This is a genomic window from Martelella sp. K41-7 (assembly GCF_055808365.1).
This window is the reverse complement of sequence record NZ_CM147867.1, coordinates 1,094,414-1,209,756: the sequence shown is the minus strand read 5'-3', so window position 1 is coordinate 1,209,756 and position 115,343 is coordinate 1,094,414. Positions and strand designations below refer to the sequence as shown.

Here is a 115,343-nt window from a genome sequence, read left to right as displayed (position 1 = left end):
GATGAGGCAGCCGAGCGCCTTGCCGCTTCAGGCAAAGCGGTCCACGACCGCATTTCTGAAACCATGGAGCAGAACACCAGACGGTTTGAAGAGAGCGGCAGTGTCGTTTTCGACCGGCTGAACGAAACCCTGTTGACCCGTGAAAATGCCTTCGTGATGGCCGGGAACAAGCTTGATGAACGCATCGGTGGCATGCTGGATGAAAAGTCCCAGATGATCGAGGCTGCAAGTGCCGCCGCCTCGGAACGGCTGAGTGATACGCTGCTGACCCATGAGAATGCTTTCGCGCTGACCGCAACACAGATGGATGAGCGCATCGGTGGCATGCTGGGTGAAAAGTCCCAGATGATCGAGGCTGCAAGTGCCGCCGCCTCGGAACGGCTGAACGAGACGCTGCTGACCCATGAGAACGCTTTCGTGATGGCTGCAACACAGATGGACGAGCGCATCGGTGGCATGCTGGATGAAAAGTCCCAGATGATCGAGGCTGCAAGTGCCGCCGCCTCGGAACGGCTGAACGAGACGCTGCTGACCCATGAGAATGCTTTCGTGATGGCCGCAACACAGATGGACGAGCGCATCGGTGGCATGCTGGATGAAAAGTCCCAGATGATCGAGGCTGCAAGTGCCGCCGCCTCGGAGCGGCTGAGTGATACGCTGCTGACCCATGAGAATGCTTTCGTGATGGCTGCAACACAGATGGACGAGCGCATCGGTGGCATGCTGGATGAAAAATCCCGCATGATCGAAGCCACCAGCACAGCCGCTACCGACAGGCTCAACCAGACACTCGACGCGCGCCGCAGCGCGATTGCGGCAACCCTGGAACACGGCCAGAATCACATCGACACGCGCTTCACCAATCTTGAAAGCGCGCTCGACACCGGGCTCGGCAATATCAACGAGACAATGGATCGTCGGGTTGCGGAGCTTGCCGGTCGCATCAGGGATACAGTTTCCGAAACCTCGGCAGATATGAGCCGCGATGCGGAAGACGCCCGCATGAAGCTTGAAACAGCAAGCCAGAGTTTTACCGATCGGATCTCCGATGCGGTCAACGGCGCTCGCCAGGGCATGGAAACCTCAGCCCATGCCATTTTCGAACGGGCCCGAGAAATGCAAGCGGAGCTTGCCAATCAGGCTGCCGCTGCGGGTGAATACGCTTCTGAAAACAGCACACGCATTTCCGAAATCATCTCGGCGACCAGCGATCGGATCGACAACCAGATCGAAACCATCCGGCGGACCATGGGTGATGCCGAACGCCTTCTCGCCGAACGCGGAGAACGCCTGAACAGCGGTATTGCCGGAAGCTCCGACATGCTTGCCCAACAGTTGGAGAGTTCCGAACGCTCGATGACCGAACGGGCGCAGTCTCTGCGGGAAAGCCTCGGTGCCCAAATGGCAGCACTTGAGGAAACTCTCGGTACGGTCGACAAGGTGCTGACAGCACGCAGCGAGGCCGTGGGAACCGCTCTTGACGAGCGCGCCCGCGACATGAACTCGATGCTGGCGGGCCATACGACCGAACTGAGTTCCCTGATCGACGAAAAGGCACGTCCGCTCATCGATAGCTACGGCGAAACAGGCCGCCTCGCCGCCGAGCGAATCCGCAAGGCTTCCGAGGAAAGCAGCGAACAGCTGCGTCATGATGGAAACGCCCTTGCCGGCAATGTGGAAGCGCTGGTCACCCATCTGAGCCAGAGCCATCAGATGCTTGCCAGTGTCGTCGACCAGGCGGCAGCCCGCCTGTCCTCAGCCGACGAGCAGCTCAATACAACTGCGAACCGTATCAACGAAACGGCACAACGCTCTTCCGCGTCGCTTGCAGATTCGAGCAAGCTGCTCGGCAGCAAGGTCGATGCGCTCGACGACAGCGCCGCGACCGCTCTGGAAACCGTCCATGGGCTGGTTTCCCAGATCGAAAGCCATGCCAGCGTGCTTGACCGGGCCTCCAACCTGATCGAGTCTGCGCAATCAAACCTTGCGAACACGCTTTCCGAACGGCAGCAAGCGCTTGGTCTCCTCTCCGACGGCCTGGCCGAGCGCTCGCAGGAAATCGACAAGGGGCTGAAGGCCGTTGCCGCAGCCGTTGCCGCTTCGATGGATAAGACCGGCCGCGAAGCGCAGACCATGTCCGAAAACGTCGCTGAAACCATGCGCGGCACTGTGGAAGACGCCGCCAAGCGTTTCTCTGGGGCGACGCAGGAAATCGAGCGGATTTCTGCGGAAATCCGGACCGAACTCGACCAAACCCGCGAAGCAGTCAAGCGCGGTATCCACGACATGCCAGAAGAGGCACGCGAAAGCGCGCAGGCCATGCGCAAGGCCGTGGAAGACCAGATCCGCGCCCTCCAGGACATCTCGTCCATGATATCCACCTCGCGCTCGCAGATTTCCGCACCGCAGACGCCACGCAGCACGGCGGCAAAAACGGAAGAACCGAAGGAGCGGCCCCTTGCGAGCCCGCCGGCCGGTTCGCTGGGTATGGCGACACCCGACCTTCGGTCGACTATGCCGCGTGAACCCCGCCAGCAGGCGGTCACCCGGACAACAGCTGGCAGCGCGCCCGGTGGCGAAGGGTGGATCAGCGACCTCCTGCGTGCCGCAGCGCGTGAAGAAGCCGGCCAGCGGGACCAACCTAAAGGCGGAAGCCGCACGAGCCAGGTAACAGCCAGCGACCGCAAGCCCAACCAGGTGGTCGACTCGCTCAACTCGCTTTCGGTCGACATCGCCCGGGCGATCGACCACGACGCCTCTGTCGAGCTCTGGCACCGCTACCAGCAGGGCGAGCGCGATGTATTCACGCGCCGGCTCTATACGCTGAAGGGACAGCGCACCTTCGACGAAATCAAGGCGAAATACGATGGTGATCGGGAGTTCCGCACCTCCGTCGACCGCTATATCGGCGACTTCGAGAAGCTTCTCTCCGATGTGATGCGCAAGAACCGCGACCGGGCAGCCGTTCAGTCCTACCTGACGTCTGATACCGGTAAGGTCTACACCATGCTCGCACACGCAGCCGGCCGTCTAAAATAACAACGCCGGCAGGCATACGGACATGAAAAAGGGCGGCTCAGAGAGGCCGCCCTTTTTTGATGTTTCATGTTAACCAGATTGGCCGCCTTACCAGGCCTTCAGCATTCGAGCGCGGAACGCGAATGCAGCAGCGATCACAGCGTCTCGGCGATCCAGCTGACAATCTCGGCCTGAACCTGGGAAAAAGCATTATCGAGAGCGGCGACAAGGACACCGCTTGAAGCAGAGGCATTTACGCCAACGCTGCTTGAAAACAGCCGCTGATCCCTGACGACACCCGTCCGGTCATCAAGCAGCTTGACGGAGAGCACCACATCCGCCGTCCCCGGTCCTGAAGCCTTGATCGCGAACTCGCGGATCTCGACCACCACCTGATAATCGATGGCAAGGCCTTGCCCGGGCATGCCGACGCCGCCGAAGAGACCGGTATTCTCCAGTCCCGCGACAAGACGCGCCTGCACGACAGCCGGCAGAAGATCGCTCCACTGGGCACTGGCGAGATAGCGAAGCTCTGATCCCGAAAGCCTGACGACGATGCCGCGATTATCAAGCACCTGAATGGCCGATGGCGGTGGCACCAGCAGCTGAAGCCGCGCCGTGCGCGCGCGGTTCGTTGAAACCTGCGTAGAAGCCTGCGCCGTCAGATCAAAGGTATCACTCGGCGGCCTCAGAGCGCAGCCGCTGAGAGCTGCCACGACAAGACCCAGTCCGACAAAAGGCCCCGCAAGGGCGCTGGCTCTGTCAGTCGCGGAAAATAACATCATTCCGTCCTTCCTGGACCTGCTAATCCGTTCAATTCAATTGAACTAAGGCAAAAGAGCCGGATTGCAAAGGTCTGGTCGTGACTTTCTCCCGAAGGGTCACGTATTGTTCATGGTCGCCGGTTTTTCCCTGTAGAGGATCAAAACCCTGAAGATATCAGTAGCGATTGCGGCCGTCGTAGGTCTTCATGTTGTCAGAGCCGAAGATGAACTGCTGCGGGTCATTGCTGATCGAGTTCATGGTGCGGTTGAGCGTATCGACGGTCCTGCGCGTGTCTGTCACCAGCGCCCGGATATCCCGCAGCCCCGAGCCTGAAAAATTCTCGATGTTGGCCGTGATCGGGCCTATGCGCGCATTCAGCGTTTCCGCCGCCTGCTTCACCGCCGCCAACGTCTGGCGCGCCTGATCGGAAAGTGAATCGATATTGTCTGAACCGAGCAGTTTGTCGACCTTCGCCAGCACATCGTTGACCCGCGTCGACGCCTGGTTAAGCTTGACGGACAGCTCACTGACATTATCGATGGCGGTATCGATGTTCTGTGTCTTGGCATTGATGCTGTCGGCGACGTCGCGGATCGAAGCCACAGCTTGCTTGGCATCGGCCATCACAACCGAGAGGTCATCAACTGATGTACCGACCTTTTCGGGGTCGATCGACGACACAATCACATCGACCTTCTTGAACACGTCCTGAGCCTGCTTGCCAAAGACGCTATAGCTATCAACCGCTTTGCCGAACTGATCGATCACGCCGTCGAGGTTTTTGGAAGCGACGGCGACATTGGCGGTAATCGTGTTGGCATTGTTGATGATGCTGGCCACTTCATCGGGATTTATGGCCTTGATCACCTTGTCCAGAGACCCCACCGTGGTCTCCAGCCGGCTCGACAGACTGTCGACCGTTTTCGAAAGCTTACCAACCGTCTCGAGGAATGTGCCGATCTCGTCGGAATTGTCAGCGAGCGCTCCGGTGAACGTCTCAACGTTGTCGACCGTTTTATTCAGTGTCGGGGATATTTGCTCGACAAGTTTCTGCACGTCGCTTGCCGTCGAATCGATACGTTTCATGATCCTGTCGGCCGTCGTCAGCAGGTTGGAAAGGCTAGATTTATCCGCCGTCAGTTCGGCAGCTTGATCTTTTTCCAGCGCCTCCTGGAGGATATTCGGGCCCTGCTGGCCGTTCGCAGCAAGTTCGATATAACCTGTCCCAGTCAGCCCCTGCAGCTCAAGCTTGGCCGTGGTGCTGTCATGAACCGGTGTATCCGCCTTGACCTCGGTGCGCGCGATCGTGAAGCGCGGATCCTTGGGATCGATTTCCAGACGCTTGATCGAGCCGACCTGAATGCCATTGAACCTGACGGCTGAACCGACGCTCAGCCCGTTGGCCGAACCCGGAATACGCACGATCAATTCGGCGATCGGCCCCTGGCGCCCGTATTCCTGGAGCCAGAAGACGAAGCCTCCCGCGGCGGTCAGCACCAGAAGAACGAAAAACCCGACGATGGTATAGTTAGCTTTGGTTTCCATGCCTGCCCGTCAACGCTGTTGGCCATCTGCCGTGTTTTCGAAGATAGCGCGGGCCCTCTTGCCCTTGAAATAACTCTGGACCCAAGGGTCTTCGAAGGCGAGCATCTTGTCGAGTGTTCCCTCGACCAGCACCTTCTTCTTTCCAAGCACCGCGATCCTGTCACATACGGCGTGCAGGCTGTCGAGGTCATGGGTCACCATATAAACCGTAAGGCCAAGCGTGTCACGCAACCGCGCAATCAGCTCGTCAAACTCGGCCGCGCCGATCGGATCAAGGCCTGACGTCGGCTCATCGAGAAACACCAGATCAGGGTCAAGCGCCAGCGCGCGCGCAAGCGCCGCACGCTTGATCATACCACCAGAAAGCTCGGAAGGGTAACGCTCCGCAGCCTCAGGCCTGAGACCCACCAGTTCGATCTTCAGCCGGGCGAGATCATCCATCATCGCCGTCGGCAGATCGAGATATTCCCGCATCGGCACCTGTACGTTTTCCAGCACGGTCAGACCGGAAAACAGAGCACCCTGCTGAAACAACACACCGACGCGGGTATCAACCGCCAGCCGGTCGGCATAGCTCAGACCGTCGAAATCCCTGCCGAAGATCGAAATCGAGCCGGCCTGGCGCGCGTTCAACCTCAAAACCGTGCGCATCAATACGGATTTACCGGTACCGGAGCCGCCGACAAACCCGAGGATCTCTCCGCGATAAACGTCGAGATCGAGGTTTTCAAGCACGGTCGGCCCGCCGAAGCCCACGGTCAGGCCGCGCACGCTCAATATGCGCTCCCGTCCCTCGTCCATCCTGTCTTCGGATCCACCGTTCACCGTTCATTCCTCAATAATCTATCGCCGCGTAGAAAATGGCAAAAATGCCGTCAGCCAGAATCACCACGAAAATCGATTTCACGACCGAGGCCGTGACCTTCTGACCGAGCGATTCCGCGCTGCCGCCAACCTTCATGCCCTCAAGTGAGGCGATGATAGCGATGATCAGCGCCATCACCGGTGCCTTCAGCATACCTGAGATCACGTCGGCTATATCGACGGCCTCATGGAAGCGTTGCATGAAGGTTTCCAGAGTGATGCCCGAATAGACGTCAAGAACCACCACAGCGCCCAGAAGGGCAGCAAAATTGGCAAGTATCGTCAGAAGCGGCAGCGCAATCAGCAGCGCCAGCATCCGCGGAAACACCAAAACAGAGACCGGGTCAAACCCCATGACCCTGAGCGCGTCGATTTCCTCGCGCATACGCATGGCCCCGATTTCAGCAGTGATCGCGCTACCGGAACGGCCGGCAATCATGATCGCGGTCAAAAGCACACCGATCTCACGCAGCTGCAGAATGCCGACAAGGTCGACAACGAACAGTTCCGCGCCAAAATAGCTGAGCTGAAAAGCGCCCTGCTGGGCGATAATGGCACCGACCAAGAACGACATCAGCGCGATGATCGGCACCGCGCGCACGCCCATATGATCAAGCTGGGCGGTAACTGCAGCCATGTTGACGCCGCCGCCCCTGGAAAAAAGTGCTTTCAGACCGAGGAACAGTGCACCGAAATAGCCCACTCCGCGATAGACATCGCGCCCGGCGGCAGCCGCCGATTTGCCCATCGGGTCAAGAACCAGCTCAAACAGGTTGCGCCCCGGCTTGGACGTTGCTTTCTCCGGCTCCGGCAGGGTCTCGGGAATAGCTTCCATCAGATCCGAGACACGGCTGTCCATCCCGGCAATCTCGGTCTCAAGCCCGGCGGCCCGACATTCTGCCTGAACCTCGCGAATCATCCAGGCACCAGCGGTATCAAGCTGCTCCAACCTAGAGAGGTCAACAACCGCCGTCCCACGCGCCCCGCCGAGACGAGCGCCAAGCTGTTCGATTTCACCACTCAGCGGCCGCGCGTAACGCGCCGTCCAATACCCTTGAAGAAAAAGGGTCATGGCCGCTCCGCCGTCTCCGGGCTCAACCGTCAGGGAGGCTTTCGTTTCTGTCCGCGTTCTGCAAATGCAATTATCCAGTTTTACGCGCCTGAATGCGCCGCAGCCAGCCCACCAAGCAGACGGCGGAGACCCGGCCAGTCCGCGCCCGTGGTATCCAGCCGGAAATAAGCCGACCAAACGGTCGCTGGACACAATCGTGACGATCAACCGCGATCATGACCGACATTAGGCTTTTCATGACCGGATAGAGATTGCAAGTGTTTTGAAGGACCTAGAGCGGCTCAGGATCAAATTGAAGCGGTTCTGCCGGCCAGGCAGGGATGGTGCCCGCGCGAAAAACTCTTCCGGTACAGCGTCTCCGAGAGTTGACCGCCATCAAAATTCCCGGTGGCAGGCGGCGCATCCGGGTCTGGCCGCCCCCGTTCCAGCGGCAGCAGGCATGGCGCAGAGATGTCAGGCCGCCGCGCGCGCCTTGGCCTTGGCGGCAAGGATCAGAGAACTCAGGTCCTCCGCTTCTGCCTCAGTCGGTCCGGCCTCATCAACGCCTTCGATCTTCTGCCAGTTGATCAGCTCGAAGCTTCCGTCGAAGTGCTCCGCAATCGCCGTGCAGCTTTCGACCCAATCACCGGTATTGATATAGCGGATACCGTCCATATCCTCCATCACCGCATGGTGGATGTGGCCGCAGATGACCCCGTCGACCTCGTTCCTTCGCGCCTCTTCAACGACAACGCGCTGAAACTCGCCGATGAAATTGACAGCATGTTTGACCTGCAGCTTGGCCCAGGCTGAAAACGACCAATAGGGCATGCCAAGTTTGCGCCGCACCGCCGCCAGCACCTGGTTGATGGCAATCGCCGCATCATAGGCCCAGTCGCCGAGATAGGCGACAATGCGGGCATGACGAACGACGACGTCGAATTCATCGCCGTGGATGACCAGATATTTCTTGCCGTCAGCAGCCTCGAAGATCATCCGTTCGGCCACCTCGACCCCTCCGAAGTGGGTGCCGGGGAAGTCACGCAGGAATTCGTCATGATTGCCCGGAATATAGACGATGCGTGTGCCCTTGCGGGCCTTGCGCAGCATCTTCTGCACCACGTCGTTGCAGGACTGCGGCCAGTACCAGCTGCGTTTCAGCCGCCAGCCATCAATGATGTCGCCCACAAGCACGATGGTCTCAGCCTCGTGATGGCGCATGAAGTCGAGAAGAAATTCGGCCTTAGCGGCCTTCGACCCGAGATGAAGGTCGGAAATGAAAAGTGTTCTGAACTGTCTGGGTTCCATCGCCTCAACCCGCCATATCCCCCGGCGGCCCCTGTGCATCCATGGATGGCACCCTTAAAACACGAGTCGTATTTCAGCTTGATGACAGGTGTTCTCTGCGCGGCATTCAGGCAGGAAAATAGCGGACGTAAGCAAAGGCCGCGCCGTCCGGCGACCAGTTGGGTGAATTCATGGTGCCCTGCCCGCCGAAGAGCGCAAACAGCGTGGTCAGATTGCCGCCGTCCGGATCCATCACCCGAACCTCCACATCTTTGTCACGCGGATGATCGAAGACGTCGGGGGCATAGGAAATCAGGATCACCCGGTCATTTTTGGGCGATGGGTGGGCGAACCAGTTGCCGAAATTGTCGAAGGTCAGCTGCTGCAGCCCGGAGCCATCGGGATGAACGCACCATATCTGCATAAGGCCGGTGCGCGAGGAATTGAAATAGATCCATTCGCCGTCAAAGCTGTAATCCGGGCCGTCATTGCGCCCCTCGCCCGCCGTCAGCCGGGTCTCCTCGCCGCCGTCGGCTGCAATCGTGTAGATATCGAAGACATCGTCGCGAATGCCGCAATAGGCAAAGCGCGCGCCATCGGGCGACCAGCCGTGCCAGTAGGATGGCAGGTTGCGGGTCACGAGCTTCGGCGTGCCACCTGACGCCGGCAGTGTGTAGATCGCGGACTTGCCGAATTCGCACTTGTCGGAAATCGCTATCGTCTTGCCGTCGGGAGAAATGCCATGATCGTTGTTGCAAGCGCTGGCAAAGCCGGTATCGATCTTCTCAAGCCGTGGAGCACCCGCGAGCGGCAGGCGATAGACCAGACCATCGCTATTGACCATCAGATAACGCCCGTCCGGCGACCAGTTCGGCGCCTCAATCACCCCCTCGGACTGAAACACCACGCGCTGTTCGCCCGTGGCAAAATCGAAGATCTCAACTGAACTGCGCATAAGCCCCTCCCCGGCTTGGTCGGTTCTACCGGTCCCGAAACCGGTTGGTGATCGGGTAGCGCCGGTCGCGGCCGAAATTCTTGCGGGTGATCTTCACACCCGGTGCGGACTGGCGGCGCTTGTATTCGGCAATATAGAGCAAATGCTCGATGCGGTGCACCGTTTCCGCGTCATGCCCGCGTTCGACGATCGCGTCCACCGACATCTCCTGCTCCACCAGGCATTCGAGGATATCATCCAGCACCGGATAGGGCGGCAGCGAATCCTGGTCGGTCTGGTCGGGCCGCAGCTCGGCAGACGGTGCCTTGTCGATGATGTTTTGCGGAATGGCGTTCGTTTCAGGCCCGTGCATGCCGTCCGGCCGCTCGGTATTGCGCCAGGCAGCAACGCCATAGACCTGCATCTTGTAGAGGTCCTTGATCGGGTTGAAGCCGCCGTTCATGTCGCCGTAGAGCGTGGCGTAACCGACCGACATTTCCGACTTGTTGCCGGTGGTGACCACCATGGCGCCGAACTTGTTCGAAATCGCCATCAAAATGGTGCCACGGGTGCGGCTTTGCAGGTTTTCCTCGGTAATGCCCTCTTCAGTGCCCTCGAACAGACCCTCAAGTGCCGACAGGAAGCCGCTGACGGGCTCCTCGATCGCCACGATGTCATAGCGGCAGCCGAGCGCTTTGGCGCAGGCAGCGGCGTCGGACAGCGATTCCTCCGAGGTGTAGCGATAGGGCAGCATCACGCAGTGCACCCGCTCCGCGCCGAGCGCATCGACAGCAATCGCGGCACAGATTGCCGAATCGATCCCGCCGGAAAGGCCAAGCACCACGCTCTTGAAGCCGTTTTTGTTGACGTAGTCGGCAAAGCCCAGCACGCAGGCCCGGTAATCGGAGGCCTCGCCGATCGGCAGCGCGGACACCTTGCCACCGACAATACCCCAGCCATCAACGCCGCGCTGCCATTCGGAGATCGCGATATCCTCGACAAATTGCGGCATCTGGAAAGCCAGCGCCTTGTCGGCGTTAAAGCCGAAACTGCCGCCGTCGAACACCAGTTCATCCTGTCCGCCAACTGTGTTGAGATAAACGAGCGGCAGCCCGGTCTCGATCACCTGCTTCAGCACTACCTGATGGCGCACGTCGACCTTGCCACGATAATAGGGCGAGCCATTGGGCGACAGCAGCAGCTCTGCGCCGCTCTCAGCCAGCGTTTCACAAACGCCGAGATCACCCCAGATATCCTCACAGATCGGAATGCCGATCCTGACACCGCGAAAGCTCACCGGTCCCGGCATTTCACCGGGCAGGAACACGCGCTTCTCGTCAAATTCGCCATAGTTCGGCAGGTCGACCTTGTCGCGGATGGCAATGATCTCACCGCCATCCAGCACCGCAACGGAATTATAGCGGCCGGCCTCACCCTTGCGGGGAAAACCGACGATAACACCCGGTCCGCCATCAGCCGTATCGGCGGCGAGCGCCTCGACGGCCTTGAGACAGGCGGCAAGAAAAGCGGGCTTCATCACCAGATCTTCCGGCTGATAGCCGGAGATGAACAGCTCGGTCGAAAGCACAAGGTCCGCGCCGGCATCGGCGGCTTTTTTGCGGGCCGCCCGCAATTTCTCGAGGTTGCCGACAATATCGCCAACTGTCGGGTTGAGCTGGACGAGAGCGATTTTCATGCGATCGGGGGTCATGCTGTTTTCCGCTTGTTGCTGGGGTGAAGAAACGGCGGTGCCATGGACACCATGTTTTGCCCGAAAAATCAAACCGCAATATAGCGCAAGTCAGCGAATAAGGCATGGGCAGGCGGGAAGAACCAAAGCGCTCGGCAACACTCCACCGCCGCGCACCTCATGCGCGGGCGAGCATCCGTTTGCGTTTGTTGCATGATCCGTAGCGGGGTTTGGATCCGGTGTGACAACGGCTAAAGACCGCCGCCGAGGCCAGCCATGCAGAAAGGCAGTAGGCCCCGGCTCAAGGCCGAGGGCTAAACAGGCGCATGATCAAGGCCGGCAGAGGAAGCGGCGCATCGCGCCGCATTCTTTCACGCGTTGATTGCGAGCTTCTTTTCATCGTAAGCCGTCTTCATCCGCTCGGCGAGCAGGAAGGCGAGCTCCAGCGCCTGGTCGGCGTTGAGACGCGGGTCACAATGGGTGTGATAGCGGTCGTGCAGGTCGTCGCCCGTCAGCGCCCATGCACCACCGGTGCACTCGGTCACGTTATTGCCGGTCATTTCGATATGGATACCGCCGGGATAGCTGCCTTCCGAACGGTGAATCTGGAAGAAGCTCTCGACCTCCGACAGGATCCGCTCGAACGGCCGCGTCTTGTACGAGTTCAGCGTGATCGTGTTGCCGTGCATCGGGTCGCAGGACCACACAACTTTTTTGCCCTCGCGTTCGACCGCGCGGATAAGGCGCGGCAGATGGTCGGCGACCTTGTCATGGCCGAAACGGCAGATCAGCGTCAGGCGACCAGCCTCGTTTTGCGGGTTGAGCGTGTCGATCAGCCGAAGCAGGTCGTCCTCGGCGAGCGAGGGACCGCACTTGAGGCCGAGCGGGTTCTTGATGCCCCGCACATATTCGATATGCGCATGATCGGCCTGACGCGTACGGTCACCGACCCAGATCATATGACCCGACGTTGCGTACCAGTCGCCCGACGTCGAATCGACGCGGGTCAGCGCCTCTTCATAGCCGAGCAGCAGCGCTTCATGGCTGGTGAAGAAATCGGTCTCGCTCAGTGCGTGATTGTCCGCAGCCTTGATGCCGATGGCGCGCATGAACGACATCGTTTCGGAAAGCCGGTCAGCGAGCTTCTGGTAGCGTTCGCCCTGGGGGCTGTCCTTGACAAAGCCGAGCATCCACTGATGCACGTTTTCCAGATTGGCATAGCCGCCCATGGAAAAGGCGCGCAACAGGTTCAGCGTCGCCGCCGACTGGCGATAGGCCATGAGCTGGCGCTGCGGATCGGGGATCCGGGCACCCTCGGTGAAGTCGATGCCGTTGATTATATCGCCGCGATAGCTCGGCAGCGTTACGCCGTCGATGGTTTCATTCGAAGACGAACGCGGCTTGGCAAACTGCCCGGCAATGCGGCCAACCTTGACCACCGGCTGCTGGGCGCCAAATGTCAGCACCACCGCCATCTGCAGGAATGCGCGGAAAAAATCGCGGATTGTATCGGCGCCGTGCTCGGCGAAACTTTCGGCGCAATCGCCGCCCTGCAGCAGAAAACCGCGGCCCTCGGCCACTTCACCGAGCGCACGCGTCAGCCGGCGCGCCTCGCCAGCAAACACCAGCGGCGGATATGTTGCAAGCGCAGCCTCGGCATCTGCGAGCTTTTCAGCGTCGGGATATTCCGGCACCTGCAGAATGGGTTTCTTCCGCCAGCTACCCGGTGTCCAGTTCATTGCACTGTCCATAATTGTTCACCTGTCCTTGCCGTCCGGCTGCAAAAGCCCGACACGCCTCTCTCCCGATTTTGGCGCGCTTATAGACGTTTCTCGCATTTTTGTATACCCGCGCATCAACCGCCCGTTTCGCCGCAAAGCAAGCCGCTGTTTGCCTTGATCAGGGCCGCGAGACGTTCGATCACCATCCGCACTTCCGGCCTGTGCCGATCATCGTCATTGGCGATGATGAAGAGCGGGTGACTGAGTTCATCGACGATATCGCCGACGCGTTCGAGCGCCGCGTTGCTGTCGCCCGCGTGAACCGGCAAAACGCCCTGCCCCGCGCCACCGGCAATCAGGCGTGCGAGCAGGTCGCGATCCTCTGTCCAATTGGTAATCCCGGATTCGTGGTTCTCGAAAACCCAGCGGTCGGACGCAGACACGGCAGAGCCGGTTCCCATCGAAACCCACGGCAGTTCCTCACCGCCCAGGTCGTGGCGGCGATAGACGGCATAGGCCATGGCACCGGCCCGGCGCACGGCCAAGTTTCCGCTGTCGGGCCGCGCCGCCAGAACCGCGACATCGGCCTCACGGAAGGCGAGCGCCAATGACGGCCCCGCAGAGCTGAGGCAGATGCGAAAGCCGTCTTCCGGCCCTTTGATATCGAGCACATGATCGGCAACAAAGCCCGAGAGCCAGCTATCGACAGCGATCGACACCCAGGGCATGGCGAAGGCATCGCTGTGCCATTCGGCAATCGCGTCGGCGACCGCCTGCATGCCGCTGACGCGCTCGAACAGCATTTCACCATCATGGGCAAGCCGGTAGCCGCGCTGTGACCTCAGGAACAGCGCACGCCCGAGCGTGCGCTCCAGCGCCAGCATGCGCCTGCCGATTGTGGGCGCGGAAAGGCCGGTGCGTTGAGCAGCGGCGCTCAGGCCGCCAAGTTCCGCCACCACATGAAAGAGCTGAAGATCATCCCAGTTCGGATCCGCCATTCTGCCTCTTTCCGAAAATGATGCACACCGGCGAGTATAAACCGACGGCAAAGGCAATGAACCTTTCACGGCTGAAACGGACGTTTCATCGGCAACTCTACAGCCTTAGAAAACAACAGCCTAGGTCTTGGGTACAACGAAGCAAGAGAAGAGAATCCCATGATCGACTGGATTTCCGTCACCCGGAATCACCGCACACAACCGAAGCCTTCGCTGGCCGATCCGCTGGAGAGCGAAGACTGGCGTGGGCATCAATGGATCGCAAACCTCATCAGCCGGTTATTGCGTCACCGCTGAACCAGCAAGGTCCGGCGCCATCGCAGGCGCCGGCCACCTCTGTACGGGTGCTCAGGCCCGTTCGCCCTTTTTGACGCGATAGGAAGGCTGATACATTGTCACAAGCTCTTCAGAGGCCGTCGGATGCACGGCCATGGTGCGGTCGAAATCATCCTTGGTGCAGCCGCCTTTCAGCGCGACGCCGATCAGCTGCGCCATTTCGCCGGCCTCATGACCAAGAATATGGGCACCGACAACCTTGCGGTCGGCCGCATTGACGATCAGCTTCATCACCGTCCGCTCGTCGCGGCCCGAAAGCGTCGCCTTCATCGGGCGGAATTTAGCGAGGTAGACCTCCAACTCGTCATAGCGCTCTGCCGCCACGTCTTCCGCAAGGCCGACCGTGCCGATTTCCGGCTGCGAGAACACAGCCGTCGCGATCAGGTCATGGTCGGGCGTGACAGGGTTATCCTTGTATTCGGTCTCGATGAAACACATCGCCTCGTGGATCGCGACAGGAGTCAGTTGAACACGATCGGTCACATCGCCGAGCGCAAAGATATGATCGACATTGGTGCGCGAATAGTCGTCAACGAGGATCGCGCCCTTGGCATCAGTCTCGACACCGACCGATTCGAGCCCCAGCCCCTTGGTGTTGGGAAGACGCCCCAGCGCCATCATCACCGTGTCGACATTGAAGACGTGGCCCTGCTTGGTCTCTGCCTTCAGGCGGCCGTCGGCAGCCTGTGCAACATCGAGAATAGTGTCGCGGCAGACCACGCGAATGCCCTTCTGCTCCATCGCCTCGCGCAAATTGGTGCGCATATCCATGTCGAAACCGCGCAGGATTTCCGATCCACGATAAACCAGCGTGGTATCAACACCGAGACCGTTGAAGATATTTGCGAATTCGACAGCAATATAGCCGCCACCGGTGATCGCGATCGACTTCGGCAGTTCTTCGAGATTGAAAGCTTCGTTGGAGGAGATGCAGAGCTCAGAGCCCGCCATTTCCGGGTGGGGGTTGGGCGCACCGCCAACGGCAATCAGGATCCGTTCCGCTGTCACTTCCTGCCCCGAAGCGCTCAGCCGCAGGCGGTGCGGGCCGATGATTTCGGCACGGCTTTCCAGAATTTCAGCCCCTGCGTTTTCCAGCCCTTTGCGGTAAAGCCCCTCGAGGCGGGTGATTTCCTTGTCCTTGGCGGCAATCAGCTTCGGCCAGGAGAAACTGCGCTCACCGACATGCCAACCATAACCCTCGGCATCCTCGAAATGCTCGGGATACTGGGACGCATAGACAAAGAGTTTTTTGGGTACGCAACCGCGAATGACACAGGTACCACCGAAGCGGTATTCCTCTGCAATGGCCACCCGCTTGCCAAGACCGGCCGCCAGCCTTGCCGCACGCACCCCCTGAACCGCCGCCAATAACAAAAAGATCAAAATCAAAAGCGGACATCGGGAGGCTCCTTCTGGAAATAAATGTGTCAAATTTCGTCGCGCCTAGATATGGCGACTTCAGCCCAAAAATAAAGGGAGAAGACAAGGCATGGCGCATCACAGATTCAAAATGGCAAAGGGCGCGCCGGTGGCACGCCCTCAAAAGCAAATGGCGGTTGTCTTTGTAGACTATTGAGCGGCCGGTGCTTCGCCCGCCTGCTCGGCAATGCGCCGGTTCAGTTCCTCCTGCGCCTGCTGATTCAGGTCGCGAGCAATGCCACGCGCCCAGATGTCTCCGGCCTGGCTGAGTTCGCGCGACGCGATCGGGCCATACTGGATGAACTTCTGGCCAAGCTCGGAACTGTAGAACGCCGCCAGTTCTTCCAGCTCTGCTTGTGTAAAGATGTTGGCGTAAATCTGCGCGCCTTCGTTTTCGAGGTCAGCACGACGTGCGGCCAGCGCTATCGCCGTATCGGTTACCACTTCATCGATCAGCGTATGATAATTAGGGTAAACCTGCGTCAGCTGTGCCTGCACGAGATCCGCCTGGTTGGGCAGGATTTCGTCGAACTGGGAATTGATCCCCAGTGCGTTGAGCGCGGCCTTGGCCGCGGCTTGATGTTCGGGCGAAACATCCTGCGCCGAAGCAACGGAAAAGGCGCCAAGTCCCACGACCGTGGCGGCAACGGCCACGGAACGGCCGATCTTGGTGTGAAATCTCATAAAGGACTCCTGTCTACTCTGTTGCTTTGAGTGTACGCACGCCATTGTCGGATGCAACTATGGCCAGCGTCGCTATATCGATAAACAACCCGTGCTCCACTACGCCCGGGATAATGCTCAGCGCCACAGAAAGAGCCTCTGCATCGTGAATGCGGCCAAATGATGCATCGATAATGTAATGCCCACCATCCGTCATGAACGGGCCATCACCGGAGCGGCGAAGATCGAGCGTACCGGAAAGGTCGAGGCGCGAAGCTGTCTTTTCGATGGCAAGACGTGTCGCGCCCAGCCCGAACGGCATTACCTCGATGGGAAGCGGAAAGGCACCGAGTTGGTCAACCACCTTGGTTTCATCAGCAATCACGATCATCGCCCTGGAAGCCGAGGCAACGATTTTTTCCCTGAGAAGAGCTCCGCCGCCGCCCTTGATCAGGCTAAGCGCCGGGTCAATCTCGTCGGCGCCATCGATGGTGAGGTCAAGCTCGGGCGATTCGTCCAGAGACCGGACCTCGATACCGAGCTCAAGGCACTGGCGTGCGGTGGCTTCGGATGTTGGCACTCCGGTGACATTGAAGCCGTTCGCCACCTTTTCACCGAGCAACGCGACGAATTCACGCGCGGTGCTGCCAGTTCCAATGCCAAGGCGCATTCCGTCCTCGACATATCCAAGCGCTGTTTCAGCTGCCTTGATTTTCAATTGACGCGCGTCCATGCGTCACATGCTCCTTCTGATTTACGGTAAGGTGTTTACACGCCACAGGCGCTAAACAAAAGTCCTTTTGCAAGAAGCCTCGGCTTCGGCTCAAATGGATAGCATCACTGTGAAGACACGAATATTGCAAACCACAATCCAGTGCAAACTTCGTGCCGATTTGCGCGCGCTGGTCATCGCCTCCCGAATCGCCAGCAAAAGCGCACCAACGTGAAAGGAAAAAAATGTCATCTCCGCTTGTCATCTTCGATCTCGACGGAACACTCATCGACACAGCACCAGATCTGATCGAAAGCCTGAACCATGCAATCGCACCCGCAGGCCTGGCGCCCTTTGACATCAGCCAGCTGCATCAGCTTGTCGGAAAGGGTGTGAAGGTCATGATCGAGAGGGCCTTCTCGCTGCGCGAGACCGATCTCGATGAACAGACATTCAACGCCTGTTTCGATCGCTTCACAACACATTATCGCGATGGCATGCCAGGAAAGAGCAAGCCTTACCCGGGCACCGAGGACGCTCTTCATCGGCTGAAGGCGGCAGGTTTCACGTTGGCCGTGTGCACCAACAAGCGCATGCCACTGACCATGCCACTGCTTCAAAGCCTCGGCCTTGCCGATCATTTCGCGGTTATCACCGGCGGCGACAGTTTCGAATTCCGCAAACCAGATCCGCGCCATATTCTCGGCACCATTGATCAGGCTGGCGGGAAACCGGAAAACGCCGTCATGGTCGGTGACAGCTCCAACGATATCGACTCTGCGAACGGCGCAGGAACCGCATCCATTGCCGTGACCTTCGGCTATGCCGACCGCGCTGTCGAAACGCTCGGGGCAAGCCGGACGATCGCGCATTACGATGAATTGACCGCAGAACTCATCGAAGCGCTGCTTGGCCGCTGAAACCGGCAATGCGAAAAAAGCGCGCCCGAAAACCGGACGCGCTTTTTTTCAATCAAGCCTGAAGCAGATCAGCTGTTTGCTTTGCGAGCCCGGCTTTCCGCATCAAACGCGCGTTCCAGATACATATCGCGCTCGTAGACGTCGTCATAATACTGAATGTCGCCGGTGGCATCCGGCCATGCAGTGAAATAGCTGATATAGACCGGGAACTGTTCCGGAACATCGACCGGCGTGTTCTGACCCGTGGCAATGTAATCATCGATATCCGATTCGGGAACGCCAAGAACGGCAGCGGCCATCTTGTTCGGATCGGCCAGACGCACGCAGCCGTGGCTCAGCGCACGCTGATCGCGTTCGAAATAGCTCTTCTGCGGTGTGTCGTGCATGTAGATCGCGTGATCGTTCGGGAACAGGATCTTCAGCTGGCCGAGCGCGTTGCGCTCACCCGGAGGTTGACGAACGTCCACCATCGGCGCGGCCGCCCAGTTGACCGAGGACGACGAGACCCGGCGGCCATTATAGCTCACCTCATAGCCGATCTGATCGAAATAGGCCGGATTGGCCCTCAGCTTCGGCAGATACTCGTTGACGACAATCGAACGGGGCAGGCCCCAATAGGGATTGAACTCCACGGTCTGGATTTGATCGCGGAAAAAGTAGGTCTGGTTCCGCGAATTTCCAACCACAACGCGCATATCGAAGTTTTCGCCATTGTCATCGTGATAATAGACCCGGTAGGCGGGCTGATTGATGAATACATAGCGCGGGCCGAAATCCTCCGGCAGCCAACGCAGGCGCTCCATCGCAGCCACGACCTTATGGGCCCGGTCGTCATTGGTCTCGACGTCAAACGCGGCAATGGTCTTCGGACCAACGACACCATCGACGTAAAGGCCCTGAACGCCCTGGAAGTCGCGGACCAGATCGACCAGTTCCGGGGTGTATTCCGTTCCGCCGTCATATGCGTCGAAGACGGCAGCGTGTTGTTCGATGAACGCGTCCGAACTTTCGCGCTTGATCGCCTTGACGAGGTTCGGAACAGCATCGTCATTTTCACCCGGATGGATGAAAACGCTGCGCGGGAACACGATCGGCTCGACATATTCGTCAGTGGCGCGCAGTTCCTTGAGCGTCGTCTTCAATTCCTCGAAACGTTCGCTCTGCGGACTGTAGCTTTCCATCAGACCGGCAACATTCTCAGCCTTACCAAGCGCATTGATCGCCTCGTCAAGGTCAACGGGATTACGCTCGAGATCGTGGAATTCCGAAATCCGGTTCGGATCAACACGGCCACGCTTGGAATCCTGCATATAGGTCAGAACCTGCGCGGAGAGCGCCAGCTCAAAACGCATCAGTTCGGCCTCACGCGCAGCATCGTCTTCAGCCAGCAGGAGATCAGGCAGGTTGACCGCATAATCCCCGGAATCAAGGCCCCAGGCATCGGCATCGGCCAACGTATCGAGCGCGGCTTCCGCCTTGGGCGTCATCATGCCATCGGCGACCCAGATCAACTCACCGCCCTTGGAATAGTAATTCTCGACGGCCGCCGCAACGCCATCAACGGCTTTCACGCGGGCATCGGTCAGATAGCGACGCGGATCATTGTCGTCGATGGCCACCATGGTTTCTGCCGGAGCCGCATCGCTCATCGTATCCGAGTCGATCGCCGCGACTTCGGAGACATCCGCATCTTCGACCGCCTCGGTAGAATCTGACGAGATCGAGCCGGTCACGACCGGATCCCGAATTTCGCTGATCGCGATAAAGCGCATCGAGTCGGGTTTGTAGGTGTAATATTTCGGTGGCGCCACCTTCGGAGCAGAATAGGTGCGCTGTGTTTGCTGCGGCTCCTGCGGCTGGACGACCGGCGCACGGTCTGCCTCCTTGTCGCGACCGCGCAGAATATCCATCAAGGTCAGGGCATGTGCCGATGCCGGCACAAATGCAGCCGATACCGCAGCCGCCACGGCCACCGATGAGACGCGAACTAAGAGCTTGTTGCGCAATTTTTCACCCCGTTTGACATAAAACTAATATTTGAGACCACCTTACCTGCAACTTGCAGGCCCCTCCAATAACAATTCCGCTATCAGATGAGACCGGAGAGGCTGTGTTGGTAAAAAACAACACCCCGTCAGATGTTCCGGCCCGGGTTTCCGACATTGAATAATATCAGCAGGTGCTTAACAGTGCATTAAGTAATCGGTACGGCAAAGTTGGGTCATACGCCCTTTTCAGGTCGCCGGGATCCACCTCAAAACCCTTTAAATCGAATAAGTTGAAGCGCCTTGTTGACAGAGCGCCCCCCGGCGCGCGATTGCATAATCACGCTTTTCCGGCATGACGTCTTTCAAGTGCGCCCCTTGATATGGGCCAATGCGCTGAGGTAGAAAAACATGACTGACACCCGCACAGAAACCGACACTTTTGGCCCGATCGAAGTGGCCGCCGACCGCTACTGGGGCGCACAGGCCCAACGCTCGCTCGGCAATTTCAAGATTGGCTGGGAAAAGCAGCCGCTTTCGGTGGTTCGCGCACTCGGCATCGTCAAGCAGGCTGCGGCCAAGGCCAATATGGCGCTCGATCGACTTCCGCCTGAAATCGGCAATGCCATTGTCGAAGCTGCGCAGGAAGTGATCGACGGCAAGCTTGACGCGCACTTTCCGCTGGTTGTCTGGCAGACCGGCTCAGGCACGCAGTCGAACATGAACGCCAACGAGGTGATCTCCAACCGCGCCATTGAAATGCTTGGCGGCGAGATGGGATCGAAGAAGCCCGTCCATCCCAACGACCACTGCAATATGAGCCAGTCGTCAAACGATACCTATCCGACGGCCATGCATATCGCCTGCGCCGAGCAGATCGTCCATCACCTGCTGCCCAAGCTGAAGCACCTGCAGGAGGCGCTTGCCGCCAAGGAGCAGGAATTCGCCGACATCATCAAGATCGGTCGCACGCATACGCAGGATGCCACGCCGCTGACGCTTGGCCAGGAGTTTTCCGGCTATACCGCGCAGATTGCCTCCGCGATTGCCCGCATCGAGCTGACGCTGCCGGGCCTTTATCAGCTGGCCCAGGGTGGCACCGCCGTCGGTACCGGGCTCAACGCGCCGATCGGTTTTGCCGAAAAGGTCGCTGAGGAAGTCGCGGAGATCACCGGTCTTCCGTTCGTCACCGCACCCAACAAGTTCGAAGTTCTGGCAGCTCACGACGCGATGGTCTTCTCGCATGGCGCTATCAATGCCGCAGCAATGGCCTGCTTCAAGATCGCCAACGACATCCGCTACCTTGCCTCCGGTCCGCGCTCCGGCCTTGGCGAGCTGTCGCTACCGGAAAACGAGCCCGGCTCCTCGATCATGCCCGGCAAGGTCAACCCGACCCAGAACGAGGCAATGACGCAGGTCTGCGCCCACATTGCCGGCAACCAGGCGGCGATCGGCTTTGCCGGCAGCCAGGGCCAGTTCGAATTGAACGTCTACAACCCGATGATGGCCTACAATTTCCTGCAGTCGGTCCAGCTTCTGGGCGACGCCGCCCTTTCCTTCACCGACAACTGCGTGGTCGGCATCAAGGCGCGGGAAGAAAACATCAAGGCCGGTGTTGAACGTTCGCTGATGCTGGTGACCGCGCTTGCGCCGAAGATCGGCTACGACAATGCCGCCAAGATTGCCAAGACCGCGCACAAGAACAACACCACGCTGCGCGAGGAAGCGCTGGCGACGGGCCTTGTGAGTGGTGAGGAATATGACGAGATCGTGCGTCCCGAACTGATGATTTCGCCGAAATAGCGCGATCCGCCCTTTGTGAATGAAGACCCGGTCCGTGCGGCCGGGTCTTTTCGTTTGCGGCAGGAAACGCAGTCAATGCGGGATGGCGGCCGACACAGCCACCAGCCCGAAGCCGATCAGAATACCGCCGGAAATGCGCGCCACCCAGCGGGCAAATTCCTTCGGCAGTTTGTGGCGTATGATGGCGACGAGCCCACTCAGGAAAATCCACCACAGCAGCGACCCGGTGAAGACACCGGATACGACCACCGCAAGGGCCAGCTTGCCGCTGGTATCGGCCAATCCGAAACCAGCGAAGATGGCCACGAAAGACAGGATCGTTGCAGGATTGGCTATGGTCAGGGCATAGGTCGTGGCGATGGTGCGCATGAGATCACCCCGCCCCGGCTCTACGGCCGGTTGTGCGCCGGTCTTGCGCATTTCCCGCCAGCCGAGAAAGATCAAAAACGCGCCGCCGAACAGCGCCAACGGCATCGAAATTGTCGCAAGTGCCGCCGAAAAGGCGGCAAAGCCAAGCGCAGCCAGTGCACCATATGAGGCATCCGCCAGCGCCGTGCCAAGCCCGCCCGAAACACCGAACCAGAAACCGCGCGTGAGCGAGCGGTTGATGCAGAGTGCGCCGATCGGCCCGACCGGCGCAGCAATGGCAAGGCCGACGAGCATACTTTTTGCGAGAAGTTCGAGCATATCACCGGGCCTTCATGCGAGCCTGTCCGAGAAGGCTTCAATAAATCAGTTTTCCGCAAAGTTGGAAGGTGTTTTTCAAGATCACAAAGCCAAACGAAAAGACCGCCCTCAATCGGAGCGGCCTCTTCAGATTATGGCTGAAAACGCGATCAATGCACCGCTTCGCGCGCCTTTGCCAGTTCGGCAAGGTCAGCAGCCTTCAGCTCGACGGATTCGCCGCAGCCGCAGGCTGACGTCTCGTTCGGATTTTTGAATACGAAACCGGTCCTGAGCTTGGTGACCTCGAAATCCATCACCGTGCCGAGCAGATAGAGCGAGGCGGCGGGATCGACCCAGACCTTGGCGCCGTTCAGCTCGACGTGATCGTCCTTGGTGTTGACGTTCTCAGCAGTCACCATATCCACGGCATATTCCATGCCCGCGCAACCGCCCTTCTTGATCGAAACGCGGATGCCGCGCGCATCCGGCCCGGAATTGGCGATAATTTCGTTGACCCGGCTTGCCGCCGATTCGGTCAGTGTGATGACTTGAAAGCCCATGTCTATTCTCCTTAAACAACCGGGTTAAAGGCCCGGCGTCTGGATCTGATTGCACCAGTATCGAGCCGTTCCGTCAATACCAGCCGACCGCCACCTTGGCTTCTTCGGACATGCGGTCCGGTGTCCACGGGGGGTCAAAGGTCATGATGGCTTCCGCCCCGGAAACGCCTTCGACCATGCTGACAGCATTTTCCACCCAGATCGGCATTTCGCCAGCGACCGGGCAACCCGGCGCCGTCAGGGTCATGTCGATCTTCACAAACCGGTTGTCGTCAACATCGATCTTGTAGATCAGACCGAGCTCGAAAATATCCGCCGGAATTTCCGGATCGTAGACAGTTTTCAATGCCGAGACGATGTCATCGGAAAGCCGCGCCAGTTCCTCGGGAGGAATCGACGAACCGGTTTCAGCCGATTTTGTCTCTGCGGTTTCTTCAACACTCATGCCATGCTCCTTGGGTCAGGCAAAGAAGGTTCGCGCATAGTCGAGCGCCTCGACAAGGACGTCCACTTCTGCGCGCGTATTGTAAAGGCCGAACGACGCCCGGCAAGTCGACGTCACGCCGAAACGGGTCAACAGCGGCTGGGCACAATGGGTGCCGGCACGCACTGCAACGCCGCGTCGGTCAATGATCGTCGAGATATCATGGGCATGCACACCTTCGATGGCGAAAGAAAAGATGCTGCCCTTTTTCTCCGCATTGCCGATCACCCGCAGCGCGTTCACATGCGCAAGCTGCTCACGCGCATAGGTCGTCAGATCCGCCTCGTGGGCGGCAATCGCCGCGCGGCCAACACCTTGCATATAGTCAAGGGCAGCGCCCAGTCCAATAGCCTGCACGATCGGCGGCGTTCCTGCCTCGAAACGATGCGGCGGATCGGCATAGGTGACGCCGTCCATGGTCACATTGGAAATCATCTCGCCGCCGCCTTGAAACGGGCGCATCTCGGAAAGCCTGTCGAACTTACCGTAAAGCACGCCAATCCCCGATGGGCCATAAAGCTTGTGGCCGGTCATAACGTACCAGTCGCAATCAATGTCCCTCACATCGACCGGCAGGTGGACGGCGCCCTGAGACCCATCGACCAGCACCGGAATGCCACGCTCATGGGCAAGCCGGGTGACCGCCTTGACATCAACGATCGTGCCGAGCGCATTCGACATCTGGGTGATGGCGACCAGTTTTGTGCGTTCGGTCAGGCATTGTTCGAAGTCTTCGATATGAAATTCGCCGTCATCATCCACCGGCGCCCAGACCAGCTTGACGCCTTTGCGCTCTCGCAGGAAATGCCAGGGCACGATGTTGGAGTGGTGCTCCATGATCGAGATGACGATCTCGTCACCCTCGCCAAGATTTTCCATCGCCCAGCCATAGGCGACGGTATTGATGGCCTCGGTGGTGTTACGGGTGAAAACGACCTCGTTCACCGATCCGGCGTTGAGGAACGAGCGCACCTTTTCGCGCGCAGCCTCATAAGCGTCAGTCGCCGCATTGGAAAGGAAATGCAGGCCGCGATGCACATTGGCATATTCATGCGAATAGGCATTGGAGATCGTGTCGATGACAACCTGAGGCTTCTGCGCGGAGGCACCATTGTCGAGATAGACCAGAGGCTTTCCGTAGACCTCGCGGGAGAGAATCGGAAAATCCTGCCTGATCTTTTCGACGTCGTAAGCTTTAACCTGAGCATCCATTGCCCTGAACTCCGTCTGTGGCTTCCGGCCTTCAAAAGCCGTGAATGCCGCCCCGGTTTCACCCGGAACTGAAAGACGCAAAAAACGCCCGCTTGTCACTCGTGACGATCGAGCCAGTCGGCAATGATCGCCTCGACCGCCTCGGAAAGCTGTTCGTTTTCCAGCTCCTCGACGACTTCGGCGACGAAGGCATTGATCAGCAGGCCCTCGGCGACCTTTCGCGGAATACCGCGCGCCATCATGTAATAGAGATGGTTCGGATCGATATCCGTGACGGTCGCGCCGTGGCCGCACTGAACGTCGTCGGCAAAAATTTCCAGCTCCGGCTTGGCCGAGAACGACGCAAAATCGCTCATCAGCAGCGTGTTGCAACTCATCTTGGCGTCAACCTTCTGGGCATCGGGCGCGACCCGGATAAGCCCCTGGAAAACGCCGCGCGCCTTGTCGAACACGACATTGCGAACGATTTCCGTCGAGGTGGTGTTGGCAACGTTATGGCCGAGGTCGAAGGTGATGTCCGTGTGGGTTTCACCGCCGAGCAGGTTGACCCCGCGCAGCATCAGATCGGCGCCCTCGCCGGTCACCGCGCAATCGATTTCGTGGCGCACCAGCCTGCCGCCGGCATTGACGATCAGGAGTTTCAGCTTGGCATTCTCGCCAAGCTCGATCATGAGCTTACCAAGATGGGTGTCTTCGTCGCCCTGGCTCTGCATGATCACATAGGTGATCTCCGCATCCTTGCCGAGCGTCAGCGTGGTGAGCGTGCTGACCAGCGCCGCATCGCCCTGTGGCGCGATATGCCGCTCGACAACGGTTCCGCTCGTACCTTCGCCGAAGGTCACACGATTGCGGGAATGAAACTGGCCGCCTCCATGGACGGCCTGCAGTTCCAGCGGCGCTGCCAGTTGCGTGCCATCGGCAATATCAACGATATAGCCGTCACTCATCATCGCGCCGTTGATCCGGCCAATGGCATCATCCTTGTGAGCGAGTTCGAGACGCACGGCATTGTCGCCGCTCGTCAGGGCCTCGGCAGTGGTGGTACCGGAAAGCCCGTCAACCCGCGGCAAATGGTTTGCCCGGCCATTGACCAGCGACAACACCGTGCTCGAGGCCAGAAGCGGCGGAAGCGCGTTGACCGCATCGCCTGCCTGTTGCGGAACGTTGCGCAGAAGATTGCGCAGATCGGTATAATGCCAGGCTTCGACACGCCGCGTCGGCAGGCCGAAGGAGCGGATTTCGCCAGCAAGCCGGTCGCGTTCGGTCGTAACCTCGGCATTGCCGGGCAGCGAGCCGGCAAGCCGGCCGAAGGAGGCCACAAGCGCCTCTTCCGCTGCCGTCAACGTGATTTTTTTCTGTATGTTCATCGCGTCGTCTCCCGGCCTCAGGCCGCTTCGCCGATGATATCGGCATAGCCATTGGCTTCGAGTTCGTGGGCGAGTTCCTTACCGCCGGACTTGATGATCTGGCCCTTGTAGAGCACGTGGACCGTGTCCGGCACAATGTAGTCCAGAAGGCGCTGATAGTGGGTGATGACCATCACCGAACGGTCCGGCGCCCTGAGCGCATTGACGCCATCGGCGACGATCTTCAGCGCATCGATATCCAGTCCGGAGTCGGTCTCGTCCATAACGCAGAGTTTTGGCTCAAGCAGCGCCATCTGCAGGATCTCCGCGCGCTTCTTCTCACCACCGGAAAAGCCGACATTCAGTGGGCGTTTCAGCATCTCGTAATCGATCTTCAGCTCGGCCGCGCCTTCCTTGACCTTGCGGATGAAATCGGGCGTCGAAAGCTCGTCCTCCCCGCGCGCCTTGCGCTGCTCGTTGATCGCCACCTTAAGAAACTGCATGGTGGCGACACCGGGAATTTCGACCGGGTACTGAAACGCCAGGAACACGCCCTTGGCGGCGCGCTCGGCGGCATCAAGCTCCAGAATGTTTTCGCCATTATAGATGACCTCGCCCTCGGTCACCTCATAGTCCTCGCGACCGGCAAGAATATAGGACAGCGTCGATTTACCCGACCCGTTCGGCCCCATGATGGCAGCAACCTCGCCGTCATGTATGGTCAGGTTCAGACCCTTGATGATTTCTGTGCCGTCTTCGGCAATACGTGCGTGCAGGTTCTTGATCTCAAGCATTTTTCGTTTCCTTCAAGGAATAAGGCAGCGCTAAAAGCGCTTGTATTCGTGTCCAAAAGCGGTCGACAATCAGCCGACCGAGCCTTCCAGCGAAATCCCGATCAGCTTTTGCGCCTCGACGGCGAATTCCATCGGCAGTTCCTGAATGACCTCGCGCACGAAGCCGTTGACGATCAGTGCGATCGCCTCTTCCTCGGGAATGCCGCGCTGCATGCAGTAGAACAGCTGGTCCTCGGAAATCTTCGACGTGGTTGCCTCATGCTCGAAACGGGCGGAGGAATTAGCCGCCTCGATATAGGGCACGGTGTGTGCGCCGCATTTGTCGCCGATCAGCAGGCTGTCGCACTGGGTAAAGTTACGCGCGTTTTCCGCCTTGCGGTGGGCCGACACCTGACCGCGATAGGTGTTGTTGGAAACGCCCGCCGAAATACCCTTGGAGATGATGCGGCTCGAGGTGTTCTTGCCGAGATGGATCATCTTGGTGCCGCTGTCGATCTGCTGATGACCGTTGGAAACGGCAATTGAGTAGAACTCGCCGCGGGAGTTATCACCACGCAGAATGCAGGACGGATATTTCCAGGTGATCGCCGATCCGGTTTCGACCTGGGTCCAGGAAATCTTGGAACTGTCGCCCCGGCAATCGCCACGCTTGGTGACGAAATTGTAGATGCCGCCCTTGCCGTCCTTGTCGCCCGGGAACCAGTTCTGGACGGTGGAATACTTGATCTCGGCATCATCCAGCGCCACCAGTTCGACAACGGCGGCATGAAGCTGGTTTTCGTCGCGCTGCGGGGCGGTGCAGCCTTCCAGATAGGAAACGTATGCCCCCTCTTCGGCGATGATCAGAGTCCGCTCGAACTGTCCGGTGTTCTTCTCGTTGATGCGGAAATAGGTCGAAAGCTCCATCGGGCAGCGCACGCCCTTGGGCACGAACACGAAGGAACCGTCGGTAAACACGGCCGAATTCAGCGCGGCATAGAAATTGTCGCCGCGCGGCACGACCGAGCCGAGATACTTCTTGATCAAATCGGGATATTCACGGATCGCCTCGGAGATCGACATGAAGATCACCCCGGCCTTGGCGAGCTCCTTCTTGAAAGTCGTAACCACCGACACCGAATCGAACACTGCGTCAACGGCAACGCGGCTCTTCGTCTGATGTTGCAAATCCTGAACACCCGCCAGAAGCTCCTGCTCCTGCAGCGGAATGCCGAGTTTCTCATAGGTCTTCAGCAGCTCCGGATCGACTTCGTCCAGCGTCTTCGGGCCGGTAAAGGATTTCGGGGCGGCATAGTAATAGAGGTCGTTGAAATCGATTTTCGGGTAGTTCACCCGTGCCCAGTTCGGCTCTTCCATTGTGAGCCAGCGGCGGTAAGCCTCCAGACGCCACTCCAGCATCCAGTCGGGCTCGTCCTTCTTGTGAGAAATGAAACGAATGATGTCCTCGGACAGGCCCCTGGGCGCCTTGTCCACTTCAATCATCGTCTCGAAACCGTATTTATACTGATCGACGTCGATCTCTGCGACCTGATCGACGGTTTCCTTAACGGCAACCATATGTTCACTCCACTCATTACCGGGTTCAAGGCCCGGCGGTTTTTAGCGTACCAAAGCGGCTATACCGCTCTATGTAATCAAAGCCTGCAGGAATTTCACCCCGTCACGCCTATGTTTTGTCAATTCTTCAGGCCGCTGCCTGCGACAGTTTCCGGCGGCCGGCGATCTTCGCGAACACTTCGACTGCCCGCTCGATATCGCCTTGCGTTGTCGACCAGCCGAGCGAGATGCGCAGAGCCCCCAGACGCGCATCCCGTCCCATGGCTTTCAGCACATGGCTCTCTGCGACCTTGCCCGACGAACAGGCAGACCCCGCCGAAAGCGCGACACCCTCAATATCGAAGGCAATCTGCCCTGTTTCCGCCTTCAACCCGGGCAGAGCGAAAGCGCAAGTGTTGGAAACCCGCTCGACGTTTTCGCCAAGGATGACGATATCGGGTGCGGCCTTGCGCATGCCCGACTCAAGCCGGTCTCTAAGCGCAGCAATCCTTGCATTACGTTCGACAAGACCGTCGACCGCAAAAGCAGCAGCCGCGCCAAAGCCCATAATACCCGGAATATTTTCGGTGCCCGAGCGGTGCCCCTTCTCGTGCCCGCCACCACGCACCAGCGGTGCAGGCATCAGCGTTTCGCCGCGCGAGATGAGCGCGCCGACACCTTTTGGCCCGCCGATCTTGTGCGAGGAGATGATCAGGAAGTCGGCGTCCAGCGCATCGAAAGAGACGGGAATACGACCGGCGGCCTGCACCGCATCGACGACCAGAACACCGCCATGGGCATGAACCACCTTCGCCGCTTCCGCGACCGGCTGCACAATCCCGGTTTCGCTGTTGACCAGCATGATCGCGACCATTGGCAGGCCAGCAGCTTTATCATGGGCGGCCAGCAGGTCTGCCAGCGCATCAAGCCTGACAACACCATCACCGCCTACAGGGATTTCATGGCGCATCTCCGCCGGAAAACGTCCGCCCTCATGCACTGCCGGATGCTCGATCGCCGAAACATAGAGACCGCCGAGACGCACCGGGCTGCGGCCCATACGGAAATCCGGTGTCAGAACGGTATTGGCGGCTTCGGTGGCGCCAGCGGTAAAGACCACATGCGCCGGATCGGCGCCCACCAGCTCCGCCACCTGCGCGCGCGCCTTATCAACCGAAGCGCGGGCAGCACGCCCTTCCCGGTGCACCGATGACGGATTGCCCGGCAGTTCCATTCCATCAAGCACGGCGGCACGGGCTTCCGGCAGAAGCTTCGCGGTCGCGTTCCAGTCAAGATAGACCCTGTTCGTGCTCATATCGTCCCTAATTCGGCAGGCAATGGCGGCCCGCGACGCATTTTCCTTGAAATCCCTACTCTGCTTGGCCTATTTGAACCTCAGCAAGAGATGACTTCTATTTTCGAACCATTCTAAACTGTTTGTAAGAAAGCTGAGCCATTTAGTCAAGTCAAAGTGACTGGCGCAAGCGGTCTTGGAAGTTTGAACCGATTTTTCCGGAGAGCCAATGCCTGAAGTGATTTTCAACGGTCCGGCTGGTCGCCTTGAAGGCCGTTACCAGCCGTCCAAGGAGAAGAACGCCCCGATCGCCATCGTTCTGCACCCGCATCCGCGTTTCGGCGGAACGATGAACAACCCGATCGTTTACGAGCTCTTCTACATGTTCCAGAAGCGCGGCTTTACGACGCTACGCTTCAATTTCCGCGGCATCGGCCGCAGCCAGGGCGAGTTCGACCATGGCTCGGGCGAACTGTCGGACGCGGCAGCCGCGCTCGACTGGGTGCAGAGCCTGCATCCCGATCTCGAAGACCTGCTGGGTCGCCGGCTATTCCTTCGGCTCCTGGATCGGTATGCAGCTTTTGATGCGCCGCCCGGAAATCGAAGGCTTCATGTCGATCTCGCCGCAGCCGAACATCTACGACTTTTCCTTCCTCGCCCCCTGCCCCTCCTCCGGCCTGATCATCCATGGCGATGCCGACAAGGTCTCCCCGCCGCGCGATGTCAACGGACTGGTTGAAAAGCTGAAGACCCAGAAAGGCATTCTGGTTACGCAGAAGACGCTTCCCGGTGCAAACCACTTCTTCTCCGGCAAGAACGAAGAGCTTCTAGGCGAATGCGAGGACTACCTCGACCGCCGCCTCGACGGCGAACTGGTGCCGGAACCGGCACCGAAGCGGATCAGGTAAAAGGGAAATCATTCCTGTTTACAGCGGCCGGGCCTGTCCCGGCCGTTTGCATTTCATCTGCGCTCAACGCCCATCTCGAAGCTGGCGCAGACAATACCCTTGACGGTAAGCGGCGCGATCTCGCGCATCCCGATTTTCCGCAGGACCGCGACCGAGGCCGCGTTTTCCGGCACGGCAAAGGCGATAAAGCGCTCAGCAAGCCTTTCTTCGAAAATCCAGCGGGCAAGACGTGCAGCCGCTTCCGTCGCATACCCCTTCCCCCATTCAGCCCGGGCTATCGAATAGCCAAGCTCGGCAACGCCGTGGGTTTCATCGAAGCCGAAGCCGGCCCGACCAAGAAACGCACCATCCGACTTCCGGGTCAGCTTGAACTTGCTGTAGCCCCTTTCTGCAAAAGTCTGACGCCATTTGGTAATCTCGGATGCGGCATAGGCCTCACTCCAGACCATGCCGTCGCGAAACAGATAACGTTCGCCTTCAGGATCTGAGTGAAGATCTGCCAGCAAGGCCGCGTCCTGCGGCGCGAACACGGAAAATGAAAGCCGGGCGCTTTCTGTCACAGGGAGGTCGGGAATCGGAAAAGCCATGATCTGATGTTCGATTTTATGTCGATTGCCCGGCAATAGAGCAAAATCGGCCGCCAAGACAGCGGGAAAAAGCCCCGCCACGGCCCGCCTCCGCAGTTCGTTGATAGCAGGCACCCTCAACTCCCGAGTTTTTTGGGTGCCGCCAGCTCCAGGCCATACGCGGCATCCTTCGCTCGGCTTTCCCGCATCTTTCGAAATAGCTGTTGCGTATCGCGCCAAGCGGGCCATTCTGGCTTTGATACTACCATATCGCGGAGAACGCCCTTGCTCAGCCCCTCGCATTTCTCGCTATTCCTGGCCATCGCCTTGATGTTGCACGTCACCGAAGAGTTCTATTTTCCGGGCGGCTTCATCGAATGGTATCGCGAACTCGTGCCGCCGAAGACGACCGGCATCCGGTTTGGCTATCTCGTCTTCATCAACACGGCGGTGATGTTTATCGCCGCGCTCGGGCTGTTCTACGGCGACAGTCCCAGCGGCGCGTCGATCTTTCTCGGGCTTTCCACGGCAATGGCGGTCAACGCGCTCTTCCATGTCTATGGCGTGATCAGACTTCGCAAATACTCTCCCGGGGTCGTCACCGGCGTCATCCTGCTTCTGCCGCTCTATGCCGTCGGTCTGATAACGGTGGTGGACGGCGGGGAGCTACCCGTCTGGTTGCCATTCGTGTTTCTCGTCTTCGCCGCCGCCTATCACATCAAATCCTATATCCGACAGTCGAAATAGGCCATATCCGGGCCGGGAGCTGATCGCGGCGGCAAAAGATGTGGGAAGCACCGGCAAACCATGCTAAAGCGCGCCCGTTCCTCAATCTACCCGAATACTAGCGACGAAAAGATCAGCCATGCCGAATTTCAAATCCGAATTCCTGCACACGCTTTCCGAGCGCGGTTTCATTCATCAGATTTCCGATGAGACCGGCCTCGATGACCTTCTCACGAAGGAGCAGGTGACGGCCTATATCGGCTTCGATCCGACCGCACCCAGCCTGCACGCCGGTTCGCTGATCCAGATCATGATGCTGCACTGGTTCCAGAAGACCGGCCACAGGCCTATCTCGCTGATGGGCGGCGGCACAGGCATGGTCGGCGATCCCTCTTTCAAGGACGAGGCCCGCAAGCTGATGACGGTTGACACTATCGCGGACAATATCGCCTCGATCCAGCGCGTCTTTGCCAATTACATCGACTTTGAGCGTGCCGAAGCCCCTGCCCTGATGATCAACAATGCAGACTGGCTGCGTGACATCAATTATCTGGAATTCCTGCGCGATGTCGGCCGCCATTTCTCGGTCAACCGGATGCTGTCCTTCGACAGCGTCAAGACACGCCTTGATCGCGAACAGTCGCTGTCGTTCCTCGAATTCAACTACATGATCCTGCAGGCCTACGACTTTGTGGAGATCTCCAGGAACTACGGTTGCCGCCTGCAGATGGGCGGTTCGGACCAGTGGGGCAATATCGTCAATGGCATCGACCTTGGCCACCGCATGGATGCGCCGCAGCTTTATGCGCTGACAGCGCCGCTTTTGACCACCGCTTCCGGCGCCAAGATGGGCAAGTCTGCAAATGGCGCGATCTGGCTCAACCCGGATATGCTGTCGGCCTATGACTTCTGGCAGTTCTGGCGCAACACCGAAGACGCAGATGTTTCACGCTTTCTGAAGCTCTACACGACACTGCCGATGGACGAGATCACACGACTTTCCGCACTTGGTGGTTCGGAACTGAACGCGGTGAAGAAGATCCTCGCCACCGAAGTGACCGCCATGCTGCATGGTCGTCAGGCCGCAGAAGAGGCAGCAGAAACGGCACGAAAGACCTTCGAGGAAGGTGCGGTTGCCGAAAACCTGCCGACAATCGAGATCGCCAAACCGGAACTCGAGGCCGGCATCGGGATTCTGACGCTTCTGGTTCAAGCCGGGTTTGCCGGCTCCAACGGAGAGGCCCGCCGTCACATCAAAGGTGGCGCAGTCAAGCTCAACGACAAGGCCGTGACTGACGAGCGTATGTCGGTTGCCATGGACGCCATCACCGACGACGGCATCATCAAGCTTTCACTCGGCAAGAAGAAACACATGCTCGTCCGTCCGTCGTGACAGATTGTCAGTCCGGGTCTTTCCTGAAGGCGGGCGCGATGCCCGCCTTTTTCAATTACTGAAACTCGAAAATCTTGCGGAAGACGCCAGGTGCGATGGCTGAAAGTGGGTTGACGATAAGATCGGGGTCCGCGGTCTTGCCGGTGAGCTTGAAGGTGATCCCGAAAAGCCCCTTGTCGTTGCCATTGCCGAGAAGCGGCCCGAAGATCGGGATTTCGGCAAAGATCCGATTGAGGCCGTAAGCAGGCATGAAGGTGCCGGTCATGTCGATATTGCCGGCGGCATCGCGCACCACGCCCTTGAAGGTTGCCCCCACCTGTTCGCCACGCACGAAGGCATCTGAAACCTGCAAGACGCCGTTTGAGATATCAATCACGGCCTGAGCACGCTGAAAGCGCTGATCCGTCTCGTTAATCTGATTGCGGTAGGCCGCATTCAGGCTCGTGCCATTGCTTGCCGTGGGTGACGACAGCAACGTCTTCAGCTGTTGCTCGTTGACGAGACGGAATTCAGCCAGATTGAGCAGTCCCTGCCACCCGTGGTCTGTCTCGATCATATTGAGATCAAGCGTACCGCCGGTCATTCTCTGATAGACTCCGAGAAAACGCAGCAAAGCGCCCGTCCCGGCCGTGCGAAGCTCGAGCGTCCTGTCTCCATTGTCGCGGCCAATATCGAGGGTGACCGGCTGCCCCGTCGCGGTCGTCGCCGACATTGCACCCGATGCAACATCACCGTCGCGCACAACGAGACGACCGGAAACTGTCGAAAGCTGGCGCCCCCCTCACCGGTTACCCGTGCGAAATTGAATTGGACACTGGCATTGTTACCGTTCGCCGCCTTAGCCTTGCCGCCGCTCTCGCTTTTCGTCAGGTGATCCAGCAGCGGCGCGGCAGAAAAATTCCGTCCGGTGACGACAACATCCAGCCCGTTTTTTTCACGTTGTATGCCAATATTGACGTTGTCACCTTTCGACAGTGCGACATCGGTCAGCGTGGTCGAGAGCAATCCATCCTTGTCGAGCGTGACCCGGCCTCTGGCCGAAAGTTCACCGCCCATCAACCGCAGATCTTCGAGAACCGTAACGCCGTTTTCGCCGCCTCTCACGAGAAATGCCAGGCTGGCTGGCGCGCCCTTTGGCTTCTCCCACCCCAACCAGGGCAATGACAGCACACTGTTCCTCAGATCAAGCGTGATCCGGTTGGCATCTTTTTCGTTCTGAACGGTCATGGAAATCGGGCCGCTGACATAGCTTCCCAGCCCCGGGGCAAGTTTCTCGCGGCCGGCGTCGTCGAGGTCGGCGGACAACCACAATTCCGTCTCCCGGGCTTTATTTTGCCCGAGCGGGTTGCTCCACTGGATATCGAGCAGCACGCCGTTGGCTGTTCCCTGCCCCTCGAATGCGATATTGCCGGGCACGATTTCCAGCAGGCCATCGAGATCGGCGACAGCATACCCATTGATCGGTTTCAAAATCCTGCCATCGGTGATGTCAGCAACAACGCCCCACTCGGCCGGCATGGTTCCAGAGCCGTGATCCAACGGGAAGCTGGCCTTGACATTGACTTCCGCCCCGCCTGAAAAATCATCCTTCGAAAGGGTTTCACCCTTCAAAGCGTTAATGGGCGGCGCCGCAGCCAGCTCGACAAGATCGCGAACATCGCCTGAGAGTATGACGTCTACCTGACCGGTAAGGGGTTTGCTGTAGCTGTCGGCAATGGCGAATGTGCCTTCCCGTAGCTCAATAGTCTGCCCCTTGGCGAGGTTGAGCGTTCCTTCCTCGATTTCGACATCCACCCTGCCGCCATTGATGGTGACACGCGCATCGCTGCGGTTGACGTCGGGAAACTGGTCATTGAGCGTGATCCGGGTGTCGTCGATATCGAAGGCGATCTTCATCTCCGTTTCATCGAGATTGACCGGTACGCCCTGCCCCTCAATACGTCCCTTGGGCAGGTAAATGGCGATATCACCGTTGGTGACGACGCCTCCGTGCAGGTTGTTACTGACCCATTCGCGCGGCTTGCGGGCGATCCAGAACGGCCACAATTGCTTGACGGCCTCTGTATCCATGTGCTCGATGCGCGCGCCGAAACTCAGCTCCGGGCTGCCGTCACCGAAGACTGCCTTGAACGAAGCCGCCATCAGGCCCTGCGGCGAGCTAACGGCGATATTATCCAGCAGCAACCGCGGCGTTGCGGCATGGTATTCGCCGGTAAACTTGGCATCGAAGATCAGTGGCGGCATTCCCGGCTCGCGCGATTTGAAACGCCCGCCACGCACCAGAACGTCAAGCGCATAACCAGCCTCTTCCGCCCCCGGGTTCAACTGGTCCAGATCGAGGATGCCAGCGGTAAAGGGAAGAAGGCTTCCGTCAAAATCGATCGAGGAGTCCGTCAGCTCGAGTGAGTGTTTTTCCGGATCGTAGGACAGGTCGAGCTGTGCATCGGAAAACGGACGCGCAATCGAATCGATGATGAAACGGCCTTTGGCCACGTCCAACTCGGCAACAACACCCGGCGCTTCGCCCAAGGCGGTACGTGTCAGTGCGATCGCCATGTCGGCCGTGCCCTCGACCCCGATCATCGGATCGCCGCTTTCGTTCTGGCGCATCAGAAACGGCGTCAGCACGAGATTGCTGACTTCGGCCTGCAGACTTTTGGTGCGTCCACGCTCGGATACCGACTCAAGAGAAAATCCGGTCACTGTCCCGTCGAGAGCAATTGCCCCGTCGATGCGCAGGACACCATCCGGCAGAAGGTTGAGATCGACATCGCGGATATCGACAGAAACGGTCTTGCCGGGCGACGCACTGCCGACCGGAAATGCGATATTGCTCAGATGAATCGTCTGCGTTTCAGCGGCGCTCAGCACGCCGCGCACAAAATCACTTTGGACGAATACCTGTTCGACAAAGATCGGCAAGCTGTCGACGCGATGCTCGGTCAGTCGGAAAGTGCCCGTCGAGGGTAACGCGGATGAGTTGATGTCGATGTCGTCTGCTGAGACGGAGTTCACGGAAATCTGCGCGCGAGCAAGACTGACCGGGTCTATTGCGAAACTGAGAACGCCGATTGACGCGATCTTCTTTTCCTCCGGCCCGATCAGCTCCACACCGGTTACATTGAGCCGAAGCGAGAGGCCTGCGCCGAGCCGCAATGCCGCGGCGTCTATGCGGGCATGGTAGCCTTTCGGCATGGCTGTGCGGATCTGTTCATTAGCCTTTTCCGCCAGAAAGCGATCCAGTGAGCCGCTCTCGATGACATAGAAAATGGCGGCGAACAGAATTGCCAAGGCAAGCACGAGAAACATGAGCCCGCGCGCGCATGCGTGCGAAAAAGAGCGATGGGGACGGGTATGCACAATCAGCGGATCGCTCGTCTGTGCCGAGGGCATCTCGTGAAACGACGTCATTTCGCGTCTGCCGAACCGTGTGCGCTCTCCGCGAATAAAGCTTTCTTTATCGTTATTGTCGCTCAAATCCGCACCGTATGAGAAAAAACGCTGGACCGAAGGCTTGTCCGACGCAAATCCCTTCAATCGCGGTTATGATCATCGCGATGAAGAGCTTACATGGCAAGCCGAGAAACCGCACCGGACCTTCTGCCTGAAGCCCTATATCAGGAATTGGACTTGAACATGAAATGAACGAGGAGTGCTATCGATGAACGACGTGACCATGGGCGTCAAGGCCCCTGAATTTGACATGCCTGTTTCCGACGGGCGCAACTTCACGCTTTCCGATGCATCTGGCAAAAAGCTGATTCTCTATTTTTACCCCAAGGACGATACCAAGGGATGCACGGTCGAGGCGATCGATTTTTCCGCGCTTTCGGAATCCTTCGCCGAGGCAAATGCCATCGTCATCGGCATATCGCCCGACACGCTCGCCAGCCACGCGAAGTTCGAGAAGAAGCATGACCTGTCGGTGCTTCTTGGCTCCGACGAAGACCACGCTGTCGCAGAAGCATTCGGCGTCTGGAAGGAAAAAAGCATGTATGGCAAGAAGTTCATGGGCATCGAGCGATCAACCTTCCTGATCTCGCCTGAGGGCATTGTCGAACAGGTCTGGCGGAAGGTTAAGGTCGACGGACATGCCAAGGCCGTTCTCGCCGCCGTTCGCGGACAGGCCGCCGGCTGATCCCTGCCCCGGGCTGCGCGCCGGATCAAGACCGGTCCGACCCGACCCGGAAGCCCCGAGACTTCCGGGTTTTCTTGACTCTTGTGTCGTTTAATACTATCCCGCCCTCGTACAAGCTATGACGGCCAAGCACCCGTCTTTTTGTCAACGACAACACGGAACACGTTTCCCTTTGACCTCATTTTCAGATCTTGGGCTTAGTCCCAAAGTACTTACCGCTGTGACCGAAGCCGGCTATAGCGAGCCGACCCCCATTCAGGAGGGCGCGATACCCCACGCACTGACGCGTCGGGATGTTTGCGGTATCGCCCAGACCGGCACCGGCAAGACTGCCTCTTTCGTACTGCCGATGCTCACACTGCTGGAGCGCGGACGGGCCCGGGCACGCATGCCCCGCACGCTCATTTTGGAGCCGACCCGTGAACTTGCAGCCCAGGTGGCTGAGAACTTCGATAAATACGGCAAAAACCATAAGCTCAACGTTGCGCTCCTGATCGGTGGCGTTTCCTTCGACGAACAGGACCGCAAGATCGAACGCGGCGCTGATGTGCTGATCTGCACGCCCGGACGCCTGCTGGACCATACTGAGCGCGGCAAACTTCTGATGACCGGTGTCGAGATCCTCGTCATCGACGAGGCTGACCGCATGCTCGACATGGGCTTCATTCCCGATATCGAACGGATCGCCAAGCTTATTCCGTTCACACGGCAAACACTGTTCTTCTCCGCGACCATGCCACCGGAAATCCAGAAGCTCGCTGACAAGTTTCTCCAGAATCCGGCCCGTATCGAGGTCGCCCCGCCGTCGTCCACTGCGGCTACGGTCGAGCAGAAGCTCGTGGCTTCAAAGGGCAAGGACTACGAAAAACGCGAAACGCTGCGCGCCATCATTGACCGGCAGGACGACCTGAAAAACGCGATCATCTTCTGCAACCGCAAGAAATCGGTCGCCGATGTACTGCGCTCGCTGCAGCGTCATGAATATCCCTGCGGCGCGCTGCACGGTGACATGGACCAGCATTCGCGCACCACGATCCTGCAGAACTTCCGCGACGGCAAGCTGCCGCTGCTGGTGGCCTCCGATGTTGCCGCTCGCGGTCTCGACATTCCGGATGTGAGCCACGTCTTCAATTATGATGTGCCGATCCACGCAGAAGACTATGTTCACCGCATCGGTCGTACGGGCCGTGCGGGTCGCAAGGGCAAGTCGTTCACGATCGCCACGGCGAAGGACGCCAAATTCATCGACGCAATCGAAAAGCTGATCGATCGCAAGATTGACTGGGAAGATGGTAACCTCTCCTCGATCGCGCCCGCAGAAGCCGGTGAAAAAGCCGAACCGCGCACCCGCCGCACCGCAAAGAAGCAAACAGCCGCGCCCTCCCCGGCCAGACAGAGTGAGCCCAAAGCTGTGCCAGCACAGGACAATCGCGCCTCAAAACCGGAAACCACCGCAGACAAAAAGCCTGCCGTCAGCAACAGGCCTGCCAATGATGACCGCAAGCGTTCTCGCCGTCGTGACCGCGATGACGATCATACACCGGTTGGATTCGGCGATGATATTCCGGCCTTCATGCTGATCGGCGCCAAGAACTGATCTCTGCCGGTAGATGAACTCTTTGCCGGGCCGCACAGATAATCACGCGCGACCAAAAGCAACGCAAACGAGAAAGAGCCGCACTTCCTGGGAGTGAAGTGCGGCTCTAATTGTTTCAGAAAACAGTTCGTTTGATATACATTGAATAGGATTAAAGTGAACTCACCTTCATCCAAAAGTTATGCGATAAAGACTTATAATAATCTTTCAGTATACGTCTATCAATAACTGATGCTGTTTTTTTAGTCAAGCCTGTTTTTTACACAATTTTGTGACAGTCACAGGGTACGGTAAGCGCGCTGGTAATACATCAGCGCTTCATCCTCCGTGCCGAGCGCGACATCAACGACCTCGCCGATCAGGATCCAGTGCGTCGACATAGCCTTCGCCTCGATCAGACGGCAGTCGAAGCTGGCGAACGCATTTTCCAACACCGGCGCGCCGCTGCCATTCAACGTCCATGAGCCCAAGGCAAAACGCTCCGCCGTCGAAAGACTGCCAAGACCTGAAAAGGCATCGGCAATCGGCTTGTGGCGGGCGCCGAGCGTGTTGAGTGCAAAATTACCGCTTTCAAGGAAGATGGCGTTCTTTTCGTTCAGCCGGTTCACGCAGGCAAGAACGGTCGGCGGCGCATCGGAGACGGAACAGCAGGCCGTCGCAGTAATGCCGCGGATCGCACCGCCATGCGCCGTCGTGACGACCTGGACATGACCGGCAAAGCGCGCCATCGCATCGCGATAGCTCCGGGGAAACTTTTGGTCTTCATTCATGAAAATCGTGATACCGCTGATCTGGTGAAATAGACAAAAACCGCCCCCTCATCTCCTTGTCCGGGTACTTACGGCGTTGCCCCTGCCTCTGGCAAGAGGTATGATTCGATTCAACGCGCAAGAGTGAGAACACGACCCGCAGCATGAGATCATTCCCGGCCCGCCTTGCACTCGCGGTGATGTCGTTCATGGCAACCGTACCCGTCCTAGCCCAGGAGAGCCGGGTTGGTATCGTTGTGCCGCTGAGCGGCGACTATGCCATTCTCGGCAAGCAGATGCTGGACGGCGCCGCCCTTGCCGCAGCCCGCACGGGTGCCGAACTGACACTGGTCGACGAGAGCTGCGAGGATGACAGCGGCGCAGGCGTGGCCGATGCGCTTGCCGACGGCGGGGTCGAAATCGCCATCGGCTTCTTCTGCAGCGAGACATTGCGCGGTGCCCTTCCCCGTCTGAGCGAAACCAAGATTCCCGCCGTTACAGTTTCCGTCCGGTCGTTGCCGCTGATGGCGGATGCGCTCGACAATGGCTGGCCGCTTTACCGCATGGCACCCAACCGCCAAGACCAGATCGACGGGATCGCGGAGCTGATCATGACCGAATGGGTGGATCAACCGGTGGCCTTGATCGACGACGGCACAATCTATTACCGCGAACTGGTCAATGCCGTGCGCAACGCCATCGAGGCGCGGGGGCTGGAGCCTGTGTTTATCGACACGTTCCGTCCGGCCCAGCAACAGCAGCTCGCCCTTGTCCGCCGCCTGGCACAGACCGGCGCCACCCATGTGCTTGTTGGCGGCACCCGCGGCGATGTCGCGATCATCGGCAGGGATGCGCGCGAACAAGGCGAAGCGCTGAGGCTCCTCGGTGACGACGGACTGCGTGCGGCGGAAACCGATGTGCCGCTTGCAAACGGCGTGCTGGCCATTGCACTGCCCGAATATGGGGAGATGCCACCTGCCGCGAACATTGCCGACGAAGCCCGCGCCAGCGGCATCGTACCCGAAGGCTATGTCATGCCCGGAGCGGCGGCAGTTCAGCTTGCCGTGCAGGCGCTTGATGCCGCAAGCGACGAGCCAGGCGGTGTTGAAGACGCGCTTTTGAACAATACGTTCGACACAGCGATCGGCCCTGTCACATTCACCGGGCAACACGAGCTTGCCGACAACCCCTTCTTTCTTCTGCGCTGGCAGGATGAGCAGTTCGTCCCTGTATTCGACAGCGAACGGCAGTGAGCGCGGAGGCGACAAATTTTGAGAATGGCCTGAAGGGCCAGCATTGAGGAAGAGTGAAGTGAAACGTCCCCTGCGTATTGCACCGTCCATACTGTCTGCCGATTTTTCAGATCTCGGCGCGGACGTCAAAGCCGTCATCGATGATGGTGCCGACTGGGTCCATCTCGACATCATGGACGGCCATTTCGTGCCGAACATCACCTTCGGCCCGCCGGTCGTCAAGGCGCTGCGCCGACATACCGATGCGATCTTTGACTGCCACCTGATGATCGCCCCCGCAGATCCCTATCTCGAGGCCTTCGCCAAGGCCGGCTGCGACATCATCACCGTGCATGAAGAAGCCGGACCACACCTTCACCGTTCGCTGCAGACCATCCGTAACCTCGGCAAGAAAGCAGGCGTGGCCCTTAACCCGGCAACGCCGGTTTCGATGATCGAACACGTGATCGACGACCTCGACCTGATCCTGATCATGACGGTCAATCCGGGCTTTGGCGGCCAGAAGTTCATTCCCGCCACCTTGCGCAAGATCGAGCAGGCTAACGCGCTGATCGGCGACAGGCCCATCGACCTTGAGGTCGACGGCGGCATCGCTCCCGATACAGTCGGCGCGGTCACCAAAGCGGGTGCCAATGCTCTCGTTGCCGGCTCGGCGATTTTCGGGAAAGCGGAACAAGGCAGCTACAAAGTGCCAATCGAGGCCCTGCGCGCCGCCGAACAATAGGAGGAAGACGACATGCCGCGGTTATTGCCATTAGCCGGACTGATGGCGGCTTTGGGGCTTTCGGCCTCGATCGCCACCGCCGGCGATTTCGCAACCTTCACGCCACTCGGCTTTTCCGATGACGGAAGTGTTTTCGCATTCGAGGAATTCGGCGTGGAAGACGGCTCCGGATTTCCCTATTCCAACATCTTTTTTATCGACACGGAGCGTGACGCATTTCTCGATGAAACACCGTTCCGGGTCCGAGAAGAGGATGAGAACGCGACCATTAGTTCGGTCCGCGGCCTCGCCGTCGGCGAGGCCCTGCCGCTGATCCAGGACTATAACCTGCTGGCCCATCCTGGCTGGCTGGCCGCCTTCAACCCGGTTACGGAGGAGATCGAGGGCGACAGCCAGACGATCCGCTATCGCGCCCATCCGAACCTGCAATCCGTCGGCACGCTTTCGCTCGAAACCTTTGCGCTCGACCCGATTGCCGCCTGTGCCACGATCACGCCGGATGCGCGGGGCTTCCGGCTATCCTATACCAGACCCGATGGCGAAAGCCGCACGATCCATGAGGACAGCCGCGTGCCCACCAGCCGCAACTGTCCAACGGACTACCGGCTTGGCGGTGTGATGACCTATGGCGGCGGCAGCGACGATGCGGTCCATGTGGCGCTGATCACCGTTCTCAGCCACGGTTTTGAGGGACCGGACGGCCGCTGGATCGTCGTTCCGTTCAGCCCCTGAGAGGGTTTTGGCCGTCCGCGCCGTTTCCTTTGCGGAAAAAATGCTCTAGAGCGTGTCAGGCCTCAAAACGCCCGTCAGCAAGACTTTGAACAAGGATCACTGCCCCGATGATACCGCGCTATTCCCGCCCGCAAATGACAGACATCTGGTCGCCGGAAACCAAGTTCCGCATCTGGTTCGAGATCGAGGCTCACGCCTGCAACGCATTGGCGGAAATCGGTGTGATCCCGGAAGGCGCCGCCAAGACCATCTGGGAAAAGGGCAGCGCGGCCACCTTCGACGTCGCGCGCATCGACGAGATCGAGGCCGTAACCAAGCACGATGTCATCGCCTTCCTGACCCATCTGTCCGAAATCGTCGGACCAGATGCCCGCTTCGTCCACCAGGGGATGACCTCCTCGGACGTTCTCGATACCTGTTTCAGTGTCCAGCTCGTACGCGCCAGCAACCTGCTGCTGGAAGACCTTGACGGACTGCTAGCCGCTCTGAAGCGCCGTGCCTTCGAACACAAGGACACGATCACCATCGGACGCTCGCACGGCATCCACGCCGAGCCGACGACCTTCGGCATCAAGCTGGCGCAGGCCTATGCGGAATTCGACCGTTGCCGCGCTCGCCTTGTCGCCGCCCGCGAGGAGATCGCCACCTGCGCCATTTCCGGCGCCGTCGGCACCTTCGCCAATATCGATCCGCGCGTCGAAGAACATGTTGCAGATGCCATGGGGCTGAAGCCCGAGCCGGTCTCGACACAGGTTATTCCGCGCGACCGCCATGCCATGTTCTTCGCAACCCTTGGCGTGGTCGCGTCGTCCGTTGAAAGGCTTTCGACCGAAATCCGCCACCTGCAACGCACCGAAGTGCTGGAAGCGGAAGAATATTTCTCCCCGGGCCAGAAAGGCTCGTCCGCCATGCCGCACAAGCGCAATCCCGTGCTGACGGAAAACCTGACCGGCCTCGCCCGCATGGTCCGGGGCTATGCGCTTCCGGCGATGGAAAACGTTGCGCTCTGGCACGAGCGCGATATCTCGCACTCCTCCGTCGAACGCATGATCGGACCCGATGCTACGGTAACGCTTGATTTCGCACTCACGCGGCTGACCGGCGTGATCGACAAGCTTCTGGTCTATCCCGACCACATGATGGACAACCTCAACAAGTTCCGCGGCCTCGTGCATTCCCAGCGCGTTCTGCTGGCGCTGACGCAGGCCGGCGTCTCGCGCGAGGATGCCTATCGTCTGGTGCAGCGCAACGCCATGAGGGTCTGGGAGGAAGGCAAGGACTTCCTCGAAGAGCTGCTGGGCGACAGTGAAGTGACGGCTGCGCTTTCCGAAGACAAGATCCGCGAAAAATTCGACCTTGGCTATCATACCAAGCATGCCGATACGATCTTCAAACGGGTTTTCGGCGAAAGCTGAGCGTTGCCGGGACGAGACATAAAACCAATCTGCCGCGTCCGGGAATTTTCCGGGCGCAGCCATCTCAAGCATCATGTGAATTGCCATGAAGATTTCCGAAACCGAGATTCTGATCGTACCCGGCTATAAGAATGCCGGCCCTGACCACTGGCAGACCCGGTGGGAAAAAGCTTTCCACTGCGCGTCGTGTGGAGCAGGAAGCCTGGTCAAAGCCTGTGTGCGAGGACTGGATCGCACGGCTCGCCGAAGAGGTGAACCGCGCTGAACGTCCCGTGGTGCTTGTCGCCCATTCGCTCGGCATTCCGACATCGGTGCTGGCGATCCCGGAGTTCAGGAAACGCGTTGCCGGCGCCTTCTTCGTCGCGCCGCCTGAGGTCGACAACCCGTCAGTGCGCCCGAAACACATGATGACCTTCGGCCCCTACCCGCACGACCCGCTGCCGTTCCCAACAATCGTTATTGCCAGCCGCAATGATCCGTTCGGACGTTTCGAGCCGGCACGCGACATTGCCGCCGCCTGGGGCGCCAATTTTTTCGATATCGGCGAAGCCGGCCATATCAACGACAAGGCGGGCTTCGGCCCCTGGCCGGAAGGCACGCTGATGTTCGGGCGTTTCGTTTCCGGGCTGCGCTAGATCCCGCACGCTCGATGAGATTGATTGCGATCACGCCTGACGACAGTGTCAGCAGGCACGCCTCCGGGGCTGAAGCGCAGCCACGTCTCCAGGCCGCCGCGTACACGTAATCGCATAGGTTGCTAATGGATGGAATTGACATTCTGTCTTCATTGATCACACTGCTTCCATCGGGCAAGAGTTGCTTAAGTATTGGAGCCGACTATTTAAATTGAACGTACCATGAATCGCGTGACAAGGTGCGGCGGCATCGAGAATTCGGACCGGTGGCAACAGCCCCTTCGAAAGCCCGCACTAGAGAACAAGGATACCCGATTGACGAGGGATACAAGGGATTCGGATTTTCTGGGTCAGACAGAACTTGCCATTGCGGTGACCGAGCTTTCTCCGCTTGCCTATGTTGCGCTTGAATTGAGTGCGTTCACGATTGCCGCCGCCAATCAAAACTTCCAATCCCTTACCCACAGCACGAGACCCGAAGGTCAGTGTATTTTTGACTGGATACATCCCGAAGACCAGGGCCTTCTGAAAAGCCTGATCAGGTCTTCGACCAATTGTCGTGGTAAAGATCGCAAATGTGAGCTCAGGGTCGGCCAACACGCCGACGGGCCATGGCGGTGGGTGCAGGCGACGACCGCCGCACTCCCGAAGAAAGAAGGCGAAACCCTCACCCACGGGCTGGTCTATTTTGTAGATATCCATTCCCAAAAAACGCAAGAGGCCCTTGAGAGCGAGCGAGCGCGGCGCTGGAACTACGCGCTCGTCAGTTCCGGCCTTGGTGTCTGGGATCACGACTACCGACGGCGTGAACACTTCTATTCGCAGACCTGGCGGTCCATGCGAGGTTACGCCTCGACCGGTGCAACACCTTTCGCCAGCACCCAGGAATGGCTGCAAATGGTCCATCCCGATGACCGCGAGTTCGTCGCTTACGCGATTGAGCGCCAGAAGGCAGGCGACCTGAAGTTCATGAACTTCGAATATCGCGAGCGTCATTGTCATGGCCACTGGATCTGGATTGAATGCCGTGGTGACGCAGTGGAGTTTTTTCCCGACAACAGGCCTGCCCGCATCATCGGAACGGATCACGATATCACCGACCGTAAGAATGCCGAGGCCCTGCTTGCCCATACCCGCCAACGGCTGGAACTGGCACTGAAGACATCGCAAATCGGCGTTTTCGAGAACAACCGCACCCGAAAACGCCTCTATGTGGACTCGCGGATCAGTGAAATCTATGGCCTCAGCGATCGGCCCGAACATATTGATATTCAAAGGCTCCTTGATCTTATTCATCCGGACGACCTGAAGCGGTCGCAAGCCCTCGAACTGTCACTTGTTCCCGACGGGCCGCCGCTATCCGAAGAATTCAGGATTTACCGCGAAAATGACGCTGCACTCCGCCATGTGCGCCACCTGGCACGGCTTGTCAGGAATGAAGACGGCGAAGACATTGTCGTCGGCATCAACTGGGACGTAACCGACGAAGCCCGCCTGCGTCAGGATCTTCTAACCGCCAAACAGCTGGCCGAGGCCCGCAATTTTGAGCTGGACCGGGCAAAATCGGACATTGAATATGCAGCAATGCACGACTATCTCACCTCGCTTCCGAATCGGCGTTATCTCGAAGATGAGCTGACCCGCCGGATCAGTATTGCTACAGGCACAGACACCCATGTGGCGCTTGTCCAGATCGATATTGATGACTTCAAGGCGATCAACAGCAGCTACGGCCATGAGGCAGGCGACATGGTCCTGCGTCATGTGGCAAGGGTACTACTCGGCCTATCCAAGCATAACGACTTTGTTGGTCGCATGGGCGGCGACGAGTTCGCTATGCTCTGGAGCCAGGAACGCGGATCCTCCAGTCTCCAACAAGTCGCTAAACGCATACTGCTCGAACTGGCAAAGCCGATCACGGTCAATGATGCCCATTTCCGCATAAGTGCCTGTATTGGCCTTTCCAGCCTGGAAGTTGGTGCAAAGGCCTCGTCAGCAACCGAATTGCTCAACGAGAGCGACCTAGCAATGAAGGCCGCCAAGTCCAAGGGGCGCGGTCAGATCCTGCATTATACTCCGGAAATCCGGGCTACCGCGTCGCTCGATCGCACGCCCTCTGATCGACTGATGAGGGCTGTCGACGAGAATGCCTTTGTTCCCTTTTACCAGCCCCAATACGATGCCCGTACGCTGAAAATTCAGGGGATCGAGACACTTGCACGGTGGAATCACCGTGACGGTACGTTCGGCGAACCCGCCAGTTTCATTCCGCTCGCCCAGTCGATGAATCTGATGAACATCATCGACACCAGTATCCTCACACAGGCACTCGAAGACCACCGGCGCTGGAGCGACGAAGGGCTCAACCCGCCAAAGCTTTCGCTCAACCTTTCGCCGCACAGACTGAGCGACCCCGCGCTCGTCCCCTCGTTGCAGAATATGGATCTGCCTGTGGGCGTCCTGACATTCGAGCTGCTGGAATCGATCTTCCTCGATCAGCAGGACGATGTGAGTGCCTACAATCTGAAGCAGATACGGAGCCTTGGTATCAATATCGATGTGGACGATTTCGGCACAGGCTACACATCGATCACAGGGCTGCTGAAAGTCGCCCCCAACGGGCTGAAGATTGCACGCGAGTTGGTTTTACCCATCACCCGTTCGCGTGAGCAACGTGCGATTGTAAAGTCCATCGTCGATATCGGAAAGACATTGAATATCAATGTTATAGCAGAAGGCGTCGAGACCGAACAACATGCGCGCGTTCTCACCGCTATCGGATGCGACGCGCTTCAGGGTTATTGGCTTTCCAAACCGATGTCAGCACAGGGGTTCGAAAAGCTGCTGCGTGAAAATGCCCGGGTTTCCGTTTAGGACGACGCTCCGCCGTAAGAGGAAACGCCATTATTTGAACACCCCAACGGCAATTTTAGCCGCCTGGAAACCCGCCCCCTGAAACCGACCCTCAGACGAGCCGGCTTTGCTCCAGAGCCGCCGCAATGAAGCTCGAAAACAACGGATGCGGCTGAAGCGGACGGCTTTTCAGTTCAGGGTGATACTGGACGCCGATGAACCAGGGGTGGTCGGCATATTCGATCGTCTCCGGCAGAACGCCATCGGGCGACAGGCCCGAGAACACCAGACCGCAGGCTTCGAGCTTTTCGCGATAGCCTGCATTGACCTCGTAGCGGTGGCGGTGACGCTCGGAGATTTCGGTGGTCCCGTAGATTTCCGCAATCTTCGTCTCAGCGCCCAGATGCGCTTTGTAGGCACCAAGGCGCATCGTGCCGCCGAGATTGTCGCGATCACTGCGCTTTTCAAGCGTATTGCCCTTTACCCACTCGGTCATCAGACCGACCACCGGCTCGCTGGCATTGCGGTCAAACTCGGTTGAGGACGCATCCTTGATGCCGGCCAGATTGCGGGCCGCCTCGATGACAGCCATCTGCATGCCGAAACAGATACCGAAATAGGGCACCTTGTGGGTGCGGGCAAAGCGCGCAGCGCGAATCTTGCCTTCCGAACCGCGTTCGCCAAAGCCGCCGGGCACCAGAATTCCGTGAACCTTTTCAAGATAGGGAGACGGATCTTCCTTCTCGAAAATCTCCGATTCGATCCACTCGAGATGGATCTTCACCCGGTTGGCGATACCGCCGTGATGCAGCGCCTCGATCAGCGACTTGTAGGCGTCCTTCAGACCGGTGTATTTGCCAACGATGGCAATCGTCACCTCGCCTTCCGGGGTACGGATGCGCTCGCAGACGTTTTTCCAGGCATCCATGCGCGGCACCGGCGCCGGGTCGATCCCGAAAGCATGCAGCACTTCGTCGTCGAGCCCCTCGCGGTGATAGGCCAGCGGCACATCGTAGATATTGGCGACGTCGAGCGCCTGAATGACGGCGGACGAACGGACATTGCAGAACAGCGACAGCTTGCGCCGCTCAGCCTCGGGAATTTCGCGGTCGGAGCGCACCAGAAGAATATCCGGATGGATCCCCATCGCCTGCAATTCCTTGACGGAATGCTGGGTCGGCTTGGTCTTCAACTCGCCGGCTGCCGGAATATAGGGCATCAAAGTCAGGTGAACATAAACAGCGTTCCCGCGCGGCAGATCATTGCCGAGTTGGCGGATCGCCTCCATGAACGGCATCGCCTCGATGTCACCCACCGTGCCGCCGATTTCGCAAAGCACGAAGTCGAAGTCGTCATTGCCCTCGAGAACGAATTCCTTGATCTCGTTGGTGACATGGGGAATGACCTGAACGGTGGCGCCAAGATAGTCACCGCGCCGTTCCTTGTCGAGAATGTTCTTGTAGATGCGACCGGTGGTGATGTTGTCAGTCCGGGTCGCCGAACGGCCGGTGAAACGCTCATAATGGCCGAGATCGAGATCGGTCTCCGCACCGTCATCGGTAACGAACACCTCGCCGTGCTGCGTCGGGCTCATGGTACCGGGATCGACATTGAGATAAGGGTCGAGCTTGCGCAGACGGACCCGGTAACCCCGCGACTGCAACAAAGCACCCAGTGCTGCTGCGGCGATACCTTTTCCAAGTGAGGAAACCACGCCGCCGGTGATGAAAATATAACGCGCCATGGGCTTATTCCGATACCGTTTCTCAGCCGATTCTGCCAGAGCCTTTTCACGAAAAAGTTCCGGAGACCGCTTATTGTCACAACAATGCCCTACCATCCGCACGGATTTCAACGCGCCGGAGGGTGAGCTCAAAGAAAATCCGGCGGGCTATTGCGTCCCGCCGGATGTGTTCTGTCGAATTTCGGCGATCAGTCGCCAGTCGGAACGCCCGTTGCGTTCGAATCCGCTGCCGGCGTGCTAACGGCCGGATCCGGCTGCCCACTGCCACCGGTGGACGGAACAGCAGATCCTTCAGCATTCCCCGCTCCGGACGTATCCGTTGTGATCGAGCCGCCAAGCTGGTTCAGGATGCCCTGACCGTCGCTTTCCGCGTTCTGCTCGATCCTGTCGAGAATGTCCGAGGGATTGCCTTGGTAGCGCGAAAGAATGCCGAGACCGAGGGAGGTGATGAAAAACAGCGTCGCAAGGATGGCGGTCGTGCGGGTCAGCGCATTGGCCGTTCCGCGCGCCGTCATGAAGCCGGAGCCACCGCCGATGCCGAGCCCGCCGCCTTCTGACCTCTGAATGAGGATCACACCCGCGAGCGCAACGACGATTATCAGGTGAATTACGATCAGTACCGTCTGCATGAATGTCCAATCCGTCCCCGCTCGCAAGGCGCCAACGGGGCAATCCAAGAATATCTGGCGCTTCTCTACATGAGGCGCGCCACCAATCCAACCCCTTTTTCATACCTGCCGGGTAATCACCCAACCAATGCTAGCTGCCAAAACACAACCCGACCGGCATTTTGCACCGGCAAAGTCCGGGCCGGGCAAACGCCACACCGAAAAAGGGCAACCCTGAATTCGCCTCCAAAATACGCATAAAATCATTTTATTTTAAATACTTAACGATTTTCTACGAAGTAGAGTGTCAACTCAGACGATATCCTCGTAAGCATGGTAGATCGACAGGAAGTCGGCAGCCTTCAGACTGGCGCCGCCGATCAGCGCGCCGTTAACATGCGGCACGCTCATCAATTCTTTGGCGTTTCCGGGTTTGACCGACCCGCCATAGAGCAGCCGGAAGCGCTCGCCCGCTTCGCCGAAGCGTTCGATCAGATCGCGCCGCATCCCCGCATGCACCTCGGCCACCTGCTCGGGACCGGGTGTCTGGCCCGTTCCGATCGCCCAAATGGGCTCATAGGCGATCACCGTGTTCTCGCCGGTGGCATCATCCGGCATGCTTTCGAAGAGCTGACGGTGCAGGACCTCCATGGTCCGGCCCGAGGCATGCTCTGAGCGGGTTTCGCCAATGCAAACGATCGCTGTCAGGCCCTGGTCATAGGCCGCACGCGCCTTGGTCGAGACAACCTTGTTGCTTTCCTTGTGCTCCTTGCGGCGCTCGGAATGGCCGACAATGACGTGGGTGGCGAAGCAATCCCGGATCATTTCGGCGGAAATGTCGCCCGTATGAGCGCCGGTGCGGGCTTTCTGGTGACAATCCTGCGCGCCGATCATCAGCTTGGTGTCCACCGTCAGCGTGGTCGCCACGTAGAGCAGCGTCGAAGGCGGGCAGATCAACGCATCCAGTTTCCGCGACAGAGGGCCGCTGACGCCGTGGGCAATGGCTCTGATCTGATCGAGCGATGCCCGGGTGCCGTTCATCTTCCAGTTCCCGGCGATCAGCGGTCGCATGTCGGATGTCATCTGTGATTATCTCCCGTTATTTCTGTGTCAGGCGCCGAACCCTTTCCACCTTCTTCCCTTATTCGGAGGCAGGGTGCAAATGCGGGCATATCGGCCCTCCTCATGCGCCAGCCCGGAAATGTCCGTCTTGTTCCAGAACAAATCGCCGAAACAAGGCGGTGAAATTTCCGAAGCCGATCACCACCTAATCGGTTTGAGACCTGTTTAAATCGAATAGTCCCGTTCGGGCCAGTCCCTGGCGACAGACGATTTCCAGCGCCAGCCGACTTCATCCACAGGCAATATGCGACAATTTGGCACAGCATCGCTTAACGGCCCATTCTTTGCCAGAATACGTCACTGATTCGCCTATAAGGCGTATATGCCCAAACCCAAACACTCTGCCGGACCTTATGGATAACAGCAAAGACCTCTTCGCCGACCTTTCTGGTAAAAGCAAAAAGGCAGCCGATGAAGACAAGGCGCCTCGCCCCACTCGTGCAGCTGCGCCCTCCAAAGCGGCGGCCGGTGCCCCGGCGGCAGACGGCGACTATGGCGCCTCGTCGATCCGTGTGCTGGAAGGCCTCGAGCCGGTGCGCATGCGCCCGGGCATGTATATCGGCGGGACTGACGAAAAGGCACTTCATCATCTTTTCGCCGAGGTCATCGACAATTCGATGGACGAAGCCGTTGCCGGGCATGCGGATTTCATCGATGTGCATCTCGACGCCGAGGGCATGTTGACGGTTTCCGACAATGGCCGCGGCATCCCAGTGGAAAATCATCCTCAGGTGCCGGGCAAGTCGACACTCGAAGTGATCATGACCAAGCTTCATGCCGGCGGCAAGTTCGACGGCAAGGCCTATGAGACCTCCGGCGGTCTGCACGGCGTCGGCGTCTCCGTGGTCAACGCACTTTCCGATCTTCTGGAAGTCGAGGTCGCGCGCGAGCGCCGTCTCTACCGGCTGAGTTTTTCGCGTGGCGTGCCGCAGGGCGAGTTGCAGGATCTCGGCCCGATCCAAAACCGACGCGGCACCCGAGTGCGCTTCCATCCCGATGCTGAGATCTTCGGCCCCCGCGCCAAATTCGACCCGGCGCGGGTCATGCGCATGGCCCGCTCGAAGGCCTATCTGTTCGGTGGTGTGGAAATTCGCTGGTCCTGCGACCCTTCGCTGGTCGACGGCAATGACGACGTTCCGGACAAGGCAGTGTTCCACTTTCCCGGCGGTCTGAAAGACTATCTTGCAGCAACCATCGGCAAGGATTTCACGGTCACCCGCGAGATTTTCGCCGGCAAGACAGAAAAGACCGGTGGCCACGGTGCGGTTGAATGGGCAGTCTCCTGGTATGGCGGCGATCCGAATGTCCATTCCTACTGTAACACTGTGCCGACCCCTGAAGGCGGCGCCCATGAGGCCGGTCTGCGCCAGGCGCTGATGCGAGGGCTCAAGAACTATGCAGAAATGGTCGGCAACAAGCGCGGCGCGCAGATCACCACCGATGATGTGATGATCTCGGCAGTCGGCATGCTGTCGGTGTTCATCCGTGAGCCGGAATTCGTCGGGCAGACAAAGGACCGTCTGGCCACCGTCGAGGCCCAGCGCATCGTTGAAAACGCACTGCGCGATCCCTTCGACCTTTATCTCTCCGCCAACCCGATGGAATCAGAAAAGCTGCTTGACTGGGTGGTCGAACGCTCAGAGGAACGTCTGCGCCGCCGCAAGGAGCGCGAAGTCAACCGAAAGTCCGCCGTCAAGAAACTGCGCCTCCCCGGCAAGCTCGCCGACTGCTCGCAGAAAGCGGCCAGCGGCGCTGAACTGTTTCTGGTGGAAGGCGATTCCGCAGGCGGCTCGGCAAAGCAGGCGCGTAACCGCACCAATCAGGCAATCCTGCCGCTGCGGGGCAAGATCCTTAACGTCGCAAGCGCCGGCCGCGACAAATTCACGGCCAACCAGTTGCTTGCCGATCTCATTCAGGCGCTCGGCTGCGGCACACGAACGAAATACCGTGAGGAAGACCTGCGCTACGAACGCATTATCATCATGACCGATGCCGACGTTGACGGCGCCCATATCGCGTCGCTGCTGATCACATTTTTCTACAAGGAAATGCCGGAGCTGATCCGCCAGGGCCATCTGTTTCTGGCCGTGCCGCCGCTCTACAAGATTTCACAGGGTGGCAAGACCGCATATGCCCGTGACGACGCCCACCGCGCCGAACTGATGGAAAACTTCTTCACCGGTCGAGGCAAGGTGGAACTTAGCCGCTTCAAGGGGCTCGGCGAGATGCTTCCAGCACAGCTGAAGGAAACCACGATGGACCCGAAAAAGCGCATGCTGCTGAGGGTCGATATCGATGCTGTGGATTTCGAAGGCACAAAAACGGCCGTCGATGATCTGATGGGGACCAAGGCCGACGCACGTTTCCGCTTCATCCAGGAAAACGCCGCCTTTGCCGACAACCTCGATATCTAGATCCGGTCAGCGCCAGCCGAATGCCGCGCCTGCGTCACTGTTTCCATCCTGCGACCGGAGAAATCGGTTCCGACCAACTTCTTCGGCCGCTGCGGAATATTTTTTCACATAAATTACATAAACTTAATCGACACTATTCATACAGATGGCGCTAAACCTCATGCAGAGGATTAACGCCACAGGCGGCCTGCTTTGCTTGCCTGTCTTGAACGGCCCATTTATAGTCCCGATCATTACTTCAAGCGGAAGAACACCATGGTTCAACGTCGAAACTTTCTGCTTGCCGCAGGCGCCGGCCTGGTTGCCGGAAAAGCGCGCGCGCAATCTTCTCTGCCTGAGGACACAGCCATGGCCGATACATCCGATGAAGCCTTGCGTAAAAAGGAAGGCCTAGCGCTGGCGCTGGGCGGCGGAGCAGCAAAGGCCTTTGCTCATATCCCCTATCTTGAGAGCCTCGATCTCGCTCGGCATCCGCCCGAAAGAAGTAGCCGGGACCTCAATGGGCTCGATCCTCGGCGCGCTTTATTGCGACGGTATGAGCGGGCGAGAAATCCGCCACTACATCGTCGATCTTTTTACCCGGCGCCAGTCGCTCCTGAAACGCCTTCTGATCGACACCGGCGACACCTGGGGCTCGCTCATTAACATCTTCCGGCCGGCCGTTGTTGAACCGGAAATCCTGTTTGCGGCGCTGTTTCCCGAAGGCATGGCGCAGAGCTTCTCGGACCTCGAAATACCGCTGACGATCGTCGCAACCGATTTTTATCGCCAGAACGAATACGTGATGCGCGAGGGACCGTTGCTGTCGGCGATCTCGGCCTCATCCTGTCTGCCCGTTCTGCTAACGCCGGTCCGGCGCGACGGCCGTGTGCTGATTGACGGCGGCTTCGTCAATCCGACACCTTTCGATCTCCTCGACAAAGCACGCTATTTCACGGTCGCAATCGACGTCACCGGCACCGACGTTGAAGATATCGGCGAAATACCCGGCTCGTTCGAGACATGGGCCGGCTCGTTCAGCATCACCCAAAGCTCGATTGTTGCCGAAAAGGTCAAATGTGCGCGCCCCGATATCTTTATCGAACCGAATGTCGGCAGCTTCAATACAATGGATTTCTTTGAGGTTGAGGATATCCTGGCCGCTGCCGCCGCAGATCAGGACACCTTCAAGCGCAGAATTGAAAAAATCGTCGAAAACCAGATCATTGAAGACAACAACTAAAAAAACAGGCCAGATAGAATGCAACAAGACGATCACATCGGTCCAGGCACACGCTGGTACAGCTCAAGTGCCTTCGCACTCTCCCTCGGCCTCGTCTTTTTCGCGGCGTCCCTGACCCCGTCATTGATCCCGCGCGCCTTCTCGTTGCAGGGTGTACTGGCCGGCCTCGTGATGGCACTTGGCTACATGATCGGCAGGTTTCTGCTGGCGCTCTGGCGCGGATTGCAAATCCCGGAGCCGAAAGGCAAATTTGCGCTGATTGCGCGCGCGGCCGTGCTCGCGGCCTCCCTCGGCCTGCTGCTCTATTGTCTCTCCATGACCACGGAATGGCAAAACTCGGTCCGCGCCCGCGTGAATATGGAACTGCTCGAAAGCGGTGCGGCGTTGGTCGTTCTGGCCATCGGCCTCGGTGTGTTTATCCTGCTGTTCCTGATCGGCACCCTGTTCCAGATGGTCTTCGACACACTGAGGCGCAGGCTCTACCGCGTCATGTCTCCGCGCGTCGCCAATCTGCTCGGTCTGGTGATCGTGCTTCTGATCGTGTTCGTCGCATCCCGTGACTGGGTCCTGCCCTCGGCGATAGAATTTCTCGATGAAACCTACGAAACCGCACAGGATCTGTTCGACACCGCGCCGCCGGCACCGACCGATCCCTTCATTTCCGGAAGCCAGGACTCCCTGGTGAGTTGGGAAGCGATGGGGCAACCTGGCCGCAACTTCGTCACCGACGCCCCTTCCGCGGAAGATATCAGCACGTTCAGCGGCACACCAGCATTGCGCCCAATCCGGGTTTATGTCGGCCGTTCTCAGGATGACGACCCGGAGGAACGCGCGAAAATCGCACTGGAGGAACTCAAGCGGCTTGGGGCCTTCGACCGCAAGGTGCTTCTGATTGCGAGTCCGACCGGCACCGGATGGCTGGACCCCGGCGCGCATGACACGATCGAATTCATCCAGAATGGTGATGTCGCGACGGTCGCGGTCCAGTATTCATTTCTGCAGTCACCGCTCGCATTGGTGTTCGAAACGGATACGGGCCTGAAACAGGCAACCGCGACCATGGAAGAGGTCTACAGCTACTGGCGCACGCTGCCGGAATCCACCCGCCCCGAACTCTATATGCACGGCATCAGTCTCGGCGCATGGTCCTCAATGCACTCGTTCAATGTTTTCCAGATGCTCGACCAGCCCGTGGCCGGTGCCCTCTGGGCCGGCCCACCCTTCCCCTCATATCTCTGGCGGCAAACGGTTGCGGCACGCAACCCCGGCACGCCCTATGTCCTGCCGCAGGTGGACGACGGGGAAGTTGTGCGCTTCTCCTCGCAGTTCCGCACGCCCGCGCAAGGCGGCGATCAATGGGGACAGATCAGGATCAACTTCCTGCAATACGCCTCGGACCCGATCGTATTTTTCGAGCCGAACTCGTTTTTCCGGGCGCCTGAGTGGATGCAGGAACCGCCGGCACCCGACGTATCGCCCTATCTCCATTTTGTGCCGGTCGTGACCCAGCTCCAGCTGACGCTCGATATGATCCTCTCCAAGGCGCTGCCGGCCGGCTTCGGACACAACTATCTCGCCCGCGACTACATCGATGCCTGGGTGGCCGTTACCAATCCTCAGCCATGGACGTCTGTGCGAACACAGATGTTGAAGAATATCTGCGACCTCGGCAGGGATACCGGTTGCGCCGTGGAATGAAGCGCCCGCAAACTGCGTGTTTTCGGTCACACTTGCCTCGCCAAGCACGGCGATCCCGCAATTGTGACCACACGGAGCTATGAAGGGGGAACGCGCTCGGCTAAAAGCCTCTGTAGAAAAGCAAATTTCGTAAAATTGATGAGGCTTGAATGCTCGTTGACAAGACGCTGTCGCGCCGGACTTTCCTTCTCGGTGCCGTTTCAACCACCACGCTCCTGGCTGGCTGCGTCAGTCAGTACCCCGAGCAATCTGCAGCATCGAGAGCGCCCCGGGTGGAGGGAACGCCTTACACTGTAGCCGAACTGACCGAAATGTATGGTCCGCTGGATGACAACGGCTATATGATTCCGGCCGTGCCATGGCGGCAAATCGATCCGGTTTATTACCGCCAGCGCGTCCCGGATCCGACCGGCGAAGCCCCCGGAACTGTGGTCGTCGATACACCCAACCGTTTCCTTTACCTGGTCGAAGCCGACGGTACCGCGATGCGTTACGGCGTCGGCATCGGGCGTTCCGGCTTCTCCTGGGGTGGCAATGGCGTGATCAAATGGAAGCAGGAATGGCCGAAATGGTTCCCGCCGGAAGAGATGATCGAGCGCGACCCGAAACTCGAGGCATACTCCAACAAGAATGGCGGCATGGAGCCGGGTCTGATGAACCCGCTCGGCGCACGCGCGCTCTATATTTTCGAGAACGGCAAGGACACGCTCTACCGCGTGCACGGCAATCCGGACTGGAGTTCGATCGGCAAGGCCGTTTCCTCTGGCTGCATCCGTATGATCAACCAAGACGTGATCGACCTATACAACAGGGTCAACAACCTGCCGACACCAATCGTCGTCTATCAGTCATAAGTGACGACAGCAGCTCTCGGCCTCGCCTTTGGACGGGGCAGAATCTCCATGAGACAGTGACCTGCATGTGACCAGATCACATCTGTTTCTTGCCTTGCCACGTCTTGAACGACCCCCTATTTGACGCTCGTACACATTCGAGGCCGGCAGTATCCTCCCCGCCGGTCTTCTCATTCGAATTTCAGCGTGGACGGGTTAGGCTTCGCGCTGTGGCAAGGAGATTTTCATGAAGCTCAACATCATCATCGGCAGCACCCGGCCGGGCCGTGTGTGCCCCACCATTGCAAAATGGGTCAGCGATCTCGCGCGCGAACACGGCAAGTTCGAGGTTGAACTCGTTGATATTGCCGACTTCAATCTGCCGCTTCTCGATGAACCAAAGCACCCGCGGATGCAGGATTATCAGCATGAACATACACGCAAGTGGGCAGCCAGTGTCGATTCGGCGGATGCCTTCATTTTCGTGACCCCGGAATATGATTACTTTCCGGCAGCCGCTCTTGTGAATGCAGTGCAGATCGTTGCCCTGGAATGGGGCTACAAGCCTGCCGGGGTCGTCAGCTATGGCGGCATTTCGGGCGGCCTGCGCGCTGCCCAGGAACTGCGTGCACTGGTTGGCAACCTCAATGCGCACGCCCTGCCCCAGGTCGTTCCGGTACCATTTTTCCCGAAATTCATTGAAGACGGCACGTTCAAGCCCAATGGCGAGATGGAGACAGGAGCAAAAGGCCTGCTCGACGAACTCTTCAAGTGGGCCGGCCCGCTCGCAGACATGCGCAAAGCGGCCTGACTCGACGTCCCGGGCGGCAAATCGCCGCCCGGCTTCTGTTTTTTCGAGCGAACAGCCGTAAAACTGTCATAATACAGGTGGAAAGGCGCTCAACGCCGTTTCCAAGCAACTGACATTGCTTCATCCTGCCGAGCGTGGGAGACCCGGTTGGAGGAATGACGATGGACATTCGCCGCATGAAAGTCTGGCTGCTCGGCATGGCGACAGACGACCCGTTACCCTTTGATCCGCAGCGAAACCGACCCGACTGTCTTTGTCTTCATGCCAAGGGCGAGGACCGGCTTCCTCAACGCATCGCATCGCTCCGAAGCGTTCTCCCCTCACTTCCCATATTCCTGATCTGTGAGCCAATATCCAAGGCCTACAATGTCGAGGATTTCTCGAAGGCGGCGCGCGCGGCGCCTGACGGTATCATTCTGCGCGGCGTTGAAAGTGCTGCCCGCATCCAGATGGCAGAAACCCTGCTGCGGGTCATGGAAGCGCGCGAAGGGCTCGATGAAGGATCTGTCGCGCTGATTGCTATGATCGGTGACAATGGCAGCGGGCTGCTCAATGCCCGCCACTTCTTGCACCGGCACGGGCGCCTGATTGCTCTTGGCTATGATGGTGATGCACTCGAACAGGACCATGGCGACGGCACCATCGCCCGCCACGGTGCGGTCGCGACCATGCTCGCCGCACGCAATCTCGGCATCCCCGCTATCGATTTCAGCGCAGCACGGTCACCGGCGGAAGCCTTTGAAACCTCCTGCCACCAGTCGGCCCGCTCCGGTTTTGCCGGCAAGCTCACTGAAAACCCGGACCATATCGGCATCATCAAGAACGCTTTCGGCACCGCCTGACCATGTCTTGAGACGCTAAGGCCGACAAGGGCGGTTGCGACCGGCAGCCCCAAAGAATCAGCTGAAAATTAAACTTCTGCTCAGCCAGGCCGCGCCATCTCGAACACATCGCCGCCATCGCAATAATCAAGATAGCCAAGGCGCGCCAGTGGCCGCACCCTCGCCATGTCGAGGAGGCCCTCGCTGGTCAGTGCCTCGTCCTTGATATGAATTGCGACCACCTGCCCGAACACCATCCGGCTTTCCGAACTGGCACCTTCAAGTGCAGGAGGCTCCATGATTGCCGTCATCCGGCATTCAAGCACGGCGTAAGCTTCGCCAACAAAGGGAGCATCGACAAGCCGGCCTGATATCGACTTAAGTCCGGCCGCCTCGAATTCACTTGTGCCATGGTCAAGCGGTGCCGACGTGTTGTTCATCTTCTCGGCAAGGTCGCGGCTCACCATGCTGGCGGTGAACACGCCGGTCTCGGCAATATTGCGCACGCTGTCCTTGATGCCGTCCGACGAAAACATGATAATTTTCGGCATCGTGGAAACGGCATTGAAGAAGGAATAGGGCGCAAGATTATCTTGTCCGTCGCTGCTGCGCGAACCGATCCAGCCGATAGGCCGCGGCGACACAATCGCCTTGAAAGGATCGTGAGACAGTCCGTGTTCGTTCCGATCGGTCGCATAAAACATCTCAGAGAGCCCCGCGCCAGGTCACAACATCGGCAAGCGCCGGTCGCACACGCTCGAACGGCTCTTCGGTGCGGGTGCCGATGTGAACGAAGCCGACGATCCTCTCGCCGGGCGCAACGCCAAGCACCGGAAAGGCGCGTTCGTCGAAAGCATACCACTCGCTAAGCCAGGTGGCACCGTAGCCGAAGGCATTGGCCGCCGCCACAAGATTATAGCAGGCGGCACCGGCAGACATGATCTGCTCCCATTCAGGGATCTTCGGGTGAATAGCGGCACTGCTAATGACACCGACCACCACAGGCGCCCGCATCAGGCGTTCGCGTTCGAGTTTCAAGCGCTCCAAAGATGCGTCGGGATCGTCCTCCCTGGCAATCGCGGCCAGTGCTTCACCAACCTCTGCACGCACAGACCCAGCATAAACAATGAAACGCCAGGGTGCGAGCTTGCCGTGATCAGGAACACGCGCGGCGATGGTCAGGATTTCTTCCAGTTCCGCCCGCCCGGGACCCGGTGCGTCCAACTGAAGAACCGGCGTCGACCGGCGTGATTTCAGAAAATCGACGACAGCTTGATTTTTCTCGTTCAAAGCAAACCTCATACATTCAAAAAGACGGCCTGCGCCCTTGAAAAGGCCATGATATTCAGGCCACAACGCAACCAGTATTTGGATTGAACGCTTGCGATCGGCAAGTCAACCGGCGGACAACATGGTTCTGGATCGAGCGTACCGACATCCCTTTTCGTGGCTGCTAGCCGCTTTGCTTTTCGGATTGCTGCTGGCAGCGGCACCGGCATGGGCACAATCAGAATCCACAGATGACCCATTCGCGATGATGCGCGGCACCCAGGCGCCCGGCGAGAAGCGCGCTGTGTCGCTTGAGGCGCGCCTCACAGAAGATGGCGAAGCCATGCGCGAAGGGCTGACTTGGCGGGTCTTCAAATCGGTACCGGACAGCAACGGACGGCTGGAACTCGTGGCCTCCGCCGAGGGCGGTAGCAAGATGATTGAACTGACGCCGGGCGATTATTTCGTTAATTGCGCCTTCGGGCGTGCATCGACTACGCGGAAAATCTCCATCGCCCGAAACGGCGAGGATGCGATCGAGGTCGCTCTGGTGTTGCATGCCGGCGGGCTGGTTCTGAATGCAACGCTGGGCGATGATGCACCGGCTGACCAGGATCTGCTCCGCTTTGCCATCTATGAAGATCGCGGCGAGCAACGCGAACTCGTGATTGATGACGTCAGACCCGGCACGATCCTGCGCCTGCGGGAGGGGACCTATAACATCGTGTCACTCTACGGTGAACTGAATGCCGAATCCCATGCACGCCTCAAAGTGAAGGCGGGAGAAATCACCGAGGCGACGATGAAACAGCATGCTGCCGTTGTCTCACTGACGCTGGCAGCCACAAGCGGCGGCGAAGCATTGGCCGATACGTCTTGGACGATACTGGGGGCATCAGGAGACGTGCTGACCGAGAGCCGCAGCGCCTTCCCCTCGATGATCCTCGCAGAAGGCGAATACACCGCCGTCGCCCGGAACAAGGACAATGTCTACGAAAAGAATTTTTCGGTCACCCCCGGTCGAAACCAGCTGGTCGAGCTGCTGCTGAACCAAGACCAAGCCGAATTCGCATCAGGCAACGTCAACTGAGCGGTACGACAGCCATGGCGGTCATGGGCGCCAAGCCCACTATTGCTGCACAAAACAGCGGCTGAAGTGACGTTTTAGGGGCCACACCTGCCATCGGCGCCGTCGAAAGCGTATCGTATTCGCCAGTGACAACGAACCCTGAAAAAAGGCGTGGCCAGCAAGCCACGCCTTTTTCTTCAAATCAGAGCGCTGCTTGCTTGCGCTTCAGATCCGGCGGCGTCGCCTCTTCGGTCAGGAGCGAGATCGCCTCGGCAAGCGACATCGACTGCTGGTCACGCGAGCCCAGGCGGCGAATATTGACTGCCTCTTCTTCTGCCTCACGCATGCCGCAGACGAGAATGACCGGTACCTTGGCCAGCGAATGCTCGCGGACCTTGTAGTTGATCTTCTCGTTGCGGAAGTCGGTTCCAACCGACAGACCGGCAGCGCGTAGCTTTTCGGCAACCTTGCGGCCATAGTCATCCGCTTCCGAAGTGATGGTCGCAACCACCACCTGCTGCGGCGCAAACCAGAGCGGCATATGGCCGGCATGGTTTTCGATCAGAATGCCGAGGAAGCGCTCCAGCGAACCGCAGATCGCGCGGTGCACCATGACCGGCTGCTTCTTCTCCGACGTCGAGTCGATATAGAAAGCGCCGAAGCGTTCCGGCAGGTTGAAGTCCACCTGGGTCGTGCCGCACTGCCATTCGCGCCCGATCGCGTCCCTCAGGGTATATTCAAACTTCGGCCCGTAAAACGCACCCTCACCCGGCAGAATACCGGTCTTGATGCGGCCGCCAGACTGCGCCTCGATGGTCTTCAGAACCTCGGTCATGATCGCCTCGGCGTGATCCCAGTTTTCGTCCGAACCGACGCGTTTTTCGGGACGCGTGGATAGTTTCACCACGATCTCACCGAAGCCGAAATCCTCATAGACCGACAGGATCAGGTCGTTGATCTTCAGGCATTCCTCGGCAAGCTGCTCTTCGGTGCAGAACACATGGGCATCGTCCTGCGTGAAACCGCGTACGCGCATCAGCCCGTGCATGGCGCCCGACGGCTCGTAGCGATGCACGACACCGAATTCAGCGTAGCGGATCGGCAGGTCGCGGTAGGATTTGAGACCGTGTTTGAACAGCTGGACATGACCGGGGCAGTTCATCGGCTTCAGCGCGAACACCCGCTTGTCCTCGGCTTCCTCATCGGCGCAGGCAACCGCGAACATGTTCTCGCGGTACCATTCCCAATGGCCGGAGGTCTGCCACAGCGATGTGTCGAGTACCTGCGGCGCATTGACTTCCTCATAATCGCCTTCAAGGCGGCGCCGCATATAGGAGGTCAACGACTGGAACATGCGCCAGCCCTTGGAATGCCAGAACACGACGCCCGGACCCTCTTCCTGAAAGTGGAACAGGTCCATTTCGCGGCCAAGCCGGCGGTGGTCGCGCTTTTCGGCTTCCTCGAGGAAATTGAGATAGGCGTCGAGCTGTTTCTTATCGGCCCAGGCCGTGCCGTAGATTCGGGTCAGCATCGGATTGTTGCTGTCGCCGCGCCAATAGGCACCGGCCACCTTCATCAGCTTGAAGGAATCGCCGATCTGCCCGGTCGAGGGCATGTGCGGGCCGCGGCAAAGGTCAAACCAGTCACCCTGATGATAGATCTTGACGTCCTGATCTTCCGGGATCGCGTCAACGAGTTCGACCTTGTAGGCCTCGCCCTTTTCGGCAAACACCTGCCCGGTCTTGTCGCGCGACCAGACTTCCTTGGTAAAGGCTGCATTGCGCTTGATGATTTCCTTCATCTTCTTTTCGATCTTCGGAAGATCGTCAGGCGTGAAGGGCGTTTCGCGCGCGAAATCGTAATAGAAACCGTTCTCGATCACCGGACCGATGGTCACCTGCGTTCCCGGCCACAATTCCTGCACGGCCTCAGCCATCACATGGGCGCAGTCATGGCGGATCAGCTCCAGCGCACGGTCATCGGTGCGGGTGACGATCTCGATGCGGCCACTCTCAACCGGATCGGCAAGGTCGCGCAGCTCGCCGTCGAGCGCGATCGCGACGGCCTTTTTGGCTAGCGATTTTGAAATCGACTCAGCAACTTCGCGGCCGGACGTGCCGGCAGCATATTCGCGATTGGAGCCATCAGGAAAAACAAGGGAAATCTGATCAGACATATCTTCTCCTTAAACCAGTCCCGCCAACGAATGCGGGTGGACAACAGGCCGTTCTGCACGACCATTTCAACGAGGCCGCTCAATATAAAAAAAACGGCCCTGCGTAAAGCCGCAAGGCCGTTTGATGCTGACCAGTATGACTGCGATGTCAGAATTTCGCGCCAAGTCCGACGGTGACGACGTTCGAGGACGTTTCCTGGCTGGCCTTGTTGCCTGCCCCGAAATAGCCCGAGAAATCCGCACTCGGATAGCCCGTGTAACGGTATTCGAGCCTGGCAAAGATGTTGTCGGTGAAGGCATAGTCGACACCCGCGCCGACAGTGTAACCGTAGATCACCTCATGCGGGCGCTTCGACCCCTTTCCCAGATAGAAGTTTGAGATCGCAAGACCTGCCGTACCGTAAACAAGCACGTTTTCCAGCGCATAACCAATCCTGCCCCGCAGCGATCCGCCCCAGTTGATGCCATGAGTACGCGACACACCGCCAGCGTCATACTGGCTCTCGTTGAAAGTGTAGTTGACATCGCCTTCGGCGCCGACAACGAGATTATTGTCGAACTGGAAATTATAGCCGGCAAACAGTCCGACAACCGGGCCGGCAAGACTATCGCTCCACGAAGAGCTGCCGGCCGCGCCTGAAATCGTGCCCCGGGCATGGGTCCAGTCATATCCGCCCCGAAGCCCGAGGTACGGGCCGTCCCATTGTGGTTCCGCCTCCACATAGACTTCTTCATAGGTGATCGGCGCCGTGACAGCCAGATCCGCTGCCAGCGAAGGCCCACCGGCCATGGCAGCGATAAAGGCTGCCGCAAGTACTCTCGTCATACCGCAATCCTTGACATTTATGCTTTATGATCGATTAACAGCAAATGCTTAACAAACCGTCACAATGGCAAGAATTACGCAAAAAAGTACTTAGATCACAGCAGTTCTGCGGGTATCATTCCCCGGATTTGGAAGGCTCCACCTTCATGTAGTCGAGTGGCAGCTCGGTGGAAAACTTGATCTGCTCCATAGCGAAAGAAGACGACACATCGCGAATCTCGATCTTGGCAATCAGCCGCTTGTAGAAAGCGTCATAGGCGGCAATATCCGGCACGACCACCCGCAACAGGTAATCGATATCACCACTCATACGGTAGAATTCGAGCACTTCCGGAAAGTCGGAGATTACCTCGGAAAAACGCTTCAGCCATTCAACAGAATGGGAATTGGTGCGGATGGCGACGAAGACGGCGACATTGGCATTGACCTTCTCCGGATCGAGCAGCGCCACCCGCCGTTTTATCACGCCCTCCTCCTCCATCTTCTGGATCCGCCGCCAGCATGGCGTGGTCGAAAGGCCGACCCTTTTACCGATATCGGCAACGGCCAGGGTTGAATCCTCCTGAAGAAGGCGCAAAATCTTTCTATCCAGACGGTCCATTTCCGCTCTCCGTAAAATATTTTTTCGGTTATAGCAAAAAAAACACGGATTAAAAGAATGATTTTGTAGATGGGGAAAACGGTGCATGGAAGCGGAGTTCCTGTTCATCCGCCGCCATAAAGCCGTATAGCGACCTTCAGTTCCGGCAATACCTCCTGCTCAAACCACGGGTTCTTCTTCAGCCAGCCGGTATTGCGCCAGCTTGGATGGGGCAGCGGCAGGATGCGGGGCGCATGGTTGGAAAAATAACCTTCCCGCCAGTTGTGCACGGTTTGCGTCAATGTTTTGCGGCTTGCCGCTCCCATATGCCATTTCTGGGCGTACATGCCGATTGCCAGAACGAGTTCAATCTGCGGCATGGACGCCATTGCCCGCTCCCGCCATTGCGGCGCGCATTCAGGGCGCGGCGGCAGGTCACTGCCACGGGCATCATAGCCGGGAAAACAGAATCCCACGGGCAGGATTGCGAACCGCGCCGGGTCATAGAATGCACCCCGTTCGACCCCCATCCAGTCGCGCAGCCGGTCGCCGGAGCGGTCGTTGAAGGGAATTCCGGTCTTATGCACACGCAGCCCCGGCGCCTGCCCCGCAATCAGAATCCGCGCCCGCGATGAAAAAATCGCGACCGGACGCGGCTCGTGTGGCAGACGGCGTTGTGGCCCGCCGGCGGGACGGTCGCGGCAGATGCGACAGGCGGCGATTTCGCCGGAAAGCGTTTGATCTGCGCAGCGGTTCATCAAACGCTTTCCCTATGCCGAAAAGAGCCTGACACAAGTGTAAAGCTTACGGCCCGATTAAAAAACAAGGCTAACAAATCCTTTACGAGAAGCATTTCTTAACAATTGGTTCGTAAACTCCTTATCAGCGAGAAACGAGATTTGCGATGCGAACCGTAGCGAGGCCCACATGAAACGCGAGATGCTCCAGCGTCATGATCCTCAGGTGAACGATGAAGAACGTTCGCCGAACGAGTCTGACCGTGCTGCCGAAACGAACTCGGTCGCAGCGTTCCGGCATGCGCTTTCCGTCATTGAAAAGGGCATTCCCGCCGTTGCAGTCCTTCTGGTGATTGCCGCCGCCGGCTTTCTCTACATCGGCAAGGACCTGATCTTTGCCGTCTGGGCGCTCGCAGCGCTGGTTCTGCACGGCGTCGCCTTTTCCATCATCCGAAACGCCGCCCATGAAGGCAGGGACGCCGCATCGCTGGCCAAATGGAACAACCGCGTAATTGGTGGCTATTGGCTCGTCGGCGGCGCGTGGGCACTGACCGCGCTCCTCGATTGCAATGTCTGCTCGGGCGCGGCCTTCCCGTTTTTTAAGGGCGCCATGGTCATCATCGCGCTTTCCCTGCTGGCGCTCGGTGCCGTGGCGCTGCCGAAAACAACCTGGCATGTGTTCATGCCGGCTGTCGGTGTCTTCGCCGCGATTGCCTATGCCAGCCGCGAGCCCTTCGACGTCGGCCTTGCCGCGACGCTTGCCGTGGTCATGGTGTTTATCGCCTATTTCAACCATCAACTCGGTGATGGTGACAAGGCGCTACAGGCCAAGGAACGCGAAAAGGACGCGCTGAACCAGCGCCTCACCGAAAGCCTTGGAAAGGCAGAGGCGGCCGCACTGACTGCCGAAGAGGCCAACCGCGCTAAAGCCGCCTTTCTGGCCGCCATGTCGCATGATCTGCGCACCCCTCTCAATGCCATCATCGGATTCTCCGAAATCATGAAGGACGAGATGATGGGCCCGCTGAGGAACCCATATTACAAGGAATATGCCGCCGATATTCACAGCTCCGGAACGCATCTCCTCGACATGATCGATGGCGTTCTCGACCTGTCGCGACTTGAGGCTGGCGGCTACAGGCTCGTCGAACAGCCCGTCTATCTGGTCGACGTGATAGATGCTTCCATGGCAATGGTCAGCACTGAGGCTGCCTCCAGGGCAATCTCGATCCATTGCGATGCCAGTGAAAAGCTCTCACCCGTCATGGCAGACGGGCGTGCGGTCAAGCAGATGCTCACCAATCTGTTGTCGAATGCAATCAAATTTTCATCCCAGGGCGCCGATATTCTGGTCGCAGCCGGTCACACCGCCGATGGCGGACAATATCTGAGCGTGCGCGACCATGGCTGCGGAATGGACGCAGCAGTGCTTGCCGCAGCAACGGAAGCATTTTCGCGTGGCGCATCGACGGCCAATGTCGAGGGCTTCGGCCTCGGCCTTTCGATCGTGCGCCAGCTCGTCGAGGCCCATCAGGGCGACTTGGTGCTGCAATCGACGGCGGGCCACGGCACACTTGCAAGCGTTGCATTCCCGCCGTCGCGGGTGACGGATCTGCCAGGCCTGGGCCTGCATGCAAACGGCTCAGAGATGACCCTGCCGCTTTCTCCCGAAAACGCGATGCCCTTCGTTCCCGGGAGCATCGAAATCGAGACGCAAGAGACTTCCCAGCCGTCTACATCCCGCAGCGGTCACCACCGGCTGGCCGAAGCGCTGAAGCGACGAGCCCGCAAAGTGGCCAATGATGACGAGCGCCGGATACAGGAACACGCCGACGCCGACCTGCAGATCGAAGCACTGCTTGAGGCGGAGATCATCGGCGCTCTGAGCCGCGAGGGCGACCGGCACAAGGCTGCAAACGCGGCCTGATCCAAAACGAGCCAACCATGATCGATATTCCCGTGCTTGAAACCGAGCGCCTTCGGCTTCGATGCCTGAGTTTTTCCGACTGGCCGGACTATCTGGCGTTTCTGGCCTCACCGAGGGCTCAGTTCATGGGCGGCCCGCACACGTCCGAAACGGCATGGTCGTATTTCTGCAACGACGTTGCCCAATGGCAGCTTTTTGGCCACGGCGCACTGATGTTCGAAGACAAGACAAGCTCTGCGGTTCTGGGACAGGTCGCCCTTTGCAAGGGTCCATTGTTCCCGGAACTGGAACTGGGGTGGTTCATCTATGCCCGCGCAGGGGGCCGGGGCTACGCGGCGGAGGCGGCACAGGCCATGCTGGAATGGGGTTGGCGCACGCACCTCGGGCGAAGCATCGTCAGCTATATCGACCCAGGCAATACACGTTCGATCAAACTTGCCGAACGGCTTGGAGCGACAATCGACAAAACTGCGAAACGCCCTCACCCGGCAAACCTCGTCTATCGTCATCGGGTGGGCTGACAAGGCCCGTCAGAAAAACACGACATAGACGGCATAGATAAAATTGCAGCAAATCAGGCAGAAGGTGGCGAAGGAGCCGAGGTCCTTGGCATGCTTGCCCTCCACCGACCGCTCCGGCGAAACACGATCGATGATCTCCTCAACGGCCGTGTTCAGCGATTCGGCTGCGAACAGGCAGAACATCAAAATCACGAAGATCATAAACTCGACGGCGCTCGCCCTGACAAAGGCGAAAACAGCAAGACCAATGACAAAGCCGATCAGTTCGTGGCGAAACGCCTGTTCCTTCAGCAAGCGCAAAAAGCCGTGCCAGGAATAGCCTCCCGCCGCCAGAAGATGGCGAAAACCCTTTTTCTTTTCGACGGGCGGTTCTGTCATATCATCTCCTGCTCGCACATGCTCCAATCGGAGCAACCTGCCACCGCCGTGTAACATTGGCGCGACAAGCCTTTGATGGCGTTCAATAATACCTGTTTATACAGCGTACTTCCAAACGTCACATCTTCGACATGCTTTGAGGAGAACCGGCAATATGTCGCCTGACCGGTGGGGAGGACATTAAGCGCGACCGGAAACGCCCGCCTCCTCAAAAGTCGCCATGCCCGTGTGGCAGGCGGCTGCGGATTTCACCAGGCTCGCGGCAAGCGCAGCACCGGTTCCCTCGCCAAGGCGCATGCCGAGTGCCAGAAGCGGCGTCTTGCCAAGCTTCTGGATAAGCTTCAGATGGCCCGGCTCAGCCGAGACATGCGCGATCATGCAGTGGTCGAGCGCGGAAGGATTGGCCGCCTTGAGAACAGCGGCGGCAGCAGTGACGGCATATCCGTCGAGCAAGACCGGAACCTTCTGCATCCGTGCTGCGATAATCGCGCCGGCGATGGCTGCAAATTCGCGCCCGCCAAGACGGCGCAGCAGTTCCAGCGGATCAGACAGATGGTCCTTGTGCAGAGCGACAGCCTTCTCCACAGCCGCGATCTTGCGCTCCAGCATCTCACCTTCGGAACCGGTTCCCGGACCCACCCATTCGGCGGCCGGACCACCATAAAGCCCGCAGCAGATCGCAGCGGCAACCGTGGTGTTCCCGATCCCCATTTCACCGAGGCAAAGAAGATCGACACCGCCGGCCACGGCCTCCATGCCATAGGCCATGGTCGCGGCACAATCACGCTCGGAAAGCGCCGGCTCGACCGTGATATCTCCGGTCGGATGGTCAAGCGCCAGATCGAAGATTTTAAGGCTGAGATCAACTGAGGCGCATATCTGGTTGATCGCCGCTCCGCCCTTTTCAAAATTGCCGACCATCTGCTGGGTGACGGTTGCCGGATAAGGCGAAAGCTGTTGCGCAGCAATACCATGATTGCCGGCGAAGACGGCGACCATGGGCCTGTGCACAGCGGGTGCACGTCCGCTCCAGGCGGCAAGCCACATGGCGATTTCTTCCAGACGACCGAGCGAACCTTCCGGCTTCGTCAACGCAGAATTGCGCTTTCGAGCGTTTGCCAGTGCCGGAGTGTCGGCACCGGGCAAGGCCTTGAGCAGGGCGCGGAAATCATCGAAGGGTTGTCCGGCGGGGTCCATGCGAAGCAAGTCCTTATCTATTTGCAAGAAGGTACGATCTATTCAAAGTCGTCTTAATCTGCAACAATGCCGCATTGCAAGAATAATGACTTTATGGAAGCGCTACCATGACGCGATTATATCGCCTTGCGACGCACCTTGCATCTGCGACCGGGTTCCTGACACGGCTCCCCATCCCGGCAAGATTGCAAAGCGATCCACCTGTGGGAGCACGTGCAGCATGGGCATATCCGCTTGCGGCAACCATCGCTGTGTTCTTGCCGGCTCTCATTCTAGTGCTGTTCATAGAGCTTGGCGCGGGCGCCCTACTGTCCGCGCTTTTGGCGATCTCCACAAGCCTTCTGGTCACCGGCGGGCTTCACGAAGATGGTCTGGCCGATGCTGCCGACGGGCTTTTCGGCGGCCAGACGCGCGAGGCAGCCCTTGAGATCATGAAGGACAGCTGCACCGGCGCATATGGCACGCTCGCCATTGTTGTTTCGGTAACGCTCAGAGCAACGGCACTCGCCATGCTGGTACCATTGGGGGCCAAGAACGCAGCGCTGCTTTTTATCGCGGCAGCGGCTGCAGGTCGCACGGCAATGGTTTGCCAATGGTGCGCGTCGCCGCCAGCCAAATCTGACGGCGTGGCCGTCACGCTCGGTCGTCCGGCCATACGCGATGCGTTGTGGGCTGTCGCCCTTTGCATCATCCTTGTCGGCCTTTTTTCGACTCTCGCAGGTGCTTTTGTGCCTTCACTCTTTGCCACGCTCGCTCTGGCCGCGGCCTGTTTTGGCTTCTCGCTTTTTGTCACCCGCCGTCTTGGCGGTCATACAGGCGACACCCTTGGGGCAACCATTCAGATCGGTGAGACCGTTTTCCTCATCGCCCTTGTCATTTTCACCTGAAACCCGATATCCGATCAGATTAGACGTGCGCGGTCGCATCGGTTCAGCCTGCCCGCCTGTCGTGTTGGACAAGGGGAGTGACTGAAGTGCGCCTGTTCTGGATTTTGATCGCAATCATTTCCGTCGGCATGATCATGCTGATGGTCACGGGCGGCGATGGCAGCACGCTCGGTGTTGCTAATGACACCTTCGCATCGGCCATCTGGCTTGCTCCGCTGCTTGTGCTCGTTGCCGCCGGCGTGCTTCAGGGCCAGCGTAATCTCGGCTATGTCTTCCAATCGCTGCTGATCTGGGCCGCAATCCTCCTTGTCGTCTCGGCGGCCTATATCTTCAGGAATGATTTTCAGGATATTGGCGCCCGTCTGTTCGGTGGCCTCGTGCCCGGTATGACAATGACAACCACGACGATCGACGGTAAGGACCGGGTGATCATTGGCAAGGGGCGTAACGGTCACTTTTCCGCCAATGTCGTTATCGATAGGGTCAGCATGCCAATGCTGGTCGACACCGGAGCAAGCCGGATAACGCTGACGGCGCGCGATGCGGAACGGCTCGGCTTCGACGCCAAATCTCTCAACTACTCAACCATGGTCAGAACCGCGAACGGCACCGCCATGGCTGCCCCGGTCACGCTGAATGAAGTCGCGGTTGGTCCGATCACGCGGCGCGATGTCCGCGCGATGGTGGCCGGAGAAGGAAGGCTTGCAGAAAGCCTGCTCGGCATGAGCTTCCTTGAAACGCTGACTTCCGTTGACATGCGCCCAGAGGAACTTCGCCTGACCGATTGAGTAATCAGAGGAAAGAATAGAAGAAGCGCGCCGAGATCGTCAGAAGGAATATCCCGAATCCGGCCGTCAGCAACCGGTCGGAGATTGCATGCGCAGCCCGTGCGCCGAGTGGCGCAATCAAAAGTGTGATCGGAATAATCAGCGCAACCGCAATCCAGTTCACGTAACCGGTGGAAAACACAGGGAGCCCCGGATGTCCCCAGCCGCCGATGACATTACCGACGAAACTCGGCAGCGAAATCAGCACGCCAACGCCAGCCGATGTTGCAACCGCCTGATGCATCGGCCGGTTGTAAAGTGTCATCAAGGTGTTGTTGAGCGTTCCCCCGCCAATGCCGATCAGGCCGGACAATAGTCCGATCAGCCAGCCAAAGCCGAAGAGCAAAGGATTTTTGGGCAGGTCTTCACCAAGCCGCCATTTGGAGGCCTTGGGATACAGCATTTTCAGGCCGATCAGAAGCGTGATGACCGCAAACGCGCCACGCAGCACATCGCTCGGAGCATAAGCGATCACCATGGCCGAAATGATCGCACCGAGCGGTATGGCAATGACCCATTGCCGCAACAGCGTCATATCGACCGCCCCGCGCCTGTAGTGCGACTGAAAGGAGCGAAGCGATGTCGGAATGATGATGGCAAGCGACGTGCCGATGCACAGCTTCATGCGAATGCTTTCATCCACACCGGCCATGGCAAAAGCCTGATAGAAGACCGGCACCAGAACAGCGCCGCCGCCAATGCCGAACAGGCCGGCCAGAAAGCCGGCTACACAGCCGGCAACAGCCAGCAACACAACGAGCTGAACGATTTCGGAAACCGGAGGCATGCGTATTCCTTCCCACGCACCTTCCAAGCGCAAATCAGAATGTTCTGAGATAAAGGGCTAAGAATGGTCAGATGTCATTAAAACGTGATCTTCTTACACTATCCCATGGCCAGGGCAAACGGGGACGAACATCGCGCGTTTTTTTTGCGACGGCGTTTCCACAATTGGTTTTTATCAGCTTACGTTTATTGGCCCGCACCGTTTTAAATTTGTGTTCGAAAACAATTTCATATCACCATTTTTTTGCTTTTTTTGATACCGGCTCCCCTGGGGCCGGTTTTTTTGCGGCCTCGGCGAAGGCATAAAAAAGGCCGGCCACATTACCGCAGCCGGCCTCATCGATCACAGCAGCAAAACCCGATCAGGATTCGAGATCGACGTCGAGAATTGCCATGGAAAAGTTGAACGAACGATCGCCGTCCTCGTCATCAAGGTAGATGACACCGATGAACTCGTCCTCGCGATAAACCTCGCAGGAATCGTCCTTGCGCGGACGTGCCCGAACAGCAAAATTTGGCCCGAACACGCGCTTGAAATAGGAGTCGAGCTTTTTGATTTCGTCTGGCTTCAAGGGATGAACTCCGTCTGGTCTTCAAATGTTGCGGCGCTTTTGACACGCGAGAGCCGATAATGCAAATGCGCTGACGCCGCGATTTTGGCAGTCAGCCTTTCAGTCTTGCGAACCGATCAGCTGATCCATGGAGCGAGCAGGATCGGAACATCCAGCCGTGCCGATGACCTTGGCCGGCACCCCCGCAACTGTGGTATTGGCCGGCACCGGCTTCAAAACCACCGAACCGGCGGCGATCCGCGAGCAATGGCCGACAACGATATTGCCGAGCACCTTGGCGCCAGCGCCGATGAGCACACTGTCGCCGATCTTCGGATGACGGTCGCCGCTCTCCTTGCCCGTACCGCCGAGTGTAACGCCCTGCAGAATCGAGACATCATCGCCGATCGTGGCTGTCATGCCGACCACCAGGCCGGTCGCATGGTCGAGAAAAATCCCCTTCCCCATCTTCGCTGCCGGATTGATATCGGTCTGAAACACGCTGGACGAGCGGCTCTGCAGATAAAGCGCGAAATCGCGCCGTCCCTTGTTCCAGAGCCAATGCGCCAGCCTGTGGGTCTGGATTGCGTGAAACCCCTTGAAATAGAGCACCGGTTCCATGAAACGGGTGCAAGCCGGGTCGCGGTCATAGACCGCCTGAATGTCGACCCTCAGGATATCGCCCCATTCCGGCCAGTCGCGACGCATTTCGTCGAAGGTCTGGCGCAGCAGGATCGCCTGAACATCGGGATGATCGAGCCGCTCGCAGATGCGGTAGACGACGCAATCCTCCAGAGAGGTGTGGTTCAGGATGGTGGAATAGAGAAAGGCAGCAAGGATCGGATCCTTCTCCAGCGCGTATTCCGCCTCCGCCCTGAGGCTCGCCCAGATCGGGTCGACCGCCTTCAGGCTCGCCTCGTGACTGCTCTTGTCGGGATATGCGGCCATCCTGGCCTCCTGTGGTTCCCGCACCGAATTTCCGGCGCCTGTCATTCCAATGAAAGTCGCTTTCAGCGCAAATATAGATCACTGCGGCCCGAATACAAATGCGGCCGCGGTCAGATTTTCGTGTCAGTCCCCGTTCTGCTCCGCAAGAAATTCGAGGACCGCCTTCTTGAACACCCTGTCACCAACGGCCAGCATGTGGTCGCGGTTGGGGATATCCAGCGCGATCGCGTTCTGCATCTGGCTGGCAAGCGTCCGCGGTGAGCCGGCCAGATCGTCCTTGGTGCCAACGCCGATCAGCGTCGGGGCCGCGATCGTGCCGATATCGTCACGGGAAACGTTCTGGCGCGAGGTCTCGATACAGGCGGCAAGCGCCAGGCGGTCGCTCCTGGTCTGATCGGCAAAGGCACGGAACATGCGCCCCTTCTCGTCGGTTACGTCATCGAGTGACGGCGCCCTCAGCGCTTCGGCAATCGCGTCCCAGTCGCCAACACCGTCGCAAAGGCCAATACCGAGACCGCCGAAGACAAGCGAGCGCACCTTTTCGGGATGCGCCAGGGCGAGATAGGCCGAAATCCGCGCGCCCATCGAATAGCCCATCACATGGGTGCTCTCGATACCAAGATGATCAAGCAAAGCCGCTGCATCACCGGCCATCTTCGCCGGATAATAGACCTCCGGATCATGCGACTTGTCGCTTTGCCCGTGACCGCGATTGTCGATCGCAATCACACGGTAGCCAGCATCACCCAGCGTTTTCAGCCAGCCCGGATGTACCCAGTTGACCGCCGCTGTGGAGGCAAAGCCGTGAATCAGCAACACTGGTGTCCCGTCACCTGCCCCCTCATCGAAATAGGCAAGCTTCAGCCCCTCATGCTCAAACGAGCGGTTTTGCGGCAGGTTCAGGTTCATCGCGTTCGTCTCCGGTGTCGGCATCGGCCCGAAATGCATGACAGAGAAGGTCGTTCAAAACCGTCTTTCGATGCAATTCGGGTACTACACATTTGCGACGAAGAGTTATAGTGTCCGGGCCGAAAGCTCAAGGAACCGGAGACAATTATGGCTGGCCACGGGATCGCCCATTTCAAGAACGACGACGGACACAAAACCATCGAGATCGGCGTCAAGGAATTCATGTGCGTGGGGGCGTCTGCGCCTTTCGATCACCCGCATATCTTCATCGACATGGGCGATGACAACGAGGCTGTCTGTTCCTATTGCTCGACACACTACAAATACTCACCCGCACTTCATGGTGAGGAAACCAACCCGCCCGGCTGCGCCTATCACGTCGACGCTGCCTGACCTCACCCTTCCTCACGCTGCGTTCGTCATGGCGTAAAGAAGGGTCGGGAGGAGAAAATGACGATTGCACATGCAGCCATTATCGGCGCCGGCATTTCCGGCCTGACGGCAGCGCTCGCGCTCGCCCGAAATGGCATATCCAGCGAGATCTTCGAACAGGCAGAGGCGTTGACCGAGGTTGGCGCTGGCCTGCAGATCTCTCCCAACGCCTCGCGCTGCCTTGCGAAAGTCGGCGTTCTCGCCCGGCTCGAAGGCCAGTGGCGGGAGCCGAAGCAGGTTGCGCTCGCCTCCGGCCTGACACTTCGCGAACTGGCCCATGTACCTGTCGGAGAAGCCCGCAAACGTTGGGGCGCGCCCTATGGGGTCCTGCACCGGGCAACGCTACAGTCAGCGCTCAGGCATGCGGTCGCTGAAGAACCGCTCTGCACGCTGCATCTCGGCGCCCGTATCGACAAGGCCAACCAAGACAATTTGGCGTGGCAGACAGCAAAGCAGGTCGACGTCATCATCTGCGCCGATGGCGTATGGTCGCACAGCCGCCGCCAGATCAAGGGCGCACCGGAAGCCATGTTTTCGGGCAATCTCGCGTGGCGCTTTGTTCTTTCCTCCGAAGACGCGCCGGGATTTTTGAAGCGCGACGAGGTCACCGCCTTCATGGGGCCGATGGCTCATCTCGTCGCCTATCCTCTGCGCGATGTCGGCGGCTTCAATCTTGTGGCCATTGCCGCAGGCGCGAGTGCTGGTGAGGCCTGGCACACCGAGGTCGACAGCAGCTGGAAAACGGCGCTCGACCGTCACTTCAAGGGCTGGGTCCCTGAGCTGACGCGTTCGTTTTCCGCCGCCAAACCGACGTTCTGGCCGCTCTACGAAGTCGGCGAAGGCAACTGGCACAATGGACGCGACACAATCGCAATCGGCGATGCAGTTCACGCGCTGATGCCGTTTTCCGCACAGGGCGCCGCCATGGCGATCGAGGATGGCTTCGAACTCGCCGCCTTCCTCTCGTCCATGCCGGTTCCTCAGGCTTTTGACGCATTCGTGGCGCATCGCAAGCCACGACTGACAGCGCTGCGCAAGCGGACCAGTTTCAATAAATTTGCCTACCATGCAGCCGGACCAATCCGGATCGGCCGAGACGTGGTGCTGAAACTACGCTCTGCGGATTCGCTGGCCTCGGAGCTCGACTGGCTCTACGGCTACAAGGCATATGGGCTGGACCGAATTTAGGCGCCATCGTGCATCACTGAATGCATGGCGGGCCAGAAACGTTCATCCCCCTTTCAGCTTGCTGCAAGATAATGGCGGTTACCTCTTCGAGAGAGAACAAGTCTTCGATATCTCACCGGGAAGCAGAACCATATGAAACACAGCAGACTGTTCAAGACTACCGGCATGGCAGCAGCTTTGGTGCTGTCGGCGTTTCAGGCACAGGCATCCTCTGTCGACGCCTATACGACATCGAACGTCAACCTGCGCGCCGGTCCATCGACATCCTATCCCTCGATCACGGTGGTGCCTGCCGGGGCAACGCTTTCCAATTACGGCTGCCTTGCAGACTACAGCTGGTGCGACGTCTCCTACAGCAGCAATCGCGGCTGGGTCTCGGCGAACTCGATCGAGATCGTCTATCAGGACCAGCGCCAGACCATGTCGCCGGGTGTAGCATTTGCCGCCGGCATCACCATCACTGCCTTTAGCGAGGCCTACTGGAACAATCATTATCGCAGCTATCCGTGGTATCCGAACTGGAACCGCTATGCACTGCCGCCGCGCCCGCGCCCCTATCTGCCGCCTCCGGGATGGCGCGCGCCGCGAGGATGGGGCGGACCGCCGCCCGGATGGCGCGCGCCGCCAGGATATCATCCCGCTTGGCACGACGCAGAGCCGGCTGCGCGCCCGGTGGAACGACCGCCGGTCGCGCGGGATGCACCAGCCGTTCGCCGTGAGGAGCCGGTGCGCCGTGCTGCGCCTGTGCGCCCCGAGGCGCCCGTTCGGCGGGAGGTGCCGCGCGCACCTGAAAGGCACATCGAACGACGCTAGAAAAAACAGAAAGCCGGCGATCGGCAGGGGATCGCCGGCTTGTTTGACTTCTGGCTGAAAAGCACCACATTTTGCCGGTTCAGGCAGCAGCAGCGGCCGCAAGCCCCTTTTCCAGATCCGCCATCAGATCGTCGACATCCTCGAGCCCGATTTGCAGACGGATAACCGGACCGTCTTCGGGCGCAGTGCAGACCGTGCGATTGGCAAGATTGACCGGCACGGCGAGCGATTCATAACCGCCCCAGGAATAGCCGATACCGAAAATATCGAGTGCATCGAGGAAGGCATGTTGCCGCCGCCGGAAGGCTCCCTGCTCGGCCTTGAGAACGATCGAAAAGAGCCCGCTCGCTCCCGAAAAATCGCGTTTCCAGATGTCATGACCGGGAAAGGATGGCAGGCCAGGATGCAGCACACGGGAAACTTCCGGGCGCTCTTCCAGCCACCGCGCGACAGTGAAAGCGCTTTTCTGATGATGGGCAAGCCGGACCCCCATGGTCCGAAGCCCACGCAGGATCTGGTAGCTGTCATCCGGCGCGGCGCACATGCCGGTCCAGGTGTAGTGCTCCTCAAGCCGGGCAAAACAGCGCTCATTTGCAGAGGCGGTACCCATCAGGACATCCGAATGGCCGGACGGGTACTTGGTAGCGGCGTTCAGCGACAGATCGACACCAAAATCCAGCGGCTTGAAATAAAGCGGCGTTGCCCAGGTATTGTCCATCGACACGAGGGCCCCTTTGGCATGGGCGAGATCAGACAACTGACGAATATCCTGCATCTCGAACGTGTTCGAACCCGGCGCCTCGGTGTGGAAGATGCGGGTGTTGGGTCTGAACATTTTCTCGACATCAAGGCCAAGTCCGGGATGGTAATATTCCACCTCGACACCCAGCCGCGTCAGCACCTTGTCGGCAAAGCGGCGCGCCGGATCATAAACCGAATCGACAATCAGAATGTGGTCGCCCGGTGCCAGAAATGCCAGCCAGGGCATGGTGATCGAGGCAAGGCCGGAAGGATAGAGCAGCGTACCGGCAGCGCTCTCGATCGTGTTCAGCGCCGCGCACAAGGCATCCGTCGTCGGCGTGCCGTGGGTCCCGTAGGTATATTGTTGCGTTCCGTCGACGGCTGTTTTTGCATCGGGGAAAAGCACCGTCGAAGCGTGGACGACCGGTGGGTTAACGAAGCCGTGAAACGTACCCGGATCATGGCCGACATGCGCAAGAATGGTATTTTTTCCGACACTTTTGCCGGCAGTCTTTTCTGAAGCCATGATGATGTTCCGCTGAATGATGAGACAGTGCAGTCGCGCCGTGTTTTGAATCGTTACCGCAAGGTGGTCAAGCCGCAAAGTTGAAAACACAATACGACCAAAGGATTAGACTATTGAAAGGAAACACTGCCCGATTTACCAGCACGAATTTGCCTATATTTTGCCTCGGTGCCCATTTTTTAAACGAAAATGGACGTTTCTCACAAAATCAGACCATTTTTCAAAGGCGAGTATTGACCATCTGGAAAATTACGACTGTGATACACGAGCTCGCACCGAGGGGTTTGCGGGCAGTTGCTGCCGCTTGGCTGGAGGCTACCAGTAAAGGCCGCAACTTCAAGCTTCAACGATAAACAAAGGTTGGGAAAATGAAAAAGACGATTCTGTCAGCCGCTATCGGCGCAGTAGTCTTGGGACTTGGCGCTCAGGGCGCTTCGGCCACGACACTTGAGGACGTTAAATCAAAGGGAACTTTGACTTGCGGCGTCAGCACGGGCCTGCAAGGCTTTTCCGCGCCCGACAATGAAGGAAACTGGTCCGGTCTGGACGTTGACTATTGCCGCGCAATCTCCGCCGCGATCTTCGGCGACCCCGACAAGGTGAATTTCGTTGCCTTGACGGCAACCGACCGTTTCCCGGCGCTTCAGTCCGGCGAAGTCGACGTTCTGAGCCGCAACACAACCTGGACGCTCTCTCGCGACACCTCGCTCGGCCTCGATTTCCGTACCGTCAACTACTATGATGGCCAGGGCTTCATGGTGCCGAAGGATCTCGGCGTTTCGTCGGCCAAGGAACTCTCGGGCGCTGCAGTTTGCGTACAGTCCGGCACCACCACCGAGCTGAACCTCGCCGACTACTTCTCGTCCAACGGCATGGACTATAACCCGGTTGTTTACGAACAGCTCGAAGACGTCAACAACGCCTTCAATCAGGGCCGCTGCGATGTCTACACCACTGACCAGTCGGGCCTTTATGCGATCCGCCTGACCCTGACTGATCCGGACAACTATGTGATCCTGCCGGAGATCATCTCGAAGGAGCCGCTCGGCCCGGCATGGCGCCAAGGCGACGACCAGTGGGGCGATATCGTATCGTGGGTTCACTACGCGATGCTGAATGCCGAAGAATTCGGGATCACATCGGAAAACGTCGACGAAATGGCTGAAACCTCCGACAATCCGGGGATCAAGCGCCTGCTCGGCACTGAAACCGACAGCAAACTCGGCGCCGACCTCGGCCTTGACGAAAACTGGGCCTACAACGTCATCAAGCTCGTCGGCAATTACGGCGAAGTGTTCGACAAGGACGTTGGCGCAGGCAGCCCGCTGAAGATCGAGCGCGGCCTGAACGCGCTGTGGACCAATGGTGGCCTGCAGTACGGCCCCCCGATCCGCTAAGTCGGACTGGTTGTTGAATAATGTATATTGGCGTATGGCGGAATTCCGCCATGCGCCGAGCAAAACAAGAACCCTTCAGGGCAACAACTTCCGGTAACCGGGGAACACATGGCTGATACGATAAGCAACGCTTCCTTTGGGGAGTCGCGGGCTGCCGCGCTTCTATACAATCCCGCCGTCAGAGGTTTCCTCTACCAACTGGTTACGGCCATTCTGGTTGTCGGATTTGTCTGGTGGGTCACGGACAACACAATCACAAACCTGCGGAACGCCGGCATCGCCTCCGGTTTCAGCTTTCTCGACAGTCGCGCCGGCTTCGACATCGCGCAAACGCCGATCGCCTACAATAACGATATGACCTACGGCCGCGCTCTGGTCATCGGCATCGTCAACACGATCATCGTCTCTGTCGCTGGCATCATTACGGCGACGATTATCGGCTTTATCGTCGGCGTCGGGAGGCTTTCCTCGAATTGGCTCATGGCCAAACTCAGCCAGGTCTACGTGGAAATCTTCCGCAACATTCCGCCGTTGCTGGTCATTTTCTTTTTCTATACGGGCGTTCTGTCGCTGCTGCCTTCGGCGCGCGATTCACTCTCCCTGCCGCTCGATATCTACCTCAATAATCGCGGTCTTGCCTTTCCCACGCCGATATTCGGACCCGGCTCCTGGTTTATGGGCGCAGCACTGGTGGTCGCCATTGCCGCAATCATGAGCCTTGCCGTCTGGGCGAAACGCAGGCAGATGGCGACCGGCCAGCAGTTTCCGGTGATCAGAACCGGTATCGCGATCCTGATCCTTCTGCCGCTCATCGCCTATTTCGTGTCCGGCATGCCGGTCACGTTCGATATACCGGTCAAGGGTCGTTTCAACCTGCAAGGCGGCGCCGTGATCGGGCCGGAATTCATGTCGCTCTATCTGGCGCTGTCGCTCTATACCGCGGCTTTCATGGCAGAGATCATTCGCGGCGGCATTCTGGGCGTCGCCAAGGGCCAGACCGAGGCCGCCAGTGCGCTCGGCCTCCATCCGCGTAAGGTCACCCGGCTGGTGGTCGTGCCGCAGGCGATGCGCATCATCATTCCACCGATGACCAGTGAATACCTGAGCCTCACCAAGAACTCCTCGCTCGCCGTCGCGATCGGCTATGCCGATATCGTCGCGGTCGGCAAAACCGTCCTCAACCAGACGGGTCAGGCTGTCGAGGTGGTGACGATCTGGATGATCATCTATCTCACCCTGTCGATCCTGACGTCGATCTTCATGAACTGGTTCAACGCCAAGATGGCCCTGGTGGAGAGATAAGATGGCGAAAGAACTGGCTTACGTCCGAAAGGAAATGCAGGCACAAAAGCCTGCGCCAAAGAAAGAAGGAACAGCAATCCAGTGGGTCAGAGCCAATCTGTTCGCCACACCCAAGGATACGATCCTCTCCATCATCGGCATCATCTTTCTGGTCTGGGCGATCCCGCCCATCATTGACTGGCTGTTTATCGACGCCGCCTGGACCGGGACCGACCGCGCAACCTGCGCGACCGTGGCACAGGGCGGCATGCGGCCGGATGGCTGGAGCGGGGCCTGCTGGGCGTTCATCGGCAACAAGATGGATCAGATCATCTTCGGTCGGTATCCTGATGCCGAACTCTGGCGTCCGATCCTCGTCGGCGCGGTGTTTACACTCCTGCTGATCCCGATGCTGATGCCGAGTGCACCCCACAAGGGCTGGAACGCATTCCTGTTGTTCCTTGCGCTGCCGTTCATCTCCTTCTTCATCCTTTATGGCGGCGTTTTCGGCCTTCCGGTTGTCAACACGTCCGACTGGGGCGGGTTGATGGTGACGCTGATCCTCTCCTACTTCGCGATCGCCGTTTCGCTACCCTTCGGCATTGTGCTGGCGCTCGGGCGGCGGTCGAAACTGCCGGTGGTGCGTACGCTCTCCATCACGTTCATCGAAGTGGTGCGCGGCGTGCCGCTGATCACCATCCTGTTCATGGCGAGCGTGATGTTGCCGCTGTTCCTGCCGGAAGGCATGACCATCAACAAGTTCCTGCGTGCCATTGTCGGCGTGTCGCTGTTCATCTCAGCTTATATGGCAGAGACCATTCGCGGCGGCCTGCAGGCGATGCCGAAGGGGCAGTTCGAGGGCGCGGCATCGCTCGGCCTCGGTTACTGGCAGACCATGCGACTGATCATCCTGCCGCAGGCGATAAAGCTGGTGATCCCGGCGATCGTCAACCAGTTCATCTCCATCTTCAAGGACACGTCGCTGGTCTCGATCGTCGGCATGTTCGACCTGCTCGGCATCATCAAGTTCAACTTCACAGATTCGACATGGGCCTCGCCCGTCACTCCGATCACCGGCCTGATTTTCGCCGGCATCGTCTTCTGGGTCTTCTGCTTCGCCATGTCGCGCTATTCCAGCTTCATGGAGCGCCACCTGGATACCGGACATAGAAGTTAGCCAAAGTATTTGAGGGTAAAATCATGGTAGAAACTATCGATACGTCTCACATGACCGTCTCGGATACCGAGGTTGCGGTAGAGATGATCCACGTCAACAAATGGTATGGTGACTTTCACGTCCTGCGTGACATCAACCTGAAGGTCATGAAGGGCGAGCGCATCGTTATCGCCGGGCCTTCGGGGTCAGGCAAGTCAACGATGATCCGCTGCATCAACCGCCTGGAAGAACACCAGAAGGGCAATATCATCGTCGACAATATCGAGCTGACCGACGATCTGAAGAAGATCGATGAAATCCGCCGCGAAGTCGGTATGGTGTTCCAGCACTTCAACCTGTTCCCGCATCTGACAATCCTCGAAAACTGTACGCTGGCGCCGATCTGGGTGCGCAAGATGCCGAAGAAGGAAGCCGAGGAAATCGCAATGCACTACCTGGAGCGGGTGAAGATCCCCGAGCAGGCGGACAAGTATCCCGGCCAGCTTTCCGGCGGCCAGCAACAGCGCGTGGCGATTGCCCGCTCGCTGTGCATGAGCCCGAAGATCATGCTGTTCGATGAGCCGACCTCGGCGCTCGACCCGGAGATGATCAAGGAAGTGCTCGACACCATGGTGGGGCTTGCCGAAGAAGGCATGACCATGCTGTGCGTGACCCACGAAATGGGCTTTGCCCGTCAGGTCGCCAACCGCGTGATCTTCATGGACCAGGGTCAGATCGTTGAACAGAATTCGCCGCACGAGTTCTTCGACAATCCGCAGCACGAACGCACCAAACTGTTCCTGAGCCAGATCCTGCACTGAGGCGGATACCGCATCAAAAGGAGCGGAGCCTCGGTCCGCTCTTTTTATGGAACCATCAAAGCAGCCCGAGCTCTGCCAGTTCTGCGCGCAGGTCGTCCGGCATTTCGTCACCGCCATCGCCGAAATCAAGGTCGCGCGGTGCGTCTTCGGTCTTCAGGTAGCGCCAGCCCTGAAACGGCTTACGCGGCACAGGCACCGTGTCGATCACCTGAGGCGCAAGGATCAGGTCGCAGCGCTGGATCCCCTGTCCGTCCGTATGGTTGGTGATATCGAGCAGCGTCTGGCGGGCGCGGATCTGGCCGGCGATCACCCAGTAGAGCGAGCCGCCTTCAAGCAGCTCGTCGCGCCGTTTCGGGGTCATGCGGGTGGTGTGCACGCTGTGCGGATCGAGACCGGCGGCCATGGCGGACATGGCGCGCTCGGATACCCAGCCGCGCAGATCGTCGATGCTCGTCGCCCCGACACAGAGTTTGAGAAGATGAAGGCTCATAGCGCCCTATCAAGCGCGCGCGACGGGCTGCGTCAAGGTATGAGTGAACGTGGCCTCAGCAATCCACCACATTGACGGCCAGCCCGCCGGTGGAGGTTTCCTTGTATTTCTCGTGCATGTCGCTGCCGGTCTGGCGCATGGTCTCGATACAATTGTCGAGAGGCACGAAATGAGTGCCATCGCCCTTCAGCGCCAGCGAGGCTGCGGTCACCGCCTTGACCGCGCCCAGCGCGTTCCGTTCGATGCAAGGAACCTGCACAAGACCGGCAATCGGATCGCAAGTCATGCCGAGATGATGCTCCAGTGCGATTTCGGCTGCGTTTTCCACCTGCTCCGGTGTGCCGCCCATGGCCGCCGCCAGCCCGGCCGCCGCCATGGCCGAGGCAGACCCCACCTCACCCTGACAGCCGACTTCCGCGCCGGAAATCGAGGCGTTGGTCTTGATGATGCCGCCTATGGCCGCTGCCGTCAGCAGAAAGTCGCGCGTAGCGTCCTTGCCGGCGGCACTCTGGAACTCCCGGCAATAACGTAGCGTCGCGGGCACAACACCGGCCGCCCCGTTGGTCGGCGCGGTGACGACGCGTCCACCAGCCGCATTTTCCTCATTGACCGCCATGGCGAACATCGAGAGCCAGTCATTGGCCATCATCGGGTCGAACTGGTTTGAAAGTTTCGCCGCGGAGAGCTTTTCATAAAGCTGGCCAGCGCGGCGGCGCACATGCAGCCCGCCCGGCAGCACGCCCTCGCCCCTCAGTCCACGATCAATGCAGCCATCCATTGCGCCGACGAGACCGTCCAGACCGGCATCGAGTTTTTCGCGCGGCATGCGCGCTTCCTCGTTTGCACGCTTCATAGCGGCGATTGTCATGCCCGACCGCTTCGCCATGGAAAGCATCTCGGCGGCCGTCCTGAAGGGAAACGGGATATCGTCTGTCTGCTTGTCGCTCGCCGGAGAATTCCGCGCCTCCTGCCAGGCGGTCAGTTCGGTATCGGTGAGCACGAAACCGCCACCGATGGAATAATAAATCTGGCGCAGGAGGATCGTGCCGTCGGTATTCAGTGCATAAAATGTCATGCCGTTGGCGTGGCCCGGCAGCGATTCTTTCCTGTTGAAAATCACATCCGCATCGCAATCGAATGCGTAGCCAGGATGCCCCGCAGGCTCGACAGTACCCTTTTGCCGGATCTGGGCTATGGTCGCATCCATGGCATCGGGATCAACCGTCTCCGGCCGCTCGCCGGCAAGGCCGAGTATCACAGCGCGGTCGGTTGCGTGGCCGACGCCGGTATAGGCTAACGAGCCATGCAGGCTGACGCTGAGGCGCGAAACGACTGCGCCTGCGGGCCGTGGCCAGTCGTTAGACGCCAGAAGCGCGAGAAAGCGGTTGGCTGCCGACATCGGCCCCATCGTATGGGAACTAGACGGGCCGATACCGATCTTGAAAACCTCGAAAACCGACAAAAACACTTCGGTCTCTCCATTGCCACAAAAGTCGACCTTACTGCATCGATTAGGCGCCCGTGAAGACACATGAACGTGTCAATCATCGACATTGCCGCACCGGAACGCGACAGATCGTCCTCAAAAGCTGGCTTGAAAAATCTGGCGCAGATCGTAACCATACCCCGGAAACGAAAACAACGGCGGCCTTTGAAAGGCGACGCCGTTGTTTTGTGGAGAACTTCAATGCCGGTTAAACGGCAACAACAAGATAGGCAAATCCGAGAACAGCACCAATTCCGATGACAGCCCGCAGGGTTACGCCCCAGCAGGACTTGTGAGCGGTATCTTCCATGATCACTCCGGTTTTTTTGACCCCAGTGCACTTTGGGAGGATGTGCACCGATGGTTATCGCTTTATTAAACTGTCACATAAACTGCAATGGCGAATTTTCAGAATTTTGGAGAAACCGTGCTTGCATTGGTTCTTCGCTGCCGACAAAACAGGATGATTGTGCCGATCGCACGCTTGCCAAGTCATTGTGAGCGCCTCGAAAAGCCGAACCATTGAAGGCCGGATCCATGACAAGTGCGGATTTTCTCGCCCTGACTTTTTTCTCTGCTGCTGGTTTGTTTTCGACGGTCTCGTCAGCGGACGCTTCGGGCTGATCCGGCGCACGAGCCTTACCGGCGCCATGCTGATCCATCGCAAACGCTGGATGCAGACAGCATTGATGCGCGACCTGCGTATGATCGATACCCAGATCCTTTCCGGCCTCCAGAACGGCACCGCTTTTTTCGCTTCGACCTCGATATTCGCCATTGGCGGTTGCTTCGCGCTGATGGGCGAGGCCGACAGGGCACAAATATTGTTCGAGGATCTGCCAGGGTTGATACCAAGCACCCGCGCTGCCTTTGAAATGAAGGCCGGTGGACTTGCGGCGATCTTCGGCTATTCCTTCTTCAAGTTCGGGTGGTCCTACCGGTTGTTCAACTACAACACGATCCTGTTCGGTGGCCTTCCGATGATCACCAGTACGGAAAAAGACCGGAGAGTGCTGGAGCGCATGGCCGAGCGGGTTGCGGAGGTCAACATCATCGCCGCCCGTCATTTCAACACGGGATTGAGGGCAATTTTTCTCTCCATCGGGTATCTTGGATGGTTTCTCGGCCCCTATTTCTTTATGGCCTCGACAGCTTTCGTGTTCATGATCCTGATGCGGCGGCAGTATTTTTCCGATGCGCGCAAAACGATAATCGAAGCGAGCGAATCCAATAGCGAGGGGACCTGATGACCGCCACACCGACATCTGAGGCGAGCACCAAAAACCGCCGTATCCACAGCATCGATGCAGCGCGCGGGATCGCACTCGTCGCCATGGCGATCTACCATTTCACTTGGGATCTCGATTTCTTCGGCTATGTACCGTCTGGCGTCTCGACGCGGGGCGGTTGGGCGATTTTTGCCCATCTGATTGCCGGAAGCTTTCTGTTTCTGGCGGGGTACAGCCTTTGGATGGCCCATGGAAAATCGCTGAGGCTCGCCTCATTCGCCAGGCGGATTGGTGTGCTGGTTCTGGCCAGCGTGGCAATCACCATCGTGTCCTGGTTCACGACACCGGAAGCGATCATCTATTTCGGCATCCTGCACGCCATCGCCGCTGCGTCCATCATCGGCCTTCTGTTTTTGCGCGTGCCGGCCGCCATTACTTTCGCAATTGGCGTCGTCGCAGCACTATTACCGCATTTTGCAAGCTTCGATGTGCTCGATCCGCGTTATCTCGCCTGGATCGGCATGGCCGCGCATCCGCCGTCCTCAAACGACTTCGTTCCGCTTTTGCCCTGGATCGGGCCGTTCCTCGTCGGGATAGCAGTCTCCAGATGGACATACGAATGGCTGAAACGCCAAAGACAACTGCCAAAGCGGGAAAACCTGCTGACCCTTATCGGCCGGCACAGCCTGGTGTTCTATCTGCTGCACCAGCCCATTCTTTTCGGCCTCGTCTACGCTGCAACGCTTGTGGTTCCGCCGGACCTGGCGCCAGCCTATCTGTCGAGCTGCCAGACAAGCTGCGAGCGAACCGATGAAGCGGCCTTTTGCTTAACTTATTGTACCTGCACACGCGATGTGCTGGAATCAGAAGGACTGCTGGAGCCACTGATGCGCAACCAGACCACCGACAAGGATGCGGTTGCACTCGGACGGATCGCGATGTCATGCAGTATACGTTAGAAAAGGCGGGAAAAGCTGAAAGGATCAGGTGCCGACGCCAATTTCAGCAAGGCGTGTAAGGCAGGTCTCTTCGACATTGTCGAGTTCCGTCATGATCTCATCGATATCGCGGCGTTTCTGGCGCAATTCATCGCGCCGGGATTTGATCTTGTCCATGGTTTGCTGGAGCTGACCCATCTCTGTCGGCGGACGGTGGAACAAATTCAGGATATCTTTGATCTCGGCGAGCGGAAGTCCAATACGACGGCTGCGAAGGATTTTTTTGATCAGAACACGCTCATTTTCGCTGTAAAGCCGCGTGCGCCCACGTCTTTCTGGCTGCAACAGCCCCTCATCTTCGTAAAATCTGAGCGTTCGCGTGGAAACACCGAATTCACGTGTCAGGTCGGTAATCGAATAAAATCGCTTCTGCACAACAGATCTCACCACTATCAGTCGAATGAATAAACCAGAAATATTCTTAAACTTAAATATTAAACCACCAGGTCGCAATTCCCAAAAACGAGAAAAAGCCGATTACATCGGTTGTAGTGGTCACAAAGACGGTCGAGGATATGGCCGGGTCGGCGCCAGCCCTGTCCAGCAAAAGGGGAATAAGAATACCCGCCATGGCGGCGGCGAACATGTTGATGACCATCGCTGCGGCAACAACACCGCCCAGTTGCGGATTATCGAACCAGTAGCCGGCCGCTATCGCAATTAGCAGGGCAAATGCAACGCCGTTGAACAATCCGACGCCGGCCTCCCGGCGGATGATCCGCGCGGCATTGTAAATATCAAGGTCACGGGTAGCGAGCGCGCGCACCGTCACCGTCATGGTCTGGGTTCCGGCATTGCCGCCCATGGAAGCCACGACTGGCATCAGCACGGCCAGGGCGAGCATCTGACCGATAGACTCATCGAAAAGGCCGATGACGCTGGCCGACAGAAATGCTGTTGCCATATTGATCAACAGCCAACCGAAGCGTGAACGCACCGCACGCATCACATTATCCGACAATTCCTCGTCGCCGACACCACCGAGGCGCTTGATATCTTCATCGGCCTCTTCGTGAATGACGTCGACGACATCATCGATGGTCAAAACGCCGACAAGCCGACCGTTATTGTCGACGACAGCGGCGGAGAGAAGGTCATACTGCTCGAAAACCTGCGCGGCCTCTTCCTGATCGAGTTCGGCATCGATCGGGTGGTTGGTCTCTCGCATGATGGTTTCGATCTTGGTCTGCCGCTTGGTGCGCAAAATGCGATCGAGATCCGCCGCCCCCAAAAGCCGAAATGTCGGATCGACAACAAAGATCTGCGAGAAGGACTCTGGAAGATCGTCATCCTCGCGCATGTAGTCGATGGTCTGCCCGACCGTCCAGAACGGCGGCACCGCGACGAACTCCGTCTGCATTCGTCGGCCGGCCGAACTTTCCGGATAATCCAGCGAGCGAGTGAGCCGGATACGTTCGGTGAAGGGCAGCTTGGCAAGAATACCTTCGCGCTCTTCGTCGGCAAGGTCTTCCAGAATGTAGACGGCATCATCCGAATCGAGAGCGCTGAGCGCGCTGATCAGTTGTTCGCTGGGCAGCGATTCAATGATATTGAGGCGGATCGCCTCATCCACTTCCGTCAGGGCTGTCAGGTCAAAATCATTACCGAGAAGTCGGACAAGTTCCGGACGGCTTTCATGGTCGAGCGCCTCGATGACATCGCCGATTTCGGATTCATGCAGACTGGCGACCTGATCAAGCAGAAACGCGCTGTCCGCATTGGCAATAGCCTGCTGAACCCCGCCGAGAAATTCGGCACTGACAGTGCCTTCCTCATCGTAGATATCGCGGGTTTGTTCGCGCGTTTCGGACTGGTTCAGCAACTCTTCATCCAGATGGCTCATACGGAAAACCTTTCTGTCAGCAACGCAATCCTGCCCGCGCGGTTCCGAAACCGCGCCCATCTCTTAGTTGGTTTCGCAGGGAAATGAAATCGCTCCGGAGCAACCTTTTCTGATCGCGCCGCTGTGTCGCGGTTGGCGGCCGCGGCGCAGAGCATTACCTAAGTGATGTACGGTATTCTTGTTTTTTGTTAAATTCTCTTGAAATACAGTGAACTGGCAGAGACATCAGCGGCCTGGGGAGGTCACATGGAACGCGGTAAAATAGAGCGCGGTAAAAAGCACAAAGACAACGGCAAGGCGGCAGGCGGCTGGGAAGCGCTGATCGCTTCTGGTCGGTCGCTGATGGCAAGCGGCGCACCGCTGGTCGGGGCCCGGGCGCTCAGTAAGGCGAACCAGCCCGACGGGTTTGATTGCCCCGGCTGCGCCTGGGGCGACCCCGAGCATGGCTCATCTTTCGAATTCTGTGAAAACGGCGTGAAGGCGGTATCTTGGGAAGCGACCGATGCGCGGGCCGATCCGTCGTTTTTTTCGCGTTTCACGGTCAGCGAACTTGCCCGGCTTGACGATTATACGCTGGAAAACCATGGCCGCCTGACCCATCCGATGCGCTATAACCGGGATACGGATCATTACGAACCCGTCTCCTGGGAGGAGGCCTTTACCGGCATCGCGGCGGCCCTCAAGGCGCTCGGTTCTCCCGACGAAGCGCAGTTTTATACATCTGGCCGCGCCAGTAACGAGGCGGCTTTTCTCTATCAGCTCTTTGTCCGCATCTTCGGCACCAACAACATGCCTGACTGCTCCAATATGTGCCACGAGGCCTCCGGCGTCGCGCTGACCCAGGCCATCGGCATCGGCAAGGGTACCGTGCGGCTTGAAGATTTCGAGAAGGCCGATGCGATCTTCGTGGTCGGCCAGAACCCCGGCACCAATCATCCGCGCATGCTTGGCGATCTACGCCGCGCCGCAGACCGCGGTGCACGTATCGTGGCGCTGAACACGCTGAAGGAGCGCGGCCTTCAGCGCTTCGCCGACCCGCAGCGCAAACGCGAAATGGTCACCGGCGGCAGCGCACCGATTGCAAGCGACTACTTTCAGCCGCGGCTGGGCGGCGACATGGCCGTCTTCCGCGGCATGGCGAAAGCAGTGCTCGACACCGACCGGAAGGCGCGCGCAGAAAGTGGCACAGGCGTGATCGATGATGACTTCATTCGCAACCATTGCCACGATTTTGAAGGCTATGTCGCAGCCGTCAGCGCGACCGAATGGAGCGCCATCGAGGACCAATCCGGCCTGTTGCGGGCCGAAATCGAAAAGGCGGCAGCGATCTATCTCGGTGCCGACAATATGATCTGCACATGGGCGATGGGCATCACCCAACACGAGCATTCGGTCGCCACCATCCGGGAAATCACCAGCTTCATGATGCTGCGCGGACAGATCGGCCGCCCGGGTGCCGGGCTTTGCCCGGTTCGCGGCCATTCCAATGTGCAGGGCGACCGCACCATGGGCATCAACGAAAAACCACCGGTGGCCCTGCTCGACGCACTGGAGACAGTCTTCGGCTTCTCACCGCCGCGCGAAAACGGCAACAGCACAATCGAGGCCATCGGCGCCATGATCTCCGGGCGCTCCCGCGCCTTTGTCGGCCTTGGCGGCAATTTTGCCCGTGCTGTGCCGGACAGCGGCTTCATCGAAAAGGCCCTGCGCGGACAGATGCTGACCGTCCATATCGCGACCAAGCTCAATGCCAGCCATACCATGCCGGGCGAAAACGCATATCTTCTGCCCTGCCTCGGACGGACCGAAATCGATCTCAACGCTCGAGGCGAGCCGCAACTGGTCACCGTCGAGGATTCCATGAGCATGGTCCATGGCTCGGCGGGCATCAATGCGCCAGCCAGCCCCGAGCTTCGATCCGAGATTGCCATCGTGGCAGGGATAGCCACAGCGACGATCGGCACGCAGATTGTCGACTGGGCAGCGCTTGCACAGGACTATGACAGGATCCGCGACCTGATCGGGAAGACGATCCCCGGCTTTCACGATTTCAACACACGGGTGCGAGAACCGCGCGGCTTCGATCTTGGCAACACCGCAGCAAAACGCCAGTGGAACACGCCAACGCATCGCGCCAATTTCTATACCGGTCCGCTGCCGGAAAAGACCGCTTTTCAGGCACGGGAAGACGCCCCGGACCGCTTCGTGCTCCAGACCATGCGCAGCCACGACCAGTATAACACCACAGTTTACGGGCTGGATGATCGCTACCGCGGCGTCTACGGCGAGCGCAGGGTGATCTTCATCAATCCCGCCGACATCACGGATCTTGGCGCGCGCGCGCACCAGAGCGTGGAAATCACTGGCCCGGACGACGACGGCGTCTCCCGTGTTGCACAGGGTTTCAAGATCATACCCTATGACATTCCGCGCGGTTGCGTTGCCGGTTATTTCCCCGAACTCAACGTGCTGGTGCCACTTTCAAGCTATGGTGAGGGGAGCGGCACCCCGACCTCGAAATCGATCCCGGTGCGGATCCGCCTGAGCGGGGAGAGCGATCGCCGATGACGAATGACCGGCCCGAACCGGATACGCTCGCGGCCCCGGCTTCGGACATGGCCCAGCCTTTGGACATGGATCGCCTTGATCTCGACCCGATTGCCGCGTCCGTGCTGGCGCTTGCGCTTTTGGAAGAGGCCCGTGACAGCAGAACCGCCGCCCGCCACCTTTCGATTGCCCATGCACTGGCCCTGCGTGCCGTTACTACACTTTTGCGCGAGCCGTGCCTTATAGAAATCATCAAACGCGACGCTCGAACATCGCGGATTTTTTACCGTCCAACGCAGCGTGCCCGGGCACTGACAAGCGATCGCTCACCTGCCCATAGCCCCCGACGGGAGCGATGACTGAGGCCAAAGCCGTTTGACTATATTAGCGTCGGCTCCTATCAAAGATAGTTGGCAGTTTCCTGAGGTCTATCAACCGTTTCTGTGGGTTGTGGAGGCGTCCAGACCCTGACCGGACGGGTTTGCACGAACAGGCAGGCGCCATACGACAGGAAGACGCCCCTCGGCTATGAAGGGCTGGCGACAGCGGGCAAACAGTATGTTCAGTAGGGGAGCGAGCAATGCCATCTGAAGCGGCGCTTATTCAGCGGATGCAAATATGACAAGACTGAAAGCGAACAGCATACCGCAGAAGCACCGGGCAAAGATCAGGCTATTTGCGCTCCTGACCCTGCTTTTCTTCACGACAGTCGCAACCGGAACATTTGTCGGCGGCTTCTACATTCGCGAAGCCGTAAAACAGGAAAGACAGCAGCAGGCAGAAATCCGCGCGGCAGGCTTTGCCAAGGCCCTCAAGTCGGTTCTGGACCTAACAGAAAAGGTCGGCGTGGCATTGTCGTCGTCACTGAGCGACACGGACGGGCTCGCCGCATATGACGATACGGTTCAGGCCTACCTTACTGCTGCACCGTGGACAAAAGCCGTGATTCTTCGACAGGAAGACCGAACCGTAGTCTTTCCGAGTGATATTGAACAGACCATGCGAGCCGTGGACGTTCCTGCCGGAGCATCGGAGGGCAGCCGGCAGATTTTCGGTCCTTATTCCCTGCCCAATAGCCAACGTGTGCTGATCTTCAGATACGCATTTGCGGATGGGACGCTCGACGTTGCGGTTGGTTTCGAAGCGATTCTCGATGCAATCGGCCTGATGGAGCTGGAGCAAACAATACAATTGAGCGTTCAGACAGCCACGCTTGCCGGTTCAGGCGGAGAGGCCACAGCCGGCGCCAGGATCCTGAAGACGGAAAACCCGGCGCAGACGAAACTGAACATCGGAAACTCCACATGGACCGTCAGCGTCGCGCCGTTGGCGCTTTCAGAAGGCAGTTTCGACTGGCGCAAGGCATTCGGCTTCGCGCTGATCGTATTCGCAATCGCTTTTTTCACACCGCTCGGCGCGCTGTTGCTGTTGTTTCGGGCGCGCCTTCGCGACAATAACAATATCCGTCGCAGCATGATGGCGGTGGAGAACCTCTCGCGCCAGCTCGATGTGGCGCTCAACGCCTCCAATATCGGCCTTTGGGAACACGACCTGGAATCCGGCGAGCAGGTCTGGGATGACCAGATCCTGAAGATCTACGGAATGGAAGGCGGAAGCCACATCCAGAGCTTCGACAGCTGGAGCGCCTCCCTTCATCCCGAAGACCAGGAGAAATTCAGGCAATTCAGCTGGGAGGATGCTGAAAAAGACAAAGGCTTCCTCACTGAATATCGGATCATCACCCCCGGTGGCCAGGAAAAGACAGTCCGTTCGGCAGGTAATGCCTATGCTGATGCCGACGGCCGGCGCAAATTCGTCGGCGTCAACTGGGACGTCTCGGCCGACAAGCGCCTTCAGGAAGCGCTCACGGAAGCCAAGGCCAAGGCTGAGGCCCAGCATATCGAAGTCGAAGAAGCGCGCCGGCGCATGGAGAAAATTGCGCTGCAGGACACCTTGACCGGCATTCCCAACCGAAGACATTTCGAAAAGCAGATGGAAGCCGCACAGACCGACGGCAAGCTGCCGGCAGGCATGAAGATCGTGCTGATCGACCTCGACGGCTTCAAGACCATCAACGACACTATGGGCCACGTCTTCGGCGACGAAGTCCTGCGGTACGCCGCGGGAAAATTCAACGAGAAACTCGGCCCGAACGATTTCCTGGCGCGTACCGGAGGCGACGAGTTCGTCGTGCTAATGCGGGAAGACAGTGACGTGGAGGGCTTTACCAACGCAGTGACCGCTTCATTTGCGAAGCCCGTGCGCATAAATGGGAGGTCTTGCCGCATGGGTGTCAGCCTGGGGATCGCAACCGCGGAGGATTCCCGCGACACGGCTTCGGACCTGCTGACCAAAGCCGACCTTGCGCTCTATGAAGCCAAAAACCGCGGGCGGGCCCGCACCGTGAACTACACCAGCAATCTGATGGCCAAGACTTTCTCGCTCAAGCAACAGGCGGACGAACTGCAGGAGGCTGTCGAAGCCGGCGAAATCACGGCGTACTACCAGCCGATTTTCGATGTCAGGACATCCGAAATTATCGGCGTCGAAGCGCTGGCCCGCTGGCAGCATCCGCGCCGCAACCTCCTGGAGCCCAAGGCATTTCTCGATGTGGCGGAGCAATTGGGGCTGCTTGACGCAATCGACGACATCGTCTTCCGCAAGGCGCTGTCAATCATCGAACGCAGCAAGGAATCCGGCGTCTCACTCCCGGGCATATCGGTCAACGTTTCCTCGCAGCGCTTGCGTGATCCCGCACTGGTGTCCATGCTCTCAGCCCTCGACCTGCCCCCTGGCATCGTTCACTTCGAACTACTCGAATCGATTCCCTTCGACCGCCCCGATGCCGCGCTGATCAAGACGGTAAACGCCATCAGGGCACTGGGCATCGGTATCGATCTGGATGATTTCGGATCCGGTTATGCCTCACTGGTGGGGCTGACCCTGGTCCGTCCCGACCGGCTCAAGATCGCGGGGCAGCTTGTGACGCCCATTATCAGTTCCGAGGAGAGCGTTCAGATCGTCGAAACCATCACACGGATCGCGAAATCCTTTGGCATCGGCGTCATCTGCGAAGGCGTCACATCGCGCAGTCACTCTGAAATGCTGCGGTCGCTCGGGTGCTTCCTGCAACAGGGCTATTATTTCTCACGCCCCATGAATGAAGATCATCTGATCGCACTACTGGGCAAACAGCCACCTTCCGTGATCAACTGAAGCGACTGTCTCTTCGCAGATGCACACAAATGCAGACATGCGCTTGGCGCATATCTTCTATTCCGAGATGGCACTGCACTTTTCCGGCCACCTCACCTATATTGGGTTCAACAAGATGATTGAGCCCACTCAGACGAACCGAGTAGGCAACATCACCTGACCCGGCCTCCGGGTAGATATTCGAAGCTGCGCACTCCTCCTCCCAGCGCGCTTTGATGGGCCGACGACGCTCCTCCTCCCAGTCGTTAGCCAAAGCAAATGACGCTCACCGGATCCTCCTCCCCCGGTGGGCGTTATTTTTTTGCCTTTTTTCGGCGATTGTCGGCCACCTCCCACACCATTTCAAGCAGACCTGCCTCTATCTTGATAGGCGAATCCTGCCCTTCGGACGACGCCATGCATCCAGTGCATAGCGGCTTTACCGATAAGCCCCTGACCGAGTTACCGGGAAAGGACTATATCCCAGTCATCAGAGATTGAGGCGCAGCAAACAAGCGCCCCAGCAAACAGGAGAGAGAAACATGAGCATGACCCGTTCGTTCAACAACTGGATGAAGTACCGTCAGACCGTCACCGAACTCGGCCGCATGAATGCACGCGAACTGTCCGATCTTGGTATCAACCGTGATGATATCCGTCGCGTTGCCCGCAAGGCCGCATTCTGAGCGCGCCATTGACTGACTTTGCAAAAGCCCCACGCCGAACCCGGCGCGGGGCTTTTTTTATGCCTGAACGATATCCGTTCCCCGAATTGAGCTCTGTCATCTGCGGGTGCCTTAAAACTACCCACCATCGCCACGCAGCCCTCAAAATATGCAATACCCTGCACAAATGCATGGCAGTTGCATAAAAACTGCACACGACGTTTCGCGATTCTCCCTGTATTTTCTCAGTCAAAATCAATGCAGCCACAGACTGCCGGAAAATTCGAGGAAACACCCATGCATCCCTTTGACTTCACCATGAAATGGTTCAGCTATCGTCGTACCCGCTCCCAGCTGCGCAATCTCACTGCCGCAGAGCTCAAGGATATCGGCCTGCTTCCGGGCGATATCGAGCGTGTTGCAGCCCGCGCATTTCGCTGAGACAAGCCAGACTGATAGTTTTGCTACGGCGCCTTACGGGCGCCGTTTTGCGTTGGTGCCACCCTATCCCATCTTGCCTTCCAGGTCGCAGTGACTATGTTGAAGCGCCTTTTCAAATAAACCGGAACGCATAGCATGGCTGAATTTTCGCGCTTCACGCCCTTGATCAGGGAACTGCCATCCACGGTCCCCTTCGTCGGGCCAGAAGCACTCGAACGCACCCGCAATTACCCGATCATCGCCCGGATCGGCGCCAATGAAAGCGGTTTCGGCCCGGCCCCCTCCGTGCTCGCGGCCATCCGCGAAGCTGCTGGCGACATTTGGAAATATTCGGATTCCGAACACCTGTCACTGCGCAAGGCGCTGGCGGATCACCACGGCTGCGGGATCGAAAACCTGATGATCGGGGAAGGTGTGGACGGCCTTCTGGGCATGGCCGTCAGGCTGGTGGTCTCACCGGGCACGAAAGTCGTCACCTCGCTTGGCGCCTACCCCACCTTCAACTACCATGTCGACGGTTTTGGCGGAGTGCGGATCAGCGTGCCCTACAGCCATGACCGGGAAGACCTCGAGGCGCTGCTGGCTGCCGTTCAAGAGCATGACGCCACGATGGTCTATTTTGCCAATCCCGACAATCCGATGGGCAGTTTCTGGCATGAGGACGATGTTGCGCGGTTCGTCGACGCGCTTCCAGAAACCTGCATGATGGTGCTCGACGAGGCCTATTGCGAATGCGGGCCGGCCGAAGCCTTTCCCGCCATCGATCGTTTTCTCGACAGGCCGAATATTCTGCGGTTCCGGACGTTTTCAAAAGCCTATGGACTGGCCGGCGTCAGAGCAGGTTACGTCATCGGCGAAGCGCAGACGATTGCCGCGTTCAACAAGATCCGCAACCATTTTGGCATGCCGCACCTCTCCCTCGTTGCCGCCGAGGCGGCCCTCGCCGATCAGGCCTATTTGCAGAGCGTCATCGGCCGCATCCGCGATGCGCGTGACGAAATTGCCCGGATCGCGCGTAAAAACGGGCTTTCGCCGCTGCCATCAGCAACCAATTTCGTCGCCATCGACTGCGGCCGCGACGGCGCCTATTCGCGCGCCATTGTTGAAGGGCTGGGCGCGCGCGGTGTCTTCATCCGCATGCCGGGCGTGGCGCCGCTCGACCGCTGCATCCGGGTTTCGACAGGCCTGAGCGAAGACATTGAGCTGTTCGCCCGAGAACTGCCGACCGTGCTTCAGGCGCTGGACTGATCCCAACGCCTGAAACTCTTCAAAGAGTGATGGCGCTCAGCGCGCTTTCTGTCCGAAGAGAACCGATTGAGCGTCTTTGTCTGACGCCAGGTTCATTTTGGCACGCTCTTGCTGGCCGACGGCGATCCCGGCCTTGACGCCGGGTCGGTCCATCACGGCCTCATACCAGCGCTTCAGGTTCGGAAAATCATCGAGATTCTGCCCCTGCGCCTCGTATGACCTGACCCAGCCGACCGAGGCCATGTCGGCGATCGAATAGTCACCGCCGAGATATTCCGCCTCGCCAAGCCGCCTGTCCATCACGCCGTAAAGCCGGTTGACCTCATTGGTGTAGCGGTCAATGCCATAGGCAATCTTTTCGGGCGCATAATTGCGGAAATGATGTGCCTGCCCGGCCATGGGGCCAAGCCCGCCAATCTGCCAGAACAGCCATTCCTCGACGGCAATGCGTTCGCGTTCGGTCTCGGGATAGAATTTTTTGAACTTGCGGCCGAGATACTGAAGGATCGCTCCGGATTCAAAAACCGAGACAGGTTCGCCGCCTGGCCCTTCGGGGTCGATGATCGCAGGCATGCGATTGTTGGGCGAAATCTTGAGAAACTCCGGCTTGAACTGGTCGCCCTTGCCGATGTTCACCAGATTGACGTTGTAGGGAACGCCGGCCTCTTCAAGATAAATCGCAATCTTGTAGCCGTTCGGCGTCGGCCAGTAGAAAAGCTCGATCGGTGCGGTCATGAAAAATCATCCTCATCGTGTCGCAAAATATCGTCCTCTTCGATATAGATCGATTTGAAACTGAAAAAAGACCAGCGAAAGCCGGTGGAACGCTGTTTCTACAAAAACGAGGGTCGCCATGCACGAGAACGAACCTTTGACAGCAAACGTTATCTCGCCGGATCCGGTGGAACCGCAAAGCTACACAGATGCGCAAGAGGCCGTAAAAGCCTTGCAGGCGCTCTACAAACGCAACACGCGTTTTGTCATTGATGCCTTTCTTGAACTTGCCGGCGGCGCGCCGATCAAAGGTCGCTACCGCGCCTGCTATCCGCAAGTCAGCATCGAGACCGGCAGCTACGGCCTGACCGATTCGCGCCTGTCCTTCGGACATGTGGCAACGCCGGGCACCTATGCCACGACCATCAGCCACCCGGTGCTGTTTGAGAACTACCTAATCGAACAACTCGACCTGCTGATCAAGAACCATGGTGTTGCGGTGACGGTGGGGGAATCGGAGACCCCCATTCCGTTGCACTTCGCCTTCGGCGAGAACACCCATGTCGAAGCCGATCTGGCAGCGCTCGCCGATGTGCCGCTGCGCGACATCTTCGACACCCCCGATCTCAACACCACCGACGACCAGATCGCCAACGGCGAATACGAGCCGGAGCCGGGCGAGCCGCAACCACTGGCGCCATTCACGGCCCAGCGCATCGATTATTCGCTGGCGCGCCTTAGCCACTATACCGCGACAAGTTCGGCGCATTTCCAGAACTTCGTGCTGTTTACCAACTATCAGTTTTATGTCGACGAGTTCTGCGCCTTTGCACGTGAGATGATGGCCAAGGGCGGCGAAGGCTACAGCGCCTTCGTCGAACCCGGCAACAACATCACCCTACCCGGCGAAGTCGAGCCCGAGGGCGGACATGCCGGGGTCCGCATGCCGCAAATGCCAGCCTATCATCTGAAACGCGCCGACAATTCGGGCATTTCCATGGTCAATATCGGCGTAGGCCCCTCCAACGCCAAGACGATTACCGACCATATCGCGGTGCTGAGACCCCATGCCTGGCTGATGCTGGGCCACTGTGCCGGTCTGCGCAACAGCCAGAAGCTCGGCGACTATGTGCTTGCCCATGCCTATGTACGCGAGGATCACGTTCTCGACGACGACCTGCCGATCTGGGTACCGATCCCGGCACTGGCGGAGGTCCAGCAGGCCCTCGAGGACGCCGTCGGCGAAGTCACGGGGCTTGAGGGATACGAACTGAAACGGGTGATGCGCACCGGTACCGTTGCCACCATAGACAACCGCAACTGGGAACTCTCGCACCAGAGCGGTCCGGTCAAACGCCTGTCCCAGTCGCGCGCGATCGCCCTTGACATGGAATCGGCGACGATCGCGGCCAACGGTTTCCGCTTCCGCGTGCCTTATGGCACGCTGCTGTGCGTTTCCGACAGGCCGCTTCACGGTGAACTGAAGCTGCCAGGCATGGCAACCGCCTTTTATACGACCCAGGTCCGTCAACACCTGCACATCGGTATCAAGGCCGTGCAGAAACTGGCCTCCATGCCACCGGAAAGGCTACATTCGCGCAAACTCAGAAGCTTTTACGAGACGGCCTTTCAGTAGAGACCGTCAGTTGGCTGACACAGCTATCCATTCCAAGGACGTCATCCTCGGCCCTGTGCCGAAGATCCAACCAGATTGCCGCATAGGCGCCGCTTTTGTTTTAAAACAGACTGAATGATTTCGTCTTTTCATCCGAGACGCTTGTCGTGGCGAGAGGTGCCGGGACGCTCGGGACAGGCCCGAGCATAACGAATGAGCGGGAAGCGGGCTTTGTCAACAAGCTGACGGCCTTTCAGTAAAGTCCGCTACTCAAGCGCGCTGTCAAAAGGAACGATGACCTGCAGCGAGCTTGGGTGTTGCTCGATAACGGCGTGAAGCACTTCATCGAGCGGGTCGCCGTCGAAAGACTGATCAAAGTCTTTTGAATGAAAATCCAGCGTCAGTTTTTCCGTCTCGATCACGATGACGTTTTCGCTGTCCTCAATGCGCCCGGAAACATAGTTGAGAGCAAAGCCCAGTACCGAATCAACCTCATCGGCCCTCAACAGATAAAGTACCAGCTTGCCGCCTTGCGGACGATCAGTGAACAGGCTGGCATTGCCATGGATGCGGTTGTTGGAAACACCGACAAGCGCGAAAACGCCCTCACCGCTTGCCGCGTCGCTTTCATAACTCAGCCTGATTTCGGGAATGGTGCGCAGCGTGTCGATCCAGGCGCGCGTGCTCGCGGAAATCTTTCCGAGCCGCGAATCATACTCGATTTGTTCGCGGTTCCTGATCATCGTGGCATGCAGGCCTGCGGAGAACTGATGGATGAATGGTCGGTCGTTCATCGTCGGCACATCGACACGGGCCATCTTTCCATTTGCAAGCGTTCTCAGCGCTTCCTCGATGTCGAGCGGCAGACCGAGGCTGCGGGCAAACAGGTTCATGGTTCCAGCCGGGACCACGCCCAGCAGCTTGTCCGTACCGTACATGCAGCCCGTAGCAAGCGATATCGATCCGTCACCGCCGCCGACAATGAGACCGTCAAACCCCTCGGCGGCGGCCGCCTGCCTGATGATATCCGAGATCTCGCTGCCCTTGACGATTTCGCACTCGAAATCATGACCGGCATCGCGAAAGATGTTGCTGGCAAGCTCCGAAAACGCGTCCATATCGGTGGTTTTGAAGGTGCCGCCGTCGCGGTTGAAAATGCCTTTGAGACGCATCGCTTGTCCTTAGAATGATCACAGCCGCTTAACGTCGTCATGCAGACATAGGTTCCGGTGCCGGGACTGACGCCGGAAGTCACATAAGCAGACAACGCCTTACATGCGGCGATCCGGTGACCGCCTACATATTCGGATAGACCGGCCCTTCGCCCCCTGGGGCGGCACCCAGGTGATGTTCTGGTTCGGGTCCTTGATGTCACAGGTCTTGCAGTGAACGCAGTTCTGGGCGTTGATCACGAATTTCTCCGCGCCGTTTTCCTCGACCCATTCATAGACACCGGCGGGACAGTAACGCGCCGACGGGCCTGCATAGACCTCATATTCGGACGTCTCTTGAAGCGCCATGTCCTTCACCTTCAGGTGGACCGGCTGGTCCTCCTCGTGATTGGTGTTGGACAGGAAGACCGACGACAAACGATCGAAAGTCAGAACGCCATCGGGTTTGGGGTAGTCGATCGGCTTGTGACCGGCGGCCGGTTCCAGCGAAGCGGCATCGCTCTTGCCGTGTTTCAGTGTCCCGAAAAACGAAAAGCCGAACAGTGTGTTGGTCCACATGTCGAGACCACCGAGCGCAATGCCGGCATAGGTGCCGAGCTTCGACCACAACGGCTTGACGTTGCGAACCTTCCTCAGATCGCGTCCAATCGCGCCGTCGCGCCAATCTGCCTCGATTTCGGCGATCTCGTCATTGGAACGCCCTGCCGCAAGGGCCTCCACGACCCGCTCGGCAGCGAGCATGCCGGACAGCACCGCATTGTGTGAGCCCTTGATACGCGGAACATTGACCAACCCCGCCGAACAGCCGAGCAAAGCACCGCCGGGGAATGAAAGCTTCGGAACCGACTGGTAACCGCCCTCGGAAATCGCTCGGGCCCCATAGGAGACGCGCTTGGCGCCCTCGAAGACCGGCGCAATCGCGGGATGGGTCTTGAACCGCTGGAATTCCTCGAACGGTGAGAGATAGGGGTTTTTGTAGTTCAGATGCAGCACGAAGCCGACCGCCACCTGATTGCCTTCCAGATGATACAGGAACGAGCCGCCACCGGTTCTGGCGTCAAGCGGCCAGCCGAAACTGTGCTGGACCAGACCGGGCTTGCTTTGCTCGGGAGAGACCTCCCACAATTCCTTCAGGCCGATACCGTATTTCTGCGGCTCGCGCCCCTCATCGAGGCCGAATTTCGCGATCAGCTGTTTGGCGAGCGAGCCACGCACGCCCTCGCCGATCAGCACATATTTGCCAAGAAGCGCCATGCCGCGGGTATAGTTCGGGCCGGGCGTGCCGTTCCGTTCAATGCCCATATCACCGGTGGCAACGCCAATGACAGCGCCATTGTCATCATAGAGCACTTCCGAAGCGGCGAAACCGGGATAGATCTCGACCCCTAGCGCCTCGGCCTTTTCGCCGAGCCATCGACAGACATTGCCCAGCGAAACAACGTAATTGCCGTGATTATTCATCAGCGGCGGCATCACGAAGTTCGGCAGCGCAATCGAACCGGATGGCCCGAGCAGCAGGAAGCGGTCGCGGGTCACTGCAGTCTTGAAGGGATGGCCCTCTTCATCGCGCCAACCGGGCAGAAGAGCATCGATACCGGAGGGATCGACCACGGCCCCGGAGAGGATATGGGCGCCGACTTCGGCTCCCTTTTCCAGAACAACGATGTTCAGATCCTCATTGAGCTGTTTAAGCCGAATGGCAGCTGCAAGGCCCGATGGTCCGGCCCCGACAATCACAACATCGAATTCCATGCTCTCGCGTTCCGGCAGTTCTTCAGCCATATCATCCCTTCCCGTGCCACGATTACCCGAAATCGCCGACGCACGTTTTCTCGTAAGCCTGATTGACTATTCCTAGAGACGTTCCGGGCAAATTGAAAGCATCTGGCCACCAGGCCAGAGCCCAGGCCAGATAAGGTTTCCACAGTCTCAGCGCGCTAAGTGCCTGTCCTTGCGTCCGATAATGATTGATTGACGACATGGCAGGCGTCTATGGTGAATGCCAAATTCTGCCATTCATTTTCGAGAAATCGGCCGTTTCCGGCCAAGGGAGTTTTTCATGGATTTTGGTATTGCCGAAAAAAAGGCCGTGGTGCTTGCCTCTTCACGCGGTCTGGGAGCCGGCATCGCCGAAGCGCTGGCAAAGGAAGGCGCGCATGTGCTTCTTTGCGGACGCACCGAAGACCGGCTTGCGGCAAACTGCAAGGTCATCAATGACACGACGCCGGGGAAAGCGGATTTCGCAGTCGCCGACATCGCCGCGGAGAACTTCGTTGAGGATCTGCTGTCGGCCATCAACGAAAAACTTGGCGGCGTCGACATCCTCGTCAACAACTCCGGCGGCCCGACGCCCGGCACGGTGGCCGACATGAGCCCGGAAAAGCTCAGCCGCTTTTTTCAGTCGATGGTTTCCCCGATCATCACGCTGACCAATGCCCTGATCCCGCAGATGCAGAAAAAGGGCTGGGGCAGGATTGTGACTGTTGCTTCTGGCGGTGTGATCGAGCCGATTCCCAATCTTGCCTTTTCAAACACGCTGCGCTCGGCACTGGTCGGTTGGAACAAGACACTTTCGAACGAAGTGGCGGCCTCCGGCATCACCGCGAGATCTTCTTCTGCCGGGTCGCATCCACACCGACAGGATCGATGAACTGGATCACGCCAATGCCGAGCGCAGTGGCCAGAGCCTGACTGACGTGCGTAAGGCTTCGCTGGCGACGATCCCGGCGGGCAGGCTCGGGCGCGTCGAAGAATTTGCCAGCGTGGCCGCCTTCCTTTGCTCAAGGCAGGCAAGCTACCTGACGGGAAGCCTGATCCGCTGTGATGGTGGCGCAACACGCGCAATCTGATATCAATGCAGTTATAAACGCACTGGCGGGCGGCCTGGCGGCCGCCTGAGGGAAGCACGACAGATAATGACCACCACCCGGGAACTGACAGCGCGCGAAGCAGCAGCCCTTTTGCATTTTTATGCCGATGCAGGGGTGGACATGCTGATAGAGGACGAACCCGTCAATCTGACGGTCCGTGCCGAAACGCCTGCTGCGGCGCCGAAGAAAGGTCCAGCCGCTCCCCGGCAAAAAGCACCGGCAGCACCGGTATCAGCGCCTCAGGCAGCGCCCGTGCCGCGGTCTACCGGCGGTGCGACAACGATACCAGATGAAAAAGCCGTTTCCGATGCGCAGTTTGCGGCCGAATCCGCACGCTCCCTCAACGAGCTTAAAACCGTCCTGAACGGTTTTTCGGGATGCAATCTAAAGCATAATGCACGCTCGACTATCGCGCTCGACACCCTGCCGGAGAGCGGAATTCTGGCAATCTGCGGCTTTCCGACCGGCGATGATGACCGCTACGGCGCTCCGCTTGCCGGACGTGCAGGCGGCCTGTTCGAACGGATGCTCGCGGCCATTGGCCTGACGCGCGAGGCGGTTGCAGTCACCACCGCCATTCCCTGGCGTACTCCGGGAGACCGCAGCCCCACCCTTTCGGAAATGGACATCTGCCGGCCGTTTATCGAGCGCCAGATCGCGCTTGCTGAACCTCGTATTCTTCTCGTACTCGGCAATTTCGCGAGCCGGATGCTGATTGACGGCACCAAGACCGTTTTCGATCTGCGCGGCAAATGGCATACGCGCGAGATCGACGGACACTCTGTCGAGGCACTGGTGACGTTCTCCCCGACAGAGCTTCTCGCAGCCCCCGCCAACAAGAAGCCGGCCTGGCACGACCTACTGGCTTTCAAGGCTCGTCTCGACTAGCCACACCCGGAAAATGACGGCCATCTGAAACGGAAACGCACCCTATCCAAAGAGCATTCAAGTCGGTTATCGTCGCCGGAAATTTAAAATGTTTCCAATCCTTTAACACCGGCATGCGCCAGGCGCATGGCTGCCCTCCGGCAGGGCCCATTGCTCGTCGCGGGCGTTTCAGGGATAAGAGCTCATGTCTTGGGAGGATCCACAGGAACCAAGGCAATGAGACACGTACAGGACATGGACGAGAACCCTTATGCAGAACACGCGCATTTCTCTCGAACTCGGACGCTCGACCAATGGCTACCATGGCCAGCGGGGCATCGACCGCGCGATTGCCAAGGGCTTTGCCAAGACACTTGGCCATCACGACGCCAGCACTCGGCGCCCGGCAATGCGGGCTCTCGGCGCGTGAACAGCTGACGCCGGAGCTCTGGTCTTCGGCACCGGACCTGCGCCGCTGAACGCAGCATGGAAAAATCGCAGTACTTTTGAGAAGCCGGGATACGTCCCGGCTTTTCTGTATGCGCGCGCCGTTATCAGTCGATGAAGGCCACTTCGACGGTCGTTCCGGTTTCCACCGCTGTCCGGACCGAAAACTTCAAGCCAAGTCCGGAAGCGGCCTCCTGTGCCTTGACGAGACAGGTGTGGGAAATCCCCATGGACAGTTCCGGCTGACTGAAGACAGCATCGAGCTCATTTTCGCTCAATCCCCTGCCAATGTCAGTGAACCGGGCCAGAAAGCCTTCCGGTTGCGTGGCCTCAAGCGTGATCTGGGCATCGCAATATGGCGGCGACACAGCAATCAGCCGCTCAATGAGATGCGAAAACAACGCAGTCAACAACACGTCATCAACGGGGACACCACGGCCTCCCTCACCAACCTTCGTTACCAGCGTGATACTCTCGGCCAGCGCCTCGCTACGATACTGCTGGAGCGCAGCGCGAAGACATTTTTCCGGAGAGATCAGCGGTGTATCATGCTGACGTTCCTTGCGATCACGTTCGGTTTCGAATTCGGCATAAATGTCGCGATTAAATAGCGTCGATGGAGACGCAGGCGAGGTCTGAGCGATGGTGTTTCCCTCGGCTGTGCTAGCGCTGTCAATGGTTTTCGGCTGCAGCGTTTCAGCGCGTCCGGATATCGCTGGGGCGGGCATACTGGAATGAAGATATTCCAGGTCTGTGGCCTCATTCTCCTGATCGGAGGGCTGCCGGGCAAAGACGTTTTTGGAAATGCGCTGGGGGCGCACCGGTTCCGCAGACGAGCGGGTACGCAGCGTGTTCCATGGCATCTGACTGTTCACGGGTGCGGAATCTCTTTCTTGACGCACCGGTAGCGGCCGTCCGCTCTCGGGTGTCGCGATACCGAATTCGGTGTTGTCGACCTTAGGCATGGGTACAGTCCTGTGCGATGTTTGGCGCATACCCGAGGTCGGGCTTACCACCACGCATACCCCATCGCGGTGGCGCATGCGGGCAATCGAAAGCTGCGAACTTCCGCCGGAACCACCGGAGAAATCCGCCGAAACTTCCTCCAGCCGATTGCCGGGATCGTCGGAAAGCACACGCGCCATTGCCCGCTCTATATCCTTGCGGTTAGCCTCCGAAAACCAGGAGACCAGCGATGTTCCACAAACATCAGTCTCACCAGCCCCCAGAAAAGAAAGCGCTGCCTCATTGGCAATTTCGATCAGACCATATGGGTCGACCAGCAAAACACGTTCAGGCGCACGGTTAAGCGTCTGCACAACAGGTCTTGTGTCAGCCGTCTGAGGCAATTCGGAATCCATCAATCGCATCCGTTTGTCCAGTCGAGCGGTTTAAGCGCCGAGTAAGGTAAGATCAAAATATCCTTCATGATGATAGCCTGGCGCGTGGCCTTCAAGACAACCATCATAAGACTTTGAGGTAAATCTCATATTAAACATGAAACATAGCTAAATGTGGGTAGACACCAAGCAAAAGGGCATTTTACCAGAAATAGTCCGGCCTTTGCAGGCAGTTCCTAATCGACCTTCTGTCCTGCAACCACGCCAAAAACCCTGTCCAGGTGATGAGACTTGACGGCCTGCCAGCAAATATATTCATCGATGAAGGCGCCGTCGACCCACATCACGCTTTCGAATGGCTTACCCGTCCAGCCAATTGCCCCGACATTGATGATCTTGCGCAGGATGCGCTGAAGATGTGTACGCGAGATCAGTATCCGTTGGGCGATCTCCCGCGCATTGAGAGCCGGGATCAGGTATCGTCCCCGATCTCGTTTCTGGTGCCCGACCAGAATGATGATGTTATCCATTACCAAACCGCCGGAGATCGTTTTCTGCAGCAGCGCAATCCGCGGCGGCGGTTCGCGCCAGGCGGAGTCATGAAGGCACCCCCTGGCAAGATGTGGCTGAATGGCCGGGATCAACTCAGGCCGCGCGGAGAATTCCGCCACGCGGCCAGCCCCATCGAGCGCGTCAAGGATTGACAGGTTTGCCGTAAACCAGAGGCCAATGGCGTCGTAAACCGGCTCAGTCGGCGCGAAATAGCGCGGCCTCAGACTTTGACGTGCAGGGTCAGGCTGAAGGAAACCGTATGCAAGAGTTTCATCGATATAGTCTCGGATCGTGTTGGGGCTGGCAACCTTGAAGGGCTTCAGCATATCAATCAGAGCGCTGATGGTCAGCCCTCCGCTCCCGCCCCAATAAAGGGCAAGCGCCGATTGCGATATCAGCCAGCGGCGTTGTGAACCGAAATTGGCACCAAGGCGCTGGTTTTCCTGGTAAACCCCTGTAAGATTTTCGCTGTAAAGCGAAAGTGAAGGGAGGAAGGAAGGGTGGTTCGCAATCGTGTCTGATGATAGCGGCATTGCTCAAATATGTTTACCGGCGCCTGCGTGCCAGAAATTGGACCGCTTCCAGGCCTCTCGTCTTTTGTGTTTGGCGGACCCTAGTTGATCCGAAAGGGAAAATACAGACGCAAAATCACGCCTGAAAAAGGTTGCGGCATCGTGACGAAAATCCTATAGGGCCGGAAGTCGCCGCGCTGGCCGTGCTTCCGGCGGAAACCAGAGACACTCTTGAACACCGCAGCGAGAGAATCCCATGTTTGCCAGTCTCGTCTCCATTGCGTCCCTGATGATTTCGGCCATGCTGATGATGGTTGGTTACGGGCTGATGAACTATCTGATTCCAGTCCGTTCGGTGGCAGAAGGATGGTCACCGATCCTGATTTCGGTGATCGCGACCGGCTATACCGTCGGCTTTACTGTATCGTGTATCGCAACCCCGAAACTGGTGCTGCGCGTCGGCCATGTCCGGGTGTTTGGCGCGCTGATTACGTTGCTGACGGCCTCGATCCTCGCCAGTTCCCTTCTTGTTGACTGGCGCACATGGATTGTCTTCAGGGCGATTTCGGGATTTGCAGTCGCAGGCTGCTATCTGGTGATTGAAAGCTGGCTGAATGAACGGGTGACCAACGAAACCCGGGGCTCGGTGTTCTCAATCTACATGATGGTAACACTCGCCGGGTCGATCGGCGGACAATATCTCGTTCCCCTCGGCGACCCGCTGAATACAACGCTGTTCATCGTCTGCGGTATCGTCTTTGCCATCTCCATTCTTCCAACCGCACTCTCGACAGCCCAGTCTCCGGCACCGATTGCGCAGGTGCAACTCGGTCTGCGCAAGCTCTATCAGCGCTCGCCAGCCGCTTTTGTCGGCGCCATTCTGGCCGGGATACTATCCGGCACATGGTCGAGCCTCGGCGGCGTCTATACGACGCAGAGCGGCTTCACGACGGGTCAGGGCGCGACCCTGCTGGCCTTTGTGCTGGCCGGCGGCGCGCTTGGTCAGATCCCGATCGGACGCATATCCGACCTGACCGACCGGCGCTATGTGATGAGCGCCTGCGGCGGCGTCGGCGTTGTCGCGGCTTTTGCAATGTTTTTCATGTCGCCAGAAACCCCGCGCCTGCTTTACAGCGCGGCATTCATCGTCGGCTCCATGCTCTATCCGATCTATTCTCTCAATGTTGCCCATGCCAATGACCGTGCAGATCCGAGCGAATATGTCACGATCTCAAGCTCGCTGATGATCCTGTACGGTTTCGGTACGGTTGCCGGTCCGCTGATCGGCGGCAGTGCGATGGAACTCGCTGGGCCCCGTGGCCTGATGCTGTATCTCGCAATCGGTTTCGCTATCTACGCCGCCTATGCCGGCTGGCGTGTGATGCGCGGCAACCCCACCGTCTCGGCTGATGAACGCAGTGACTTCCACGCCATTGCTGTTCCCATGCGCGGTACAGATCCGGCTGGCAGTATCGCGGTCGATTATGAAACCGAGTACGATCCCTCGCAGACGGAATAAGCCGATCAGTTCGGAGTCTGGGATGGCGAGACGCGCCGGATCTTGCGGCGCTCAAGCCCCAGCCTGTGCTCTCGAAAGATGATAAAGATGCCGGCGCCGACCACAAACACAGAACCGGTGAGCGTATTCATCGTCGGGATTTCAGCAAAGATAAAGAACGAGATCGCAGTTCCGAAAATAATTGAGCTGTAGTCAAACGGCGCAATCGTCGAGGCGTCTGCAAAACGGTAGGATTCGGTCATCATGATCTGCCCGATACCACCGAAGAGTCCAGACAGAACCAGCAGAACCATCGGCCAAAACGCCAGTGGGGCCCAGCCGAAAGGCAATGTGGCAAGCGACAGAAGCGCCGCAAAGCTGGAGAAATAAAGGACGATTGTCGGTCCCTTTTCCGTGACCAGCAGACGACGCACCTGGATCATCGCAAGCGCACCGAGAGCGGCACCGGCCAGAACGAGCACCACCGCAAGGGCGTCCTCCGACCCGATCCCGCCTTCGCGAAAAAGCGTCAGTTTCGGCCAGGAAATGACCAGCACCCCGAAAAGCCCGACACCGACAGCCGACCAGCGATAGACCCGCACGACTTCCCCCAAAAACAACGCAGCAAACACAACGGACAGCAGCGGCATGGCATATCCAAGCGCAATAACCTCCGGCAGCGGCAGGTGCATCAGCCCGTAAAAACCCATGCCCATGGAGGTTATCCCGATCAGGGAGCGCAGAAAGTGCCCGACGGGACGCTTTGTCCTGTAGGCCCCCTTCAGTTCATGGCGCCAGGCGAGATAGACGATGATCGGTACAATGCCGAACAGCGAGCGGTAAAACGTCACCTGCCCCGGCGCAATCCCCGCCCCCGCCAGCTTGATGCAGGTCTGCATACACAGAAAGGCAAGGATCGACGAAAGCTTGAGAACGATACCGCGGATGGGGTTGGCGTTGTCTTCGAAAGGCATGAAGGGCACATTCTTGTGTTTGAATGGGCGACGATAACGGTCGCAGAAATGTCGCCGTCCTTACGCCACTTCCCGCGCAATTGTACAGATTTCATCAAAATTCGGCGAAGCATTTGCAATTCAGCTGCTTCGGCGCTTTGTTGTGCATCGATCGGCGCAGCCGCACAAAAATGTTAAAGAGGAAGATCATGCGTACGGACAAAAACCGGACCGTTTACCTGAAAGACTATCAGCCGACGGATTTCATCATCGAAACCGTTGACCTGGTATTCGACCTCGGCGAAACGCTGACAACCGTTGGCAGCGAAATCCTAATGCGCCGGCGGCCCGGCGCCGATCCGTCCGCACCGCTCGTTTTCGATGGCGACGGGCTGGCGCTTTCCGGCCTCGCGCTCGACGGCAAGCCGCTTCTGCCCGAACGCTATGACTGCGATGCAGACTCCCTGACGATCCGCGATCTTCCCGAGGAAGGCCCGTTCAAGCTGACGATCAAGACACGGATCAACCCCTCCGCCAACAGCCAACTCCTGGGGCTCTACCGCACCAACGGCATCTACTCGACCCAGTGCGAGGCCGAAGGGTTTCGCCGCATCACATATTTTTACGACCGGCCCGACGTGCTGGCAGTCTACACCGTTACCATCATAGCGGACAAAGAGACCTGCCCTCTCCTGCTCTCGAATGGCAACCTTATCGAGAAACAGGATCTCGGTGACGGCCGCCACATGGCCAGGTGGCACGACCCTTTCATGAAGCCGTCCTACCTCTTCGCGCTCGTTGCCGGTGATCTGGCGATGATCGAGGACAGTTTTACGACCATGTCTGGACGTGACGTGGCACTCAGGATCTATGTCGAGCACGGCAAGGCGGCGCGCGCCGGCTATGCCATGGATCTCGCTCAGGCGCTCGATGCAATGGGACGAGGAGCGCTTCGGGCGGGAATATGACCTCGACATTTTCATGATTGTCGCTGTCTCCGACTTCAACATGGGGGCGATGGAGAACAAGGGTCTCAACATCTTCAATGACCGGCTGATCCTTGCGGACCCGGAAACTGCGACCGACGACGACTATGCGCGGATCGAAGCCGTAGTGGCACACGAATATTTTCACAACTGGACCGGAAACCGGATAACCTGCCGCGACTGGTTCCAGCTGAGCCTGAAGGAAGGCCTGACGGTCTATCGCGAGCATGAGTTTTCCGCCGACCAGCGCTCACGCCCGGTTGTGCGCGTCGATGAGGTCAAGTTCCTTCGTGCCCACCAGTTCCCGGAAGATGGTGGCCCGCTCGCCCATCCGGTGCGCCCGACGCAATATCTCGAGATCGACAATTTCTACACCACGACGGTCTACGAGAAAGGCTCGGAAGTCTCGCGGATGATTGCCACGCTTCTCGGCCATGACGGGTTCCGCACGGGGCTTGATCTGTTCTTCGAACGTCATGACGGCGGCGCTGTGACGATCGAGGACTATCTCAAATGCTTCGAGGACGCGACCGGCCATGACCTCTCGCATTTTGCGCTCTGGTATCACCAGGCCGGTACACCGGTGATATCGGTCGCAAGCTTCTATGATGAAAAGAAGAGCCAGTTGAAGCTGACGTTCAGCCAGACCACACCGCCGACGCCCGGCGAAAGCACCAAGAAGCCGCTGCACATTCCGCTGCGGGTCGGACTTATTGGTCCCAATGGCGACGACATGGCCCCGACGGCAATCACCGGCGGAGAACACCGGAAGGACGTCTTGGAGATCACCGAGAGCGAACAGGCCTTTGTGTTCGAGGGAATCGGCGCCCGGCCAGCCGTATCAGTCAACCGTGATTTCTCCGCACCGGTGAAAATCCGTTTCGATCAGTCGCGCGAAGACAGGTTGCGCATCGCAGGCGCCGAGAGCGATCTGGTCGCCCGCTGGGATACGGTCAATGCGCTGGCGCTTGAGGTGCTTGTGAAGGCCGCTAGGGACGCCAAGGCGGGTAAACCGGTGGTGACCGACGCAGCCTTGAGCGAGGTACTGGTGGCCACGGCAGAAGATGCAACACTTGAGCCTGCTTTCCGGGCGCTTGCCCTGACGCTTCCTGGCGAACTCGAGATTGGACGCGAGCTCGGTGGCGATGTCGATCCGGATGCGATCCATGTGGCGCGCAAGGCAGTGGTTGAAGCCATTGCCACAGTCGGACGCGATACGTTCGCGCAGCTGGCGGAGGAGATGCAGAATACCGGCGCTTTCAGTCCTGATGCAGAGGGCGCCGGCCGCCGGGCGCTGCGCAATGCCGCCCTTGCCCTTGCGGCTGCTGCCGAAAAGTCCCCGCACCGCGCCAGCCGAGCCTATGAGAAAGCCGACAACATGACCGACATGCTGGCCGCCATGCGCGTGCTGGCGCACCAGTTTGCAGGTTCAGCGGAGACCGAAAATGCCCTTGCCGATTTCAGGCAGCGCTTTGCCGATGAACCGCTCGTGCTCGACAAATGGTTCTCGACGCTGGCAACGGTACCCGGAGAGGCGACGCTGGAGCGCGTTGCAGCGCTGATGGGCGACGAGGCCTTCGACGAGACCAACCCCAATCGCGTGCGCGCCCTCATTGGGGCCTTCGCCTCGTCGAACCCGACCGGCTTCAACCGCGCCGACGGTGCCGGTTATGCCTTCTTCGCCGATTTCATCCTGACCTCCGACAAGCGCAATGCCACGCTGACGGCTCGGCTGATGACGGCGATGCGCTCGTTCGAGGCACTTGAGCCAGGCCGGCGCGCGCTGGCCCGCAAGGCAATCAAACGCATTGCGTCTCATGACGACCTGTCCCGCAACCTGAGGGATATTGTCGATCGGATGTTGAAAAGCTGATTTGGCCCTTGCCAAGACACGTAATCCGAGTCCCTTTTTCGACAAAACGGTCCGCCGCACCTCTTCCACTCAAACCCCGCGGCGGCCGTCAATCCACAAAAAAGCCTTATTTGGTATATGGTTAACAAAAGCTTCCCTCTGGGTGCTGGACAACCCGAATCACCTTTGATTCACTAGGGTAGATCTCGCAAGGCGGTTTCGCGGATCAGACGAGGGAACTTATGCAAATGAAACGATCAGATCTGTGGGAAGACCCCGCAGTGAACGGGAGCCTGCGCTCTGGATTCACTGCAAAACAGGCACTCTCAGGCCAGCAACGTCGCGGATTTTCGGGGCTTGGTGCATTGGCCGCAGCCAAACGGCCGATCGTCGAAAGAGTTCTGAAGAATTCGATTCAGTATCTGATCATTGCTTTTCTCATCTGTGTTGCCGCCGCCCGCGGTTTCTCCTTGATGTCGAGCCACAGCCGCATGGAAGATGCTGTGCGACAGGCCACAGAACTGACATCAGCGATGGCTGTTGTTGCACTCGAAAATGAGCCGGCATTGTTCGAACCGGAAAACGCAGCCGCCGCCGAAGAAAGGTTGCAGTCGTTGAATTCGATCGCTTCAACCGGATCGGATACCGATCTTCTGATGATCGACACCACGGGCTCCGTGCTGACCACAACCACAGCGCGTACAAACCTTATCGGTCGTTCACTGGCATCCGTGTTCCCCGAACTGACATCGGCACACCATCCGCGCACGGCCGGTCAAGTCGTCGAAACCCGGATTGACGGCGCCCCCTACCAGGTCTCGATGCACCTGGTTGGTGACAATGGCGGAATGGTGATCGCGCTGCACGCGATGGAGCGAATGAACGCCTTCTGGCGGGCCGAGGTCAATCTCAACGTCACCCTGTTTGCCTCCATGGCACTTCTGCTGCTCGTCGTTGTCTACGCTTATTACACACAGATCAATCGTGCTGATGAGACAAGAGACATCATGTCTGCGGAGCGCAGCACGCGCGACGCCATGCTTGCCAATGGTGAAGCAGGTCTGTGGTCGTTCGAGCCAGCAACGCGGCGCGCTATTCTGGACGGCTCGGCAAGTGCCGCCCTCGGGCTCGGCTCTCAGCAGCGTGAAATCACCTACCGCGAGCTACTCGGCCTTGTTCATCCTAACGACCGCCACGGTCTTGCGCGCAATCTCCGGCCCTCCGATAACGGACTGATCGAGACCAATATCCGCATTCGCCAAGATGATGGTCGCTACCGGCTTTTTGCAATCCGTGCGCATGCGGCAATCAAGTCAGGCCGCGTAACCGTGTCGGGCGCGGCAATCCGCGCGGCATCCGGCCGCCACCAGGCACTGGAAGCAGCCACCCGGAAGGTCTGCATACTCGAGGCTGCTTTCGATGCACTGCCTCAACCGCTCGCTCTTTGGCGCAAGGACGGCAGCCTCGATCTCGCAAACGCATCGTTCCGGTCAGCATATGATATCGATGGTAGCCACAACGCCGTTCGCCGCGAGGCGCTCTCGGTCGAAGGCGACGGCCATGCTGTTGTCGTGCGACGCACGCAATCGGGTAACAGCAGCACCGCCGAAGTCAGGACAACGCATGGGGAATGGATGCAGCTTGCAGAACATCGTTTTGAAAACGGTACACAGCTGACGATGGGAACGAATATCACCCGTTTCAAGGAAGAACAGAACCGCCTTCAGGTCGAACAGGAGCGCCTCAGAGAAAAAGTCAGCGCGATGGCGACCTCGCACCGCAAGCTCGAACTGCGATGCGCGTCGCTGGAAAGCGCTCTTGATGGTCCGGCAGGTGTCCCTTCCCAGGCAGAAAAGGCTTTTGCCGGCCAAACTGCCGACCATGCGGTCCCCGCAGAGATGCGCACGTCCCTAAACGCTGTGCTTGGCTTTTCGGAGCTGATGATTGCCGAAACCGAAAAAGCGCGGCAGCCGGGCTGCAAGCTCGACGAATACGCCCGCCACATTCATGCTGGCGGCAAGGCGCTCCATGCGCTGGTTGAACGCCTTGAAAACAAGGGCGAAGTGTACTTTGCGAGCGACGGCCATGACGGCCCCGTAGTACGACGCATCGTTGGCTGATGGGCGTTATCCGGTCGCACCTCCGGCGGCTGGAAGCAGCTTCCGGAAGACCGCCCGCACATCGCCGGCCAGATCGGCAATCATCGCTTCCATCGCACCGACATCAGGGCAATCCGCAAGCTTGCAAAGACGTTCCAGAAGACCCGCGGGCGCGGTATCAGGTTCGAACCCTTCATTGAGGCAGGCCCGGGTCAGCTGGGCAATATCGGTATAAAGCGCGAGCGCCCTGCGACAGACCTCGAGATCACCTTCAGGCATCACGCCGGGAGCAAACCGCGCCAGGACATCATCTGTGGTCATCACCTCGCAGCCGCCGACCTCACCGCGCGGCACATGGCAGGCCAGATGGCAGTACTGCGCGATGAACTCGATATCGACCAGTCCGCCCGGTATAAGCTTCAGATCCCACGAACTCTTGGCCGGTTTGTCGCGCTCGATCCTGGCGCGCATCTCGGCGATATCGCGAGCCAGTTCCTCTTGGTCGCGCGGGCGCCCAAGAATGGCATCGATCACCGCTCCGGTATCCTTCATCAGTGTGGCGTCGCCGCACAGAGGATGTGCACGGGAAAGCGCCATATGTTCCCAGGTCCAGGCGTCATTCAGCTGATATTTTTCGAAAGCAGCCAGTCGTGTCGCAAGCGGCCCTGCATTTCCGGAAGGTCGAAGCCGCATATCGACCTCGTAAAGCACACCTTCCGCCGTGGGGGCGCTCAGTGCAGCCACCAGACGCTGGGTCACGCGGGCGAAGTAGCGCGGCACATCGAGCTGCTTCGGACCTGAGGACATCGAAAGCGGATCATCGCAATCGTAAAGCACGATCACATCGACATCCGAGCCTGCGGTCAGTTCGGAACTGCCGAGCTTGCCCATGGCCAGCACACAGGTCCGCTGGCCGTCCACCAGACCATGCGCCTCTTGCATCTGGGCAAGCACTCCCTGCAAAGCTTCGTCGATGACCAACGTTGCCAGCATCGTCAGCGCCCGACCGGCGGCAAAGCCGCTAATCGAACCGGTCACAAGCCTGATACCAATCAGGAAACGCTGCTCTGCCGCAAAAATCCTGAGCCGGTCGAGCCGTTCCTCGTAGATCTCCGCTCCGCTAAGGAAGGCCTCGAGCCGTTCGAGAAGATATTCGCGGGTCGGAATTTCCGTCATCAAGGCGGGATCGAGCATGCCGTCGACAATATGGGCGCGC

At 58.6% G+C, this 115,343-nt stretch carries 92 protein-coding genes and 8 pseudogenes (2 of these 100 running past the window's edge); 48 read left to right on the top strand and 52 right to left on the bottom strand.

The window, feature by feature from the left end; genetic code table 11:
- Nucleotides 1-3,039: the end of an apolipoprotein A-IV repeat region-like domain-containing protein gene (locus AC0L7L_RS05785; protein WP_473512633.1), read on the top strand. Its footprint begins 3,354 nt before the window's first position; only the last 3,039 of its 6,393 coding nucleotides appear in the window; its start codon lies beyond the left edge, outside the window; its stop codon occupies nt 3,037-3,039.
- Nucleotides 3,040-3,173: 134 nt separating this feature from the next.
- On the opposite strand, the gene AC0L7L_RS05780 is transcribed toward AC0L7L_RS05785, so the two are convergent.
- The 9 genes from AC0L7L_RS05780 to AC0L7L_RS05740 form a co-directional block, all read right to left on the bottom strand.
- Nucleotides 3,174-3,803 carry an ABC-type transport auxiliary lipoprotein family protein gene (locus AC0L7L_RS05780; RefSeq protein WP_272210790.1) on the bottom strand — a complete coding sequence of 210 codons (630 nt, stop codon included), beginning with the start codon at nt 3,801-3,803 and terminating at the stop codon, nt 3,174-3,176.
- A gap of 154 nt (nt 3,804-3,957) precedes the next feature.
- Nucleotides 3,958-5,328, bottom strand: a complete 1,371-nt coding sequence (locus tag AC0L7L_RS05775) for an MlaD family protein (RefSeq protein ID WP_272210789.1) — start codon at nt 5,326-5,328, stop codon at nt 3,958-3,960.
- Between the two features lie 9 nt (nt 5,329-5,337).
- A complete protein-coding gene (locus AC0L7L_RS05770) occupies nt 5,338-6,129 on the bottom strand; it encodes an ABC transporter ATP-binding protein (protein WP_473513793.1) in 792 nt (263 codons plus the stop codon).
- Nucleotides 6,130-6,163: 34 nt separating this feature from the next.
- Nucleotides 6,164-7,264: an ABC transporter permease gene (locus AC0L7L_RS05765; protein ID WP_473512626.1), complete on the bottom strand. Its 1,101-nt coding sequence runs from the start codon at nt 7,262-7,264 to the stop codon at nt 6,164-6,166.
- Nucleotides 7,265-7,717: 453 nt separating this feature from the next.
- Nucleotides 7,718-8,551 (bottom strand): UDP-2,3-diacylglucosamine diphosphatase, encoded by an 834-nt coding sequence (locus AC0L7L_RS05760; RefSeq protein ID WP_473512623.1) that lies wholly within the window; start codon nt 8,549-8,551, stop codon nt 7,718-7,720.
- Between the two features lie 106 nt (nt 8,552-8,657).
- A complete protein-coding gene (locus AC0L7L_RS05755) occupies nt 8,658-9,485 on the bottom strand; it encodes a TolB family protein (RefSeq protein WP_473512621.1) in 828 nt (275 codons plus the stop codon).
- 25 nt (nt 9,486-9,510) lie between these two features.
- On the bottom strand, nt 9,511-11,175 hold the full coding sequence (locus AC0L7L_RS05750) for an NAD+ synthase (RefSeq protein WP_473512619.1): 1,665 nt from the start codon (nt 11,173-11,175) through the stop codon (nt 9,511-9,513).
- A gap of 350 nt (nt 11,176-11,525) precedes the next feature.
- The gene (locus tag AC0L7L_RS05745) at nt 11,526-12,905 is read right to left on the bottom strand and encodes a class II 3-deoxy-7-phosphoheptulonate synthase (RefSeq protein WP_473512617.1); all 1,380 of its coding nucleotides are present in this window, start codon (nt 12,903-12,905) and stop codon (nt 11,526-11,528) included.
- Between the two features lie 104 nt (nt 12,906-13,009).
- Nucleotides 13,010-13,873 carry a LysR family transcriptional regulator gene (locus tag AC0L7L_RS05740; RefSeq protein WP_473512615.1) on the bottom strand — a complete coding sequence of 288 codons (864 nt, stop codon included), beginning with the start codon at nt 13,871-13,873 and terminating at the stop codon, nt 13,010-13,012.
- A 159-nt stretch (nt 13,874-14,032) separates the two neighbouring features.
- On the opposite strand from AC0L7L_RS05740, the gene AC0L7L_RS05735 reads away from it, so the two are divergent.
- Nucleotides 14,033-14,170, top strand: coding sequence for a hypothetical protein (locus AC0L7L_RS05735; protein ID WP_272210782.1), 138 nt, complete (start codon nt 14,033-14,035; stop codon nt 14,168-14,170).
- 51 nt (nt 14,171-14,221) lie between these two features.
- Here AC0L7L_RS05735 and gor read toward each other — a convergent pair.
- The 3 genes and pseudogenes from gor to rpiA all read right to left on the bottom strand — a co-directional run bounded on the left by gor (nt 14,222) and on the right by rpiA (nt 17,024).
- Nucleotides 14,222-15,608 (bottom strand): annotated as a pseudogene (gor, locus tag AC0L7L_RS05730) (glutathione-disulfide reductase).
- A 170-nt stretch (nt 15,609-15,778) separates the two neighbouring features.
- On the bottom strand, nt 15,779-16,312 hold the full coding sequence (locus AC0L7L_RS05725; RefSeq protein ID WP_473512612.1) for a DUF2059 domain-containing protein: 534 nt from the start codon (nt 16,310-16,312) through the stop codon (nt 15,779-15,781).
- A 13-nt stretch (nt 16,313-16,325) separates the two neighbouring features.
- Nucleotides 16,326-17,024 carry a ribose-5-phosphate isomerase RpiA gene (rpiA, locus tag AC0L7L_RS05720; protein ID WP_473512610.1) on the bottom strand — a complete coding sequence of 233 codons (699 nt, stop codon included), beginning with the start codon at nt 17,022-17,024 and terminating at the stop codon, nt 16,326-16,328.
- 224 nt (nt 17,025-17,248) lie between these two features.
- Between rpiA and gph the strand changes: the two genes are divergently transcribed.
- Entirely contained in the window at nt 17,249-17,923 is a 675-nt protein-coding gene (gene gph / locus AC0L7L_RS05715; RefSeq protein WP_473512607.1) for a phosphoglycolate phosphatase, read from the top strand.
- Between the two features lie 68 nt (nt 17,924-17,991).
- On the opposite strand, the gene AC0L7L_RS05710 is transcribed toward gph, so the two are convergent.
- Entirely contained in the window at nt 17,992-19,929 is a 1,938-nt protein-coding gene (locus AC0L7L_RS05710; protein ID WP_272210776.1) for a L,D-transpeptidase family protein, read from the bottom strand.
- Nucleotides 19,930-20,319: 390 nt separating this feature from the next.
- Between AC0L7L_RS05710 and fumC the strand changes: the two genes are divergently transcribed.
- The gene (gene fumC, locus AC0L7L_RS05705) at nt 20,320-21,711 is read left to right on the top strand and encodes a class II fumarate hydratase (protein WP_272210775.1); all 1,392 of its coding nucleotides are present in this window, start codon (nt 20,320-20,322) and stop codon (nt 21,709-21,711) included.
- Nucleotides 21,712-21,783: 72 nt separating this feature from the next.
- Here the strand turns inward: fumC and AC0L7L_RS05700 are convergent, their stop codons facing one another.
- The 8 genes from AC0L7L_RS05700 to AC0L7L_RS05665 all read right to left on the bottom strand — a co-directional run bounded on the left by AC0L7L_RS05700 (nt 21,784) and on the right by AC0L7L_RS05665 (nt 29,624).
- The gene (locus tag AC0L7L_RS05700; protein ID WP_272210774.1) at nt 21,784-22,398 is read right to left on the bottom strand and encodes a LysE family translocator; all 615 of its coding nucleotides are present in this window, start codon (nt 22,396-22,398) and stop codon (nt 21,784-21,786) included.
- A 149-nt stretch (nt 22,399-22,547) separates the two neighbouring features.
- Nucleotides 22,548-22,937, bottom strand: a complete 390-nt coding sequence (sufA, locus tag AC0L7L_RS05695) for a Fe-S cluster assembly scaffold SufA (protein WP_272210773.1) — start codon at nt 22,935-22,937, stop codon at nt 22,548-22,550.
- Nucleotides 22,938-23,010: 73 nt separating this feature from the next.
- The gene (locus tag AC0L7L_RS05690) at nt 23,011-23,382 is read right to left on the bottom strand and encodes an SUF system Fe-S cluster assembly protein (protein ID WP_473512603.1); all 372 of its coding nucleotides are present in this window, start codon (nt 23,380-23,382) and stop codon (nt 23,011-23,013) included.
- A 15-nt stretch (nt 23,383-23,397) separates the two neighbouring features.
- Nucleotides 23,398-24,633 (bottom strand): cysteine desulfurase, encoded by a 1,236-nt coding sequence (locus AC0L7L_RS05685; RefSeq protein WP_272210771.1) that lies wholly within the window; start codon nt 24,631-24,633, stop codon nt 23,398-23,400.
- Between the two features lie 95 nt (nt 24,634-24,728).
- On the bottom strand, nt 24,729-26,000 hold the full coding sequence (gene sufD, locus AC0L7L_RS05680) for a Fe-S cluster assembly protein SufD (protein ID WP_473512600.1): 1,272 nt from the start codon (nt 25,998-26,000) through the stop codon (nt 24,729-24,731).
- A gap of 17 nt (nt 26,001-26,017) precedes the next feature.
- A complete protein-coding gene (sufC, locus tag AC0L7L_RS05675; protein ID WP_272210768.1) occupies nt 26,018-26,773 on the bottom strand; it encodes a Fe-S cluster assembly ATPase SufC in 756 nt (251 codons plus the stop codon).
- 69 nt (nt 26,774-26,842) lie between these two features.
- On the bottom strand, nt 26,843-28,330 hold the full coding sequence (sufB, locus tag AC0L7L_RS05670; protein ID WP_272210767.1) for a Fe-S cluster assembly protein SufB: 1,488 nt from the start codon (nt 28,328-28,330) through the stop codon (nt 26,843-26,845).
- Nucleotides 28,331-28,457: 127 nt separating this feature from the next.
- Nucleotides 28,458-29,624, bottom strand: coding sequence for a cysteine desulfurase family protein (locus tag AC0L7L_RS05665; protein ID WP_473512596.1), 1,167 nt, complete (start codon nt 29,622-29,624; stop codon nt 28,458-28,460).
- A gap of 208 nt (nt 29,625-29,832) precedes the next feature.
- Between AC0L7L_RS05665 and AC0L7L_RS05660 the strand changes: the two are divergent.
- Nucleotides 29,833-30,511: pseudogene (locus tag AC0L7L_RS05660) on the top strand (alpha/beta hydrolase).
- A gap of 53 nt (nt 30,512-30,564) precedes the next feature.
- Here the strand turns inward: AC0L7L_RS05660 and AC0L7L_RS05655 are convergent.
- Nucleotides 30,565-31,098, bottom strand: a complete 534-nt coding sequence (locus AC0L7L_RS05655; protein ID WP_473512594.1) for a GNAT family N-acetyltransferase — start codon at nt 31,096-31,098, stop codon at nt 30,565-30,567.
- A gap of 264 nt (nt 31,099-31,362) precedes the next feature.
- On the opposite strand from AC0L7L_RS05655, the gene AC0L7L_RS05650 reads away from it, so the two are divergent.
- Together AC0L7L_RS05650 and tyrS are read left to right on the top strand one after the other, a co-directional pair.
- Nucleotides 31,363-31,824 (top strand): HXXEE domain-containing protein, encoded by a 462-nt coding sequence (locus AC0L7L_RS05650; protein WP_272210764.1) that lies wholly within the window; start codon nt 31,363-31,365, stop codon nt 31,822-31,824.
- Nucleotides 31,825-31,942: 118 nt separating this feature from the next.
- Nucleotides 31,943-33,196 (top strand): tyrosine--tRNA ligase, encoded by a 1,254-nt coding sequence (tyrS, locus tag AC0L7L_RS05645; protein ID WP_272210763.1) that lies wholly within the window; start codon nt 31,943-31,945, stop codon nt 33,194-33,196.
- 55 nt (nt 33,197-33,251) lie between these two features.
- Here tyrS and AC0L7L_RS05640 read toward each other — a convergent pair whose 3' ends face one another.
- Together AC0L7L_RS05640 and AC0L7L_RS05635 are read right to left on the bottom strand one after the other, a co-directional pair.
- Nucleotides 33,252-33,779, bottom strand: coding sequence for a hypothetical protein (locus tag AC0L7L_RS05640; protein ID WP_473512591.1), 528 nt, complete (start codon nt 33,777-33,779; stop codon nt 33,252-33,254).
- Nucleotides 33,776-36,607, bottom strand: coding sequence for a YhdP family protein (locus tag AC0L7L_RS05635; RefSeq protein ID WP_473512589.1), 2,832 nt, complete (start codon nt 36,605-36,607; stop codon nt 33,776-33,778). Before AC0L7L_RS05635 ends, AC0L7L_RS05640 begins: the two co-directional genes overlap by 4 nt.
- Before the next feature lie 250 nt (nt 36,608-36,857).
- Here AC0L7L_RS05635 and bcp point away from each other — a divergent pair, with 250 nt between their 5' ends.
- On the top strand, nt 36,858-37,334 hold the full coding sequence (bcp, locus tag AC0L7L_RS05630; protein ID WP_473512587.1) for a thioredoxin-dependent thiol peroxidase: 477 nt from the start codon (nt 36,858-36,860) through the stop codon (nt 37,332-37,334).
- A 118-nt stretch (nt 37,335-37,452) separates the two neighbouring features.
- Nucleotides 37,453-38,931 (top strand): DEAD/DEAH box helicase, encoded by a 1,479-nt coding sequence (locus tag AC0L7L_RS05625; protein ID WP_473512585.1) that lies wholly within the window; start codon nt 37,453-37,455, stop codon nt 38,929-38,931.
- 278 nt (nt 38,932-39,209) lie between these two features.
- Here AC0L7L_RS05625 and AC0L7L_RS05620 read toward each other — a convergent pair whose 3' ends face one another.
- A complete protein-coding gene (locus AC0L7L_RS05620; RefSeq protein WP_272210758.1) occupies nt 39,210-39,701 on the bottom strand; it encodes a flavin reductase family protein in 492 nt (163 codons plus the stop codon).
- Nucleotides 39,702-39,844: 143 nt separating this feature from the next.
- Here AC0L7L_RS05620 and AC0L7L_RS05615 point away from each other — a divergent pair, with 143 nt between their 5' ends.
- The 6 genes and pseudogenes from AC0L7L_RS05615 to AC0L7L_RS05590 all read left to right on the top strand — a co-directional run bounded on the left by AC0L7L_RS05615 (nt 39,845) and on the right by AC0L7L_RS05590 (nt 47,313).
- Complete coding sequence (locus AC0L7L_RS05615) at nt 39,845-40,933, top strand: ABC transporter substrate-binding protein (protein ID WP_272210757.1); 1,089 nt, start codon at nt 39,845-39,847, stop codon at nt 40,931-40,933.
- Between the two features lie 58 nt (nt 40,934-40,991).
- A complete protein-coding gene (rpe, locus tag AC0L7L_RS05610; protein ID WP_272210756.1) occupies nt 40,992-41,657 on the top strand; it encodes a ribulose-phosphate 3-epimerase in 666 nt (221 codons plus the stop codon).
- A gap of 12 nt (nt 41,658-41,669) precedes the next feature.
- Entirely contained in the window at nt 41,670-42,389 is a 720-nt protein-coding gene (locus AC0L7L_RS05605; RefSeq protein WP_473512582.1) for a DUF2259 domain-containing protein, read from the top strand.
- A 107-nt stretch (nt 42,390-42,496) separates the two neighbouring features.
- Nucleotides 42,497-43,804, top strand: a complete 1,308-nt coding sequence (purB, locus tag AC0L7L_RS05600; protein ID WP_272210754.1) for an adenylosuccinate lyase — start codon at nt 42,497-42,499, stop codon at nt 43,802-43,804.
- Nucleotides 43,805-43,889: 85 nt separating this feature from the next.
- A pseudogene (locus AC0L7L_RS05595) lies at nt 43,890-44,352 on the top strand (RBBP9/YdeN family alpha/beta hydrolase); the annotation flags it as partial.
- A 402-nt stretch (nt 44,353-44,754) separates the two neighbouring features.
- Nucleotides 44,755-47,313: a sensor domain-containing protein gene (locus AC0L7L_RS05590; RefSeq protein WP_473512580.1), complete on the top strand. Its 2,559-nt coding sequence runs from the start codon at nt 44,755-44,757 to the stop codon at nt 47,311-47,313.
- Between the two features lie 91 nt (nt 47,314-47,404).
- Here the strand turns inward: AC0L7L_RS05590 and AC0L7L_RS05585 are convergent, their stop codons facing one another.
- From AC0L7L_RS05585 to tpiA, 3 genes and pseudogenes are all read right to left on the bottom strand, one after another.
- The gene (locus AC0L7L_RS05585; RefSeq protein WP_473512578.1) at nt 47,405-49,036 is read right to left on the bottom strand and encodes a CTP synthase; all 1,632 of its coding nucleotides are present in this window, start codon (nt 49,034-49,036) and stop codon (nt 47,405-47,407) included.
- A 200-nt stretch (nt 49,037-49,236) separates the two neighbouring features.
- Nucleotides 49,237-49,665: pseudogene (gene secG / locus AC0L7L_RS05580) on the bottom strand (preprotein translocase subunit SecG); the annotation flags it as partial.
- Between the two features lie 291 nt (nt 49,666-49,956).
- Nucleotides 49,957-50,727 (bottom strand): triose-phosphate isomerase, encoded by a 771-nt coding sequence (gene tpiA / locus AC0L7L_RS05575; RefSeq protein WP_272210748.1) that lies wholly within the window; start codon nt 50,725-50,727, stop codon nt 49,957-49,959.
- 392 nt (nt 50,728-51,119) lie between these two features.
- Here tpiA and parE point away from each other — a divergent pair, with 392 nt between their 5' ends.
- From parE to AC0L7L_RS05545, 6 genes are all read left to right on the top strand, one after another.
- Nucleotides 51,120-53,180 carry a DNA topoisomerase IV subunit B gene (parE, locus tag AC0L7L_RS05570; protein WP_473512575.1) on the top strand — a complete coding sequence of 687 codons (2,061 nt, stop codon included), beginning with the start codon at nt 51,120-51,122 and terminating at the stop codon, nt 53,178-53,180.
- Nucleotides 53,181-53,607: 427 nt separating this feature from the next.
- The gene (locus tag AC0L7L_RS05565) at nt 53,608-54,402 is read left to right on the top strand and encodes a patatin-like phospholipase family protein (protein WP_473512574.1); all 795 of its coding nucleotides are present in this window, start codon (nt 53,608-53,610) and stop codon (nt 54,400-54,402) included.
- 18 nt (nt 54,403-54,420) lie between these two features.
- Nucleotides 54,421-56,100, top strand: a complete 1,680-nt coding sequence (locus AC0L7L_RS05560) for an alpha/beta hydrolase (protein WP_473512572.1) — start codon at nt 54,421-54,423, stop codon at nt 56,098-56,100.
- A gap of 149 nt (nt 56,101-56,249) precedes the next feature.
- A complete protein-coding gene (locus AC0L7L_RS05555; RefSeq protein ID WP_473512570.1) occupies nt 56,250-56,954 on the top strand; it encodes a L,D-transpeptidase in 705 nt (234 codons plus the stop codon).
- Nucleotides 56,955-57,174: 220 nt separating this feature from the next.
- Nucleotides 57,175-57,744, top strand: coding sequence for an NADPH-dependent FMN reductase (locus AC0L7L_RS05550; RefSeq protein WP_473513791.1), 570 nt, complete (start codon nt 57,175-57,177; stop codon nt 57,742-57,744).
- A 161-nt stretch (nt 57,745-57,905) separates the two neighbouring features.
- On the top strand, nt 57,906-58,586 hold the full coding sequence (locus AC0L7L_RS05545; RefSeq protein ID WP_473512568.1) for a hypothetical protein: 681 nt from the start codon (nt 57,906-57,908) through the stop codon (nt 58,584-58,586).
- Nucleotides 58,587-58,666: 80 nt separating this feature from the next.
- Here AC0L7L_RS05545 and AC0L7L_RS05540 read toward each other — a convergent pair whose 3' ends face one another.
- Both AC0L7L_RS05540 and AC0L7L_RS05535 read right to left on the bottom strand, forming a co-directional pair.
- Entirely contained in the window at nt 58,667-59,269 is a 603-nt protein-coding gene (locus tag AC0L7L_RS05540; protein WP_272210740.1) for a flavin reductase family protein, read from the bottom strand.
- A 1-nt stretch (nt 59,270) separates the two neighbouring features.
- Nucleotides 59,271-59,855, bottom strand: a complete 585-nt coding sequence (locus tag AC0L7L_RS05535; protein WP_272210739.1) for a nitroreductase family protein — start codon at nt 59,853-59,855, stop codon at nt 59,271-59,273.
- 244 nt (nt 59,856-60,099) lie between these two features.
- Between AC0L7L_RS05535 and AC0L7L_RS05530 the strand changes: the two genes are divergently transcribed.
- Entirely contained in the window at nt 60,100-60,924 is an 825-nt protein-coding gene (locus tag AC0L7L_RS05530) for a hypothetical protein (protein WP_473512564.1), read from the top strand.
- Between the two features lie 181 nt (nt 60,925-61,105).
- On the opposite strand, the gene thrS is transcribed toward AC0L7L_RS05530, so the two are convergent.
- The 4 genes from thrS to AC0L7L_RS05510 all read right to left on the bottom strand — a co-directional run bounded on the left by thrS (nt 61,106) and on the right by AC0L7L_RS05510 (nt 65,243).
- Nucleotides 61,106-63,079: a threonine--tRNA ligase gene (thrS, locus tag AC0L7L_RS05525; RefSeq protein WP_473512561.1), complete on the bottom strand. Its 1,974-nt coding sequence runs from the start codon at nt 63,077-63,079 to the stop codon at nt 61,106-61,108.
- A gap of 148 nt (nt 63,080-63,227) precedes the next feature.
- Nucleotides 63,228-63,905 carry an outer membrane protein gene (locus AC0L7L_RS05520; RefSeq protein WP_272210734.1) on the bottom strand — a complete coding sequence of 226 codons (678 nt, stop codon included), beginning with the start codon at nt 63,903-63,905 and terminating at the stop codon, nt 63,228-63,230.
- A 115-nt stretch (nt 63,906-64,020) separates the two neighbouring features.
- Entirely contained in the window at nt 64,021-64,506 is a 486-nt protein-coding gene (locus AC0L7L_RS05515; protein WP_473512558.1) for an Lrp/AsnC family transcriptional regulator, read from the bottom strand.
- 104 nt (nt 64,507-64,610) lie between these two features.
- Nucleotides 64,611-65,243: a uracil-DNA glycosylase family protein gene (locus tag AC0L7L_RS05510; protein WP_473512555.1), complete on the bottom strand. Its 633-nt coding sequence runs from the start codon at nt 65,241-65,243 to the stop codon at nt 64,611-64,613.
- Between the two features lie 169 nt (nt 65,244-65,412).
- On the opposite strand from AC0L7L_RS05510, the gene AC0L7L_RS05505 reads away from it, so the two are divergent.
- Both AC0L7L_RS05505 and AC0L7L_RS05500 read left to right on the top strand, forming a co-directional pair.
- Nucleotides 65,413-67,149, top strand: coding sequence for a sensor histidine kinase (locus tag AC0L7L_RS05505; RefSeq protein WP_473512553.1), 1,737 nt, complete (start codon nt 65,413-65,415; stop codon nt 67,147-67,149).
- A gap of 17 nt (nt 67,150-67,166) precedes the next feature.
- Nucleotides 67,167-67,670, top strand: a complete 504-nt coding sequence (locus tag AC0L7L_RS05500) for a GNAT family N-acetyltransferase (RefSeq protein ID WP_272210729.1) — start codon at nt 67,167-67,169, stop codon at nt 67,668-67,670.
- 9 nt (nt 67,671-67,679) lie between these two features.
- Here the strand turns inward: AC0L7L_RS05500 and AC0L7L_RS05495 are convergent, their stop codons facing one another.
- Nucleotides 67,680-68,048 carry a diacylglycerol kinase gene (locus AC0L7L_RS05495; RefSeq protein WP_473512550.1) on the bottom strand — a complete coding sequence of 123 codons (369 nt, stop codon included), beginning with the start codon at nt 68,046-68,048 and terminating at the stop codon, nt 67,680-67,682.
- A gap of 180 nt (nt 68,049-68,228) precedes the next feature.
- Complete coding sequence (gene cobT / locus AC0L7L_RS05490) at nt 68,229-69,245, bottom strand: nicotinate-nucleotide--dimethylbenzimidazole phosphoribosyltransferase (RefSeq protein WP_272210726.1); 1,017 nt, start codon at nt 69,243-69,245, stop codon at nt 68,229-68,231.
- Between the two features lie 107 nt (nt 69,246-69,352).
- Here cobT and cobS point away from each other — a divergent pair, with 107 nt between their 5' ends.
- Both cobS and AC0L7L_RS05480 read left to right on the top strand, forming a co-directional pair.
- A complete protein-coding gene (cobS, locus tag AC0L7L_RS05485) occupies nt 69,353-70,132 on the top strand; it encodes an adenosylcobinamide-GDP ribazoletransferase (RefSeq protein ID WP_473512548.1) in 780 nt (259 codons plus the stop codon).
- Between the two features lie 77 nt (nt 70,133-70,209).
- Nucleotides 70,210-70,920, top strand: coding sequence for a retropepsin-like aspartic protease family protein (locus AC0L7L_RS05480; RefSeq protein WP_473512546.1), 711 nt, complete (start codon nt 70,210-70,212; stop codon nt 70,918-70,920).
- Nucleotides 70,921-70,924: 4 nt separating this feature from the next.
- Here the strand turns inward: AC0L7L_RS05480 and AC0L7L_RS05475 are convergent, their stop codons facing one another.
- The 4 genes from AC0L7L_RS05475 to AC0L7L_RS05460 all read right to left on the bottom strand — a co-directional run bounded on the left by AC0L7L_RS05475 (nt 70,925) and on the right by AC0L7L_RS05460 (nt 74,153).
- Nucleotides 70,925-71,746: a sulfite exporter TauE/SafE family protein gene (locus tag AC0L7L_RS05475; RefSeq protein ID WP_473512544.1), complete on the bottom strand. Its 822-nt coding sequence runs from the start codon at nt 71,744-71,746 to the stop codon at nt 70,925-70,927.
- 361 nt (nt 71,747-72,107) lie between these two features.
- On the bottom strand, nt 72,108-72,317 hold the full coding sequence (locus AC0L7L_RS05470) for a DUF3126 family protein (protein ID WP_473512542.1): 210 nt from the start codon (nt 72,315-72,317) through the stop codon (nt 72,108-72,110).
- A gap of 99 nt (nt 72,318-72,416) precedes the next feature.
- Entirely contained in the window at nt 72,417-73,244 is an 828-nt protein-coding gene (cysE, locus tag AC0L7L_RS05465; protein ID WP_473512540.1) for a serine O-acetyltransferase, read from the bottom strand.
- A 123-nt stretch (nt 73,245-73,367) separates the two neighbouring features.
- Complete coding sequence (locus tag AC0L7L_RS05460; RefSeq protein WP_473512538.1) at nt 73,368-74,153, bottom strand: alpha/beta fold hydrolase; 786 nt, start codon at nt 74,151-74,153, stop codon at nt 73,368-73,370.
- A gap of 147 nt (nt 74,154-74,300) precedes the next feature.
- Between AC0L7L_RS05460 and AC0L7L_RS05455 the strand changes: the two genes are divergently transcribed.
- The 3 genes from AC0L7L_RS05455 (at nt 74,301) to AC0L7L_RS05445 (ending at nt 76,586) form a co-directional block, all read left to right on the top strand.
- A complete protein-coding gene (locus AC0L7L_RS05455) occupies nt 74,301-74,546 on the top strand; it encodes a zinc-finger domain-containing protein (RefSeq protein WP_272210718.1) in 246 nt (81 codons plus the stop codon).
- A 57-nt stretch (nt 74,547-74,603) separates the two neighbouring features.
- Entirely contained in the window at nt 74,604-75,773 is a 1,170-nt protein-coding gene (locus tag AC0L7L_RS05450; RefSeq protein ID WP_272210717.1) for an FAD-dependent monooxygenase, read from the top strand.
- A gap of 132 nt (nt 75,774-75,905) precedes the next feature.
- Complete coding sequence (locus AC0L7L_RS05445) at nt 75,906-76,586, top strand: SH3 domain-containing protein (protein ID WP_272210716.1); 681 nt, start codon at nt 75,906-75,908, stop codon at nt 76,584-76,586.
- A gap of 79 nt (nt 76,587-76,665) precedes the next feature.
- Here the strand turns inward: AC0L7L_RS05445 and AC0L7L_RS05440 are convergent, their stop codons facing one another.
- On the bottom strand, nt 76,666-77,853 hold the full coding sequence (locus tag AC0L7L_RS05440) for a cystathionine beta-lyase (protein ID WP_272210715.1): 1,188 nt from the start codon (nt 77,851-77,853) through the stop codon (nt 76,666-76,668).
- Between the two features lie 368 nt (nt 77,854-78,221).
- Here AC0L7L_RS05440 and AC0L7L_RS05435 point away from each other — a divergent pair, with 368 nt between their 5' ends.
- From AC0L7L_RS05435 to AC0L7L_RS05420, 4 genes are all read left to right on the top strand, one after another.
- Entirely contained in the window at nt 78,222-79,250 is a 1,029-nt protein-coding gene (locus tag AC0L7L_RS05435) for an amino acid ABC transporter substrate-binding protein (RefSeq protein ID WP_473512535.1), read from the top strand.
- Between the two features lie 108 nt (nt 79,251-79,358).
- The gene (locus AC0L7L_RS05430; RefSeq protein WP_272210713.1) at nt 79,359-80,552 is read left to right on the top strand and encodes an amino acid ABC transporter permease; all 1,194 of its coding nucleotides are present in this window, start codon (nt 79,359-79,361) and stop codon (nt 80,550-80,552) included.
- Between the two features lies 1 nt (nt 80,553).
- Complete coding sequence (locus AC0L7L_RS05425) at nt 80,554-81,708, top strand: amino acid ABC transporter permease (RefSeq protein WP_473512533.1); 1,155 nt, start codon at nt 80,554-80,556, stop codon at nt 81,706-81,708.
- A 23-nt stretch (nt 81,709-81,731) separates the two neighbouring features.
- On the top strand, nt 81,732-82,508 hold the full coding sequence (locus tag AC0L7L_RS05420) for an amino acid ABC transporter ATP-binding protein (protein WP_473512531.1): 777 nt from the start codon (nt 81,732-81,734) through the stop codon (nt 82,506-82,508).
- 55 nt (nt 82,509-82,563) lie between these two features.
- Here the strand turns inward: AC0L7L_RS05420 and AC0L7L_RS05415 are convergent, their stop codons facing one another.
- Complete coding sequence (locus AC0L7L_RS05415) at nt 82,564-82,998, bottom strand: DUF1489 family protein (RefSeq protein ID WP_272210712.1); 435 nt, start codon at nt 82,996-82,998, stop codon at nt 82,564-82,566.
- A 55-nt stretch (nt 82,999-83,053) separates the two neighbouring features.
- The gene (locus AC0L7L_RS05410; protein ID WP_272210711.1) at nt 83,054-84,466 is read right to left on the bottom strand and encodes an L-serine ammonia-lyase; all 1,413 of its coding nucleotides are present in this window, start codon (nt 84,464-84,466) and stop codon (nt 83,054-83,056) included.
- Between the two features lie 555 nt (nt 84,467-85,021).
- Between AC0L7L_RS05410 and AC0L7L_RS05405 the strand changes: the two are divergent.
- Together AC0L7L_RS05405 and AC0L7L_RS05400 are read left to right on the top strand one after the other, a co-directional pair.
- Nucleotides 85,022-85,731: pseudogene (locus AC0L7L_RS05405) on the top strand (DUF599 domain-containing protein).
- Complete coding sequence (locus AC0L7L_RS05400; protein WP_473512528.1) at nt 85,731-86,672, top strand: acetyltransferase domain-containing protein; 942 nt, start codon at nt 85,731-85,733, stop codon at nt 86,670-86,672. Before AC0L7L_RS05405 ends, AC0L7L_RS05400 begins: the two are co-directional and overlap by 1 nt.
- Nucleotides 86,673-86,696: 24 nt before the next feature.
- On the opposite strand, the gene AC0L7L_RS05395 is transcribed toward AC0L7L_RS05400, so the two are convergent.
- Both AC0L7L_RS05395 and mgtE read right to left on the bottom strand, forming a co-directional pair.
- Nucleotides 86,697-87,086 carry a MerR family transcriptional regulator gene (locus AC0L7L_RS05395; protein ID WP_473512526.1) on the bottom strand — a complete coding sequence of 130 codons (390 nt, stop codon included), beginning with the start codon at nt 87,084-87,086 and terminating at the stop codon, nt 86,697-86,699.
- Between the two features lie 52 nt (nt 87,087-87,138).
- Nucleotides 87,139-88,554, bottom strand: a complete 1,416-nt coding sequence (gene mgtE / locus AC0L7L_RS05390) for a magnesium transporter (RefSeq protein WP_473512524.1) — start codon at nt 88,552-88,554, stop codon at nt 87,139-87,141.
- A gap of 261 nt (nt 88,555-88,815) precedes the next feature.
- On the opposite strand from mgtE, the gene AC0L7L_RS05385 reads away from it, so the two are divergent.
- From AC0L7L_RS05385 to AC0L7L_RS05360, 6 genes are all read left to right on the top strand, one after another.
- On the top strand, nt 88,816-91,122 hold the full coding sequence (locus tag AC0L7L_RS05385; protein ID WP_473513789.1) for an FdhF/YdeP family oxidoreductase: 2,307 nt from the start codon (nt 88,816-88,818) through the stop codon (nt 91,120-91,122).
- Nucleotides 91,119-91,460, top strand: a complete 342-nt coding sequence (locus AC0L7L_RS05380; RefSeq protein ID WP_473512522.1) for a hypothetical protein — start codon at nt 91,119-91,121, stop codon at nt 91,458-91,460. Before AC0L7L_RS05385 ends, AC0L7L_RS05380 begins: the two co-directional genes overlap by 4 nt.
- 259 nt (nt 91,461-91,719) lie before the next feature.
- Nucleotides 91,720-94,317 carry a bifunctional diguanylate cyclase/phosphodiesterase gene (locus tag AC0L7L_RS05375; RefSeq protein ID WP_473512519.1) on the top strand — a complete coding sequence of 866 codons (2,598 nt, stop codon included), beginning with the start codon at nt 91,720-91,722 and terminating at the stop codon, nt 94,315-94,317.
- A 521-nt stretch (nt 94,318-94,838) separates the two neighbouring features.
- Entirely contained in the window at nt 94,839-94,982 is a 144-nt protein-coding gene (locus AC0L7L_RS05370; protein WP_272210698.1) for a DUF1127 domain-containing protein, read from the top strand.
- Between the two features lie 276 nt (nt 94,983-95,258).
- Nucleotides 95,259-95,402: a DUF1127 domain-containing protein gene (locus AC0L7L_RS05365; RefSeq protein WP_272210697.1), complete on the top strand. Its 144-nt coding sequence runs from the start codon at nt 95,259-95,261 to the stop codon at nt 95,400-95,402.
- Between the two features lie 135 nt (nt 95,403-95,537).
- Complete coding sequence (locus tag AC0L7L_RS05360; RefSeq protein ID WP_473512516.1) at nt 95,538-96,650, top strand: pyridoxal phosphate-dependent aminotransferase; 1,113 nt, start codon at nt 95,538-95,540, stop codon at nt 96,648-96,650.
- 36 nt (nt 96,651-96,686) lie between these two features.
- Here AC0L7L_RS05360 and AC0L7L_RS05355 read toward each other — a convergent pair whose 3' ends face one another.
- Nucleotides 96,687-97,385 carry a glutathione S-transferase N-terminal domain-containing protein gene (locus AC0L7L_RS05355; protein WP_473512514.1) on the bottom strand — a complete coding sequence of 233 codons (699 nt, stop codon included), beginning with the start codon at nt 97,383-97,385 and terminating at the stop codon, nt 96,687-96,689.
- Between the two features lie 118 nt (nt 97,386-97,503).
- Here AC0L7L_RS05355 and AC0L7L_RS05350 point away from each other — a divergent pair, with 118 nt between their 5' ends.
- Nucleotides 97,504-99,000, top strand: a complete 1,497-nt coding sequence (locus tag AC0L7L_RS05350) for an AMP nucleosidase (RefSeq protein WP_272210694.1) — start codon at nt 97,504-97,506, stop codon at nt 98,998-99,000.
- 245 nt (nt 99,001-99,245) lie between these two features.
- On the opposite strand, the gene AC0L7L_RS05345 is transcribed toward AC0L7L_RS05350, so the two are convergent.
- Both AC0L7L_RS05345 and AC0L7L_RS05340 read right to left on the bottom strand, forming a co-directional pair.
- Complete coding sequence (locus AC0L7L_RS05345; protein WP_272210693.1) at nt 99,246-100,151, bottom strand: diacylglycerol/lipid kinase family protein; 906 nt, start codon at nt 100,149-100,151, stop codon at nt 99,246-99,248.
- A gap of 124 nt (nt 100,152-100,275) precedes the next feature.
- Nucleotides 100,276-101,933: pseudogene (locus tag AC0L7L_RS05340) on the bottom strand (electron transfer flavoprotein-ubiquinone oxidoreductase).
- Between the two features lie 277 nt (nt 101,934-102,210).
- On the opposite strand from AC0L7L_RS05340, the pseudogene AC0L7L_RS05335 reads away from it, so the two are divergent.
- From AC0L7L_RS05335 to AC0L7L_RS05325, 3 genes and pseudogenes are all read left to right on the top strand, one after another.
- Nucleotides 102,211-103,000: pseudogene (locus AC0L7L_RS05335) on the top strand (SDR family oxidoreductase).
- 66 nt (nt 103,001-103,066) lie between these two features.
- On the top strand, nt 103,067-103,909 hold the full coding sequence (locus AC0L7L_RS05330; protein WP_473512508.1) for a uracil-DNA glycosylase: 843 nt from the start codon (nt 103,067-103,069) through the stop codon (nt 103,907-103,909).
- Nucleotides 103,910-104,159: 250 nt separating this feature from the next.
- Nucleotides 104,160-104,318 (top strand): hypothetical protein, encoded by a 159-nt coding sequence (locus AC0L7L_RS05325; RefSeq protein WP_473512506.1) that lies wholly within the window; start codon nt 104,160-104,162, stop codon nt 104,316-104,318.
- 124 nt (nt 104,319-104,442) lie between these two features.
- Here the strand turns inward: AC0L7L_RS05325 and AC0L7L_RS05320 are convergent, their stop codons facing one another.
- Both AC0L7L_RS05320 and AC0L7L_RS05315 read right to left on the bottom strand, forming a co-directional pair.
- Complete coding sequence (locus AC0L7L_RS05320; RefSeq protein ID WP_272210690.1) at nt 104,443-105,696, bottom strand: PAS domain-containing protein; 1,254 nt, start codon at nt 105,694-105,696, stop codon at nt 104,443-104,445.
- Between the two features lie 215 nt (nt 105,697-105,911).
- Nucleotides 105,912-106,760, bottom strand: a complete 849-nt coding sequence (locus tag AC0L7L_RS05315) for a hypothetical protein (RefSeq protein WP_473512503.1) — start codon at nt 106,758-106,760, stop codon at nt 105,912-105,914.
- 235 nt (nt 106,761-106,995) lie between these two features.
- On the opposite strand from AC0L7L_RS05315, the gene AC0L7L_RS05310 reads away from it, so the two are divergent.
- The gene (locus AC0L7L_RS05310; RefSeq protein WP_272210687.1) at nt 106,996-108,258 is read left to right on the top strand and encodes an MFS transporter; all 1,263 of its coding nucleotides are present in this window, start codon (nt 106,996-106,998) and stop codon (nt 108,256-108,258) included.
- A gap of 5 nt (nt 108,259-108,263) precedes the next feature.
- Here AC0L7L_RS05310 and AC0L7L_RS05305 read toward each other — a convergent pair whose 3' ends face one another.
- On the bottom strand, nt 108,264-109,211 hold the full coding sequence (locus AC0L7L_RS05305) for a DMT family transporter (RefSeq protein WP_473512501.1): 948 nt from the start codon (nt 109,209-109,211) through the stop codon (nt 108,264-108,266).
- Between the two features lie 188 nt (nt 109,212-109,399).
- On the opposite strand from AC0L7L_RS05305, the pseudogene pepN reads away from it, so the two are divergent.
- Both pepN and AC0L7L_RS05295 read left to right on the top strand, forming a co-directional pair.
- A pseudogene (gene pepN, locus AC0L7L_RS05300) lies at nt 109,400-112,049 on the top strand (aminopeptidase N).
- Nucleotides 112,050-112,276: 227 nt separating this feature from the next.
- Nucleotides 112,277-114,148 carry a hypothetical protein gene (locus AC0L7L_RS05295; protein WP_473512499.1) on the top strand — a complete coding sequence of 624 codons (1,872 nt, stop codon included), beginning with the start codon at nt 112,277-112,279 and terminating at the stop codon, nt 114,146-114,148.
- Nucleotides 114,149-114,154: 6 nt separating this feature from the next.
- Here AC0L7L_RS05295 and AC0L7L_RS05290 read toward each other — a convergent pair whose 3' ends face one another.
- On the bottom strand, nt 114,155-115,343 hold the 3' end of the coding sequence (locus tag AC0L7L_RS05290) for a bifunctional [glutamine synthetase] adenylyltransferase/[glutamine synthetase]-adenylyl-L-tyrosine phosphorylase (protein ID WP_473512497.1). 1,781 nt of this gene lie beyond the right edge of the window; the window shows 1,189 of its 2,970 coding nt (coding positions 1,782-2,970); its start codon lies off the right edge, out of view — the gene reads right to left on this strand; it ends in the stop codon at nt 114,155-114,157.

Coding starts and splice junctions, on each gene's coding strand:
- AC0L7L_RS05780 (WP_272210790.1), bottom strand. CDS start 3,803: ATGATGTTATTTTCCGCGACTGACAGAGCCAGCGCCCTTGCGGGGCCT.
- AC0L7L_RS05775 (WP_272210789.1), bottom strand. CDS start 5,328: ATGGAAACCAAAGCTAACTATACCATCGTCGGGTTTTTCGTTCTTCTG.
- AC0L7L_RS05770 (WP_473513793.1), bottom strand. CDS start 6,129: ATGGACGAGGGACGGGAGCGCATATTGAGCGTGCGCGGCCTGACCGTG.
- AC0L7L_RS05765 (WP_473512626.1), bottom strand. CDS start 7,264: ATGACCCTTTTTCTTCAAGGGTATTGGACGGCGCGTTACGCGCGGCCG.
- AC0L7L_RS05760 (WP_473512623.1), bottom strand. CDS start 8,551: ATGGAACCCAGACAGTTCAGAACACTTTTCATTTCCGACCTTCATCTC.
- AC0L7L_RS05755 (WP_473512621.1), bottom strand. CDS start 9,485: ATGCGCAGTTCAGTTGAGATCTTCGATTTTGCCACGGGCGAACAGCGC.
- AC0L7L_RS05750 (WP_473512619.1), bottom strand. CDS start 11,175: ATGACCCCCGATCGCATGAAAATCGCTCTCGTCCAGCTCAACCCGACA.
- AC0L7L_RS05745 (WP_473512617.1), bottom strand. CDS start 12,905: ATGGACAGTGCAATGAACTGGACACCGGGTAGCTGGCGGAAGAAACCC.
- AC0L7L_RS05740 (WP_473512615.1), bottom strand. CDS start 13,873: ATGGCGGATCCGAACTGGGATGATCTTCAGCTCTTTCATGTGGTGGCG.
- AC0L7L_RS05735 (WP_272210782.1), top strand. CDS start 14,033: ATGATCGACTGGATTTCCGTCACCCGGAATCACCGCACACAACCGAAG.
- AC0L7L_RS05725 (WP_473512612.1), bottom strand. CDS start 16,312: ATGAGATTTCACACCAAGATCGGCCGTTCCGTGGCCGTTGCCGCCACG.
- rpiA (WP_473512610.1), bottom strand. CDS start 17,024: ATGGACGCGCGTCAATTGAAAATCAAGGCAGCTGAAACAGCGCTTGGA.
- gph (WP_473512607.1), top strand. CDS start 17,249: ATGTCATCTCCGCTTGTCATCTTCGATCTCGACGGAACACTCATCGAC.
- fumC (WP_272210775.1), top strand. CDS start 20,320: ATGACTGACACCCGCACAGAAACCGACACTTTTGGCCCGATCGAAGTG.
- AC0L7L_RS05700 (WP_272210774.1), bottom strand. CDS start 22,398: ATGCTCGAACTTCTCGCAAAAAGTATGCTCGTCGGCCTTGCCATTGCT.
- sufA (WP_272210773.1), bottom strand. CDS start 22,937: ATGGGCTTTCAAGTCATCACACTGACCGAATCGGCGGCAAGCCGGGTC.
- AC0L7L_RS05690 (WP_473512603.1), bottom strand. CDS start 23,382: ATGAGTGTTGAAGAAACCGCAGAGACAAAATCGGCTGAAACCGGTTCG.
- AC0L7L_RS05685 (WP_272210771.1), bottom strand. CDS start 24,633: ATGGATGCTCAGGTTAAAGCTTACGACGTCGAAAAGATCAGGCAGGAT.
- sufD (WP_473512600.1), bottom strand. CDS start 26,000: ATGAACATACAGAAAAAAATCACGTTGACGGCAGCGGAAGAGGCGCTT.
- sufC (WP_272210768.1), bottom strand. CDS start 26,773: ATGCTTGAGATCAAGAACCTGCACGCACGTATTGCCGAAGACGGCACA.
- sufB (WP_272210767.1), bottom strand. CDS start 28,330: ATGGTTGCCGTTAAGGAAACCGTCGATCAGGTCGCAGAGATCGACGTC.
- AC0L7L_RS05665 (WP_473512596.1), bottom strand. CDS start 29,624: ATGAGCACGAACAGGGTCTATCTTGACTGGAACGCGACCGCGAAGCTT.
- AC0L7L_RS05655 (WP_473512594.1), bottom strand. CDS start 31,098: ATGGCTTTTCCGATTCCCGACCTCCCTGTGACAGAAAGCGCCCGGCTT.
- tyrS (WP_272210763.1), top strand. CDS start 31,943: ATGCCGAATTTCAAATCCGAATTCCTGCACACGCTTTCCGAGCGCGGT.
- AC0L7L_RS05640 (WP_473512591.1), bottom strand. CDS start 33,779: ATGACCGGCGGTACGCTTGATCTCAATATGATCGAGACAGACCACGGG.
- AC0L7L_RS05635 (WP_473512589.1), bottom strand. CDS start 36,607: ATGACGTCGTTTCACGAGATGCCCTCGGCACAGACGAGCGATCCGCTG.
- bcp (WP_473512587.1), top strand. CDS start 36,858: ATGAACGACGTGACCATGGGCGTCAAGGCCCCTGAATTTGACATGCCT.
- AC0L7L_RS05625 (WP_473512585.1), top strand. CDS start 37,453: ATGACGGCCAAGCACCCGTCTTTTTGTCAACGACAACACGGAACACGT.
- AC0L7L_RS05620 (WP_272210758.1), bottom strand. CDS start 39,701: ATGAATGAAGACCAAAAGTTTCCCCGGAGCTATCGCGATGCGATGGCG.
- AC0L7L_RS05615 (WP_272210757.1), top strand. CDS start 39,845: ATGAGATCATTCCCGGCCCGCCTTGCACTCGCGGTGATGTCGTTCATG.
- AC0L7L_RS05605 (WP_473512582.1), top strand. CDS start 41,670: ATGCCGCGGTTATTGCCATTAGCCGGACTGATGGCGGCTTTGGGGCTT.
- purB (WP_272210754.1), top strand. CDS start 42,497: ATGATACCGCGCTATTCCCGCCCGCAAATGACAGACATCTGGTCGCCG.
- AC0L7L_RS05585 (WP_473512578.1), bottom strand. CDS start 49,036: ATGGCGCGTTATATTTTCATCACCGGCGGCGTGGTTTCCTCACTTGGA.
- tpiA (WP_272210748.1), bottom strand. CDS start 50,727: ATGACATCCGACATGCGACCGCTGATCGCCGGGAACTGGAAGATGAAC.
- parE (WP_473512575.1), top strand. CDS start 51,120: ATGGATAACAGCAAAGACCTCTTCGCCGACCTTTCTGGTAAAAGCAAA.
- AC0L7L_RS05560 (WP_473512572.1), top strand. CDS start 54,421: ATGCAACAAGACGATCACATCGGTCCAGGCACACGCTGGTACAGCTCA.
- AC0L7L_RS05555 (WP_473512570.1), top strand. CDS start 56,250: ATGCTCGTTGACAAGACGCTGTCGCGCCGGACTTTCCTTCTCGGTGCC.
- AC0L7L_RS05545 (WP_473512568.1), top strand. CDS start 57,906: ATGGACATTCGCCGCATGAAAGTCTGGCTGCTCGGCATGGCGACAGAC.
- AC0L7L_RS05540 (WP_272210740.1), bottom strand. CDS start 59,269: ATGTTTTATGCGACCGATCGGAACGAACACGGACTGTCTCACGATCCT.
- AC0L7L_RS05530 (WP_473512564.1), top strand. CDS start 60,100: ATGATGCGCGGCACCCAGGCGCCCGGCGAGAAGCGCGCTGTGTCGCTT.
- thrS (WP_473512561.1), bottom strand. CDS start 63,079: ATGTCTGATCAGATTTCCCTTGTTTTTCCTGATGGCTCCAATCGCGAA.
- AC0L7L_RS05520 (WP_272210734.1), bottom strand. CDS start 63,905: ATGACGAGAGTACTTGCGGCAGCCTTTATCGCTGCCATGGCCGGTGGG.
- AC0L7L_RS05515 (WP_473512558.1), bottom strand. CDS start 64,506: ATGGACCGTCTGGATAGAAAGATTTTGCGCCTTCTTCAGGAGGATTCA.
- AC0L7L_RS05510 (WP_473512555.1), bottom strand. CDS start 65,243: ATGAACCGCTGCGCAGATCAAACGCTTTCCGGCGAAATCGCCGCCTGT.
- AC0L7L_RS05505 (WP_473512553.1), top strand. CDS start 65,413: ATGAAACGCGAGATGCTCCAGCGTCATGATCCTCAGGTGAACGATGAA.
- AC0L7L_RS05500 (WP_272210729.1), top strand. CDS start 67,167: ATGATCGATATTCCCGTGCTTGAAACCGAGCGCCTTCGGCTTCGATGC.
- AC0L7L_RS05495 (WP_473512550.1), bottom strand. CDS start 68,048: ATGACAGAACCGCCCGTCGAAAAGAAAAAGGGTTTTCGCCATCTTCTG.
- cobT (WP_272210726.1), bottom strand. CDS start 69,245: ATGGACCCCGCCGGACAACCCTTCGATGATTTCCGCGCCCTGCTCAAG.
- cobS (WP_473512548.1), top strand. CDS start 69,353: ATGACGCGATTATATCGCCTTGCGACGCACCTTGCATCTGCGACCGGG.
- AC0L7L_RS05475 (WP_473512544.1), bottom strand. CDS start 71,746: ATGCCTCCGGTTTCCGAAATCGTTCAGCTCGTTGTGTTGCTGGCTGTT.
- cysE (WP_473512540.1), bottom strand. CDS start 73,244: ATGGCCGCATATCCCGACAAGAGCAGTCACGAGGCGAGCCTGAAGGCG.
- AC0L7L_RS05460 (WP_473512538.1), bottom strand. CDS start 74,153: ATGAACCTGAACCTGCCGCAAAACCGCTCGTTTGAGCATGAGGGGCTG.
- AC0L7L_RS05455 (WP_272210718.1), top strand. CDS start 74,301: ATGGCTGGCCACGGGATCGCCCATTTCAAGAACGACGACGGACACAAA.
- AC0L7L_RS05450 (WP_272210717.1), top strand. CDS start 74,604: ATGACGATTGCACATGCAGCCATTATCGGCGCCGGCATTTCCGGCCTG.
- AC0L7L_RS05445 (WP_272210716.1), top strand. CDS start 75,906: ATGAAACACAGCAGACTGTTCAAGACTACCGGCATGGCAGCAGCTTTG.
- AC0L7L_RS05440 (WP_272210715.1), bottom strand. CDS start 77,853: ATGGCTTCAGAAAAGACTGCCGGCAAAAGTGTCGGAAAAAATACCATT.
- AC0L7L_RS05435 (WP_473512535.1), top strand. CDS start 78,222: ATGAAAAAGACGATTCTGTCAGCCGCTATCGGCGCAGTAGTCTTGGGA.
- AC0L7L_RS05430 (WP_272210713.1), top strand. CDS start 79,359: ATGGCTGATACGATAAGCAACGCTTCCTTTGGGGAGTCGCGGGCTGCC.
- AC0L7L_RS05425 (WP_473512533.1), top strand. CDS start 80,554: ATGGCGAAAGAACTGGCTTACGTCCGAAAGGAAATGCAGGCACAAAAG.
- AC0L7L_RS05420 (WP_473512531.1), top strand. CDS start 81,732: ATGGTAGAAACTATCGATACGTCTCACATGACCGTCTCGGATACCGAG.
- AC0L7L_RS05415 (WP_272210712.1), bottom strand. CDS start 82,998: ATGAGCCTTCATCTTCTCAAACTCTGTGTCGGGGCGACGAGCATCGAC.
- AC0L7L_RS05400 (WP_473512528.1), top strand. CDS start 85,731: ATGACCGCCACACCGACATCTGAGGCGAGCACCAAAAACCGCCGTATC.
- mgtE (WP_473512524.1), bottom strand. CDS start 88,554: ATGAGCCATCTGGATGAAGAGTTGCTGAACCAGTCCGAAACGCGCGAA.
- AC0L7L_RS05380 (WP_473512522.1), top strand. CDS start 91,119: ATGACGAATGACCGGCCCGAACCGGATACGCTCGCGGCCCCGGCTTCG.
- AC0L7L_RS05375 (WP_473512519.1), top strand. CDS start 91,720: ATGACAAGACTGAAAGCGAACAGCATACCGCAGAAGCACCGGGCAAAG.
- AC0L7L_RS05370 (WP_272210698.1), top strand. CDS start 94,839: ATGAGCATGACCCGTTCGTTCAACAACTGGATGAAGTACCGTCAGACC.
- AC0L7L_RS05365 (WP_272210697.1), top strand. CDS start 95,259: ATGCATCCCTTTGACTTCACCATGAAATGGTTCAGCTATCGTCGTACC.
- AC0L7L_RS05360 (WP_473512516.1), top strand. CDS start 95,538: ATGGCTGAATTTTCGCGCTTCACGCCCTTGATCAGGGAACTGCCATCC.
- AC0L7L_RS05355 (WP_473512514.1), bottom strand. CDS start 97,385: ATGACCGCACCGATCGAGCTTTTCTACTGGCCGACGCCGAACGGCTAC.
- AC0L7L_RS05350 (WP_272210694.1), top strand. CDS start 97,504: ATGCACGAGAACGAACCTTTGACAGCAAACGTTATCTCGCCGGATCCG.
- AC0L7L_RS05345 (WP_272210693.1), bottom strand. CDS start 100,151: ATGCGTCTCAAAGGCATTTTCAACCGCGACGGCGGCACCTTCAAAACC.
- AC0L7L_RS05330 (WP_473512508.1), top strand. CDS start 103,067: ATGACCACCACCCGGGAACTGACAGCGCGCGAAGCAGCAGCCCTTTTG.
- AC0L7L_RS05325 (WP_473512506.1), top strand. CDS start 104,160: ATGCAGAACACGCGCATTTCTCTCGAACTCGGACGCTCGACCAATGGC.
- AC0L7L_RS05320 (WP_272210690.1), bottom strand. CDS start 105,696: ATGGATTCCGAATTGCCTCAGACGGCTGACACAAGACCTGTTGTGCAG.
- AC0L7L_RS05315 (WP_473512503.1), bottom strand. CDS start 106,760: ATGCCGCTATCATCAGACACGATTGCGAACCACCCTTCCTTCCTCCCT.
- AC0L7L_RS05310 (WP_272210687.1), top strand. CDS start 106,996: ATGTTTGCCAGTCTCGTCTCCATTGCGTCCCTGATGATTTCGGCCATG.
- AC0L7L_RS05305 (WP_473512501.1), bottom strand. CDS start 109,211: ATGCCTTTCGAAGACAACGCCAACCCCATCCGCGGTATCGTTCTCAAG.
- AC0L7L_RS05295 (WP_473512499.1), top strand. CDS start 112,277: ATGAAACGATCAGATCTGTGGGAAGACCCCGCAGTGAACGGGAGCCTG.